Origin of the sequence: Stenotrophomonas geniculata ATCC 19374 = JCM 13324, assembly GCF_001431625.1 — a bacterium.
GTDB lineage: Bacteria > Pseudomonadota > Gammaproteobacteria > Xanthomonadales > Xanthomonadaceae > Stenotrophomonas > Stenotrophomonas geniculata.
In genome coordinates this window covers 56757-149171 of record NZ_LLXT01000086.1, presented here as the reverse complement: position 1 = coordinate 149171, position 92415 = coordinate 56757, and the positions used below count along the sequence as shown (strand labels likewise).

Below are 92415 nucleotides of genomic sequence, written 5' to 3'. Positions count from 1 at the left end.
ATGAACCAGCACCCGCTGCTGTGCACGATGGAAAAGGCCTGACCGCCCCCGACCTGTAGAGCTGAGCCGATGCTCGGCTGCTGTTCACCCAGGCATCCAGATCTCTGCCAGCAGCAGCCGAGCGCAGGCTCGGCTCTACAGGTGGATCACCCCTCCGCCAACGCCTCCAGCGCCATACGCGCCACGGCCTCGTCGACCTCGGCGGGGGCGCCGTCATCGCGGAACCAGACTGCCGACAGCCCCGCGCTGGCTGCGATCCAGCGCAGCAGGCGCGTGCGCTCCAGGCCCGCCAGTGCACTGACTTGTTCCAGCCGGGCGGCAAACCGCTCCGGCTGCGTCGCAACGTGGATGCCCGGACCGCACAGGTCCGGGTTGCTGAACAGTGTCGTGTAATCAAAGGCACGATCACCCAGCAACCGCTTCGGGTCGATCGCCAGCCAGCCGCGCGTGCCGAAATCGAGCACGTTGTCGTGGTGCAGGTCGCCATGCAGCGGCCGGATCTCGCGCTCTTCCTGCAGCAACCCCTCCGCCAGTGATCTGCACTGTTCCAGCAGTGGCGGCAGCGCAGCCCTTGGCTGCAGCAGGTCGGCGAACCATCTACGGAGGCAGACCAGTTCCGCTGGCGGCGCGCTCCGTGGCCGGTGCAGCCGCTGCAGGACCTGGCACAGGATCGTGGTGCAGGCGTCATCGTCGCCCTTGATCGAGCGTTGCCGCAGCGAGTCGCCGCCGGCACGCTCGATCAGGATCGCCGGTCCCTCGTGGGCCAGCAGGCGGGCGGCGCCATCGCCCTCCCACCAGCGCAGCAGGCGATGGCTGTTCTGCTCTTCGGTTTCGCTGCTGATCTTCAGCATGGCCGGCTCGCCGGCGATGGTCAGCACCGGCCAGAGCTGGGCATGGGGCGTTTCGATGGCTGCGCCATCACGCCGCAATCGCCAGCGGCTCAGGTAGGGTTCGCTCATGCTGGGCGGGCTGTCCTGGAGTGAATGAAGATCAAGCGATGTGTACTGCTAACGCCATCTGAACGCAGCAATCCGCTAGGGTGATGGAAATCGCGTAGTCAGGCCGCATATTGTCCCCATCTGCCGCCGGAGTAATCCATGTTCAGCAAAGACCTCGAACACACCATCGGCCAGTGCTACAAGCGCGCCCGTGAGGCCCGGCATGAGTTCATGACGGTCGAACACCTGCTGTTGGCACTGCTCGACAACCCGTCCGCCCAGGCCGTACTGAAGGCGTGTGGCGCCGACGCCGAACGCCTGCGCCAGGAGCTGGAGCAGGCCATCGAGGCCTCCGTGTCCCGCCTGGCCGAAGATGACGGCCGCGATACCCAGCCGACCCTGGGCTTCCAGCGCGTGCTGCAGCGGGCCGTGTACCACGTGCAGTCCTCGGGCAAGAAGGAGGTCACCGGCGCCAATGTGCTGGTCGCCATCTTCGGCGAAAAGGACTCCCACGCCGTCTATTACCTCAACCAGCAGGACGTCACCCGGCTGGACGTGGTCAATTACCTGTCCCATGGCATCGCCAAGCTGGGCGAAGAAGGCGAGCAGCCGTCCTCCTCCTCCGAGGGCGAAGGCCGCATTGAAGGCGGGGAGGGCGAGCCGAAGGGCGATGCCCTGACCGAGTTCGCCAGCAACCTCAACGAACAGGCCCGGGCCGGTCGCATCGACCCGCTGGTCGGTCGTGCCGACGAAATCGAGCGCACCATCCAGGTCCTGTGCCGCCGCCGCAAGAACAACCCGCTGTACGTGGGCGAGGCCGGCGTGGGCAAGACCGCGATCGCCGAGGGCCTGGCCCGCCGCATCGTCGAAGGTTCGGTGCCTGAGGTGCTGGCCGATGCGGTGATCTATTCGCTCGATCTGGGCGCACTGGTGGCTGGTACCAAGTACCGTGGTGACTTCGAGAAGCGCCTGAAGAGCGTGCTGACGGCACTGAAGAAGGTGCCCAACGCGGTGCTGTTCATTGACGAGATCCACACCATCATCGGTGCTGGCTCGGCGTCGGGCGGCACCATGGATGCGTCCAACCTGATCAAGCCGGCGCTGGCGTCGGGCGAGCTGCGCTGCATCGGCTCGACCACCTTCCAGGAATATCGTGGCATCTTCGAGAAGGACCGGGCGCTGGCCCGCCGTTTCCAGAAGATCGATATCGTCGAGCCGACGGTGGGCGAGACCTACGAGATCCTGCAGGGCCTGAAGTCCAAGTACGAGCTGCACCACGGCGTCACCTATTCCGACGAGGCGCTGCAGGCCGCGGTGGACCTGTCGGTGAAGCACATCGGCGACCGCCTGCTGCCGGACAAGGCCATCGACGTGATCGACGAGGCTGGCGCCCGCCAGCGCCTGCTGCCGGAAGGCCAGCGCAAGGAGCTGATCGACGTCGAGGAAGTGGAGGCGATCGTCGCCAAGATGGCGCGCATCCCGACCAAGCAGGTCAGCGCCACCGACAAGGATGTGCTGCAGCACCTGGAGCGCAACCTGAAGATGGTGATCTTTGGCCAGGACCCGGCCATCGAGACGCTGTCCTCGGCGATCAAGCTGGCCCGCTCGGGCCTGGGCAATCCGGAAAAGCCGATCGGCAATTTCCTGTTCGCCGGTCCGACCGGTGTCGGCAAGACCGAGGTGACCAAGCAGCTCGCGCTGCAGCTGGGCATCGAGCTGGTCCGCTTCGACATGTCCGAGTACATGGAGCCGCATTCGATCAGCCGCCTGATCGGTGCCCCTCCGGGCTACGTCGGCTTCGACCAGGGCGGCCTGTTGACCGAGAAGATCGTCAAGACGCCGCACTGCGTGCTGCTGCTGGACGAAATCGAGAAGGCGCACCCGGACATCTTCAACATCCTGTTGCAGGTGATGGACCGCGGCGTGCTGACCGATACCAATGGTCGTGAGGCGAACTTCAAGAACGTCGTGCTGGTGATGACCACCAATGCCGGCGCGGCGCAGGCCTCGCGGCGTTCGATCGGCTTCACCAAGCAGGACCATGCCACCGACGCGATGGAGACCATCCGCCGCAGCTTCACCCCGGAATTCCGCAACCGCCTCGACGCGGTGGTGCAGTTCCAGGCGTTGGGCTTCGAGCACATCCTGCGCGTGGTCGACAAGTTCCTGATCGAGCTGGAGATGCTGCTGCAGGACAAGCACGTCAGCCTGTCGGCCACCCCGACCGCGCGCGACTGGCTGGCTCACCACGGCTTCGACCCACTGATGGGTGCGCGCCCGATGGCCCGCGTGATCCAGGACAAGATCAAGCGCCCGCTGGCCGACGAGCTGCTGTTCGGCAAGCTAGTCAACGGTGGCAAGGTCAGCATCGATGTCCGCGACGACGAGCTGGTGGTCGAGACCCAGGCCGAGCCGGAGCGGCTGCTGCCGGTTACGGTGGAGTGAGCTGAAGGCTTGGCGTGAAAGAGTGGAAACAACAAGGGCGGCTTCGGCCGCCCTTGTCCTGTCCGGGGTCAGCGGCTGCGGCGGCGCGCTTCGCGCTTGAACCGCTCGGCATCGATCGGCTCGATGCGCGCGACCTCGCAGCTGCCACGACCGGTGTCCAGAGCGCTTCGGCCCTCGCTGCACAGCTCGCCAGCCTCCTTGCCGTCGGTCCTGAAGCCGAGGCGGGTGGCCAGCACGGCAGAAGGGCAGCTGTTGCGGAAATGCACGACATAGTGGTCTTCGCCGGAGCGAAGCAGGATGTTCTTGTCGGCGCCGGCACGAACGATCTGCTGTTCGCCGGTCAGTGGTACGCACTGCGCCGGTGGGATGTCGGCGGCATGGGCGGATGATGCCAGCAGGGTGACGGCAGACAAAGCCAGGGGGATGAGCAGGGAAGAGAGGTTCATGGCGGGGCAGGGGGCGGCGATCCGGACTGGATCGGATCCCAGGATGCCGCCGCCGCTGCAAATGCGAATCTGCCGCAAGCAGGGCTGACCGACGTCACGGTGAGATCGGTCACGATGACCTTTGGCGCATCAGGCGGCGATCGAACGGAATCCCTGCTGGCGCCCCTGGTTGCCGCCATCCTCGATGACGAATGCGACCGCTTCATGCGGAATGTGCAGTCGCTGCTTGAGTGTGCTGCCCATGTGTGGGACCTCGCGCTGCACGGCCAGATACAGTGGGTGGGATGCGTCCATGCTGGTACAGGCCAGGCAGGGCTGGCCGAACCAGGTGCCGTCCGGGCCCTTGCTGGCGTAGCAGCGGCTGGTGACGGACTGCGGGTCCAGGACGATCAGGTAGGTCATGCGCGCAGCGCCCTCTGTGAAGAACGCGTTGAGTCTAGAGTTCCGGCGCGATGCTGGATTTCAGACAAGGACGAAAATCGGACGATCTCGGTGCCGCGCATTTTCTTCCGCGCACGACAAAGGGCCAGCAGCGAGGCCGGCCCTGTCGGAGTGGCGCACTGCGCCGACCGCTTACTTCATGCGGTAGGTGATACGGCCCTTGGTCAGGTCGTACGGGGTCATTTCAACCTTGACCCGGTCACCGGTGAGGATGCGGATGTAGTTCTTGCGCATGCGGCCGGAGATGTGGGCGATGATTTCGTGCCCATTTTCCAGACGAACGCGGAAAGTGGTGTTCGGCAGCGTCTCGCTGACGGTGCCCTCGAACTCGATGGAATCGTCTTTCGACATGTAGTCCTGTGCGGTTCAGAAAACGGCCACGCTGGGCCTAAGGCGCGGTATTTTACGCGTGATGGGCCCGGCTTGCAAAGTTTGTGTTAACCCCCGGCCAAACGTCGTGCTGGCAAGCGTCCGACCGCCTGGGTCCAGGGGCCTTCACGGCCGTCACGGTGTACGGCCTGACGGACGTGCTCCAGAAAGTCCGCGCGCGGCAGGTGTTCGGCGCCCATCCGCAGCAGGTGCGGATTCTCCACCTGGGCATCGATCAGTTCCCAGCCCCAGTCACTCAGGGTGGATGCGAGGGCGGCCAGGGCGATCTTGGAGCCGCCGCTGGCGCCACTGAACATGCTTTCGCCGAAAAACATCGATCCGATCGCCACCCCATAGATGCCGCCGACCAGCGTCTGCCGGTCCCAGACCTCGAAGGAGTGGGCAAACCCCAGGTCGTGCAGCTGGCTGTAAGCCTCGACCATCGCCGGGCTGATCCACGTACCGTCCTGGCCCGGTCGCGGCGCCGCGGCGCAGGCACGCATCACACGACTGAAAGCGGTGTCGGCGGTGATCTCCCACGTGCTGCCGCGCAATTGGCGGCGGAAGCGGCTGGACAGGTGCACGCCCTCGGTACGGAATACCATGCGCGGGTCCGGCGACCACCACAGGATTGGCTCGCCCTCGCTGAACCAAGGAAAGATACCGCCGGCGTAGGCATTGAGCAGGCGCACCGGATGCAGGTCGCCGCCCACCGCGAGCAGGCCGTCGGGCTGGCGCAGTGCGGTTTCAGCCGGAGGGAAGGGAGCGTCCGGCGCATCGGCCAGGCGCCAGGGCAGCTGGCGGGTCATGCCGCCATTGTATTCGTCGTGGCGGTCGCTGATGTCTGGCACCATCAGCGTCCAACGGCAAGGAGCCCACGCATGAGTGACGCGATCACCGCCATCCTCGATGTGCACGATATCCCGCGCACGCGCAACGACAGCCAGGGCATGCTGCTGGCGCTGGCCACTGAACAGCCCGGCCAGCTCGGTGCGCTGATGCTGCTGGCCCTTGCCCGGCGTTCACCCAGCTCGGCCTTTCTCGACATGGCGCTGGATCTGCTGCCCGACGAAGCGATTGTGCCGGTCTGTGCCGAGGCCTGGCGCCGCTATCGGGATGACGAGCGCGGCGAACTGCTGGCCAGCGTGATCGAATTCACCAGCTACCAGGCGCCGCAGGTGCTGCAGGACGACTGGGAGGCCTTGCTGGCGCTGGCCATCGAAGACGAGCTGCAGCTGGCTTCGCAGGTATGGCAGGGCCTGCCCTCCGTCATTGCCGTGCAGTGGGCGCAGATTCTGGTTGAGGCCGACGACGATCGCGAGATGGCGCGGGCCAGGGCGCTGCTGCTGGCGGCGCAGCCCGAGAGCTATGCCGTTGCCCGCGGCTACCTCGCTGACTGGGGCGCGCTGGATGCTGAGGTCTGGGCGCACTGGGCCGGCGTCGCGGACGGACCGCAGCCGCGGCGCCTGCATGGGGAGCGGCCGCTGCACATCCGCTTCGGCCGCGAGCAGCATCGCGCGCAGCAGGCGGACGAACCGAGCTGGCGCAAGCGCATCTGGCGCCTGCACCCGACCTGGAATGGCGGGCAGGTACAGTACGCCGGGCAGATGGGAGGGCCGCTGGAATCGTTGTGTGGCAGCTGCCATGCACCGCTGCAGCGCCTGCTGCGAACCGACGCTGCCGCGCTGCAGCCGGGCGCGGCGGGTGAGATCACGCTGGGCCTGTGCCTGGACTGCTGCGGCTGGGAAGATCCGCTCGTGCGTTTCTATCGCCACGATGCCAGAGGCCTGCCCAGCTGCTACCCCAGCCGGCGTCTGGAGGTGCCGGCGACGCCGACCGACAGCGGTGACCTGATGCAGGCCGAGGTCGGCCTGGTCGCCATGGACACCATGCGGTGGGAGCAGCAGGACTGGGGCCAGTCAAACCACCGGCAGAACCTGTCGCGCGTGGGCGGCGCACCGAGCTGGGTGCAGAGTGCCTGGTATCCGGCGTGCATCGATTGCGGTGAGGAGATGCCCTTCGTGATGCAGCTGGATTCGACGCTGCCGACCACCGGTGGAGGCGCGCTGCTATGGGGCAGTGGCGGCATGCTCTACACGTTCTGGTGTGCGAAGTGCAGGGTGAGCGGGCATTTCTGGCAGTGCAACTGAGCACAGCGCCATCGCTATTGCTCTGATAGATGCAAACGTCGGTTGGCACGCCTCATTGCCCCGGTAGGTGCCAACCTTGGTTGGCACGCTTTTCCGCACCGCGCAAGTCGAGCAAGCTCGACGCTACGGCTCTGCGCGGAACGGCCCATGCCCCTGCAACTCCTGCTGGTACCGCCGCACACTCTGTCGCTCCTGCCGGCACCAGTCCTGCAGTGCTTCTGCGAAGTCCTTGTCCGCCACCCAGTGTCGGCTGCGCACCAGGGTCGGCAGGAAGCCACGTGCCAGCTTGTGCTCGCCCTGTGCGCCGGGCTCGAAACGGCTCAGGCCTTCGCGCAGGCAGTATTCGATGCCCTGGTAGTAGCAGGCTTCGAAGTGCAGGCCGGGCAGGGTGGCGCCGCCCCAGTAGCGGCCGTACAGCGTATCGCCACCGCGCAGGCACAGCGCCCCGGCAATCGGCTCGCCGTCGTGTTCGGCCAGGAACAGCACCAGCCCGCGGCCCAGTGAAATGGCCAGATGGCGCAGGAAGGCCTCGGTCAGTGCCGGGGCGTTGCCGTACTCGAGGAAGGTCTGCAGATAGAAGCGGTACATCGCCTGCAGGTCGGCGCGGCCGGCCTCGTCGCCATGTACCACGCGGAAGGTGATTCCCTGGCGGGCGACTTTGGCCCGTTCCTGGCGGATGTTCTTGCGATGCTTGTGGTCCATCGCAGCGAGGAACTGGTCGAACGTCGCCCAGTCACCCGGATTCTGCCATTGGAACTGCACGTCCTCGCGCAGCAGCCAGTCGTCATCGAACAGAGCCTCATCGCTGGCGGTGTGGAAGTTGATATGGGCCGAGGATACGTGCAGCGCGGGCAGCGCCTCGCGCAATGCCGACAGCAGCGCGATGCGCCCTGAATCGTGACGGGCCAGCAACCGCGGGCCGGTGACCGGCGAGTACGGCACCGCGCCCAGCCACTTCGGATAGTAGTCGCGGCCGTGGCGGGCATACGCGTTGGCCCAGGCATGGTCGAACACGAACTCGCCGTGCGAATTGGTCTTCAGGTAACCCGGAATGGCGCCGACCAGCGTGCCGCCCTCCCACAGCGTGAAGTGCCGGGGCTGCCAGCCCCAGTCCTCGCGCAGGCAACCGTGCTGTTCAAGTCCGGAAAGGAAGGCGTGGCTGACGAAGGGGTTGCGGCCGTCGTGCAGGGCATCCCAGTCGGTCGCGGCAATGGACTGCAGGGAGTCGAGGAAGCGGGGGGAAGACATGGGGGAAGGATAGGGCAGATGAAACAGAAAGGCCGACGCACTGGCGTCGGCCTATCATCCGGAGTCGGGCCTGGCTCGACCCTGCAGGAGCGGGTCAGCCTCTCAGCTGGCCTTGCCCTGGGCGTCCAGGTAGCGCTCGGCATCCAGTGCGGCCATGCAGCCGAAGCCGGCCGAGGTGATCGCCTGGCGGTAGTGCTGGTCGGCCACGTCGCCGGCGGCGAACACGCCTTCCACCGACGTCTGCGTGGCATTGCCACCCAGGCCCGAGCGGATCTCCAGGTAGCCGTTGTTCATCGCCAGCTGGCCGTCGAACAGGGTGGTGTTCGGGTGATGGCCGATGGCCACGAAAAAGCCGTGGGCATCGATGTCGCGGGTGCTGCCGTCCAGGGTGGACTTCACGCGCACACCGGTCACGCCGGCGTCGTTGCCCAGCACTTCCTCCACCTGGTGGTGCCAGACGGTCTCGATCTTGCCTTCGGCCACCTTCTTGAACAGCTTGTCCTGCATGATCTTTTCCGCCTTCAGGGTGTCGCGGCGGTGGACCAGGTAGACCTTGCGGGCGATGTTGGACAGGTACAGGGCCTCTTCCACGGCGGTGTTGCCGCCGCCGACCACGACCACGTCCTGGTCGCGGTAGAAGAAGCCGTCACAGGTGGCGCAGGCGGACACGCCGCGGCCCTTGAACTCGTCCTCGGTCGCGATGCCCAGGTACTTGGCGGTGGCGCCAGTGGCGATGATCAGTGCGTCGCAGGTGTACTCGTGGCTGTCGCCGATCAGCTTGAACGGGCGCTGCGACAGGTCGGCGGTGTGGATATGGTCGAAGATGACCTCGGTTTCGAAGCGCTCGGCGTGCGCCTGCATGCGCGCCATCAGGTCCGGGCCCATCAGGCCGTGGGCGTCACCCGGCCAGTTGTCCACCTCGGTGGTGGTCATCAGCTGGCCGCCCTGCTGCAGGCCGGTGATGACGACCGGCTTCAGGTTGGCGCGGGCGGCGTAGACGGCGGCGGTCCAACCGGCCGGGCCGGAACCGAGGATGACGAGGCGCTGGTGGCGGGAGGGCAGGCTGGTGCTCATGTAAACTCGCGAAAAGGTAGATGGGACAAGGCGCTGGCGATATTTGCGCAGCATCCGTGGCAGGTCATAGAGTGGCGGCTGGGGCAGGGCGATTCAAGCCGATGAACAGAACGCCGTCATCCGGCGATGGTTCCGGCGCTCTGAACGCCCTGTCAGATGTCGCATAACTGAAAACTGACGCCGTCTCATTTATTATCAATCACTAACAGCGCATTCCAAAGGTATGGTCTAAGGTGGCGAAACAGGTCCCCGAACGCTCCAAGTCCGACGACAGCAAGGCGTCACGTCGCACGGCCGCGGCGGCGACGACCGACAATCCACGCCGCCAGCGCCTCTGGCGCGATCTTGGCCTGATCGCCATCGCGCCGGCCCTGCTGTACCTGGCGGCCAGTCTGTTCACGTATTCAGCGACGGACCCGGGCTGGTCGCATACCGGCAGCGTGGTCGCGCCGGTGCACAACCTCGGCGGTCGCGCCGGGGCCTGGATCGCCGACGTGCTGCTGCAGCTGTTCGGCTACATCGCCTTCCTGCTGCCGGTGGTGCTGGGCGCGCTGGCGTGGATCGCCATGTTCGGCCTCAAGCGCGAGAGCAAGGGCGAGAACGACCTGGACCCGGCGCTGCGCCTGGTCGGCCTGGTCGGCTTCCTGATCGCCGGGACCGGCTTCCTGCACGTGCGCCTGTTCAGTGGCGATGTCTCCAGTGCCGGCGGCATCCTTGGCAAGCTGGTCGGCAATTCGCTCACGGTGGGCTTCGGCGCGCTGGGCGCGAACCTGTTCGTGCTGGTGCTGCTGCTGGCCTCGATCACCCTTGCCACCGGGCTGTCCTGGTTCACGGTGATGGAGAAGATCGGCCGCGGCGTGATGTCGCTGGCGCCGCTGCTGGCGCGCAAGAAGGAAGAAGTCACCGAGTGGCAGCAGACGCGGGTGATGCGCGAGGAGCGCCAGGAAGTGCGCAAGGCCGACGCCGAGGTGCGTGCCAAGCGCGAGCCGGTGAAGATCGAGCCGCGCCCGGAACCGGTGATCGAGAAGAGTGATCGGGCCAAGCGCGACACGCAGATCCCGATGTTCCGTGGCGTCAACGGCGACGGCTCGGACCTGCCGCCGTTGGCCCTGCTGGACGACCCCAAGCCGCAGCCGGTGGGCTACGACAAGGAAACCCTGGACGCGCTGTCGCGGCAGATCGAGTTCAAGCTGAAGGACTTCCGCATCGACGCTCAGGTGGTCGGCGCCAACCCTGGCCCGGTCATTACCCGCTTCGAGATCGAGCCCGCGCCGGGCATCAAGGTCAGCCAGATCAGTTCGCTCGACAAGGACATCGCGCGTGGCCTGTCGGTGAAGTCGGTGCGCGTGGTGGACGTGATTCCGGGCAAGTCGGTGATCGGCCTGGAAATTCCCAACGTCACCCGCGAGATGATCTACCTCTCCGAGCTGCTGCGTTCCAAGGAGTACGACAAGTCGGCCAGCGTGCTGACCTTGGCGCTGGGCAAGGACATCGCTGGCCGCTCGACTGTGGCAGACCTGGCGCGCATGCCGCACCTGCTGGTGGCCGGTACCACCGGTTCGGGCAAGTCGGTGGCGGTCAACGCGATGGTGCTGAGCCTGCTGTTCAAGGCCTCGCCGAAAGACCTGCGGATGCTGATGATCGACCCGAAGATGCTCGAACTGAGCGTCTACCAGGGCATTCCGCACCTGCTGGCGCCGGTGGTCACCGACATGAAGGAGGCCGCCAACGGCCTGCGCTGGTGCGTGGCCGAGATGGAGCGCCGCTACAAGCTGATGAGCGCGGTCGGCGTGCGCAACCTGGCCGGCTTCAACAAGAAGGTGAAGGAAGCCCAGGACGCCGGCCAGCCGCTGATGGACCCGCTGTTCAAGCCGAACCCCGAGCTGGGCGAGGCGCCGCGCCCGCTGGAGACGCTGCCGTTCATCGTCATCTTCATCGACGAATTCGCCGACATGATGATGATCGTCGGCAAGAAGGTGGAAGAGCTGATCGCGCGCCTGGCACAGAAGGCGCGTGCGGCCGGCATCCACCTGATCCTGGCCACGCAGCGCCCGTCGGTGGACGTGATCACCGGCCTGATCAAGGCCAACATTCCGACGCGCATCGCCTTCCAGGTCAGCTCCAAGATCGACTCGCGCACCATCCTCGACCAGTCCGGCGCGGAAACCCTGCTCGGCCACGGCGACATGCTGTACCTGCCGCCGGGCACCGCGCTGCCCGAGCGCGTGCATGGTGCGTTCGTGTCCGACGATGAAGTGCATCGCGTGGTCGAGCACCTCAAGGCGATGGGCCCGGCCGACTATGTCGACGGCGTGCTGGACGAAGTGCAGACGATGGGCGACGGCGTGGTCGTCGGCGCCACCGGACTGCCGGAGAACAGTTCGTCCGGCGACGAGTCCGACCCGTTGTATGACGAGGCCCTGCGGGTGGTGACCGAGACCCGCCGCGCCTCGATCTCCGGCGTGCAGCGCCGGCTGAAGATCGGCTACAACCGTGCAGCGCGACTGATCGAGGCCATGGAAGCGGCCGGCGTGGTCAGTTCGCCCGAGCACAACGGCGACCGCACGGTGCTGGCTCCGCCGCCGCCGAAGTAAGACCCGACGTATCCCCCACGACGTCCAAGGAACCGACGCATGCTTCACCCCGTACCAAGCGCGCTGGCACTGGCGCTGGCAGCCTTCCTGGCTGCCGGCCCGGCACTGGCAGACACCGCCACCTCCGCGCCCGCCACGGCGCCGCCTTCCACCAGCGGCGATACCGAAGCCAGCAATAATTTCAGCATTGTCCGTTACCGCGCCGACTACCAGGTGCGGCCGGATGCGGGCAATGTGCAGACCGAAACCTACGAAGTCCTGCTGAAGACCAAGGCGTCCGTCGAGCAGTTCAGCCAGGTGCGGCTGAGCTACAGCGAGAAGATGGAGACGCTGGAAGTACTCGGCGCCTACACCATCACCGCCGACGGCCAGCGCCGCGACGTGCCGGCCGACCGCATCTACACCCAGGAGAGCTACTCCAGCGCCTCGGCGGCGATGTATGCCGACCGCAAGGTGCGGGTGATCGTATTCCCGAACCTGGCCCCGGGCACGCGCCTGTACTACCAGGTGCGCCGCACCCAGGTCACGCCGTACTTCCCGGGCTACTTTGGCCTGTGGGAAACCTTCAACGTCTTCACCGAGTACGAGGACGCTGAGGTCACCCTGAGTGCGCCGGCCAACCTGCCGATGTTCGTCGACAGCCGCGGCGTGCAGGGCAGCGATCGCCCGACAGTGAAGAATGGCCAAGCGCACTGGCGCTGGCGCTACCAGCGTCGCGAAGCCATGCCGGCACAGAACTGGTCGGCGGCGGGCTGGGAGTTCGGTCCGAACATCATGGCCAGCACGTATCGTGACTGGTCGCAGATGGGGCGCGCCTACCAGCTCAAGGCTGGCCCGGCGGCGCAGGTCACGCCGGAACTGCAGGCGCTGGCAGACGAAATCACGACGGGCATCAGCGACCGTCGCGAGCAGGCTGATGCGCTGTACCGCTGGGTGGCGCAGAACATCCGCTATGTGGCGGTGTACCTGGGCAATGGTGGCCTGGAACCGAACAGCGCGCAGAGCATCCTCGACAACCACTACGGCGACTGCAAAGATCACGTGACGATCCTCGAGGCGCTGCTGGCGGCCAAGGGCATCGCCAGCTCGCCGGTGCTGATCGGTGCGGGCGGCGGCCCGACGCTGCCGAAGATTCCGGTGCTGGGCCGCTTCAACCACGCCATCACCTACATCCCCGAATTCGATCTGTACCTCGATTCGACCACCGCGTGGGCGCGCTTCGGGCAGTTGCCGGAAGGTGACCTGGGCGCCCCGGTGATGCGTACCCGTGACGCCACGCTGGCACGCACCCCGGCCAACACGCCGGAGCGCAACGCCACCTCGATGGAAGTGCGCTTCACCTTCGACGCCAACGGCAACCTGCGCGGTGAGACGATCCCGAAGCTGGGCGAGAACGCCGAGATCGGTATGCGCGCCCAGTTCTCCCAGCTCAACGCGCAGAACCGTGCGCGCGCTGAAGAGCAGATCATGGCCGCCTCCGGTTTCGACGGGCGAGGGCAGCTGCAGATCCAGGGTGTGCCGGTCGACCTGACCCGGCCGTTCGGCTACCGCATGGCGTTCCAGGCCGAGGATTACGCCGACTTCAGCGTGGCCGGCGGCATGGCCGTGCCGGATCCGCCGGGTGGCGAGTCGGTGCGTGGCTTGTACGCTACCGCCTCGGCGCCGGCCAACGAGACGCCGTTCTACTGCAATGCCAGCCTGCGCGAGGAGACCTACCGCCTGCAGTTCCCGGCCAACGCGCCGATCATCGCCATCCCGGCCAGCCAGCGATTCGCCAACGCCGCCGGCGAGTACCGCGTGGACTGGAGCCGCGAAGGGCAGGAGGTGATCGTGCACCACCGGTTGCAGCAGAATGCGGTGCGCGGCCCGGAGGCATTGTGCCAGCCGCGGGATTATCCGGCGTTCCGCGCGCTGTATCGCGAAGTGCGGCGCGGCTTCCGTGGCCAGGTGCTGTACGGCAAGCTGCCGGCATCCGGCGGCTGAATCGCCGATGGACGTTCAGGGCGGCATAATGTCGCCCTGATCGCCCATTCATCTTTCCCCGGGCACACTGGCAACCACCTTTCCTGGCGCCCGCGCCCACAGGATTTCCGCATGAACTTCCGCTTCCGCCGTTTTCTTGCCGCCACCACCCTGGCCGCAGCCTGCGCCGCCGCCGGCAGCGCCTGGGCCGGTGCCCGCGACGACCTGAAGACCTTCACCAGCGGCCTGAAGGGCCTGGATGGCCAGTTCAGCCAGCAGGTGTTCGACAGCCGTGGCAAGGTGAAGGAATCGACCAGCGGCCGCGTGGCCCTGTCGGCGCCGCGCCTGTTCCGCTGGGAGTACGTGCGCCCGCACGAACAGCTGATCGTGGCCGACGGCAAGAAGGTCTGGATGTACGAGCCGGACCTGGAACAGGCCACTGTGCGCGAGCAGGGCAAGGAAGAGCAGAACAGCCCGCTGACCGCGCTGATCAACCCCGCGTTGCTGGAGCAGCAGTACGACGTCAGCGAAGAGGCCGCGCAGCGTGACGGCCTGCAGTGGCTGTCACTGTCGCCGAAGCGCGAGACCGAAGCCAGCTTCCAGTACGCCGCGCTGGGTTTCAACGCCCAGGGCCTGGCCAGGATGGAAATCACCGACGCGGTCGGCCAGCGCACCGTGATCAGCTTCACTGGCTGGAAGCGCAACCCGGGCTTCGCCGCCGGCACCTTCAGCTTCACCCCGCCGAAGGGCACCGACGTCATCGGTAATTGATCTGCGGGCGGCAACGCTTTGGTGGGTGTCAACCTTGGTTGACACGCTCTTGATCTGCCGGCCAGCGGCCGGCACTACCGGAATCGTGGTCACCCGGCGCGGTACAATGGCCGCGTGGCAAGACATCGTTCAACTTCCTTCCCCGGCCCCGATCTGCTGAGCGTCGATCGGGATCACCTGCGCCCGCTGGCCGAGCGCATGCGCCCGCGCACCCTGGACGAAATGGTCGGGCAGAAGCGCCTGCTGGCGCCGGAGAGTGCGCTGCGCCGCGCGGTCGAATCCGGGCGCGTGCATTCGATGATCCTGTGGGGGCCGCCCGGCTGCGGCAAGACCACGCTGGCGTTGCTGCTGGCCGAGTACTCCGACGCTGAATTCCGTGCCATCTCCGCGGTGCTGTCCGGCCTGCCGGAGGTGCGCCAGGTGCTGGCCGAGGCCGCTCAGCGCTTCGCCGAAGGCCGTCGCACCGTGCTGTTCGTGGACGAGGTGCATCGCTTCAACAAGGCGCAGCAGGATGCGTTCCTGCCGCACATTGAACGCGGCACGATCCTGTTCGTCGGTGCCACCACCGAGAATCCGTCGTTCGAACTGAACTCCGCGCTGCTGTCGCGTTGCCGCGTGCATGTGCTGGAAGCGGTTTCGCCAACCGATATCGTCGAGGCGCTGGAACGTGCACTGGGTGACCGCGAGCGGGGCTTGGGCGAAGAGGGCATCGAGGTCGCGCCGGAACTGCTGCTGGAAATCGCTACCGCTGCCGATGGTGATGTGCGCCGTGCGCTGACGTTGCTGGAAATTGCCGCCGAGCTGGCGGGCGGGGAGGGTGGCCGCATCACGCTGCAGACCCTGACCCAGGTGCTGGCCGACCGCACCCGCCGTTTCGACAAGGGCGGGGAGCAGTTCTATGACCAGATCTCGGCGCTGCACAAGTCGGTACGCAGCTCCAATCCTGATGCCGCGCTGTACTGGCTGACCCGCATGCTCGATGGAGGCTGCGATCCGTCTTACCTGGCGCGTCGGCTGACCCGCATGGCCATCGAGGACATCGGCCTGGCCGATCCGCGCGCACAGAGCATGGCGCTGGAGGCCTGGGACATCTACGAACGCTTGGGCAGCCCGGAAGGCGAGCTCGCCTTCGCCCAGCTGGTGCTGTACTTGGCCAGCACCGCCAAGTCGAATGCGGGCTACGCCGCGTTCAACCAGGCCAAGGCCGACGTGCGCGAAAGCGGCACCGAAGAAGTGCCGCTGCACCTGCGCAATGCGCCGACCAAGCTGATGAAGGAGCTCGGCTACGGCGCCGAGTACCAGTACGACCACGACGCCGAAGGCGGCATCGCGCTGGACCAGACCGGTTTCCCGGATGCGATGGGCGAACGCGTGTACTACAACCCGGTACCGCGTGGCCTGGAGATCAAGCTGAAGGAAAAGTTGGATCGGCTGCGCGCCGAGCGCGAAGCGGCGCGGGCCGCGAAGGGCCGCTGACCCGGCTTCTGTAGAGTCGAGCCATGCTCGACTTCGCTCTTGCATGGGCTTACAGGTACCTCTTGGAACAGCAGCCGAGCATGGATCGGCTCTACAGGAGTAATGGCAGTCGAGCATGGTTCGTCGCCACATTGTCCTGCGCGCGTGCATTTGGCACACTGCGCGGCTACTTTTTCAAGGATCGATGCCGTGCAGGAAATGATTCTGCCGTTGAAGCGCTACGCCCAGTTCGAGGGACGTGCCAACCGCCGCGAATACTGGATGTACCAGTTGTTCCTGTTCCTGGTCGCAACGGCAGTGATGCTGCTGGCCGGTGTGCTGGCGATCCTCCTGCGCAACAGTGCTGATGCGCTGGCCGGCATCCTGATTGGCATGGTGGTGCTGCTGTGTGTGATGTGGCTGGTCACGATCGTGCCGCTGATCGCGGTGACCGTGCGCCGCCTGCATGACTGCAACCAGTCGGGCTGGCTGTTCCTGCTGGCGCTGGTGCCGGGCGGCGGGATCGTGATCATGATCTTCTCGCTGCTGCCGGGCACGCCGCAGGAGAATGTGTATGGTCCGGTGCCGTCCGGGCCCTGACACTGCGTGAGTCGCACACGGCCCGACGCTACGGAACAGGTGAACGAAGCCGGCATAGCGCCGGCTTCGTTGTTTTCGAGCTGCTGCCAGCGCTATGCCGCGCGCGCCGTTATGGGCAGCCCCAGCGGGCTCTCGTGGATGATGCCCCATTGCGGGTACTGGCTGTGGTGCAGCTTGACGTCGACAAAGCCTGCTTCCTCCAGCAGTCGCACCAGATGGGGATACGAAAAGATCCTCAGTTCCAGGGTCGAGCCGTCACCGCCATGGAAGCACAAGTTGGAGAATCGCTGTTCCCTGCCGTCCAGGGTGATGTTCACAAGGATCCGATCCGCACCCTTGCCTTCGATCCGGTAGTCGTTGAGCTCCGGGAAGTGCTCGATCGTGACGTCGTGAAAGCCGTACGGAACGGAAAGTACGAGAAGCCCGCCCGGCTTCAGCAATGCCCGCAGGTTTCCGAGCGTGCGCTCGCAGGGCCCATCCACGTGTTCCAGCACATCGGAGCTGACAACAAAGTCATATTTTCCCAGGTAGTGTGCGGCCGGCTGCCGGATGTCCAGCATGGGGCGCTTGTGGAAGTAGGTGTTGATGTAATCGAACTTGCGCCGCAGGGCATTGGCGTAGATATGGGCGTCGGTCATGCCGATTCCCTTGATCTGTCCGCGCCTGGGGATCCGCTCAAGCGGGCGGATCTCCTGCCCTTCGTCCGTTTCCGACTGCAGGGCTGCCATGAGGGCACGGAAGCGCAGGGTGGATCCGCAGCCAATACAACTGCGGGTTTCCCTCTCGGCGATGGCCTCGCGGGATGCTCGCAGGCGGAAGCCGCAGATGTTGCAGGCTGGCCTCTCGCTGGTCGGGATGCTGACGGGGAAGACATGCGGGCGAATCGTGTCGAGCCCTTTTCGGGCAAGGCTGCGGCAAATGGCGTACACGCTGTGACAGTCCCTGTTGTCTTGATACCGCCTAGCTTGCCGTATGCCTGTGGCGCGAATCCAGCCTGCCTTTTGCGCCGAGGCCCCTCAGTTGGCTGCAGGGGCGCCAAATGCGACTCCCGAAGGGGGCCAACAGATCCGGGCAGCTGCCAGATTGAGAATAAATGAGACGGGCGCAATTGAGCGTTGCCGCGATCTTCACCTGGGGGGGGGGCTGCCGCAACGCGCGCGCACTGCCGGCCGTGGGGCCGCTGCAGTCCTTCCTGCCTGTCCCAATCATGAAACTACAGCCGCTTGCGAGCAGCCGCATGAGCGAACTGCAATGGAGCGAGGTCAAACGCCTCCTGCCGCCCGCGTTGCGCGCACGCGTGGACAACCGGGGCGACGCCTATCGGCAATTCATCGAGGCCGTATTCTGGGTCGCGAGAGGGAATGCACCCTGGGCCAGCATCCCCGAAGAAGCGGGGCCGTGGTGGCCGATCCACGTCCGTTGTGTCCGCTGCGGGCAGCGTTGTCCGTATCCGCCGCGGGACTGATGCTATTACCGAGAGAGACATGCGCTGGCGGCCCCGATCTCCCGCGCATGATACACAGCGTGACGTTCGATCGATGTGATAATCATTCGCGTTTAAGGTAGACTGCGGTCCCTTGTGAACCGGCGGCCCTGGGCCGCTTCTGCCGCCGCTGATGAAGCATTTCGTCCCGCCTTCGCGCCGTGGTCTGCTGGCCCGCGGCCTGGCCGCCTTGATGATGGGTCTGCTCCTGGCCACCCCGTATGCCTATGCACAGCAGCGCAATCCGCTGCAGAAGATCGGCCACACCGTGCTCGACGAGCCGGCGGCCAGCTACCGCTTCGAGCATTTCGTGGTGGACAGCCCGGACCGGCAGCGCCGTTGGCGGGTGAACCTGGCAATCCCGGCCAAGGCCGGCAAGACACCCTCCCCGGTGTTGTACGCACTGGACGGCAACGCCGTGGCCATGGTCCTGGATCAGCCGTTGCTGGCCGAGCTGGCCGCGCGCAAGGCGCCGCCGGTGCTGGTGCTGATCGGCTACGACAACGACCTGCGCATCGATTCCAAGGCGCGCACCCGCGACTACACCGCGTGGATCGACCGTGCCGACGACGAGAGCGGTACAACCCAGGCGGTCGGTGGTGGTGCCGCGGCCTTCCTGGATGTGATCGAGCGCCGCATCAAGCCGGAAGTCGAGCGCCGCGCACGCATCGATACGCAGCAGCAAGCACTGTGGGGGCACTCGTTGGGCGGGCTGTTCGTGCTCAATGCGCTGTACACCCGTCCCGCCGCCTTCCAGTCCTATCTGGCCGCCAGCCCGTCGCTGTGGTGGAGCCAGGGCGCGGCGCTGGGTGATCCGGAACAGCAGTTCGTGCAGAACGTGCACGGCCAGCCGGCAAAGCTCTGGCTGATGCTGGGCGGCGCCGAGCGCGTCGGTGATCGCGGCAAGCGCGACATGAACAACCCGCGCGTGGTCGCGCACCTGCGTCGCATCGGCGGCGCCACCCCCGATGCGGCGATGCAATTGTCCGAGCGGCTGGGCAAGGTGCCGGGCCTGAGCGTGCAGTACCGCGAGTTCGACGGCCTCGGTCACGGCCCGATGCTGCCCGCGTCGTTCCACGCTGCGCTGCATGAGCTGTACGGCGTGACTGACCGCAGCGCCGGCGATGGCGTGCCCAATGGCGGTGACAACGCCGCCGAGTGAATCCCTTCGCACGCGATGCCGTGCGACCCCACTACCCAGGCGAGGCTGCCGATGTGCAGCGGCCCAGGCAACCGATGAATCCCGCGCCACGTGGCGCGGCCTACGTGTGCAAGGAGCCTTCCATGTCGTTCCGTCCGTCTTTCCGTCTCACCTCTCTCGCCGCCGGCCTTTTGCTCGCGGTGACCGCCACCGCGCAGCCGGTGTTCGATCAGCCGGCCAACGCCACCTTCAAGGGTGAGGTTGTCTCGCGCGGTGAGAACGTGGTTCCCGGCAGCACCGCCGACGTGGTCGGCCGCGGCTTCGTGCCGGGCCAGAAAGTCAGCCTGCTGCGTGGCGACAGCGTGCTCAACACGCAGCCGGTGGTGGTCGACGCCGATGGCAACTTCAAGACCCAGCTGAGCATTCCGACCGACGCGGTGCCGGGCACTCACCCGGTGGTGGTGCGCGCCAGCCAGCCGGCTGCAGCCACCGTGCTGAAGCTGCGCGTCTCGCCGCAGCTGCCGCTGTCCGGCCAGGCGCAGTTCGCCACCCAGTCCAACAAGCTGGTGCCGGGCCTGTACCAGTCCGCCTACAGCGCCGCCAGCAACGCGGTGTTCGTCACCTCGGCCGTGGGCCGCCCGCCGGTGACCCAGTCGCAGCTGCTGAAGCTGGACCCGAAGACCCTGAAGGTAACCAAGGCGATCACCCCGGCGCAGGTGCCGGGCAGCACCAATGGCGCGGTCTATGCGGTCTACGGTGTGGGCGTGGATGACACCAACGGCAATGTGTGGGTGACCAATACCCGCCAGAACTCGATCGCGGTCTACCGCCAGAAGGACCTGTCGCTGGTCCACCAGTTCCCGGTCGACACCGTGCCGCACGCGCGCGACGTAGTGGTCGACGGCACCCACGGCAAGGTGTTCGCGTCGGCCACGGGTGAGGACCATTTGTCGGTGTTCGATGCGAAGACGTTCAAGGAGCTGCCGCAGGTGACGCTGGAATCCGGCGTGGATGACGGCAAGTTCACCCCGATGAGCCTGGTGCTGGACGAGAAGGCCGGCAAGCTGTTCACCGTCAGCATCGGTACCCCGGAGGCGGCGGTGATCGATGTGGCCAGCGGCAAGGTCGACAAGGTCATCGACCTGGGCAATTCGATCAGTGCCTCCGGCGTGGCCTTCGATGCGGCGCGCAACCGTCTGTACGTGGCCTCGCAGGGCACCGACAACCTGCTGATCGTCGATGTGGCCGCCGGCACGGTGCTGCACGATGTGCCGGTCGGCGCCGGCGCGCTGAACGTGGCCTTCGATGATGCCTCCGGCCTGGCCTACGTCAGCAACCGTGGCGCTGGCACGGTCACCGTGGTGAACGGCGACGGCAAGGTGGTCGCCAACCTCGATGGCGGTACGCTGCCGAACCACGTCCGTGCCGATGGCAAGGGCAACGTGTTCGCGGTGAACAAGTCGCGTGGCGCTGAAGACCCGAAGGGTGACCGCATCACCCGTATCACCCCGAAGCAGTAAGGCACAGGGCAGGGCGGCGTGCGCGTCGCCCTGCCAGCAAGGAGAACGTCCATGAACATCGCGTCCCGTCTGCGCCTGTGTGCGCTCCCGCTGGCCGTTTCGCTGGCGCTGGCTGCCTGTGGCGGCTCGTCGGCTCCCTCCGATGGCAAGACGCCTGCCGAGCCGCCCGCGGCAACGGCGGCGGCTGCGGAAACCGCGCTGCCGGCAGGTTGGCAGCGCGTGGCCGGTGCCGAAATGCCGGCCGTGCACGACCAGAAGGCCGTGCTGCCGGCCAAGGTGCATTCCGATGACGGCGCCGATATCGAGGTGGCCGATACCAGCCGCGTCATTGCCGGTGGCGACGACGTCATCGCGGTGATCGAGGCACTGGGCCTGGGCACGCAGGTGTTCGCGGCACCGACCAACACCACCACCCAAGCCGGCCTGGCCGCCCCGCATCAGTTCCTGTTCAACCGCACTACCGGCGTGGAGGGCGTGCTGAGCCTGCAGGGCTCGCTGTTCCTCGGCAACAGCCTGCGCCGCCACACCGAGCTGGCCAGGAAGCTGCGCGAAGTGGGCGAGCCGGCCGTGGTCATCGATGACCTGCAGCCGGCCCCGGACAAGGTGCGCAAGGTCGCCGCCGCACTAGGGCTGGCCGAGGCAGGGCAGGCGCTTGCCACGCAGGTGCAGCGCCAGCTCGACGAGGCTGCAGCGATTGGCAAGGGCCTGGGCCATGCGCCACGAGTGATCCACGTGTCGGCCACCGGTGCCGGTGGCTCGCCAACTGTTGCCGGTGCGGACAGCGCATCGGCGCAGCTGATCGCACTGGCTGGCGGCGTCAACATCGGCACCGAGGCCGGGGTGAAGAACTACTCGCAGCTGAGCAATGAAGGCGTGGTTGCCGCGGCACCGGAGGTGATCCTGGTGACCGAGCATGACCTGCAGTTGTTCGGTGGTGCCGAAGGCCTGTGGAAGGCGTACCCGACGCTGAGGCAGACCCCGGCCGGGCAGGCCAATCGGGTCTGGGTGATGCCGGATGTGCAGCTGAAGTACACCAGTGTCGGTTCCGGTGCTGGCGCGCTGGCGCTGGCCAAGGCCCTGGCGGCGTTGCCGAAGGCATGAGTCCGGCGGATCGGCGCCGCCGTCGCGGGCGGACGATGTTGCTGGTGGCGTTGCTGGCACTGCTGGGGGCAGTGCTGGCGTCGTTCGCCGTGGGCCCGCTGCGGCTGCCGCCGCTGGAGGTGATGCAGGCGCTGGCGGTGAAGCTGGGCCTGCTGGATCCGCAGGCAGTCAGCAGCCGCGATCTGGCCGTGGTCTGGCAACTGCGCATTCCGCGTGCCCTGCTGGGCGCGATGGTCGGCGCGTCGTTGGCGATGGCCGGTGCCAGCCTGCAGGGCCTGTTCGGTAACCCGCTGGCCGACCCCGGCATCGTCGGTGTCAGCCAGGGTGCTGCACTGGGTGCGGTGGCCGCCATCGTGCTGGGCGCCGCCGGTGCGGCGGGCTGGCTGGTGCCTGTGGCCGCGTTCGTCGGCGGTGCGCTGGCGATCGGCCTGACGTATGCGTTGGCCCGGCCTGGCAAGGGCACGGGTAACGCCACGCTGCTGCTGGTCGGTATCGCGATGGCCGCGTTCTGCTCGGCGCTGATTGGTTTCCTCACTTACATCGCCAGCGAAAGCGAACTGCAGTCGCTGGTGTTCTGGCAGATGGGCTCGCTCGCGCGCGCCAACTGGGCCGACGTGGCTGCGGTGGTGCCGTTGTTTGCGATTGGCGTGTTCGCATTGCAGCGACTGGCCACGCCGCTGGACATGCTGGCGCTGGGGGAGCGCCAGGCACAGCACCTCGGGCTGGATGTCACCCGCACGCGTCGTCGCCTGGTGGCGTTCAGTGCGCTGCTGGTGGGCGCGGCGGTGGCCTTTGCCGGCTCGATCAGCTTCGTTGGCCTGGTGGTGCCGCACGTGGCGCGCCTGTTGGTCGGCCCCGGGCATCGCTGGCTGCTGCCGTTGTCCGGCCTGCTCGGTGCGCTGCTGATCGTGGTGGCCGACACCGCCGCACGCACGCTCGATCCGCCCGCGGAGATTCCGCTGGGCTTGTTCTCGGCCGCGCTGGGCGCACCGTTCTTCCTCTGGCTGGTGCTGCAGCAGCGCCGCAAGGCGGCCCCATGAGCGTGCTGCTGAAACTGCACGAGGTGTTGGTGCGCCGCCAGCAGCGCGAGATCCTGCATGGCATCTCGCTGGCGTTCGAGCCGGGTACGGTGACCGCCCTGGTTGGCCCGAATGGCGCGGGCAAATCCACGCTGTTGGCGGTGGCTGCCGGTGACCTGCGCGCCGATGCGGGCGAGGTGAGCCTGTTGGGCAATCCGCTGGCCAGCTACAAGGCCGGACCACTGGCGCGCGAGCGCGCGGTGATGCCACAGGAGCACGGCGTGCGCTTTGCCTTCAGCGTGGAAGAAGTGGTGGCGATGGGGCGTTTGCCGCATCCGCCGGACCCGGTCACGGACGATGCCCGGGTGGAAGCGGCCATCGATGCAGCCGAACTGCAGGCGCTGCGCCTGCGCGAGGTGCAGCAGCTGTCCGGTGGCGAATCGGCTCGCACCACGTTCGCGCGCGTGCTGGCGCAGGACACGCCGCTGTTGTTGCTTGATGAGCCGACGGCCGCGCTGGATCTGCGCCACCAGGAGCGCACGCTGCGCAGTGTGCGTGCCTGTGCCGAGGCCGGTGCGTGCGTGATCGTGGTGCTGCACGACCTCAATCTGGCCGCGGGCTATGCCGATCGCATCGTGCTGCTGGAACAGGGCAGGGTGGCGGCCGATGGCACGCCATTGCAGGTGCTGACCGAAGACAATCTTCAGCGCGTGTACCAGCAGGATGTGGTGGTGCTGGAGCATCCACGACGTGGGGTGCCGCTGGTGGTGGTGACCTGAGCGAAGGCCGTCAGGTTGCTCCGGGTATCATGGTTGCTTCATTTTCTTCAATGGACTGATGCCATGATCCGTACCGTTACGCGCGGCGTGCTGCTTGCCGCGATGGTTGCTTCGGTGTGCGCTGCCAATGCAGCGTCTACCTCCCAGGTTTCGCTGGCCAATGCGGCCGAGCACGCCTCGCTGATCGAGACCCGGCATTCCAGTGGCGACGGTGCCGCTGTGACGTCGATGAAGACGCAGTACTTCGCCAACGAGGAAATGTCCGTGAGCTGGGACGACCAGCAGGTGCTGGTACTGTGCAGGGAGACGGCTTACCTGAAGATTCCTGCCGCCAAGCTCAAGGCCGGAGCGTTGACCGCCGAGCAGCGGCAGATGATCGTCTATCAGGCGCTGATGTCCGGCCTGGGGGCTGTCGCGGGCGTTGTCGGGCCGGCAGGCGAAGTGGTAGCCGTGGCCGATGACGGTGGCGAGACCCGCAGCGTTGGCGAAAACAGCTGGGCCTATGGTGTTGAGCGATACGAGGTGATCACCCAGCGGTTGCCGGACGGTGCACTTCGGGTCCGGACCCGCAAGACAGAAACCGTGAATACCACGCCTCCGGCGGGCCCGGACGATATGTTCAGCACCGAGGACGACCAGGCGGCACGCTTGTCCGAACTGGCGCCGGTGGGCAGCTGGACCGAAGTAGTGGTGCGCGGTGGCGCGCGCCAGCCGCATGTGGATCCGGCGATGTCGCTGCAGGGCTGGATCTCGATGGGCGATGACCGGGCTGCGACGGTGGCCGAGGCGCGCAAGCTGCACGGCTGCAAGTAAGGGCCGCCAGGGGTCAGATCCCTTTGCCAGGGGCAAAGGGATCTGACCCCTATCGTTGCCGGCCTCATCGTTCCATTTATGTGCTCAATATTCACTTGCGCGCCAGATTGGCAGGTCTAGAATGCGCCCCATGAACCGGATGCCGCTCCTGAAGTTTTTCACCCTGACCCGCGCAAGCGCGGAACGGGCGTGTCTGCCTGGAGCCCCACGAGGCCGTTGAGACGGCCATCGCTGGACCTTCGACAGAGCGCCCTTCGGGGCGCTCTTTTCGTTTCCGCAGTTCCATTTCCCGTAACCCGCTGTACCGCAAGGAGAACGTGCCATGCACCAGATCGCCGAGACCGAACGCTAGCCGCGCACCCTGTCGCCAACCGGGGTGCGCGGCCCCCGAAGTTGGCTTTGCAGGAACCTTTCTCATGAACACCCAAGTCCTTTCCCGCCGTCGCAACCTCGGCATCATTGCCCACATCGATGCCGGCAAAACCACGCTGACCGAACGCCTGCTGTGGAAAAGCGGCGAGATCCACCGCGTCGGCGAAGTGCACGACGGCAATGCGACCACCGACTTTTCGGCGATCGAGCGCGAGCGTGGCATCACCATCGGCGCTGCCGCCGTGCAGGCGCAATGGGCACCGCGTGACCTGCCGCCGCATCGGCTGACCCTGATCGACACCCCCGGTCACATCGACTTCGCGATCGAAGTCGAACGTTCACTGCGCGTGCTCGACGGTGCCGTGGCCGTGTTCTCGGCCGTGGACGGCGTGCAGCCGCAGTCCGAGACGGTGTGGCGCCAGGCGCGCCGCCATCGCGTGCCGCTGGTCGCTTTCGTCAACAAGATGGACCGCGTTGGCGCTTCGTTCGAGCGCGTGCTGGAGCAACTGCAGGACAAGCTGCGGGCGCGGCCGTGGGCACTGGGCGTGCCGTTGGGCAGAGAAAGCGGCTTCAACGGCTGGGTCGATCTGGTCGATGAGCGCGTGCTGCAGTGGCAGGATGGCGCCGCAACCATGATGACCCCGTGGGACGACGCGGTGCGCGCCCAGTGGCAGGCACAGCGCGATGCGCTGGTCGAAGCCGTGGCTGATCACGACGAGCAACTGGCCGATGCCTGGCTGGAAGGCGGCGTGATCGATGCCGGGACGCTGCGTGCGGCGATCCGTCGGGCGACGCTGGCAGGTGCGGGCGTGCCTGTGCTGGCCGGTGCTGCGTTCAAGGACAAGGGCATCGAAACGCTGCTGGACGCCGTGGTCGATTACCTGCCGTCGCCGCTGGATCGCCCTGCGGTGAGCGCCGATAGCGAAGGTGGCGAGGTGATGCTGTCGCCGGATCCGGACGGTCCGCTGGCGGGCCTGCTGTTCAAGATCACCCACCAGCAGCACGGCGCGCTGAGCTTCGTGCGGCTGTACTCGGGCACCTTGAAGGTGGGCGACGCCGTGGCCAGTTCGCAGCATCCGCAAGGGCGGCGCGTCAGCCGCCTGGTTCGCGTGCAGGCCGACCAGACCCACGACATCGAACAGGCCGTGGCCGGTGACATCGTCGCGGTACTGGGCTGGAAGGATGCGGTCAGTGGCGAGACGCTGAGCGGCCGTGCGCAGCCGCTGCGCCTGGAGAACATCCAGGCACAGGCGCCGGTGCTGGCCTGGCGGCTGGAGCCGGCGCGTGCGGCCGACCTGATCCGGATGGCGCAGGGACTGGCCAGCCTGGCCCAGGAAGATCCGTCGTTCCGCGTCGAAACCGATCGCGATACGGCGGAAACCCTGGTCTGGGGCATGGGCGAGCTGCACCTGGAGGTGATGGTCGAGCGCCTGCGCAGCGAATGGAAGGTGGACGTGGGCGTGGGCTCGCCGCGCGTTGCCTACCAGGAGACGCCGATGCGTGCGATGACGGGCGTCGTCGGGCGGCTGGTCAAGCAGACCGGCGGCCAGGGCCAGTTCGCGCACGTGGTGCTGGACGTGGCGCCGCGTGAGGACGACCAGATCGTGTTCAACGATCGCATCGTCGGTGGCGTGGTGCCGCGCAGCTTCATCACGGCGGTGGAAAAGGGCGTGCGTGCCGCACTGTCGGAAGGGCCGCAGGGTCATCCGGTGGTCGGTATCGAGGTCAGTCTTGTTGATGGCCAGACCCATGCCAAGGACTCGTCGGAGATGGCGTTCCACCGTGCGGGTGCCGAGGCGATCAAGGCGGCGCTGGCCGAGGGTGGCACGCAGCTGCTGGAACCGGTGATGGCGGTGACGGTGCATTCGCCATCAGCGTCGGTGGGTGATGTGGTGGGCGACCTCAACCGTCGCCATGGTCGCATTGCCCGCATCGACGACCAGGACGGTCGCGCCGAGGTCAGTGGCTTTGCGCCGCTGGCGCAGCTGGTGGGTTACACCACGTCGCTGCGTTCGCTCAGCCAGGGGCGGGCGAGCAGCGAGGCGCACCTGCACGGCTATGAGCCGGTACGCGCTGCATGAGGAAGGTGAGGGGAGCCCGTTCGCGGGCTCCCTTTTTTTTGTGGTCGGGAACGCGCATCCACGCATGGCGCGGATCTACTGGGAGTTGGCGGGTTTCCGTATCCACACAAGGCGCGGCGATTCCGCAGTAGATCCACGCCATGCGTGGATGGAGCCCTCGGCATGCGATTTTTTGCATTGCATCGCAACAAAACTGCAGAAAAGGCTGGATTAAAGTGATGCCTCACGATAAATTGCGCACCCCCCGTTGCTCGCCGCCGCCCGCACCCCTCTCATGCGTGATGACAAAGACCCCGGAACCCTGGAGCTGACCCTGCCGCGAAAGCGCGGTCGTCCGCCCAAGTTCGGGTACGCCATGAGTGATGCGCAGCGGGCCGCGCGCTATCGCGCGCGCCGGGCAGGGCAGGCCAACCACGCCGATGTGCGCTCCTGCTCGGACATGGTGCTGCTGGACAAGATCCGCGCCGCAGTCAGCGCGCGCGACACCGAGCTGGCCGGTTTCCTGGTCCACGTGCTCTGGCAGCGCTACCCCCTGCAACTGAAATAGGCCGTCGGTGGGGTGGCCGTTGTCATCGAGCTTGTTGATAATGCGGGATTCAGGTTGTTCCCGCTGGCGCGCCCGGGATGGCAGGCGCGCATGATCGAACGGTTCCCAAGATGACGACCACCAGCGACACCACCACCGAAGCGGCGCCGAGCAGCGCCCCCCTGTTCTACACCCGTCCGGTGCCGCTGCAGGCCGATGTGCATGCCGATCTGCGCATCCTGCCGGGCAAGCTCGAGTTTGCCGCCGGCAACAACGCCATTCCGCTGGTGCTGGGCGAGTTCTCGCTGGCCCTGCACCACTTCCCGATCCTGTTCGCTGGCCCGACCGCCGTGCCGATGGCCGCCGTTGGTGTTTCCGACCAGAACCTGTTCATCAAGGACGGCCTGTGGGAAGACGAGGCCTATATTCCGGCCTATCTGCGTCGCCACCCCTTCATCTTCATCGACACCGGTGCGGACAACGACTTCCTGCTGGGCATCGACGAAGAGAGCTCGCGCGTGGTGAAGGGCGGTGACGAAGGCCAGCCGCTGTTCGTGGACGGCAAGGCCACCGACATGGTGCAGCAGGCGCTGGAGTTCTGCGGCCAGTACACCCGCGAGCATGAACAGACCCAGGCCTTCTCCAAGGCCCTGATCGACAACGGCCTGCTGGTCGAGCGCAATGCCACCGTGCGTACCCCGGATGGCCGCGAGTTCAATCTCAACGGCTTCCTGGTGGTGGACGTGGAGAAGTTCGTGGCGCTGCCGGAAGCGACCGTGGTCGAGTGGCACCGCAGCGGCTGGTTGGCGCTGATCCATCAGCACCTGATGTCGCTGGGTCGCTTCAACGACCTGACCCGTCGCCAGGTCGAGCGCCTGGCGGCCTGATCAGGCCGATGGTGCGGCTTCCGCCCTGCGGGAGCCGTGCCACTGCTGCAATCCCTGCAGCAGCCGCCGCGCCTGGACCCAGTCGGGCGCGGCCTCATGCCCCATCTCCCACAGAGCGGCCGCCATGCCGGCCTGATCCATTGCCCGGCACATCTGCAGCGTGCCCTGCAGGCGGTGCGCATGGTGGCGTAGTGTCGCAGCATCGACGTCGTGCACGGCCTGTTCGATCCTGGCCAGCTCATAGGCAATGTCCGCAGCGTAATCCGGCTCGACGCCAGGGGCATCATCGGGCGCAGTACGGTGCGCCGGGGGCGGAAGGCCCAGCGCCTGCAGCAAGCTCGCAACCTGCAATGGCTTGACCAGGATGGCGTCGAATCCGGCTCTTCGGCAGCGCGCCGCATGGCGGCGCCCCATGCGGGCGGACAAGGCAATCACTCGCAGGGGGGACTCTGCCTGCGCGCGCAGCTGCTGCGCCAGAGCGTAGCCATCCGAGTCGCGAAGCCCGATGTCCAGCATGACCGTGGCGCGCGGTCGTAGCGCGTGCTCGGCCAATGCGGTGTCGGCATCGGCAACTGCGCGTACATCCGCACCCAGCCGGCGCAGCTGCTCTGCGACGATGTGCCGGCTGAGTGCATGATCTTCGACCAGGAGCAGGTCGATGCCGGCCAGTGGTGTCTGCTGCAGCGGCTCGATGGGTGGCGGATCGCCGTGGTCGGCGCGGACCGGCAATCGCAGGGTGAAGCGGCTGCCGCGCCCATGCACGCTGTGTGCGGTCAGGTTGCCGCCCATGGCAACGGCCAGTTCGCGCGCGATCGTCAGGCCCAGCCCGGTGCCGCCACGTCTCTGGCCATCCTCGCTCTGCTGGAATGGCCGGAACAGAAGCGCCAGTTGAGCGGGCGCAATGCCGATGCCGCTGTCGATCACATCCAGCAACAACTCCCGGGGAGACAGGGCGGGCGATAGTTGCAGGCGCACTTCGATACCGCCGACATCCGTGAATTTCAATGCATTGCCCAGCAGGTTGTCGACAATCTGGCGCAGTCCATCGGCATCCAGCGCGACCACCGGCGCTGGATCGGGCGTGCGATCGAGCTGGAGTGAAAGGCCTCTCCGTAGTGCCTCCGGCCGGATGGCTTCCAGTGCACGGGCACAGAGCTGACCGACGTCACAGGGCACGGGATGCGGCCTGAAGCTGCCGCTGGCAAGGCGCGAGAACGCCAGTGAGCGATCGAGCAGCCTGCGCAGCGACTGGCCGGCAGCAAGCGCTGCCGCGAGCAGCTCGCGCTGCCCCTTGGGCAGGTGTGACTGGCTCAGCAGGTCGATCGAAGCCAGAATCGTCTGCGCGGAATTGCGCACCTCATGGCTGATCATCCCCGCCGCGCGCCCCAGGCGGCGTTCCGTGCGGCCGATTCGCCAACGTAGCGCCTGCCAGAGCACGGGCAGGCCGATGAGTGCCGTGGCCAGACACAGCAGCCATCGCAGGAGCGGGAGGCGCATCTGGTCAAGTGTGCTCTCGATGGATGCGGGCAGCATCTGCTGTGCCCACAACTCCAGCAGCCCTGCGTGCTCTTCGAGCGTGATGGCGCGCAGCGCCTGATCGATGCGCGCCAGCAGCTGCTGGTCCTCGCGGCGGACAAACAGGTGCAGATCGGTGGAAAAATCGCTGTCGAACGGGTGCAGTTGCAGGTTGCCCGCGAAGTGCTGCCGGATCATCGACTGCAGCGTTGCTTCCAGGCCGATGGCCGCATCGGCGATACCGCTCTCCACGGCGGCCAGCGCCGCATGGCGGTCGTGAAGGTGCAGCAGGTGGATCTGAGGATGGTGGGTCGCCAGCCAGTCGGCATAGGGGCCACCGTCAACGACGGCCAGCACCTGCGCCCTCACCCCGGTGACGTCACGGGGTGGACGCTCGCCTTTACGCGAGGCCATCACCGTCCTGCCGCCATGGAAAGCGCCCGATGCCATCAGGTCGGGACAAGGAAGCGGGCGATGCGAAGGATTGCCCATGACCAGCACCAGGTCAGCCTCGTGCCGGCAGACGGCAGCGACCGCCGCGCTCGTGCTGGTGTAGGTGAGATCGCGGAAGCGCAGGCCGGAATGCTGAGCGACAAGGTCGGCATAACCATGGGCGAGGGTAGGGGGCGTGCGTGAATCCTCCAGCGCTGCAGGTAGCGGGCGCAGTGATGGCGCGGTGGCGACCCGCACTTCGCGGCCGGCGGACCATTCCTGCAGTTGCGCATCCTCGGCGGAGGCTGCGGGCAGCAGGATCAGGGCCAGCAGCAAGGTGCACGAAGTGCGCAGACGGAGACGAACGCGGCGCCTCATCGCACCCCCAGCTGCCGCCGCAGTGCATAGATCTCCACGTCATTGCGCAACCCGAGCTTGCGCAGGGCGGCGACCTTCTGGGTGCTGACCGTCTTGACGCTGCGGTGGCGGTGCAGCGCGATCTCGGAGACGGTCAGGCCTGCCAGAAGCAGGTCCAGCACTTCGCGTTCGTTGCGACTGAGTTCCTCGCGGTTGGCCGGGAACAGGCAATCGGCGGGCAGGCGGCACAGTCCCTGCGATATGCGCACGATGGCTTCAGACAGCATCTCCAGGGGCTCGGACTTGCTGACCACGCCGCTGATGCCGGCCGTCAGCAGGTGGTCGATGCGGGTGGTTGGCGTCAGCGTGGCGAAGGCGAGCAGGGGAACATGAGGAAAGCACTCGCGCAGGAGAGAAACCAGTTCATCACTGCTGCGGTCGCCGGGCGCCAGGGTGAGATCGATGATGGCGACATCCACTGCCAGCCGGCGCAGGCTGCCAACGAGCTCATCGCTGCGGGTGTGGCTGGCGACGATATCGAAGCGGCTGTCGCGGGACAGGTGCAGGACGGTGCCGCGGCGGACGACTTCGTGATCGTCGAGGAGTGCCAGCCGCAGTCGGCGCGGTGCAGGGTATCCATTCATGCGCTGGGAGGTGATCGGCGCCCGAAGGGCGTGGCGATCATTCTGGCGCTGCTGTCGCGTCGAGCATCGAATTTGTTGGATTTTTGCGATTATTCCTAAGGGTCGATGTGCAAGATCCATCAATCCAGTGTTGCCGATTGATGCAGTGGATCGTCAGGCCACAGTCAGGCCCTTCAGGGCACGTCGCCCCCGCTGCGCAGGTCGCGGGCCATTTCGCTGGTCGCAGCCCATCCGAGATCGGCATACAGAGGCTTCCCTTGGGCGGTAGCGTGCAGCACCGCGTAGGCCACCCCTCGCCCGGCGAACGCGTGGTCGGCCAGCTTCATCAGTTGGCGGGCGATGCCGCGACGCCGGTAGCCGGGGTCCACGTAGACATTGAGTACGTAGCCGCGCGAGTCCTGCTCTGGATGGGCGGGGTGGGGCGGCCAGTCGATCAGCATCAGGCCGATGCCTGCGATGGGTTGTCCATTGTCGGAAAGGACATGGCCGAAGTAGTCGCCCGACATCAGGCGCGGCTCCAGCCATCTACGGAACGGGGCTGCCATCTGCTGCAGGACCTCTTCGCTCCGGCCGCTTTCACGGAACATCGCTTCACGGTGGGCACAGATGAGGTCGAGATCGCACGGAAGGATCTGCCGGACGACGAAGCCGTTCCAGGAGGCTGTGATGGTATTGTCCGGAGTGCTGTCCATCGATCGTGTATCCGTTCAGACCCTGCTGGCTTGCCCAGCATCGTATCTGAAGGGCGCATGGTGAAAGCACCACGTTGCAATGATTGATGATCGATTGTTGCTCCAGGACGATCCACCGGGGACGAGGGTGCGGTGTCATCGCACCGACTGCGGCACCCGCCTCAGCGTGCGGGTGTCGTAACCCATCGCCGCAATCCGCTCGACTGCCTGCTGGTAGTCTCTGTCCGACACCTGCGGGGTGCGGGCCATATACCAGACGTAATCACGCTTGCTTCGCGCCACGATGGTCTGGCGGTAGCCTTCGTCGAGCCAGGCGATCACGTACTCAGCCTGGATCGGCCAGATGAACTGCATGCCCCAGATCGCACCATTGCCTTCCTTCTCGACACGACCGATGGGATGCATCGACTTCTGCGGCGCATCGAAGCTGCCCTTGCGGTAGGTGAAGGTGGTCTGGATGCGCCCATCGGAGCGCAGGGCATAGCTCTCCACGGCGTCGAAGGCCTCGCGTTCAGGGCGCGATGGGATATGCGCGATCACGTACCAGTCACCCATGAAACGCGGCACATCCACCGATGACGGACGCGGCAGTGGGCGCGTGTCGCTGGAGCTGCAGCCGGAACCGAACAGGCCGATCGCGATCAGGGGAAGCAGTGGAAACTTTCGCATGTCACACCTCAGCGGGGCCGGAACAAGTAGTGGGCCACCAGCCACTGCTGGCCGTCGTCGTAGCCGAACAGCTCGGCACACGCCATCCAGAACATCCGCCAGCGTTGCCACCAGATGCGCGCAGCCGTCGGCCCATAGGTCGCCGCCAGTATCGGCATCACCCGGTCGCGTGCCGCATCCTGATTGGCAAGCCAGTGCTCGGCGGTGCGTTGGTAGTGGGTGCCGTCCAGCAACCAGCGCTGATCCAGCCGCAGGTCGCGCTGGAAATGCAGAAGGGTATCGGCGGCCGGCATCAGTCCGCCGGTGAAGAAATGGCGGCCCATCCAGTTGTCGCCACCCTCGGTTTCGAACGGGTACATCAGCGTGCGATGGGCAAAGATATGCACGAACAACGCACCGTCTGGCTTCAGCCACTGCGCGATGCGCGCCAGCAGGCGCTCGTAGTTGCGCACGTGTTCGAACATCTCGACTGACACGCAGCGGTCGAAGCGTGCCGTGGGCAGCTCAAGCTGGTTGACATCGCGGGTGATCACCTCGACGTTGCGCAGCCCCCTGGCTTCACACTGCGCCATGATGTGCTGGCGTTGGCTGTGCGAGTTCGAAACGGCGGTGATGCTGGCCTGCGGGTAGCGTTCTGCCATCCACAGGGTCAGTGAGCCCCAGCCGCATCCCAGTTCGAGAATCTGCTGGCCATCGGCCAGGCCTGCGCGCTGGCCGTACAGTTCCAGCATCGCGTCCTCCGCCTGGTCCAGCGTTTCGCGCCCGGTGGGGTAGTAGCAGCTGCTGTACTTCAGTCGCTTGCCCAGGCAGGCCTGGAAAAAGGCTGCTGGCACTTCATAGTGCTGTCGGTTGGCTGCATCGGTGTGTAATGCGAGTGGGCTGTCGGCCAGCTCGGCGATGCGCTGGCTGAAGCGCGCCGACTGGCCTTCGATGCCACCCTCGCTTTCCTCATGCAGGCGTCGCGCGCACAAGCGGCGGATGCCGGCACGCAGCGCCGCATCGGGGACCAGCCCGCGTTCGGCCCAGGCGATCAGCCCGGTTTCCGCGTCTTCGGCAGGATTCAGTGAGGGGATCGCGTTCATGCGGAATGCTCCTTGGAAGGGCGGGGGAACCAGGGAAAGAACATCGGCGTGCTGCGCTGATAGGCTTGGTAGTCGTCGCCGCGGCTGCGCAGGGCCTGCTTCTCGGTGAACGGGATGCCGCTGAGATAGCGCAGGAACACATACATCAGCACGGGGCCGAGCCAGGCCAGCCACCACAGCGGGGAGCCGACGGCCAGCAGCACGTAGGTGAACCAGTGCAGCCACTCGAAGAAGTAGTTGGGGTGGCGGGAATACCGCCAGAGTCCATCACGGCAGGTGCGGCCCTTGTTCGCCGGGTTGGCGCGGAACCGGGCCAGCTGCTGGTCGGCCAGCGATTCTCCGCCCACGCTCAGCAGCCAGACGAGCGCAGCCGCCATCACCCAGGGTGCCGTGCCTGCGGTTTGATTGGCGGCGACCGCGACGAAGGGCAGGGCAAACAGCACCACCAGCAGTGCCTGTGCCATGAAGAACCCGAAGATCTTTCCCTGGTGTCCTTGCCAGTGCTCACGAAGGTAGCGATAGCGCCCGTCCTCTTCTTCGTGCCGGACCCGGTGCCAGAGATGAAGGGCCAGGCGACCGCCCCACAGGCCACCGAGCACAGCCAGCGCCACCCGTGGCGTCACCGCACCCTCGCCCAGCAACGCCAGTAGCAGCGCGGCGGCGCCCACGCCCTTGGCCCAAAGTACGTCCACAACGCCGATGTTGTGGTGGCGGCGCTGCCAGGCCCAGCCCCAGCTCATCACCAGTACCGCGTAGAGCAGCACCCAGAGCAGGTTGATCATGATGACGCTCCGACCAGAGGTGGTTGTGGCGTGGTACGCGGGCCGCCACGGGCGGCGCGGCACAAGAGGGAAAGCGCAATGGCCCAGCCTGCGCCCAGCACCAGGACGCCATGCCACATCGGGCTGTTGAACTGCACTGCATCGAATCCACGCGCGGCCGACAGGTAGGCCAGTGGCGCCAGCAGCAGGCCGAACAGAGGCGGCAGGGCAGGGTGTCGCTGAAGGAAGCGCATCGAGGTGGTCAGGGTCATGGCGAATGCCGCCCACAAGGCCATGATCCAGAGCGGTGGCGCCCACCCCGGCGGGGCAGCGGCGTAGCGCACGGTGCCGCTGGCGGCCGCAGTGGCATCGACCAGCCAGGCGCAGGCCAGCGCAAGCACCAGCAGCCGCAGGTCCAGTCGCGGATGCGCCGACGCCAGCAGCTGGCTGCCGATGTAGAGCGATGCGGCCAGCAACGCAGGCCACTGCCAGCCGCGGCCCGCGCCGGCTACCGCGCACAGCCAGACCAGCTGGTTGCCAAGCAGATTGGGCCAGAACCGGCGCATTTCAGTTGCCTTCACCAGGTGCGCCCGCGGGCCGATGGCCCGGGCGCGCCAACAACAGATGCGAGACGCCGATCGAACGCTCCAGGAAGCCGCCTTCGCAGTAGGCCAGGTAGAAATCCCACAGGCGGCAGAAGCGGGCATCGAACCCCTGCGCCTGCACGGCAGGCAGCTGCGCAAGGAAGCGTTGGCGCCAGGCGCGCAGGGTCAGCGCGTAGGAATGGCCGAAGTCCTGCTGGGCGATCAGCTGCAGGTCGCTGGAACGCGTCTTGGCGGCCATGATCGCGTTGATCGATGGGATGAAGCTGCCCGGGAACACATAGCGCTTGATGTAGTCGACGCTGCGCCGGGCCTGCTCGTAGCGATGATCCTCGATGGTGATGGCCTGCAGCAGGGCAACACCATCAGGCTTCAGCAGTCGCTGCAGCGTGCCCATGTAGGTGTCCAGGTATTCCGCGCCGATGGCTTCGATCATCTCGATCGATACCAGCTTGTCGAACTGGCCCTGCAGGTCGCGGTAGTCCTGCATCAGCAGCGTGACATGGTCCTGCAGGCCCGCTGCCTGCACGCGCTGGGCAGCCAGCGCGTGCTGCTCGGCGGAGATGGTGGTGGTGGTGACGTGGCAGCCGTAGTGCTGCGCGGCGTGCAGCGCAAAACCACCCCAGCCGGTGCCGATCTCCACCACGCGATCGCCCGGCTTGAGCTGGAGCTGCTGGCAGATGCGGTCCAGCTTGCGGCGCGAGGCGGACTCCAGCGATTCGGATTCGCCGGTGAACAGCGCCGACGAATACATCAGGTCAGGCGACAGGAACAGGGCGAAGAAATCGTTGCCCAGGTCGTAGTGGGCGGCGATGTTGCGCCGGCTGCCCTCACGGCTGTTGCGGTGCAGCCGGTTCCATCCGCGCAGCAGCCAGCCAGCCACACGGGCCGGGCCCTGCTCCATGCCGTCCAGCAGTTCGCGGTTGCGTACCAGCAGTTGTATCAGGGCAACCAGATCATCGCAGTGCCACTCGCCCTGGATATAGCTCTCACCTGCGCCCACACTGCCTTGGGCAGCAACCTTGCGATAGAACGCGGGGTCATTGATGGTGACAGTGACATGCAGTTCGCCACGGGCGTCGCCCAGCCAGACTTCGCCGAGTGCATCGCGCACGCATAGGCGGCCGTCGCGCAGGGGGGCAAGCTGCGCCAGCAGGCGGCGGCGCAGGAAGGCGTCCAGCGCACCGGGGCGCGGCAGGGCCACCGAAGGTGTCATCGAGTTCATCGCGGTTTCCCGGCAAGGGTGGGGTGGTCGTGTACGGGGTTGCGCTTCAGCCATAACCGCAGTGCGTGCCAGTGGATGGCGGCCACCACCTGGGTGGTCATCAGGGGATAGCAGGCCAGAACCCGGGCCAGTCCGCGGCCATCCAGGGCACGTCGCTGCATGGCCTGGGTGGCATCGAACTGGCGCACGCCGTCGCGCCAGACCTGCATGTGCACGCGCAGGTCCTGGTCCGGGCGGTTGAACCGCCAGTCGTAGCGGCAGTCCATCGGCATGAACGGCGAGACATGGAAGCACTTGTCGAACTGCCAACGCAGTGAACTGCCTTCGTGCGTGGCGGTAGTGACCGGCAGCACATAGGTGTGTCGTTCCTTCCAGGGCGTGTTGGTGATCTCGGCGACGATGCAGTCCAGCGTGCGGCCGTCGGCCTGGTAGCAGTAGTAGAAGCTGACCGGGTTGAAGACATGCCCGGCGAAGCGGAGATGGGTGAGCAGGCGCACCGGGCCGGTCGGCCGGTAGCCGAGCGTGCCTGCAGCGTGGTCGCGCACCGCATCGGCCAGTGGCCGGGCGGGGTCGCCGAAGTAGTCGCTTCGGCGGAATTCGGCCAGATTGCGGCGATTGACCGACCACAGCCAGCGACCGACAAACACGGTCTCCAGTTCATCCAGGTCGAGCAGCAGTTGTGCAACCGGGTAACGGAACGCATGCGGATGCGGATGATGCCGGCGATGCATCACCTGCCCGATGTAGAGTGCGCTGGCACTCATGCCGCCACCTCATCCGAGGCGGATGCCAGCCGATGTGGAGCGCAGGCTTGCAGGGCCTCGACCACGCGGCGGGCACTGCGGATGCCATCCTCATGGAAGCCCCAGCCCCAATAGGCGCCCGCAAACCATGTATGGCGGCGGCCCTGCAGTTCCGCCCAGCGCTGCTGTGCGCGCACTGCAGCGTGGTCGTGTACCGGGTGCGCGTACTGCAGGGTCCGCAGCACCTTGGCCGGATCGATCGCCTCTCTGCGGTTGAGGGTCACTACCAGGGGGATGTCGCCCGGCAGGCCCTGCAGCAGGTTCATGCAGTAGCTGACCGTGCAGGGCGCCGCGCGATCCTGTGGCACGTGCGCGTTCCAGGCCGCCCACGCTTTGCGGTTGCGCGGCAGCAATGATGCATCGGTATGCAGCACCGCCTCGTTGGACTGATAGCGGATGGCGCCGAGGACCTCACGCTCGATGGCATCTGCGTCGGCAAGCAACGCCAGTGCCTGGTCGCTGTGGCAGGCCAGGATCACTTCGTCGAAGGCCTCCACGCCGGCGCTGCTGTGCACGCGTGCACCCCAGGGCATGCGCTCGACCCTGCTGACCGGGCATTGCAGCCGCTCATGCACACGCCAGCGGCGACGCAGCGCATCCACGTAGCGCGTCGATCCCCCGTTGACCACCCGCCAGCTTGGCCGCCCGGTCATCTGCAGCATCTGGTGATTGGCCATGAACTGGGCCAGGTAGCGCGCCGGGAACGCCTGCACGGTAGCCGTCGGCGAGGACCACAGCGCCGAGGCCATCGGCAGCAGGTGCTCGTCGATGAACGCCTCGCCATAGCGCTGGCTGCGCAGGTATTCGCCGAGCGTGGGACCGTCTTCTTCGGCCAGCAGCAACGGCGCGTCGCGATAGAACCGGCGCAGGTCGGCCAGCATGCCCCAGAAGCGCGGCGATACCAGATTGCGGCGCTGGCAGAACAGCCCATCCAGCGAGGTGGCGTTGTACTCCACACCGCTGCGCTCACTGTGCATGGAGAAACTCATCGTGGTCGGTTGCGAGGCCACGCCCAACTCGTCGAACAGCGCCGTCAGCAAGGGATAGTGCTGGGGGTTGAAGACGATGAAACCGGTATCCACCGCCATGCCTCTGCCCGCCACCTGCACGTCGTGGGTATGGGTGTGCCCGCCGAGGTAATCGTTGGCCTCGAACAGCGTGACGTCGTGCTGGCCATCCAGCCACCAGGCACTGGCCAGCCCCGCGATACCCGAGCCGATGACCGCGATGCGCATCTCAGTACCTCGCCTTGGCCAGAACCCACTCGGGGATGGGCTTGAGCCCTTTGACCAGGCCCAGCGCCGCCATCGCGCGCAGCCCGTACCAGGTCAGGTCCACTTCCCACCAGCGGAAGCCCTGGCGCACAGTGCCGGGAAAGAAATGATGGTTGTTGTGCCAGCCCTCACCGAAGGTGAGCAGCGCCAGCCACAGGTTGTTGCGGCTGTCGTCGCGGGTCTCGAAGCGGCGGCGGCCAAAGCGGTGCGCCAGCGAATTGATGGTGACGGTGGCATGGAACAGCACGATGGTGGAAATGAAGAAGCCCCACACCAGCAGCTGCGGGCCATTGGTCTGCAGGTCGGGCGCCCAGCGTTCCAGTCCAGCACCCAGCGCGTACAGCGCTGCGGCCGGCAGTACCGGCACTGCCGTATCGAAGCGGTCGAGCCAGCGCAGTTCGGGGAAGCGCGCCAGGTCAGGTACCCGCGACAGATCGGTGGCGAAGGCCTCGCGGGTGAGGAACCAGCCCATGTGGCTGCGCCAGAAGCCGCCTTCGCGCGGTGAATGCGGGTCCAGCCGCTGGTCGGCATGCCGATGGTGGTGGCGATGATGGGCAGCCCACCACAGCGGCCCGCGCTGCACGCTGGAGGCGCCGATGACTGCGAACACGAACTGCACCGGACGCGATGCCTGGAAGGTGCGGTGCGAGAAGTAGCGGTGATAGAACGCCGTGATGGCGAACATGCGCACTGCGTAAAGCGCCGTGGCCATGACGACCGCCGTCCATGACACGCCTACCCAGATCACCGCGATGCAGGCCAGGTGCATCAGTGCAAAGGGTACCGCGCGCATCCAGTCGATGCGTCCTGGCTGTTCGCCGGTGCTCTCTGTGGCATTGCTGGTATCGACCCACCGCTGCAACGTACGCAGCAGGCGCCAGCGTCGACGGGGGAGGGGCGCTACAGAGGCCATGGCGGATCTCGGCGGGTGTCGTGTCCTGCTTTACGCAGCAGGGCGCGCAATGGATGCGCCACTTCGAACTAAATTTCGCTTCACCTGGGCGTCACGGTGCAACGCTCGACCAGGGGCTGCGCCCACGCCTGTTGCCAGTCACCTGCCGGTCGCTCGGCAGCTGGCGAGCTGAAGCGCACCGTCACCTGCGGGTAGCTGCCGCGGGCATCGCGCAGGTTGCTGGTGCCGCGGAATTCCAGCAGGCGGCGGTCGGCGCTGGCATAGACCAGCGACAGGCGCGGCACGATGCCGCCGTACCAGGTGTCCAGACTGACCTCGATCGCCTGGGCGTCGATGCCTTGCCAGCGAATGGAGCCCGACCGCCGCACCTGCACCGGGAAGTAGCGCTGCCGCCCTGGCACCAGGAACGGCAGGCTGACGCGTTCGCCGCGCAGCAGCGCCGGCCAGTGCAGGCGGACCGCGGCATCAAACCCCGCATCGATCACCGCATCCGGCGGCAGTTCAAGCTGGCGCCGACGCAGCTCACTGGCGGCATCCTCCTTCCATGCAATCGACACTGAGTCGCCAGTGGCGTCTACCTCGGCGGTCTGGCCGCTGCGGCGGTCCTCCAGCGAATAGCCCCGTGCCTGCGGCCGGGCGCTGGCGGGCAGATGCTTGCGGGCGAAGGGTTGACCGCCCGGGCACTGGTACAGCACCCAGCGCTCGGCGCCCTCCGTTGCCTCGCGCCGCCAGTGCACTTCACGGTAGAGGATGCCGCCCTGCGCGGAGGTGGCCACGCCCTCGCTTCGCAGCCAGGGTGCCGCCAGCGCGGCGTGAGGCAGGCACAGCAGCAGCCAGGCAGTGCGCATGGGTCGTGATCCGGAAGGGAGGGCTCAGGGCGTACGGCAGCGGCGGCCGGTTGGATGCACAGCGCCGGCTGCATCCAGTTGCTGCCCCTGCGCGTACAGAGGACAGACCTTCACCCGCCCGCCGCGAACCCAGATGTACCCTGACGCCGCCAGCACACTCCTCAACTTCGATAGCGCACGCACCGTGTCCAGTTCCCAGCAGCCGAGCAGCGAGCCGACGAACTGGGCCGGTGACATGGACGGCGTGGCGCGGCTGCGCGACCGCGACTGTTTCATGCGGATCTACGACTACTTCATGCCGCGATTGTGCGTGTACCTGCGCGGCCTGGGTGCACCGGATGCGGTTGCCGAGGAACTGGCGCAGGAATGCCTGCTGCGCCTGTGGCTGCGAGCGGCCGACTACGATGCGGCCCAGGGCGCGCTGAGTACGTGGCTGTACCGGATTGCGCGGAACCTGCATATCGATCGCATCCGTCGCGAGCGAAGCTGGATGCAGGTGCAGTCAGCGGTGGAGGATGCTGCCACACTTGACGTGATCGAGCGCAGCAGCGCCGAGCAGTTCGCAGACCAGGCACGGCTGCGCCAGCGCATCAACGAGTTGCCCGCGGTGCAGGCGCGGCTGGTGCGGATGTCCTATTTCGAGGCCAAGAGCCACAGCGAGATCTCAGAGGCGCTGGGCATGCCGCTGGGGACGGTCAAATCACACCTGCGCCGCGCGTTTCTGCAACTGCAGGCCAAAGTGGGAGGTGCGTCGTGAACCCGCATCACCACTTGCATGAATCCACCCTGATGAGCTATGCCGCCGGCGCGCTGCCGGCGCCATTGAGCATCGTGGCCGGTGCTCATCTGGAGCAGTGCCCGCATTGCCGTCACCGCCTGCGCGACGCAGAGGCGATCGGCTCGGTGCTGCTGGAGCAGACCCAGCCACCCGCAGCCGACACGCGACGCGAACAGCTGCGTGAGGCGATGCTGATGCAACTGGCCGCGGAAGCGCCGATGGCCATGGCTGGGGTCGCACGCCCCGTGCCGAAGGAGCGACCCGAGGCCGATCCGGACCATCTTCCTGCTTCGCTTCACCCGTATTTCGGTGCGTCGCTCAGTGGCCTGCGCTGGCGCTGGATGGCGCCGGGTGTGCACTGCATCCGTGCAGAGCAGATGCCTTCGCTGATCATGCTGAAGATCGCCCCTGGCAAGTGCCTGCCGATGCACAGCCACGGCCGCAGCGAGCTGACCCAGATCCTGCGGGGCTCGTACAACGATGCGCTGGGGCTGTTCGCGCCCGGCGACGTGGCGGATCTGGATGAAGACGTGGAGCATCAGCCGGTGACTGCGCCCGGGGTTCCCTGCATCTGCGTGTCCGCGTTGGATGCGCCGTTGGTGTTCAGTGGCTGGCTGGCGCGGAAGATCCAGCGTTTCGTGAAACTCTAGCGGGGGCGACGATGGCCGGGACGGGCGCATTACGGATTCTGTTGACCGGTGCCGCAGGCCTGGTCGGGCAGGGTGTGGCGTTGGCTTGCCAACGCTCACCACATGTGTCCCGCCTGACAGCGCTGGTCCGCCACCCGGGAAGTCTGAGCGGTGCTGGCAGCGAACTGATCGTTCCGGACTTCCTGCGTATCCAGGGGCGGTTGGAAGAACTGGCCGGGTTCGATGCCTGCTTCTATTGCGCCGGCGCACCACCGGTCGGCACCACTGAGGCCGAATACCGGCGCGTGACCTTGGACACGACATTGGCGGTGGCCCGTGCCTGGGCGGCTGCGAATCCCGAAGGGTTTTTTTTGTATGTATCCGGTGCCGGTGCGGACCCTCGGAGTCGGCTGATGCCGTTGAGGATCAAGGGCGAGACCGAGGTCGCACTGCAGGCCCTGCCGGTGCGTACCGTGATGCTGCGCCCGGGCGGCGTGCGGCCGGTATCGGGAACCGGCACGCGCCACGCGGTGCTCAAGCCCTTGTACTGGGGTGGCGCGCCGTTGATGAAACTGGCTGGCGCACTCGTCCCTTCACTGGTCACCAGCAATCTGGCGGTGGGCCAGGCGATGATCGCACTGGCCGGAAGAGAGCATCCGCCTGCGACGGTGGAGTGCGCGGACATCAACCGGATCGCGGCAGGCATGCGTGATCCGGCCGCGTGAGCTCAGTGCGCGGCAGCGTCCAGCGCGGTGCGTACCGCCTGCGCAAGGTCACTGCGGGTAAACGGTTTCGGCAGCAGCGCTGGGAAACGCCCCTGACTGCCCACCGCTTCGTGGTCGCGTGGATAGCCCGATGTGAAAAGCACGGCAACTTCTGGCCAGCGCTCGCGGACCTCGCGGACCAGCTCCCAGCCCGACATGCCGGGCATCACCACGTCGGAGAACAGCAGGTCGACCCTGGTGTCCGGCCGCTCCAGCAACCTCAGTGCGGATGGTCCGTCATGCGCTTCCAGTACGCGGTAGCCCAGCAGGCGCAGTGAATCGACCGTGTGCGCGCGCACATCGTCGTTGTCCTCGGCCACCAGGACGGTTTCCTCGCGCGGCGCGTAACCGGCCAGGCCAACCTGCGGCGCACGTGCTTCGCAGGGCAGGGCCAGCGGTGAGCGCGGGAACATCATGGTGATACTGGTGCCGCCGCCTTCCACCGAATCGATCAGCACGTGGCCGCCGGACTGCTTGACGAAGCCATGCACCATCGACAGACCAAGCCCGGTGCCGCGGCCGACCTGCTTGGTAGTGAAGAACGGTTCGAACACGCGCGCCAGGGTAGCCGCGTCCATGCCGTGGCCGTTGTCGCGCACCCGCAGCATCACGTACTCGCCCGGCGTTGCATCCGGGAACAGGGCGGCGTAATCGTGGTCGAGGTGGCTGTTGTCGACCTCGATCACCAGCCGGCCGCCATGTGGCATCGCATCGCGGGCATTGACCGCCAGGTTCAGTACGGAGGCCTCCAGCTGGCTCACGTCGATCTCCACGCACCAGATGTCCTGGGCGCTGCGGATCTCCAGCTGCACCAGCTCGCCCAGCGCACGCTGCAGCATGTCGTGCATGTCCAGCAGGCGCTCGTTGAGGTTGGCGGCCTGGCTGTGCAGCGGCTGGCGTCGGGCAAAGGCCAGCAGGCGCTGGGTCAGGCTGGCGGCACGGCCCACGCCCTTCAGCGCATTGTCCAGCGCACGGCTGACCATCGCACCGGGTTCGCCTGCACGCTCGTTGAGCAGCATGGCGTGCTCAACATTGCCGGAAATGACCGTGAGGATGTTGTTGAAATCATGCGCGATGCCGCCGGTGAGCTGGCCGACCGCCTCGATCTTCTGTGACTGGCGCAGCGCATGTTCAGCCTGCAGCCGCGCGGTGGTTTCCACCGCCTCGGAAACCACGGCTGTGACCACGCCTTCGGTATCCAGCAGCGGACGGAACGAGAAATCGAAGCTGCGCCGGCCGGTCGGGAGCTCCAGCTCCAGTGCATGCAACGAACTCCGGCCCTGTACGGCTGCGGCGACGGCCCGGTCGATCAGCGCGCCGATGCCATCGGTTGTGCCGAACCAGATCGATTCGCCAAAGCGCTGGCCAATGACGTCCCCCTTGTCTGCCAGCACCGCGGCCAGTGACGCGTCATTGGCATCAACCACGCGTCCGGACAGATCCAGCAGCACCTGATGCTGGAAGCTGGATTCGAAGATCGCCTGCAGGCGCCGCTTGCTGGCCCTCAGTTCGGTGGTGCGCGCCTGCACCTGTCGTTCGAGTACCTGGTTGTCCTCGCGCAGCGCCAGTTCGGCCTTCTTCAACAGTGAAACATCGCTGCCCATGCAGATGTAGCCGACCACGCTGCCATCGGCGGCTTGCTCAGGCACGCAGTCCATCTGCACGAACCGTGATTCGCCGCTGCGGTGGATCAGTTCGACCTGGAAGCTGGTGCGTTCGCCCCGCAATACCCGCTCCAGGCTGGGCAGGGCGTGCTCGAAGGCAGAAGTCCCGCTGACATCCCGTGCCGCGCGACCCAACAGTTCTGCAAGGCTGAATCCGTGCCAGTCCAGGAACGCCTTGTTGGCAAACCGGTAGCGATGGTCCTTGTCCAACTGGGCGATCAGCGCCGGGACGGCATCGGTTACCTGCTGCAGCTGGGCCTGGCTTTCGTTCAGCGCGGCCTGCGCATTGGCCAGCTGAGTACGCTCGTGCGCCTCCTGGCGGGCGCGGCGGATCGCATCGGGCAAGCGTTGCAGGCGTTGCTTCACCACGTAGTCGCGCGCACCGCGCGTGAGTGCCTGTACCGCCAGTTCCTCGGTCAGCGTGCCGGAAACAAAGATGAAAGGCGTCTGCGGCACGCGTTCGCGTGCCAGGGCAAGTGCTGCGTCACCATCGAAGCCTGGCAGGACATGATCGGCGAGGATCACGTCAAACGCACGGTTGTCGATGGCCTCGATGAACGCATTCCGGGTCCACAGGCGCTCGGCCTCGAAGTCGAGGCCGGCGCGCTGCAACTGTGCGCTGATCAGCTCCGCATCAAGCGCGCTGTCCTCCAGCATGAGGATGCGCAGGCGCTCGCTGCGGCGCGATCCATCACGCATTGTGCTGCCCCGAGCCGTTGGGCCGATGCGGCGGCGGCTGGTTGGTGATGCCCCAGAACATGCCCAGCCCCTGGATGGCGTCGAAGAACTCCTTGAAGTCGACCGGCTTGACCACGAATGCGTTGACGCCCAGTTCGTAACTGCGCACCAGATCCTGCTCCTCGCGCGAAGAGGTCAGCATCACCACCGGGGTGCTGCTCAGGTACGGGTCGCCACGGACCTGCTCCAGTACCTCCAAGCCATTGACCTTGGGCAGCTTCAGGTCCAGCAGCACCACCACCGGGCCGCCGTGCATGGCACCGGCAAACTTGCCTTCGCAGCGCAGGTAGTCCAGCGCTTCGGCGCCGTCGCGTACATGGATGACATCGTTCAGCAACTGGCAGCGCGACAATGCGGCCAGAGTCAGCTCTGCATCCTTGGGGCTGTCCTCAACCAGGAGGATCGGCCGCAGGTCCCTCATGGGTGATCTCCTGTGGAACGGGGTAGGGTGAAGTGAATGGTGGCGCCCTTGCCGGGCTCGCCCTCGGCCCAGGTACGGCCGCCATGGCGGCTGATGATGCGGCGTACATTGGCCAGGCCGATGCCCGTGCCTTCGAACTCTTCGACGTGATGCAGGCGTTGGAACACGCCGAACAGCTTGTCCACGTAGCGCATGTCGAAGCCGCAGCCGTTGTCGCGCACGAAGAAGTGGTCTTCGTCGTCGCTGCGTTCGTGACCGACCTCGATAACAGCCTGGTCGCGCTCGCGGGTGAACTTGATCGCGTTGGCCAGCAGGTTCTGCCAGACCAGGCGCAGCATCGTCGGATCGGCTTCGACCTCCGGCAGCGGTGCGAGCGTCCACTGTACGTCGCGGCCGGCGTAGTCCAGGGCCAGGCTCCGGCGCACATCCTCCGCCAGCGCGGTCATGTCCATCCGCACACGCCCCAGGGTGGAGCGCCCCATCTGCGAGAAGCTGAGCAGGTCATCCACCAGTGTTCCGGCGGACTTGGCCGATTCCACGATCGTGTCCAGGAAGCGGCGCTCGGTATCGTTCAGGCGCTCGCCCGCCGAGCTGCCCAGCAGTTCGGAATAGCCGACAATGTGACGGAACGGAGCGCGCAGGTCGTGGCTGACCGAGTAGGAGAAGGCTTCCAGTTCCTTGTTGCTGCGGAGCAGCTGCTCGTTCAGTTCGGCCATTTCCTCGGCCTTGCGCAACACGATATCGACGATGGCCGTGCGCATCTCGTGTGCCGCGTCGCAGTCAGCATCGCTCCACGGCAGGCTGCGCTGCTGCACGGTCTCCTTCCAGGCCTCGAACGAGTTGCGCGGAGACAGCGCCACGCCCGGTGCTGCTTCCTTGCGGGGATCGCCACCCCAGCGCACGGTGCGCACCACTTCCGGCCGGAACCACATCAGGTAACTGTCATGCAACTGCGAAATGGACACCGCCAGCACGCCGCTGGCTACGTCGGCCAGGTGCGCGGCAGGTGACCAGTCGGCTGCCAGGTGATCGGTGCAGTAGGTTTCCTGGCCGGCCTGCTGCGTGGCCAGCCAATTCGCCAGGGCCAGCACGTCGCTGGCAGAAGGGCACTGGCCGACACGCAGGCAATCGCCCTTGTGCACGATCACCGCGCCGGCCGCGCCAGTCAGCGACAGCAGGCTGGCCTCGTCGTCGCGCAGTGCGGCCATGAAGTCCTCATCACCGGCCATGCGTGCCAGCAGCTTGACCAGCACAGAACGACGGGCCACGCGCTCTTCGATCGCACGCGCACGCTCCTTCAACGCAATCTGCAGCGACAGGATCTGGCCCATGAACTCGCAGGCAGTACGCACGTGGTACGGCAGGCGGCGTGGCTGCACGGTGTGACAGGACACCAGGCCCCACAGCCGGCCTTCATGCACCAACGATACCGACATCGACGCACCGGTTCCCATGTTGCGCATGTAGTGCAGGTGTACCGGCGAGACGCTGCGCAGCACGGCCAGGCTCAGGTCGGTGGGCGGCGCGTCGCGATGGTCCTCGGCCCGCATCAGCGGGGCAGGGGTGTAGTTGTTGTCCGCAATCAGGCGGACCCGGTTGCGCCGATACAGTTCGCGGGCCTGCGCGGGAATGTCCGACTCAGGGAAGCGCAGGTCCAGGTAGGACGGCAACAGGCCGTTGCCATCCTCAGCCACCACGATGCCGTTCCAGCCGGCGTCGAACTGATAGACCAGGGTGCGGTCAAAGCCGGTGAGCCGCCGCATGTGCGCGGCCGCAAGCCTGCACAGGTCTTCCACGGTCGCCGCCGATTCAATGCCGGTCATCAGCTCGCGGATGGCCGGATACAGTTCTTCCAGCGAGCCCGGTTGGCCGGGAACCGGTGCTTCCAGTTCGACCAGCAGATCGTTGGCGGAACGGTGCACCAGCAACTGATGCCGGCCGTGGCCATCCAGATGCACGGCGCCGACATGGGCACTGCTGCCGATCACGGCCTGCTGGAACAGGCCCTGGAACGGCGCCAGCACGCCGCCAAACACCTCGCTGACATGCTGCGTCAACGGTTCGCCGAACTGCTGCAGCAGGCCGGGATGGCTGATGGCGCGCTCGCGCACCTGCAGGGACTGCGGTTCAACGACCAGGAGCACACCATAGGGCTGGATCGCGCCGGGGGTGTGGATCGGTTCGCGCGCGCAACTGGACAAGGCAGTGTCGTGCGCGGACTCAGCAGAAGGCATCAAGGGCGGGACTCATCATTCGTGGATGGCTGGAAAGGCCCAGTGGTACATCCGGTACCCCTCAATGGTGAAGCAAAATCATGCATTCGCCTACCAGTGTATGCGTGTGAAGCGTGCTTCTGTCCAAGCTGAATTCTTCATGTGGGGACGAGGTCGAGCACTTGCAGTTTTCGCGAAGAATACATCTCCGCTGCACATCAGCTCGACAGGTCATTGCCTAGAGTGGATCCACTTCCCTGAGCGACCGCCCCGTGAACCTGCAGCCCGCGCCCCTGTCCCCGTACCGCATGCTGGCTGACAGCTGCCAGTTTGAACTGCTGGATGTGGATGCGCTGCAGGACCCGGCCAGTGGCCGGCTGCTGCACCTGTATTCGCTGGTTGCCCGTTGCCTGTCCTGCGAGACGATCTTCAAGGCGGAAGAAGGGCGGGGCCTGGTCAGCCATACTGCGGCACGGGTGGTGCGGTGCCCCACCGGCTGCGGCCAGCAGGCATTCAAGCCGGCCCTGCTGCGGACCTGGCGCCCGCAGGCCATTGCCCAGGCGTGAGCGGCAGGCGACCTTGTCACAGCAGTCCGGGATTGGCTCGCCATACCGCAAAGTTGAGCGCCGAGGCGAACGAAATCCAGGCCAGGTAAGGAAGCAGCAGCACCCCCGCAATCGGGCGGGTGCGCGCGAACGTGACGATCGTCGCGCACACCAGCACAATCAATAGAAGAATGTCGGCGAAGGCAAGCGCGCCCAGCCTCCAGCCGAAGAAGAGCCAGCTCCACAGTGCGTTGACGGCCAGCTGCACCAGATAGAGCACCAGCGCGGGTCGTGCCCCACGCCAGCCACGTTCGCGCCAGGCCAGCCACGCGGCAATCGCCATCATGGCGTAAAGCAGCGTCCACACCGGGCCAAAGACGCTGGCCGGTGGTGCCCACCCGGGGAGGGCAAGGGTGGCGTAGAAGGTGGCCGCCGATGTGGATGCCCACGCACCCAGGGCGGCCGCCGCGAAGGTGATCGTCACCCATCCCAGAAGACCGGAAATCTGTGAACTCCGCTTCATACCGTACAGCTCCCTGATGCGCATGCTCCCGTATACGCACAGAGGCCGCGAATGGATGCAGGCTGCGGGCCTTCTCAGTCTGAAGAGCCGGCGGCGCTCGTGCCCTGGCTTGCCGGCAGCAGGGAAGGCTGTTGATCAAACCACTCACGTGCCTTGGACAGATGCCATTGGCGCCGGTCACCGTCCAGCTCGATGCCCGCACCCAGCAGTCCCCAGCGCAGGTAGAGATCGCCGCGTTTGCGCTGTTCCAGAAGATCCAGCCGCGCGCGTACCGACAGGCGATCATTCTCGGCCTGCAGTCCATCGATGACCAGATGGCCAGGGCGCCAGCGCAGCGTCGCCTGTGCCTGCACCTGGCCGGAATCGAGGAGGGACAGCGTCCAGCGTGGGTAGTCGGTGCGCTCTGCGAACAGCGCGAGCAACGGACGGGCATCGCTGAGATCCAGATCCGTGGTGGCATCCACTTGGAATGGCGACTGCGCATCGATACGGCCACGTTTGAAGGCCGCGCGGCCTTTCCAGGCGGTTGCGCGCTCCGTACCCGCCACCTGCACGTTGCGTAGCTCGACCGTGGTGCCGGACAGGTCGAAATGACGCTGGTTGAAGTCGCCCCGGCGCAGGGTTGCGTTCACGTCGACGTCGCCGCCCATGTCCAGGCCGGCGACCTTGGCGCTGGTGTTGCGCCCCTGCAGGCGGGCCGTGCCATGGCCAACGCGGCCATCGGTATCGAGGGTGGCATCACCGCTGAGTGAGCCGGTGCCGCGCAGCAGGCGCACCTGTTTTGAACCGAGATAACGGTTGTAGGCCGACAGATCTGGAATGGTGGCTTCGCTGAAGCTCAGGTGCGCGCGCACGCCCTTGCGCAGCTCCTGCAGGCGACCGGCGCCGGTCAGATCCAGCGCCAGATCACGACCATCGAACAGCCGAACGTCCTTGGCATCGGTGGCACGCGCGGTGAAGCGGGGCAGGCGGACGGCAAGCAGGGCCAGATTTGGAGCGCCTGACTTCAGTTCCCCGTGCGCGCTGGCGGCACCGGCAAGCCGGACGCCGGCAACCTCGGCAACTGCTTCGGCAGAGGGAATGTCCACCGTGCTGCCTTCGCTCAGCTCGCCGTTGCGCAGCCGCAGGTCGGCCTTCAGTGTGCCGCCGCCGTCCAGTTGCAGCCACGGCTTGCGGACGAACAGGGCAGGGATCCAGTTGAGTGAGGTGAACGTCCATTCGCCGCGCACCGTGCCGGAACTGCGCTCCAACAACTGAGCGAGGTCCTGGAAGGGGATATCACGGCCTGTGATGTGCAGGTCCGCGTCCACTTCGCTGCCTGAGCCGGGCTTTGGCGGCAGGCGGGCCTGCAGGCGCAGGTCGTTGGCCACGTTGAGCTGCAGGGCCAGCACGCCGCGATCGGGGGCGCCGTCACCCAGATAGAGCGGCACCTGCCACAGCGCGTGGTCGCCGGGCTGCAGTTGGCCGTCGATCAGGTGCAGCGCCAGCTGCAGGCGGCCGGGCACGGGCGCGCTGGAGATCTTCGGCTTTGTGACATCCGTATCCATGCGCAGTCCCTGGCTGCGTGCATCAACGTCCAGTTGGGCATGCAGGATCTTCAGTTTGGCGAGCCCCGGCGCCTGGTCCCGGTAATGACGCGGATAGCTGAAGCGTGCGGCAAGGTTCATGTCATCCAGCACCTGCACGCCATCGAAACTGGTGTCCGCACCCTTGAACGTGACGGTTGAATCGAGCAGTTCCGAGGGGCCACCGCGCAGCTGCTTGATGAAGCCGACCGTGCCCTGGCCCTTGCCGATGATCAGCAGCTTGCCGAAACGGGCGCTGCGGATGCTGTCGCTGTGGATGGCATCGAAACGCAGCGTCCAGCCCTGGTCGCTGCGCGGGGGCGGCGGAATGGCCTCGTCAACGCGGCTGATCTCGGCCGATACGCCCGTTGCCTGCAGGCGCGGAACCCGTACTTCGCGCTGGAACAGCGGCAGGACTGCCAGCCTGGCGCTTGCCCGGTCGGCATGCAGCACGTAGACGGTGTGGTTGACGTGGCCGCGCATGTGCACGTTCCAGGCGATCACGTGGCCGGGCAGCAGGGTGATGGCCGGGCCCGTGGTCATCACGAACTTGTGCGGCTTGCGGTTGGTGACCTGGTCGAACAGTGGCGTGTTGAGGAAGATGTTGCCGGCCAGGAGGTAGGCAACATACAAGCCCAGCAGGATGTAGATGGCAATGCGCCGTCGCCGGGGCAGGTGATGTACGGGCGCAGGAGGAGGGGACATGAACCACTCGAACAACGAGGACCCCCGCACTATTGCGAAGTGACCGGCGGCAGCATGTGAAGCCGGCGCGCCGCTCAGATTCGTTGTGGCCTGCCACGCTAAATCAATTGCAACCCATCGGGATGCCGCCGGGTTTCATACAATCCTTCCGGCATCTGCCCAACATCCAAGGAAGACCCTGTGAGACAACGCGTCATCGTATGCCCGCTGATCCAGAACCAGGGCGCCTATCTGTTGTGCCGCATGCCGTTGGATCGTGGTGCATTTCCGGGCCAATGGGCACTGTCCGGCGGTGGGCTGGAGCCCGACGAACGCATCGAGGAAGGCCTGCGCCGGGAGATCCGCGAAGAGCTGGGGCACGCGCTGCAGATCGGTGCCGTTCAACCATGGACCTTCCGCGACGACATCCGCACCAAGCTCTATCCGGACGGTTCCAGCGAGCAGATTCACATGATCTACCTGATCTTCGACTGCGAAGCACTGAACCGTGACGTTACGATCAACGAAGAGTTTGATGCCCATGCCTGGGTGGAACCGAAGGATCTGGGTGCGTACGACCTCAATGCGGCAACCCGGATCACGCTTCTGGCGAAGGGGCTGCTTTCGAGCTAGTGCAGAAAGGGGCGCCAGGTTGAGATGGAGGGCCTGCGGCAGCGGACTGCCATAGGTCATTAACGTGACGCGTCACGCCGGACGGAAATCACGTTCCTGTCATGGCACGTGACCGGCCGATGCAATTGGAGGCGGGAGAACGATGAAGGTCCTGCTTTGGGCGCCTACAGCTTTGTTTGCCTTGCTGTCATTGAGAGCGTTGGCTTTCGTTGCCTATCAAGGACTGAATGGACCCGCCTTTGAAGAGGAAGAGATCATTGTCGCGGGGGGTGGCTTGGTCTGCGGCTGGATCGCCTGGGTCATGCACAAGACTGTGATCGGACGATGGAGGAAGCCGTAGCAGCCAGGCCGCGAGGGGCACGCTGGGGAGGCCGGCTTCTTGGCTTGGCATAGCAAGGCCGGTGATTGAGGCGAGCGGTACGCGAGCGTCCTCGGAGAGGCTTTGAACATAATATACATTATGCGAAATCATGGATCGGCCGAATCCGAGCCTTCGTCTCTTCCGCTTGGCAATGGCTGGGCCTCTGGCTCGGCTCTTGCCTGCGACCTGGGACCCCGGCCAAGGATGAGATCGCGGCATGATTGAGTTCGACCCGCACCACCGTATTGACTTGACCGGCCCTTGGGCCGGTTTTTCTTTCCTGGGCGACCGTCTGATTACGCCCGAAGGCCGCGAGTTGCTGCCCGAGGATCTCGCCTGGCTGTCGCTCACTGCCTGCCAAGCGCAGGAATGGCGCCGGATGATGGAGGCTGCACGCTCGGTACCGTCGATCGAAAGCTCCAGAAATGTGCGCAATCGCGACGCCGGCATTCGCCATCATCCTGCCACTGTCGTCAATCTGCGGGACGTTGTGAGCCAGCGCAAACAGCGTTCGGCGGTGGCGATGGCTGGCCCTGACGCCGATCCAGTGACGTCAGTCCTGCCAGTACAGGGGCCGAGGCCTCGCCAGCGCGTGTGAGGCGTTTCCGTAGGGGCGCTGCCCCTACACCCCGGTCACTGCTCGCGGCAGCGCTGCCAGCCACCTGCGGGCGAAGAAACCTGTTCCCATCCGTTGGGGAGCTTTCGGAAGGCCTGGCCGCCGATACAGGCGAGTCCAGAGCGCTTAGAAGCTTCGGACCCGAGCGAAGGAAGCCCGACGACACTATCGGAAGGACCAGGGCGACCGGCCCGGCGCGCTTCATCTGAAAGCACGCGGGCTTCGAGATGCTCGCAGTACGCCTTTACGCCCGGATGTGGGTGGTTCGGCCAGGCCAATTCGTGACAATTAAGCGGCGTGGTGGTCTTTGACATCGAGTTGTAAGCAGGCTTTGGGGCCGCTGGGAGCGGCTTCGGCCTTGGACCGGTAGCCGACTGCAGCTGCGCTGCGGCGGGCAAAGCAAATGCGAGTAGCGCGAAAAGGAAGCCAGCGCGGATATCCATACCCTACCCCTGTCAGGTTTGATTTCTCCGACAAGGCTAGCGTCGCTTGAACGTCCGGTCCATCCACCGGGCAAACCAGTAATGCAGGTCGAAGAATTTACTCATGCGCCGACTATAGCCACAAGCACGACCAAAAGCGCCAGGTGGCCCACGTAATACGCGTAGAAGGCCCTGCCTGATCGCGGAATGCGTGCCGGCAGTTCGCCCAAGGCCATGACAGGCAGGGCTAGCAACGCCCAGCCGTTGCCGTTGTACAGGCAGAGCAGGCCCATGCATGCCCACACCCATATTGGCAGCACCAGGTAGAGCCGCTGCTGGCGCCAGTCCCAGGAGCCAAGCAGCCAGTGCATGCGCTTTCCATGATTCTTGAACCACGCCCAGGCCGCCAGAACGAGCCACACGCCGGGCCAAGCGTAGTCCAGGACAACCGGAGCAACGAGACAAAGGAGCGCAGCAAGCGCCCACTGACGCCGTTCCAGAGCCCAAATGCAACCAGCCGCGGCGGCGAACGTCAGCAGCACATTGAGCGGCAACGGCTGGCCGAATGCCAGCACAGCCGCGGGAGTGGCAACCAGGCCCCAAAGCGCCAGGCGACGCGCTGACTTCCCCGCATCGGCGCCAGGTTGCGCCAGGTTGTAAGCCATGACCAGGGCGAACACAGGGAACGCAACACGACCCAGCTGGGACACACCCGGCACGTGACCAAGACCGAACACGGTCACGATGTGATCGCCGGTCATCAGCACCAGGGCGAGCCATTTGAGCAATTCACGCCCGCCACTGGTCATAGCCGATTCTCTCCAGATGGCGTGGTGAGGTAAGTGCCTGACTGATGCTGAGGCGACTCGGGGAAAGTGCCCATAGCACGAGGCTGACGTTCAACAGCGACGCCCTGCCCCCGCTGCTCGATCTGATCGAGCGCGCGGTTGATCTGCGTCTGACCATCCACAAGCCTGTTCTCACGCCGAGGCAGATAGGGCTCGTACTGGCCGCGTCGCGCGACGTAACGGCACGTCGGTTCGTCCAGGTCATAACGGCTACCCTGCTCCGTCACGCAATTGCAGCTGGGTTCGTCATGACCACCGAGACCATTCTCGCCACCGAGCGACGACATGCAGAAAACGCGCGGCGGCTCGCTGGGGACGCTAAGCGCATCGTCATATACCGGTGCGCTCCAGGGCTGAGATGGGACACGCGGTAGGAACTTGTCGACGTAATCCTTTAGCGGTTGTGCCGACTTTGCCGCCACCGCTCCGCCCGCCGTCGCTGACGCTCCGTCGCGCGGAGCGCTGACGCCACTGGCACCACCTGGTGCGGGAAGGTCGCCGCCGCTCATGCGCTTATCCATTCGCCCGAACGCGACGTACAGCATCACCACCGCAGCCACAATCAAGATCGGAAGCGCGATGTAGTACCAGGGAATCTTGCGCTCGGTGGTGTCAAGTTCGGTGGACTTGTACATGCCCATCGGACGCTTGGGTAGCGTCTTGCGCTTGATCGTCAGGGGGGTGGCCTTCTCAGCCCGTGCCTCGAACTTGTCGAACTCGCGCAGGTGCACAAACTTCGTTCCGAAGCGACGACGCACATGTACGTGACGCTCAATCAGATCATGTACGAACTGATCGCACTGCTTGTCGGGGGATTGGCTTACAAAGATGAAGTCCAGGCCCTTATGCCGATGCTTCGCGAGTTGCTCCACGTGATGCGGTACCTTCGCACCTGCTGGCCGCTTCGGGAGCATGCCATGCTCATACGCCTCATCGACCAGGGCGACAGCGCCATCAGGAAGGAAGTTCGGCCAGTCGCGGAACTGCTCCGGCGTCATCTCTAGAACGCCAGTTTTGGCATAGTCGAACTCGCGAATGTTGCACGCGTATACGATGCGCCCCTGGTCTTTGAACTCAAGCAAGCGCTCGATGGCGTGGAGCGTCTTACCGTGCCCAGGCTGGCCGGTATACCAATAGATCATGAGCCAGCTCCCAGCTGATCAGCGACAGTCTTCGGCACGATGAAGACCTTCCACGCCATGCGGACCGTCAAAGCGGAGAGGATCATTGAGAACGAAATGCCAACGCCCAGGTAGTTGAGCATCTGCATCGCAGGCCCATCCAAGCCGCCGACAAATTGCATAACGAACTCTTTAAGTTTGGGTAGCAGTGCATTGAACGTGACCGTAGTCAGTCCGAACGTTGCAAGCCCCTTGCCAATCAGGCCAGCCGCAGCGTCTTTCAGCTTGCCGACCAGCGACGTTGTTGCGTCAACTATCCAGTCAGAAACCATGCCCATCAGAAGGCCGCTCCCATAAGAATGCGAATTGCGGTGTATGCGCCGAAGATCAAGATCAAGGCGCGCAAGATCGCCGCGATGCGGCAGAAGTACGGAAAATCAGCGGAATTAACAGTCTTGCCCATGATCGTGATTGCTGGAGGCTCAGGACACGTGCCGCCACCACCGAACATGTTGCTCGTATCGAGATTGCTCGTTGAAAGCCCGATACCCCACTTCTTGGCGCTGGCAACGTCGGCCGCGCCGTCACCAATCGGCGTCACGTCTCCCCTGCCCTCCAGCACATCGGCCACACCATTCCCGTTGGCGTCTCCGTTCGTGCCGCCTTGTCCAGGCGTGTCCTGCTTCGAGGCGAGCTTCTCCACAGCGCACGCAGAGCGCCACTGCATCAGCAGTTGCGTGTACTCCATCGCATTGCACTTCTCGCCCGTGCAGGTAGGCATGCCGGATTGGGAGCAATGGCCGCCGCTGATGTTGTTGTTGCGCCGGGTGTTGCAGTCGATTCGCCACTGAATCCGCGCCTGACCACACATGATGGGCGACCCACTGCATGACGGGGGTGAGTCGCATGTGTCACCGCCGGAGAAGCTCTCAGGGTCGTCAGTATCCGGCTGGCCGTCGTTGTCCTTATCCCTCTTGCACGTCCCATCGGCGCCGCGCACCTCACCTTGGGCGCACTGACCATCACCAGGAATGCAGCTACCGAGCGGACTGCGGATCATGCCCGCAGGACACTCTTCGTCCTTCTTCTTGCATGAGCCAGCGACAAGCGCCATGCCATCCGGACAAGGCTTCTCATCCGTACATGCGTTGCCAACCTTAACCTTGCCTTCGGGACACTCAGGCTCCACGGGCTGGCAAACCTTCAGCGCGCCATTCCAAATCATATTGCCGCCCTGCTTAGTGCAATCCGGCTTTTCGTTACAGCTTTGGCCGGTGCTCCAATAAGACGTCGTGTCATCGCCGTTGTCTGCGTACTTGACCTCACAACCACGACTACATGAAACGGAGCCAGAGGGCGGGAAAAAGGGCGTGGTCTTTGTGCCTCGAGCTTGGCAGGATTGATCGAACGCGACAGTGGAGCTATGACGACCCTGGAATCCGCCATTTGGAAAGAGGCAGTTGCCAAACGCGTTCACGCTACCGGGGCCCACGATCAACCCTATGGTGCCTGAATCAATCGTGGCACCAGCAACGGCTCCGCTACAGGACTGCCGAATGTTGCTGATAGCTTGCTCAGTCGCCTCGCCCTGATCGATCGCGTAAGCGACCGCTGGCAGAAGTGCGAGCAAGAGTAGCAGGATGCGCCTCATCACACGCCCTCGAACGCGATCCAGCATGCCCCGCAAAACGCAATGATTACGAAGTACCCCATGACACTTCTCCCTAACAAAAAGGGGGCGAGCGTTTCCGCGCACCCCCGTGAGTGAACTTGCGCCCCGATCAACCCTTGGCGGCGCGCTTGGTGAAGGCCCACACCACCAGGATGCCCAGCAGCAAGGCGATGGCGCCGATCACGATTGCCATGTCTGCGTTGCCCTTGGAGACCTCGGCAGCGATGGCAGCGCCGGGCGAGCTGCTGCCCGATGCAAGAGCTGCACCCGATGCGACCAGGGCACCGGCACCGGCGCCGATCTTGCCGAAGGTGGAGGCGCCAAAACGGCGCAGAGTGTTCATGTGCTTCATTACGGTTTCCTCGTCATCAGTAGACCCCTATACGCGCAGCGCGGAATACGAGGCGCGCCTTCAACCCAATCGCCCAGGACAAAACAATCGCTCCTGCAACGAGGGTTCCATCGGCCAAATCCAGGGGAGGCAGAATTGGCTGGTGGTATGGCATCCAGACCGGCACCGAACACGTGCCGTCCTGCTGCACGTTCTCAGCAGCGCAACCGACCACGTAGAGGGGTGCCGGGCCGGACATGATCAGGCCGCCTTGTTAGCCGGCTGCGGCTTGGCGCCTGCCGGGTCAACCAGGGTCATGCGGCGAGCGAGTTCGACACCGAAACGGCCCGGTACCAGGTCCGTGGTCAGGTCCCATTCCTTCACCGCGCCAACCGGATAGCCCTTGTCCAGGCCATCGACTTCGACTTCGATCTGGATGCGCATGGCCTCGGTTTCGAGCGTTGCACGCTGGCTGTAGATCGGTTTCTGCATGCCCTTGCTGGTGGTCACGGTGCGGGTTTCGACGGCGGTATTGATCGTGATCTTCGGAGCGTTCATGGGTTCGATTCCTTGGTCTGTTTGGTTGGCGTTGTCGTTTCGTCGTTGGCAAATTTCGGGCGGTACTGTGGGGTCAAGCTAAGTCCCCCCCTACCCCCCCGCAGGGAGACGTGGTGGACCGCTTGTTGCCCCGTTGCGCGATGCTTGCATCAGTCCGCCCGGTGACCAGGTGTCGCCCTGGCCTGTCGGATCGCGTGTTGCTGTCGCCTGCGATCAAGGCGTCTTGCTCTGGGCGGCGCGTGTAGTCGATGGGCGGCGGGTTCCATGCCCCGAAGTTCCGCGAGAAATCGACCACACCGCCTTTCGTGACGTACTTGCTTACGTAGCCGGTAATATCTGCCTGGCTGCGCGGCGCTTCGATGCGATTACGACCGAACTCCCGGTACCACCATTCGTGCCACTCGTAGCGGCTGGCGAGGCGGTTGAGGTCATCGGTAGGTGCAGCTGCAACGGCGTGGAAGTGCAAGCGGCCGTCGCGATGGAACTCCTGCCCGCGCGCCCACTGAATGCCGCCGTGCCAGCGTGATGCCCACTTGGGACCGTAGATGCTGCGGTTGAGGCAGCTGACGAAGTAGCGGAACGCTTTATCAGCCGCTTCCTCGTGCATGCCCCCTGTTCGACTGGTCTTGCTGAGCTTGAAGGTGAGCGTCCAGAACTGTTGCCAGGGAACGCGCTGGAGTAGCTCGGCGTATCCCTGCGCTTGGTAATCAACGTGCCGCAGCTGGTGCAGCAATTCAGAGTCGCATCCGATGCTCGGAGGGTCTGTAGGCTGCCCCCGCACAGGTAGCACGGACTGTTGGGGAAGTGACTGCTCATCGGACATTGCCCTTCCGCCGCTTGAACCAGTGACGAAGTGCCAGCCACGCCTGCTCAATCACGATGGAGAGCAATGCCACTCCCAGCCAAACGGCGATGAGCGCGGCGCACCCCGCAAGACCCATATCGAACTCCACCAGTTCGGCAAATGAGGGAAACCTGCTCATGCGGCGCGCTCCTGCTCTTCAGCGAGTTCGGCAGCGGCGAGCAGGTTGCCGCGTTTGGTGGCTTCGATTTCCATGCGGCGAAGGTCGACGACCGCCTGGGCAACAAACTGGCTTTCGCGTGCAGTGCGACCAGCGGAGAGCGCACGCCGATCAACACACCACGTCACGAATTTGGCTAACCCCAACGACACGGCTGCGATACACCCCAGCAGCACGGCGAGAACAAGTGCGTCCATGTGCCCTACCCCTCCCCAAGCCCCAAGAGAACCCGCCAGCGGCCTTGGGGTGCCGGTGGCGGGGAGTGTCAAGGATTCCTCGACACCGGGGCGAACTGTAAAGTACCCCTGTACACCCCTGTCAAGTAGGTATCGACAATGAGCGCCAGCTACGACCTGTTCTGCCGGTGGAAGCACGTGCAGAAGATCCAGAGCGACAACGCTGGTGCGCTGGCATTGGGCGTGTCCCGCGCGACCGTTTCCCTCTGGAAACAAGGGAAAAACGCAGAAATCCACTACATCGAGCGGATGGCGGTGGACATTGGCGACAGCCCCGAAATGTGGTCGGCTGTCGTGATGGCCGAGCGGAGCAATTCCGAGGACGAAAAGGCCGCATGGCGCCGAATTGCGCAGAAACTCGCCACGGTGGCTATGGCGCTATGCCTCTTCGTGGGTGCCGCCCTACCCCGCGACGTGCAGGCTATGCCGCAGGCTGGCAATGCCTTGCACGATATACATTATGCGAAATGAGGTATCGGGCTTGATCTGGTTCGTCGGCTCGGTCTGGCAATGGCTGCGGCTCTGGCTTGGCTATTGCCTTCCTGTTGGCTCCCCCGACAAGGATGAGATTGCAGCATGAGCAAGATGGATCCCTATGATCGCATGGCTGAGGCGGCTCCCCGGGTTGCAGCTACACGAAAGGCTGACTGCCACAACGGAAACGCCCCAGATCCCACAGCTGTCCGCCCGTATTTCCCCACAAGGACGCCCGCGATTTCCAGATCTCCCCCAAAGATGCCCTTGATTCCTGGATCCGCACCTAAGACGCCCTCGATTTCTGGCTCCACATCCAGCTCGCCCTTGAGTTCCCAACTGCGCACCTGATCGGTCAGAGCTTGTCGCCTGCACTTCCCAGTTCCGCCAGTCGCGACATTGGTCGCAAGAACAATTAGACGAGATCTCGGGCCTGAACGTGCGAACAGTTCAGCGGGTTGAGCAGGACTACAACACCGCGACTTCCCTGGGTGACGCGCCACGCCCCGCTCCACCTGCTCAAGCGCGTCGCTCGCCCCCTGACCAAGCTTTGACCTTAACTGGGCGTCGGTGACTCCCTCCCGTTCTGGTCGGCATCTGGGCCTTGTAGCGGCTCAAGCGCTGAGCTATAACGCCTTAGCCAGTCGCTATAAAGCGCCGGTGTTGTGCCCGCATAGCCAATAGGCTCCGGGTGCCCGAGGTCCACCCAATGGGGGCACGGGAATCCTTCGATTCCGGAGCCATCCATGACCGCCAAACGCCGCAGATCCCTTCGCACTTCTGCCTTCTACGCCCAATCGGGCCGTTGCTTCTATTGCGGCCTGCCGATGTGGCTCACTGCACCCTCAGAGCTCGGGCTGAAGGCCAGTAAGGCCCGAGCCTTTCAATGCACCGCCGAGCACCTGGTGGCCCAACAGGACGGGGGCAGAGACGTGTCCGGGAACGTGGTGGCCGCGCATAGCCGGTGCAACCAGGGCAGGCACCAGCGGAAGGGACCAGCCCCTTCCGCTGAAGCGTTCCGGGCGCTGGTTCAGACGCGGCTGGCAATGGGGAGATGGTGGTCCCGACTGCCATCAGGGATTGCACGTGCTTCCGTATGGCCAATTGAATTGAATCTTTGCAAGGAATCGGCAGCTGCTTGCCTGATTCGCTAGTCCACACTAGTGGCGCCCGGTTGCGGTGCTAGAACGGCGAGTCTGCTGCGAAATGGTCGCGCATTGGGCCTAACAAGGTCTGCGACCCTGTCAACACGTCCGAGAATTCCACCTGTCGCCACCTTCTCGTTCCAATATCGTTCCATCCACTCGGCTTTATCCAGGATCTTACCCGGAGCGCCTAGCAGCCTCTTGGCGATGAAATGCCGGATGAGAGCGGCCTGGCTATCGAGAATCACGACGCCCGCCCTTGGATTAGAGTCATAAGCGCTGTACGAGATCAGATAGTGGACATAGTGGCGGTCTGGCTCTTCGTCATCCCACGTCAACAGGTTGCTTAACCCCGCAGCGCGAGCATCCGATCGCACCTCTTCGCTCACGAGCACCATGGGATTGCGTGCTTCCTTACATTCCATGCGATAGGCGTCCAGCATCGCCGGTCCGAAGATCATCTGAGAATCATGATGAATGCTTCCAACTGTGAGCCCTCCACGTATCAATATATCAACCACTAGCAGGTTCTCGGCCAACATTCTGATGCAGCTCAGGATGTCGGCAAGGCCAGCAGGAGAGCGGCTGCTTGATATGACGATGCAGTCGCTGAAGTAAGTGAACAAAAGTCCTGTTGCTGGGTTGCAGCACGCTGTGTTCTTTAGTCTGTCGATGGCCTCTGCTATTTCATCAAGCTTGCTCATGTCGGCTGCCGACTCTTGGACAAGTGCGGAGAACCCGAGCATGTCGATGAAGGCGACGTACTTATCTTGGTAGAGCATGAAGAACTCCTTAGATGGTCGTGCCCATGGTGCCGAGGGCGGTTCCATTTGACCAGCGGGTGCGGGGCACGTCATAGGCCATGGAGCAATGTCAGCGACCTGGCTCGCGCACTAGTCTCGCAGAGGCTTGTTACGGCGCATCTTCGCATCGGATAGAAGCGAGCGAACGAGAGAGTTGAAGTCCATCCTGGCCCTAAAAGTTTCGTTCACCCTTGGTTAAACGAATGTCCGCTTTCGGTCAGAAGCGGACCAAAGTAGCCGGTGCTCTTCGCAGCCCGTACGCGACTTGGAGTCATATCATCAATCTGTATCAGGGCTCAGACCTAAGTGCCTGATGGTCCAATTCAGCGACACTATCCAGCTTCGGCGTCATCGCACACTTCGGGATACAGCCAGCGCGATCCGCTTATGGAACCAAACCGCACTGTGCCTTACTCTTAAGGAACATTGCCAACGGCAACCTTCGGCAATTGAATTTAGAGAATCCGGGCGGTTCATCCCGCGCGGCCCGTTAATGTCTACAGCTGTGGAGTTGTGAATGGCAGAAGATCAAGGTGGTGAAGAGGTAATTAGGGAGATAGGGAAGGCGCTAGCCCTTGCGTCTGAGCTTGATCCACAAATTGTTAGATCGCTTCGCTCCGCGATTGTTCAGGCGATGTCTGATTACGAGGACGACACGAATGCACAAGCTGCAGCCGCACTTGCGGCGGTTCTCGATTTTAGACCTGTGACGACCCAAGACGCCCTCTCGCAAACCTTGGGTGAGATCGGGAAGCTGGTCCAAGGTCTCACCGGACTGGAGGACGTTCATTACACTGTTGAGACACCAGAAGGTCGCCGAGTTCGCTCAATCCGGTCACATCTACCAACTGTATCACCCCAGCGTTTGACGGATCACGAGCAGGCAGATCTTGAGGCCTATATCGCTCGATATCTGCCACCGGACGACCCTCGCGAGGAACACGCGCCACGAGGACCGCGACTGTGACGATCAGTAAGTTAGCAATCCTCAACGCTGTGAAAGCAGCCATTTCGCGTGCTAAGGCGAGCGGGTCTCCCTACGCGCAAGGAAAGGCTTACGAACTTCGGGTGCTGCTTAGGCTTCTGCGAATCATCGATAGTGCGGGCTACAAGCTCACGTGTACCCCCAAGATGGCAGGCGTCCTGACGTTTGGAGGATCTCCATGCAAAGCAAACCATCCGGATCACGATTACATCAGTGGATCTACGTCTACTGAGAAGCTCGAGATTAGGATTTCAGTGCAGGTCACCACACTAAGCCATAGCTGGAAAGGCACGACGGTGGTCAAAGCGGCTGACCGTCACGAGATTGACGTCGGTGTATATCGTCCGATTAAGACCCGTCGCTATCCCGCATTTACGGAGTTACTTCTTGGGGTCTCGTGCAAGACTGGCGGCTGGAACAAGGCGTACGTCCGCGAGGCGCTAGGTATGCGTAGGGAGCTAGGATTCCTCACATCACCTAGGACGAGCTTGACGAGCTCAGCTCCGTGGTTCATCGCAACAGTTCCCTGCGATCCTCCGGTTCCCTTTGCCTTGTACGCGACCAACGCTGGGTCCGCCGTGTATGCGTCGTTGGCAGCTTTGGGGCTCTACGTCGAGCACTACAAGGGGTAGCGGAAACAGGCTTTGGAGTACGGATCAACTCAGGTGTGTCGAGAACGATGCCCGCTTTGGGTCGAAGGCGGATGCCATCACCGGGCCGGTCGCCGCCCAATGTCCGCTTCCGGCCAGAAGCGGACATCCACCCTGCCCTCGATAAACATCCCAAATCCACGGACGACCTTGGTCTGCTTTGGCCTTCTGCCTTAGGGCCAGACCTGAACTTCGATTTCAGCCCCTAGCGTATTTGACTCCCGCGACCTAGATCTCTCCTAGATCCTTGAGCAGGGCTTGCCCCTTCTGCAGAAACCCAACTAGCAGTCGACCTCCTGCTACTTTCCGGCCCAATTGCCCATTGAGGTAGCTGACCTGGAGACGCGCATGGGCCAGCAGATCCACCTGGGCCATGCTAGGGGTCGCGGCCTGGAGCGGTTCGCCCGGCGACGCCATCTGCCCCCCGATCGGCTGGACAACGCAAGGGCGCCGGCTGTCACTCTTCGCATACGCCGTGGCCATCATCCGGCCGTTCTTCAACGACCATCCACCAAGCACCAACTCGGTCCCGAGTTGCTCGATCGGCAATCCCGCTTCGCTAACCGCTTTCTCAAAGTTCGGCCAGAGTTGGTCCACCACCAGCCCTAGCTCGGCAGATAGCTGTTCTATTGTGAAATCTGCGCGGAAGCTGGCCTGCAGTGCAAGCTCGTAGATGCGGAGGAAGGGGGAACCGCAGAATTCGGAAAAAATCGTACGCTAAGCTAACGGTGTTCTCGTGACAGCTCTTTGACTAGGCTTTCTAAGGGGTCGTCTCAGAAAACGGAAAATAAAGCACGCTAAGGCATAGCCGAACCTGCCAAGCTTGCTCCACCCTGTAGTGACGCGATCAGCGGGCAGGAAACGTTCCCCCTTCGCGCATGGCAGGCGCGCACCAACTCAGACAGCACGGCCTCCATGCGCGCCAGGTCAGCCATTTTCTCGCGCACGTCCTTGAGCTTGTGCTCGGCCAGACTGCTGGCTTCCTCGCAATGGGTGCCATCCTCCAGCCGCAGCAGCTCGGCGATCTCATCCAGGCTGAAGCCCAGCCGCTGGGCTGATTTCACGAAGCGCACCCGCGTTACATTCGCCTCGCCATAGCGGCGGATGCTGCCATAGGGCTTGTCAGGCTCCAGCAACAAGCCCTTGCGCTGATAGAAACGGATGGTCTCCACATTGACCCCGGCCGCCTTGGCGAAAACGCCAATGGTCAGGTTCTCCAAATTGTTTTCCATATCGCTTGACTCCGTACATGAGTACGGAAGTAAGGTTACGCTATCCAATTTCAATTCGAAAGGACAAGCGCATGTCTGAACCAAAAACCGGGCGCGGCGCGCTCTTCACTGGAGGGCTTGCCGCCATCCTCGCCTCGGCTTGCTGCCTCGGGCCGTTGGTTCTGATCGCCTTGGGGTTCAGCGGCGCTTGGATCGGCAACTTGGCGGTGTTGGAACCCTATCGCCCCATCTTTATCGGCGTGGCGCTGGTGGCGTTGTTCTTCGCCTGGCGGCGCATCTACCGGCAGGCAGCGGCCTGCAAACCGGGTGAGGTCTGCGCGATTCCCCAAGTGCGAGCTACTTACAAGCTCATTTTCTGGATCGTGGCCGCGCTGGTTCTGGTCGCGCTCGGATTTCCCTACGTCATGCCATTTTTCTACTGATCGGAGTTCACCATGAAGAAACTGTTTGCCTCCCTCGCCCTCGCCGCCGTTGTTGCCCCCGTCTGGGCCGCCACCCAGACCGTCACGCTGTCCGTACCGGGCATGACCTGCTCCGCCTGCCCGATCACTGTCAAGAAGGCGATTTCCAAGGTCGAAGGCGTCAGCAAAGTTGACGTGACTTTCGAGACACGCCAAGCGGTCGTCACCTTCGACGATGCCAAGACCAGCGTGCAGAAGCTGACCAAGGCAACCGCAGACGCGGGCTATCCGTCCAGCGTCAAGCAGTGAGTCACTGAAAACGGCACCGCAGCACAACGGACGTCATTGTCTGGCGCCACAAACGATAAAGGATCTGTTGCATGACCCATCTAAAAATCACCGGCATGACTTGCGACTCGTGCGCGGCGCACGTCAAGGAAGCGCTGGAAAAAGTGCCAGGCGTGCAGTCGGCGCTGGTGTCCTATCCGAAGGGCACAGCGCAACTCGCCATCGTGCCGGGCACATCGCCGGACGCGCTGACTGCCGCCGTGGCCGGACTGGGCTACAAGGCAACGCTAGCCGATGCGCCACTGGCGGACAACCGCGTCGGACTGCTCGACAAGGTGCGGGGATGGATGGCCGCCGCCGAAAAGCACAGTGGCAACGAGCCCCCGGTGCAGGTAGCGGTCATTGGCAGCGGTGGAGCCGCGATGGCGGCGGCGCTGAAGGCCGTCGAGCAAGGCGCGCAGGTCACGCTGATCGAGCGCGGCACCATCGGCGGCACCTGCGTCAATGTCGGCTGTGTGCCGTCCAAGATCATGATCCGCGCCGCCCACATCGCCCATCTGCGCCGGGAAAGCCCGTTCGATGGCGGTATTGCGGCAACTGTGCCTACGATTGACCGCAGTAAGCTGCTGGCCCAGCAGCAGGCCCGCGTCGACGAACTGCGGCACGCCAAGTACGAAGGCATCCTGGGCGGTAATCCGGCCATCACCGTTGTGCACGGTGAGGCGCGCTTCAAGGACGACCAGAGCCTTACCGTCCGTTTGAACGAGGGTGGCGAGCGCGTCGTGATGTTCGACCGCTGCCTGGTCGCCACGGGTGCCAGCCCGGCGGTCCCGCCGATTCCGGGCTTGAAAGAGTCACCCTACTGGACTTCCACCGAGGCCCTGGCGAGCGACACCATTCCCGAACGCCTTGCCGTAATCGGCTCGTCGGTGGTGGCGCTGGAGCTGGCGCAAGCCTTTGCCCGGCTGGGCAGCAAGGTCACGGTCCTGGCGCGCAATACCTTGTTCTTCCGTGAAGACCCGGCCATCGGCGAGGCGGTGACAGCCGCTTTCCGTGCCGAGGGCATCGAGGTGCTGGAGCACACGCAAGCCAGCCAGGTCGCCCATATGGACGGTGAATTCGTGCTGACCACCACGCACGGTGAATTGCGCGCCGACAAACTGCTGGTTGCCACCGGTCGGACACCGAACACGCGCAGCCTCGCGCTGGACGCAGCGGGGGTCACTGTCAATGCGCAAGGTGCCATCGTCATCGACCAAGGCATGCGCACGAGCAACCCGAACATCTACGCGGCCGGCGACTGCACCGACCAGCCGCAGTTCGTCTATGTGGCGGCAGCGGCCGGCACCCGTGCCGCGATCAACATGACCGGCGGCGATGCGGCGCTCGACCTGACCGCAATGCCGGCCGTGGTGTTCACCGATCCGCAAGTGGCGACCGTGGGCTACAGCGAGGCGGAAGCCCACCACGACGGGATCGAGACCGACAGCCGCACCTTGACCTTGGACAACGTGCCGCGTGCGCTCGCCAACTTCGACACACGCGGCTTCATCAAGTTGGTTATCGAGGAAGGCAGCCATCGGCTGATCGGCGTACAGGCGGTCGCGCCGGAAGCGGGTGAACTGATCCAGACGGCGGCTCTGGCCATTCGCAACCGCATGACGGTGCAGGAACTGGCCGACCAGTTGTTCCCCTACCTGACGATGGTCGAGGGGTTGAAGCTCGCGGCGCAGACCTTCAACAAGGATGTGAAGCAGCTTTCCTGCTGCGCCGGGTGAGAAAAAGGAGGTGTTCAATGAACGCCTACACGGTGTCCCGGCTGGCTCTTGATGCCGGGGTGAGCGTGCATATCGTGCGCGACTACCTGCTGCGCGGATTGCTGCGCCCGGTGGCGTGCACACCAGGCGGCTACGGCTTGTTCGATGACGCCGCCTTGCAACGGCTGTGCTTCGTGCGGGCGGCCTTCGAGGCGGGCATCGGCCTCGACGCGCTGGCGCGGCTGTGCCGGGCGCTGGATGCGGCGGACGGCGACGAAGCGGCCGCGCAGCTTGCCCTGCTGCGTCAGTTCGTCGAGCGTCGGCGCGAAGCGTTGGCCGATCTGGAAGTGCAGTTGGCCACCCTGCCGACCGAGCCGGCACAGCACGCGGAGAGTCTGCCATGAACAACCCCGAGCGCTTGCCGTCCGAGACGCACAAACCGATCACCGGCTACCTGTGGGGCGGACTGGCTGTGCTGACTTGCCCCTGCCACCTGCCCATCCTCGCTGTCGTGCTGGCCGGCACAACCGCCGGTGCTTTCCTCGGCGAGCATTGGGTCATCGCGGCGCTCGGTTTGACCGGCCTGTTCCTTCTGTCCCTGTCGCGGGCGTTGCGGGCATTCAGGGAAAGAGAATGAGCGCTTTCCGGCCGGATGGATGGACGACGCCGGAACTGGCCCAAGCGGTCGAGCGCGGGCAGCTTGAACTGCACTACCAGCCCGTCGTCGATCTGCGCAGTGGTGGGATTGTCGGCGCGGAAGCCCTGTTGCGCTGGCGTCATCCGACGCTTGGACTATTGCCACCGGGCCAGTTCCTGCCCGTGGTCGAATCGTCCGGCCTGATGCCTGAAATCGGCGCTTGGGTGCTGGGCGAAGCCTGCCGCCAGATGCGTGACTGGCGAATGCTGGCATGGCGACCGTTCCGGCTGGCCGTCAATGTTTCGGCGAGCCAAGTGGGACCGGACTTCGACGGGTGGGTAAAGGGCGTGCTGGCTGATGCCGAGTTGCCCGCCGAGTATCTCGAAATCGAGCTGACCGAATCGGTCGCGTTTGGTGATCCGGCGATCTTCCCCGCCCTGGACGCCTTGCGGCAGATCGGTGTGCGCTTCGCCGCCGATGACTTCGGGACGGGGTATTCCTGTCTGCAACATCTGAAGTGCTGCCCAATCAGCACGCTCAAGATCGACCAATCGTTTGTCGCCGGGCTCGCCAACGACCGCCGCGACCAAACCATCGTGCACACCGTGATTCAGCTTGCGCACGGGCTGGGCATGGATGTGGTGGCTGAAGGCGTGGAAACATCGGCGAGTCTTGATCTATTGCGACAAGCGGACTGCGACACAGGACAAGGCTTCCTGTTCGCGAAGCCAATGCCGGCGGCGGCATTCGCCGTCTTCGTCAGTCAATGGAGGGGTGCCACCATGAATGCAAGTGACTCGACCACCACCAGTTGCTGCGTGTGCTGCAAGGAAATCCCGCTCGATGCCGCCTTCACCCCGGAAGGCGCGGAATACGTCGAGCACTTCTGCGGGTTGGAGTGTTATCAACGCTTCGAAGCGCGTGCCAAGACAGGGAACGAAACCGATGCCGATCCGAACGCCTGCGACTCGCTACCGTCAGATTGAGGCATACCCTAACTGGATGTCAGGCAGGGCCGCGCCGCTTAGTCAGAATAGAGTCATCTTTCGCATTTTTTGACACATGCCTGCGAAGGTCATAGATTTCAGCCTGACAGAAACGGGGTTTGAGGCACAACGGAACAGAAGGAGCACTTAAGCCGCCTTCAACCAAGGAGACATCGTGCAGGGGCACCGCATCGGCTACGTCCGGGTCAGCAGCTTCGACCAGAACCCGGAACGCCAGCTGGAACAGACACAGGTGAGCAAGGTGTTCACCGACAAGGCATCGGGCAAGGACACCCAGCGCCCCCAGCTCGAAGCGCTGCTGAGCTTCGTCCGCGAAGGCGATACAGTGGTGGTGCACAGCATGGACCGGCTGGCCCGCAACCTCGATGACCTGCGTCGCTTGGTACAGAAGCTGACTCAACGCGGCGTGCGCATCGAGTTCCTGAAGGAGGGCCTGGTGTTCACTGGCGAGGACTCGCCGATGGCCAACCTGATGCTGTCGGTGATGGGGGCCTTCGCTGAGTTCGAGCGCGCCCTGATCCGCGAGCGGCAGCGTGAGGGCATCACCTTGGCCAAGCAGCGTGGCGCGTACCGGGGCCGCAAGAAAGCCCTGTCCGATGAGCAGGCTGCTACCCTGCGGCAGCGAGCGACGGCCGGCGAGCCCAAGGCGCAGCTTGCCCGCGAGTTCAACATCAGCCGGGAAACCCTCTACCAGTACCTCCGCACGGACGACTGACACATGCCGCGTCGCTTGATCCTCTCGGCCACGGAGCGGGGCACCCTGCTCGCGTTGCCAGAAAGCCAGGATGACCTGATCCGCTACTACACCTTCAACGACTCCGACCTGTCGCTGATCCGTCAGCGGCGCGGCGACGCCAACCGCCTCGGCTTCGCCGTGCAACTCTGCCTGCTGCGCTACCCCGGCTATGCGTTGGGCACTGACAGCGAGCTGCCCGAACCGGTCATCCTGTGGGTGGCCAAGCAAGTCCAGACCGATCCGGCGAGTTGGACGAAGTACGGCGAGCGCGATGTGACCCGTCGCGAGCACGCCCAGGAACTGCGCACCTACCTTCAACTGGCCCCGTTCGGCCTGTCCGACTTCCGCGCCCTGGTGCGCGAGCTGACCGAACTGGCCCAGCAGACCGACAAGGGCTTGCTGCTGGCCGGCCAGGCGCTGGAGAGCCTGCGGCAGAAGCGACGCATCCTGCCGGCGTTGAGCGTGATCGACCGGGCTTGCTCGGAGGCCATTGCACGGGCCAATCGGCGGGTCTACCGCGCCCTGGTTGAACCGCTCACGGACTCGCATCGGGCCAAGCTGGACGAGCTGTTGAAGCTCAAGGCCGGCAGCAGCATCACCTGGTTGACCTGGCTGCGCCAGGCACCGCTGAAACCCAACTCTCGGCACATGCTTGAGCACATCGAGCGGCTGAAGACATTTCAGCTGGTGGACTTGCCCGAAGTCCTGGGCCGGCACATCCACCAGAACCGCCTGCTCAAGCTGGCCCGCGAGGGTGGGCAGATGACGCCCAAAGACCTCGGCAAGTTCGAGCCGCAGCGGCGCTATGCGACCCTGGCCGCCGTGGTGCTGGAGAGCACTGCAACCGTGATTGATGAGCTGGTGGATCTGCACGACCGCATCCTAGTCAAGCTGTTCAGCGGCGCGAAGCACAAGCATCAGCAGCAGTTCCAGAAGCAGGGCAAGGCGATCAACGACAAGGTGCGCCTGTACTCCAAGATCGGCCAGGCGCTGCTGGAGGCCAAGGAAGCCGGCAGCGACCCCTATGCCGCCATCGAGGCGGTGATCCCCTGGGACGAGTTCACCGAGAGCGTCAGCGAAGCCGAGCTGCTGGCCCGGCCGGAGGGCTTCGACCACCTGCACCTGGTCGGCGAGAACTTCGCCACCCTGCGCCGCTACACGCCGGCTCTGCTGGAGGTATTGGAGCTGCGCGCCGCCCCGGCCGCGCAGGGCGTGCTGGCAGCCGTGCAGACGCTGCGCGAGATGAACGCCGACAACCTGCGCAAGGTGCCGGCCGATGCTCCCACCGCCTTCATCAAGCCGCGCTGGAAGCCACTGGTGATCACCCCGGAAGGCCTCGACCGGCGCTTCTACGAAATCTGCGCCCTGTCCGAGCTGAAGAACGCCCTGCGCTCCGGCGACATCTGGGTCAAGGGCTCGCGGCAGTTCCGCGACTTCGACGACTACCTGCTGCCGGCCGAGAAGTTCGCCGCGCTCAAGCGGGAACAGGCCCTGCCGCTGGCGATCAACCCGAACAGCGACCAGTATCTGGAAGAGCGCTTGCAGCTGCTGGACGAGCAGTTGGCCACTGTCGCCCGCCTGGCCAAGGACAACGAGCTGCCCGATGCCATCCTCACCGAGTCCGGGTTGAAGATCACCCCGCTGGATGCGGCGGTGCCGGATCGGGCGCAGGCGCTGATCGACCAGACCAGTCAGTTACTGCCGCGCATCAAGATCACCGAACTGCTGATGGACGTGGACGACTGGACGGGCTTCAGCCGCCACTTCACCCACCTGAAGGACGGGGCCGAGGCCAAAGACCGGACGTTGCTGCTGTCCGCGATCCTCGGTGATGCGATCAACCTCGGGCTGACCAAGATGGCCGAGTCGAGCCCCGGTCTGACCTACGCCAAGCTGTCCTGGCTGCAAGCCTGGCACATCCGCGACGAGACCTATTCGGCGGCCCTGGCCGAGCTGGTCAACCACCAGTACCAGCATGCCTTCGCCGCCCACTGGGGCGACGGCACCACCTCATCCTCCGATGGCCAGCGTTTCCGGGCTGGCGGCCGGGGCGAGAGCACCAGACACGTCAACCCGAAGTACGGCAGTGAGCCGGGACGGCTGTTCTACACCCATATCTCCGACCAGTACGCGCCGTTCAGCACCCGCGTGGTGAATGTCGGCGTGCGCGATTCCACCTATGTGCTCGACGGCCTGCTGTACCACGAGTCCGACCTGCGGATCGAGGAGCACTACACCGACACGGCCGGCTTCACCGATCACGTCTTCGCCCTGATGCACCTGCTGGGCTTCCGTTTCGCGCCGCGCATCCGCGACCTCGGCGAAACCAAGCTGTACGTGCCGCAGGGCGTGCAGACCTACCCGACGCTGCGGCCGCTGATCGGCGGCACCCTGAACATCAAGCACGTCCGCGCCCATTGGGACGACATCCTGCGCCTGGCCAGCTCGATCAAACAGGGCACCGTCACTGCCTCGCTGATGCTGCGCAAGCTCGGCAGCTATCCGCGCCAGAACGGCCTGGCCGTGGCCCTGCGCGAGCTGGGCCGGATCGAACGCACGCTGTTCATCCTAGACTGGCTGCAAAGTGTTGAGCTGCGCCGCCGCGTGCATGCCGGCCTGAACAAAGGTGAGGCGCGCAACTCGCTGGCCAGGGCGGTGTTCTTCAACCGCCTTGGGGAAATCAGGGATCGGAGCTTCGAGCAGCAGCGCTACCGGGCCAGCGGCCTCAACCTGGTGACGGCGGCTATCGTGCTGTGGAACACGGTGTACCTGGAGCGCGCCACCCAGGGGTTGGTCGAGGCCGGCAAGCCGGTGGACGGCGAGCTGCTGCAATTCCTGTCGCCGCTGGGCTGGGAGCACATCAACCTCACCGGCGATTACGTCTGGCGGCAGAGCCGCAGACTGGAAGACGGGAAGTTTCGGCCCCTACGGATGCCCGGAAAACCTTAGCGTACGATTTTTTCCGAATTCTGCGAGCCCCCCAGGAAGAATTGCGTAGACCCGCGCGCAGCAAGCACTACGTTGTGCTGAGGGATCAGCAGCAGCTTTGCCCCCGCGGAATACGCCCCTGTGAGAGCATCCTCTGCCAGGGTATCCGCTGCGACGACGAGGTGGTCACGAGTGAGGAGAACGTTGAGGATGCTCATTGCGGGATCGTCTAGACGTTTGCAGACTATCGCCTTCCCCTCCCCTCCTGTCCAGACTGCTATGGCCTCCGCGATCACACAAATTCTTGGTCGCCCCAATGCTTGCGAGAACGCACTTGAGATACGCCGCGGCTACCTCAAGGCGATGGAAGATGCGCTGCGGGTTTCGCTTCTGATCCACCAAGATCCAAGGCTTCTGTTCGACACGTGGGCCAGACTGCTCCCCTTGATCGCTCAAAGCCACGAGAGTGACGGCAGCCAGCCATTTGCGACCGGGATCGTCCGCTCGCGCGATCATGGATCCCGGCGGTTGGCTGGCTGAGCGTATGGTTGCAATATAGGAAGCAATCGCGCGCGGACCAGAACGCTGTTCATCGCAGACATTCTTAGGGTGCCATTGCAGAGATTTCAGCTTTTGAGGAATAAAATTTCAGTGCAAGACGGTCCATTGCAGAAAAATTTGACTTGCGACTGACGCAACGCAGAAATTGCTGATGCACGGATGATGCAATGCAGAGATTACCGGCTAACAGATGCTGCAGCCCAGCCGGCCAACTGAGGGCTTTGCCCGATGGACGAGCCGTTACTCTTGCCTGCAGATCACGATTCTAGGATGACTTGTGCCTCAATCGGCTGACCAGGATCGGGCGTCTGTGCTGGAGGGCTCCTTAGAGCTCTTGGGTGAAATTCGAGCCGCTTGGATGGAGATAGAGCATGGACGTGACCGAAGATCGACGGCGGTGGCGGCACTTTGCCAGATGTCCCTTGATCACGCCGTGGCAGTACAGTCCCTGATCGCTACTCTGCCCCAGTCAGCAATCTCGCTGGTCCGGCCCCAGTATGAGGCCCTCGTGCGTGCAACCTGGGCATGTTATGCAGCTACCGACACCGACATCGAGAAGCTTCTTGCGCCCCTGACTCTGGAGAGTCAGCAAGCGGCAAAGAGGCTCCCTGGCGTTCAGGACATGCTCGTAAAGCTTGAGTCCTCTGGGCCCCGAGGAGCATCACAGTTGTTGGGCAGAGCCAGACAATGCCTTTATGTCGGCTTGAACTCCTATCTCCATGCCGGGATTCACCCCTTGGCAAGGCAGTTAAATGGCTACCCGGGCGCGCTTCTGGCGGGGGTGGCCATGAACAGCAATGCGCTTGCCATGCTAACCCTTCTGAATCTGGCGCACCTGTGGCCAGGCGAACCAGTTCTGGCATGGATGAATGCACTGCATCATCAATTTGGGGGTGTTTTGCCAGAGTTGGAGCCATTGACCCCCCATCAGCCCTCGCCATAGAGCTGTCCCGGATCGCCTGCGCGTCTAGGGTGGGGTCTGTGGTGAGTGACTAGGCAGTTGGGCCTCGCCCCCCTCTGGGGGCACGGGGAGAACATCACGGGCGCATAAGCAGTTGCCCCGGATTTCTCGTTGGGGCAAGTCCTGGCAGTTGATCTGTGTCGGGGGCCTGTCGGGCGACTGTCATGTTTCCAAGTTCGGCACCCTCCTAATCTGGGCTCCCTACCCCTCCGGAGTTATCTTCTATGACCACCAAGACCCCGCCTCGCCTGCTTACCGCTGCTGAGGTTGGCGCCTGCATTCGCCAGTTCCGCCAGTTGCGTCATTGGTCGCAAGAACAATTGGCCGAGATCTCGGGCCTGAACGTGCGAACAGTTCAGCGGGTTGAGCAGGGTGACTCGGCCAGTTTCGACACCCGTCGCGCACTGGCGCGCGCCTTCGATTTCAATGACATCGATGCACTCAACAAGCCTTTCTCGCTGCCGACAGACGAGGAACTGCAGGCGGCGCAAGCGCAGTTTGAGCGCGACTACATCACCCTGGCGGTGTCCCCGCTTGCTGCTGGGCGCGAGCTGGCCAGCCTGATCGTTTCGTGCGACATGGATCTGTCCGAACCGGCTTTCGAGCTGTCGCGCGAGGCGGCGAGCGAGTTTGCTGCACTGGTCGACTACTACCGTGAGTATCGCGACTGCCAAGACCTGTATTCAGAAGTCGACAAGCTAGACATCTACGACGGGCTGCAGCAGCGCATTGAGGTCCTGCGGGAACTGGGAGTATCACTGTCGCACGGTCAGCGTAAGGTCGTCATTCGGATGGGCTCAGGTATGCCGATGGATGCCACGGTCCTGTACGTCGTGGCGTTTCGCCTCGGCCACGAGTGCAGTCAGATCGTAACTCCTAAGGCAGCACGCATCGGCTGAGTCAGCATTCATTAGATCGATAGTGGTGGCGATACATCTGACAGATGTCTATTGATCGCGCCGTCGCAGTACAGTCCCTGGAGGTTGCCCTGCCTTAGTCAGCGATAGCGCTGGTCCGGCCCCAGCACAAGACCCTGATTCGTGCGACAGCAAGGTTCTTAGCTTTCGAGGCAGCGAATTTTTGATGTGCCCTGAACCCTCGCGAAGATCCACTATGGAGACGCCGTCGATTTCTGGATCCAGACCTAAGAAGCCCTCGAGTTCTGGATCCACAGGCAACTCGTCCTTGAGTTCCTGACTGCGCACCTGAGTGGTCAAGCTCCGCCCGGGTGAAGGCTCTGCGCCCAGTACTCTAGGAACTCCTCTTGAGCAATCGTTTCGATTGCGCCTGGCCTGGCATGCCGCACCATGTGGATGGCATCCGATGCCCGCTTGGCCTCGCCAGACTGCAGCAAAAGCATGGCAGCGACCGTTCCCGCGCGTCCCAACCCCCCCTTGCAGTGGACCACGATCCTTTGACCGCTCAGCATGTCAGCGACGAGCTCAGCACTTAGCTGTAGCCAATCTTTGAGGAGTCTGTCGTCTGGTGCGGCTCCATCAGTGATTGGCAGTCCATGCCAAGAGATGCCCTTCCCCGCCACTATCGCCGGTAAGCTCTCGATTCGAAGGTCCTTGAGCTCCCAAGGCTCAAGCAAGGTGACTAGGTGAGTGGCACCCCAGTCCTGAATAGCCGAGACGTCCACATCTAGGTCTCTCGCCCATGCTCCAGTCATGGCGACTTCCTGGTACTTGCCTGGCGCAAATGTCACCCCTATGCCGCCTCCATGGGCTCCAACAGGCAACTCTGCAATCAGTAACGGGTGGCTAGCGCTGGTGCGCATCATTTCGGCTCTCCCAACATGCGGTAACGTTCTGCGTCGTGCGCCGGGGCGCTCCCCGCTCATTCGCTGCACGGCTAGGATATCGGATGTTCAGATATCGTTGAACTGGAGAGAACACCTAAGGGTCAATATCGGAAAGTCAGATAGACAGTCTGTGGGCAGGTTGATATCCTGACAACTGGTATCGCGATTTGAGGGCTGTGTGGCCTATGTCGTTAGCCAACCGACCCTCATCGCGCCCTGGCCAGAACTGGACAATTTCGTTCGTTCAATAGGTCCCTTTCTTGCGTGCGCGTGGTGCGCGCTAGAGCGCTCAAGAACGGCTAGTTCGCCGGTAGCTGCTGAGGGGTTGGCCTCGCAGGCACTTGACACGCTTGCGACGCTGCGCGTCCTCCATCGCGAACCAGTCGAATGTTCTCGGCTTGCCGCAAGATCTCTGTATGAGCCCCTGGCTTGGTCCTACAAATCTCCGTGGTCTCGCAGTGACTTGAACCTTGAGTCGGCATTGACCCGGTCGCTCACCCAGTGGGCGGCTGAGTGCACGCCCAGTGCGAGGCGGAATCTCGGAATTTCACTGGCATCCACCGAAGCTCGAGCGTACTTGGCAAACCTTCTGCGGAAGCATCGGTTGGACCCGAAGCTAGGCGACGGGCTTCAGTCGATTGGATCGCCTGAATGGAATGCGCTCAGCTTGGGGCGTAAGCGCTACGTGCTGTGGGCGAGCATGCGAAATTCTGCCTCGGAGTTCATACAAAGCGGTTTGGATGAGCATGCCGCGAGGCGAGCACTTGATCGCGAGATAAAACGCAGATGCATCTGGTTAGCTGGACGCGAGCAAGCTGGAACCCTCGCCCGGAAGGATTTTTGCTTCTTGCCTGGTCAGGGTTGGCGTCAGCCGTTGATCCTGGACGTTGCAATGGAGACTTTCCTGCCGCTGGGCATGGCGTACTGGCTGGAACCTAGCGGCAGTTGGCAGCTTTAGCTTCTAGTCTGAGTAGACCGACCAGCTGCCACGGGTCCATGAGATGGTTTGAGGGGGCTCAGGACTCTATCGCGGTAAACGCCCCCCCAGGTCTATATCGACGGTTCTCCAACGAAGCGCTGGACCTTGGTTGACCGGCGAGCCTGTGGCCCATTGGACGCTGGCCAAGAGATGGCCCTCTAGTACTCGTTCAGTCGCTTACGGATTGCCTCGATGGCATCGTCCAGTCCCGCGTCGTCCTCGGGGTAAGGAGAACAAAACAGTTGAACCGGGACCCAGCAATGTTCCTGTCCCGGTTGTACATAGGGGGCGTAATCATCTAGTAGCCATGCAGAGCCGATGGGCTGGGAAACGTTGGCAAGATCCTTCGTCGGCCCAGTCCAGTCTATGTATGGCAAGCGGGCAAACCAACCCGGGGCCGCTCCTTCGCAAGCCAATAGGTCGGCAATCTCGCGAAATCTAGGCTCCGGAACTGTGGTGAAGATGACTAGACCCTCAAAGAGCGACTTTGCCGACTCCAGAAATTCGTAGAGGCCCGGGCGCGGGATCTGGCTTACAGCGTTGGAAATCAGCGTTCCTTCTAAGTCCAAGGCGAGGATGGACGGGCGCATTGTGTAATGGTCCTCTTTGGCGGGGGTGAACGTCGGTACCGCTACCAAGCCCCGCCGGAGGGTGATCCGCCGGCGGGGCTTGGTAGCATCAGACATCTTCGAACTCGCTCGCTTGCTTGAGTTGGTTCTCAAGGAAATCAATGCGCTTCTGAAGATCGGCACTTAGATAGGCTTTGTCCGTAAAGTCCATTGCTGTCTCAGGGATCATCTCCAGCTCGACGCGTGTGGATGTAGCTGATGTACAGCGCCGCATTCCAGCTCGCTTCGCTCAATGGCAGTGTTGAGCGGTTGATGATGCGGGCGGTGATGACTGGCTTGGGCCCAAAGAAGCTGTTTTCCATCCGGAACTCTGGATCAACCGCACTGACCCTCTTTAGCTCGGCGATAGTAGGAAGTTGATCGTTGGCCTCCTGTCATAGCGCTTCTATCTCCTTGGGATTGCTATCCCTGATGTGCTTAACCTGCCCTCTCACCACCTGCCTTACGGAAGCGTTTGGGTAGGTCTGGTTCAGTTTTTCAAGAAGGTCGGCAGGGATTCGTGAGAAAAACAGCCGAATCGTCTCTAACACCATGATTCAACGAGGAAACACCCCTCGACGTCAGGCAGTTCGTGGATTACAGACCTAGGCTTGATTGAACCAGAAGCCGCGTGACACAGGCATTCCTGGAGTACTGCTCAGGCACGCGTGCCCTTCTTGAATATTGGATTCAAGAGTTTCCACGCTCCTGACCCAACGGAAACCTTCAAGAAGGCTCTGACCGTCGCCTGATCCATTGCAGTAGTTCCTCGTGCGGGATCGTACGTCCAGCGTCGACGTCGGCCATACCCTCGCGGGTCCGCCGTTCCTTCTCTTCCTCGGTCAATCCCGGAAGGAGTGCTAGTAGCTTATCTTCAGGGCTCATAGGCCGATGAGCTGTGCTCAAGTTGGCTTGATTCTCGTGAAAAAATATGGGCAGGATCTGGGGATCATCCAAGCCCGCCGGCAAAGGCAGCGATACGTCGTGGACCGCCAAGTCGATGATGACGTCCAAATCTGAGCATAAGGGCTGTATGGCGGTGGTCACCAGACGAGCCGCCCGCTCGGCGAAAGCCAGGTCCACCACCAGCCAGATCAACAGACCGGGAGGCTGTTCGACGCCCCCTGACGAGTGAGTTTCCAGGAGATAGGCCGACGAGACGAAGTCGGCGTGCTCAAGGCTGCCGCTGATGGCCGGAGCGAGCCAAGCCGGCGCGGCCTGGGCAGGTCTCACCGCGAACTCCGCCGGCGCCAGACGTTCCACCCTGGCCAGAAAGCCCGTATCCAACAATGTCGCAACCTCTTCCGGGTACAGGACAACGCCGCCGTAGTTGGGATTGAGCATCAACGTCGCGCCGCGAGTACCGGTTAGCAGCTCACGGCCTGAAACTCCCAGAATTCTGACAGCAGACGAGCTGGCCGCCTGCGCCTTGTCGAGCGAGGTAAAGAAAGGGATCGCATCGAAACCGTCAGGATGGCGGAACTGGACCAGCCGCAGTGTCTGCGCGTCGTCCGAGATGGGCGCATGCACGTACACGATCGCATCCATCAGTCGCTTGAAGAATGCGCGTTCCTCGGCCGCACTGTCGCGGGCCCGTTCAAAGGAAGCCTCCAGCGCTGTCTCCGCAGACGTAGTCCCTCTTCCACGCGGCCTGCTCGGTTGCTTCATGGTCAGATGCGATGAGGGCCGAGCGGGTACCCGGAGAACCAATCCGCCTCGATCTCGCTGCTCAGGTAGGGTCGTACGAAGGCCGACTGGGTCAGCGCTCGCAGCCGCTCTTCGTGCTCAGCAATCGCCTCGATGTCGCTGACGGTTGGATAGTGCCGCAGCAGTCGATATGCCTCTTGCCGCACCTCTTTAGGCACGGCTTGGCTGGCCGCTAGCTGCCTGAGGAACGCGCCCGCCTGCAGCACATTGCGGGTGCGCTCAGATGGCATCGTCATGACATCAAGAATGACTAGCACTAAGGAATGCTTAGCTTATCGCGTTTGTGGCCGGCCAGGGCACGGTGCAACTACAGACCTTGCGATTCCTGTATTAATGTAATATAATCAATAACTTAATTCGCATAAGTGAGCGTTATGTCCATGGAGTGAGGGCCAATAGGAACGAGCAGGTAGCCTGAGCCTTCCCATGATGGGAAGGTCAACAACGCGGGACGGATTACCACTCAACTTGCCTGTCGTTTGACCTTCCCACCGTGGGAAGGCTCATCGTCACGCCGTCGGCAAACCGCCGATGCTTTTGGAGGGTTGTCCATGAATCTCGTTGTTGAAGGTATGACCTGTGGTCACTGTGTCCGAACGGTCACCCAAGCCATTCAGGCCCTTGACCCCCACGCCCAGGTGGACGTCGATCTGGGCAGTGGCGTGGTCAAGATCGAGGGCCTGCTTGCCGTAGAACAGGCGGTTGAGGCTATCCAGCGGCAAGGCTATGTGATCGCTGCGGTGCTCCCTTCTGAGGCTGGTACGCCGGCCGCCCCGGCCGTCGCATCCTCCTGCTGCGGCGGATGCCACCGCTGAGTCCGCGCGAGGGCTTGATCCTGATCAATGACAGTCGGCCCCAAGAGGGCTAGACTGGCCATCATGAGAGCTCGCACGTCCCCTGCCCTGATCTGCCCAGCGTCCGCAGGCGCTGCTTCGGGCGTGCGGGAGCTGTCATGGTGAGGCTGCTGAGGCGGTGGCGGCGACCCCGTTCTCGTGCCCGACTGGCATGGCTGGGACTGTGGGCGCTGCTGCTGCAGCAACTCGCGCTGGTGGCTTACGCCTGTCCGCTGGAATCGGTGGAAGCTGGACAAGCGACCCTGATGGTCGGTTGCGAAGAGATGTCCACGCCGGATCCCGATGCTCCGGCGTTGTGCGACCAGCATTGCCAGCGCGATCACATCGCCACGGCCGATGCGAAGGCCCCTCAAGTGCCTTACCAGCCCGCGCTGGCCGCCTTCGCGCTGGTGCAGGCTCTGTTGCCACCGGTACACGCGCAGTTGTATCGGGATGTTCCGGTGTGCGTGTCCGATCCGCCTCCCCTGCAGCGCTTCTGTAGCCTGCTGATTTAAGCCCCCTCCTGGATTGACCCGTGCTCGTGCTGCATGCGTTGCAGCGCGCTCGTTGTCGTTTCCCGGAGGTCTTATGGAGATGTCTTTCTTCTTGCGTGCAAGGCGCAAGATGGCGTGTGGGTTCGTGTTTGCCCTGGCGCTCAGTGGTCCTGTGCTGGCGGCATCGCCCGCTATCCCGATCAGCTACACAGAAGCCCTACAACGGGCGCTTGCTAACGCCCCAACCCTGCACGTGCGCCGATCGCAGATCGATGCCAGTACCGAAGAAGCCGCGCGTGCTGGCGCGCTTCCCGACCCACGTTTGATCGTGGGGCTGGCGAACTGGCCCGTCAGCGGACCCGATGCCTTCAGCTTGCGGGCCGATGAGATGACCACCCAGCAAATCGGTCTGATGCAGGAGTTTCCTGCGCGTGCGAAACGACGTGCCGAGCACGCGTTGGCGCAAGCGACGCTGGCGCAAGCGCGCTCACTGTCGATGGCCGAACAGCAGATGGTGGCCCAAGCGGCCGCGCTGGCCTGGATCGAGCTGTGGAGTACGCAGCAAGCCGTAGATGCGTTGGAAGGTCTGCGCGAGCCGGCCCGTATAGCCGAGCGTGCGGCGCGTGCTCGCTTGGCAGGCGGCACGGCCGGGGCCAGTGATGTGCTTGCCGCCCAGGCCGCCCTACTGCAGTTGGACAATCGCCTGGAGCAGGTACATGCGGAGCACGCCGCCGCGCAGGCCGGCCTGGCGCGGTGGTTGGGTATTGCACCAGAGGCGATCTTGGCCAGTGGTGCGGCACCGGATTTTTCGCAGTTGCCATTGGAGCCCACCCAACTGCTGGCCAAACTGGACCAACACACGCCACTACTGGGCTGGGAGGCACGCGAGAGCTTAGCCCAGGCCCAGGTGGATGCGGCCGTGGCCGAAACCCGCCCGGATTGGAGTGTGGAGCTCACCTACGGACGTCGCGAGCGCGCACCCGACGGCATGGCGCGCAGCGACATGCTCATGGTGGAAGTGGGTGTGGGCCTGCCGCTGTTCCAGAAGAACCGCCAAGCACGAGGCATCGCGGCACGGCGGGCCGAGCTGGAGGCGGTGTCCGCAGAGCGCGATGAGGCCCGGCGCATCCAAGCCGAGTCGGTGCAACGCGCGATAGCGCGATGGCGCGGGTTAACCGGCCAGTTGGAGCGCCAGAACACGCAGAGCCTGCCTTTGGCGCGCGATCGTGCACGCACGGCGTTGGCCGCCTACGGCGCCGGTGCCGACCTGCAGCCGTGGCTGGAAGCGCGGCGCGATGAGATCGAATTGCACCTGGAGAACGCCCGTCTGCTGGGCGAACAGGGCCGTGCCTGGGCGGCACTGGCCTATCTGCTACCCCATGAGGAGAACACGCCATGAGCCCGACCAAGACGCGTCTCACACAGCTCGCCGTGGCCCTCGGGTTGCTGGCGCTCGGCTTTGCCGGCGGCTACGCCTGGATGACTCGAACCTCTGATACCACCCCGCCCCCCGGCACGAGCGTCGCAGATCAAGCACGCAAGGTGCTGTACTGGTACGACCCCATGGCGCCGGAGCAGCGATTCGACAAGCCGGGCAAATCTCCGTTCATGGATATGGAGTTGCTGCCCAAATACGCAGATGAGGCCATAGGGGGCGGAACGCAGATCGATCCGCGCCTGCAGCAGAACGTGGGCATACGCACTCAGGAAGTGACGGTAGAGTTACTAGGGACTGCCGTACGCGTGCCGGGCACACTGACGTGGGATCTGACCCAGGAAAGCGTGATCAGTGCGCGCATGGAAGGCTTGATCACCCACGTGCAGGTAAAGGCGCCGTTTACCGAGGTTCGTCGTGGTCAAACGCTGGCCACCGTGCAGGCCCCGGCATGGAACGCGGCCATCGCCGAAGCACATGCCCTGAGCCAAGCTCAGTCCGCGGGCGCGCGTGAGCTGCAGGGTGCGGCGCAACAACGGTTGCGTTCGTTGGGTGTTCCTTCTGGCGCCTCGGCCAGAAGTGGCGTCGTGCTTAGCGCAGACCACAGTGGTGTCGTGACCGAGATCCTGGCACGCGAGGGACAGACGGTGATGCCCGGTACGCCACTGTTCAAGATCAATGGGCTGGACACGTTGTGGCTGGAGGCCTCGGTACCCCAGGCAGCGCTGGGCACCTTGCGGCCGGGGACCTCAGTGCAGGCCACGGTCAGTGCCTGGCCGGCAGAGCGCTTTGCCGGACAGATCCAGGCGTTGCTTCCCCAGGTCGACATGGCTAGTCGCACGCAGCGGGCGCGAATTGTGCTGCGCAACCCGCAGCGTCGGCTGGTGCCGGGCATGTTCGCCGAGGTTCTGGTGCAGCCCGACGCCGAGCAGGCCCTGCCAGTCGTTCCCACGGAGGCGCTGATCGCCACCGGGCGGGACAGCCGGGTCATCGTGCAGGATCCGGACGGGAGCTTCCGGCCAGTGCGGGTGAGTGTGGGACGTAGCGTGCAAGGGCGCACGCAGATCGTGGCAGGCTTGGCCGGTGGTGAACGCGTGGTCGTCTCGGGTCAGTTCTTGCTCGACTCCGAAGCCAGTCTCTCCGGTGCGTTGGAGCGCCTGGGTGCTGCACAACCGACACGCCCTGCCAGCGCATCAGGTGTGCACGAGCGCCATGACGCCGGGCACGAACCACGCACTGTCGTGCCGTCACCGTCCAGACAGCCGGCGCCTGTCGCGCCAGACACCTCCACCTCTACGCCGCCGCGCTGCCCGGTGCAGTACTGGTATGACCCGATGGTGCCGGAGAAGCATTTCGACAAGCCGGGCAAGTCACCGTTCATGGATATGCAGTTGGTACCCAAGTTCGGCCCCGCCGCAGCCGCTGATTGCCAGGCAAGCGAGGTCATGTCCGAAGCGATGGAGGGCACACCATGATCGCGCGCCTGATCCATGCTTGCATCGCCAATCGCGTGCTGGTGCTGGTTGCCGCCGCGCTGCTGGCGGTGGTCGGTATCTGGTCGGTAAAGAACACGCCGCTGGATGCGCTGCCGGACCTGTCCGATACCCAGGTCATCATCCGCACGCAATGGGCGGGGCAAACCCCGCGCATCATCGAAGACCAGGTCACCTACCCGTTGGCCACCACGATGTTGTCCGTGCCGGGCGTGAAGGCGGTACGCGGCTTCTCCTTCTTCGGTGATTCATTCGTCTACATCCTGTTTGACGATGCCACTGATCTTTACTGGGCGCGCTCTCGAGTGCTCGAGTACTTGAGCCAGGTACGCGATCGACTTCCGCCGAATGTGAATCCGGCGCTGGGTCCTGATGCGACAGGACTGGGCTGGATCTACCAGTACGCCTTGGTGGATCGGACAGGTCAACGTGATGTGGGGCAGCTGCGTGCGTTGCAGGACTGGTTTCTTCGTTATGAGCTAAAAACCGTGCCGGACGTGGCTGAAGTAGCCAGTGTGGGCGGTGCGGTGCGCGCCTGGCAGATCCAGCCCGATCCGCAGGCGTTGGCGGCCCGTGGACTGACGGTGGCCGAGCTCATCGAGGCGGTGGATGCGGCCAACGGCGCTACCGGGGGCTCGGTGATCGAACAAGGCGAAGCCGAACTGATGGTGCGCAGCGAAGGCTACCTGCGCACACAGGAGGCGTTCGAACAGGTGCCGGTAACCGGCAACGACGGCATCCCCGTCCTGCTCGGCGAGGTGGCCACGATCAGTCGCGGGCCGGTCTTCCGTCGTGGTATCGCAGAGTTGGATGGTCAAGGTGAGGTGGCCGGCGGCGTGATCGTCCTGCGGACCGGCAAGGATGCCTTGGGGGCCATTCGGAACGTCAAAGCGCGACTGCAGGCGTTGCAATCCAGCTTGCCCGAGGGCGTGGAAGTGGTGCCGGTGTACGACCGCTCCGAGCTGATCCAGGATGCGGTACGCAACCTCACCCACAAGCTTGGCGAAGAGTTTCTGGTCGTAGCGCTGGTATGCCTGCTGTTCCTGTGGCACCTACGCTCGGCGTTGGTGGCCGTCATCACCCTGCCTTTGGGTATCCTGGCGGCCTTCATCGTGATGCACGCCCAGGGGATCTCCGCCAACTTGCTGTCATTAGGCGGCATCGCCATCGCCATTGGTGCGATGGTCGATGCAGCGGTGGTGATGATCGAAAATGCACACAAGCATCTGGAGCACTGGCGGGAGGCGCACGGCCGGGAACCTCAGGGTGAGGAGCGCTGGCAGCTGATGGCCCGCTCGGCGGCCGAGGTCGGACCGGCCCTGTTCGCCAGCTTGCTGGTCATCACCCTGTCTTTCGTGCCGGTTTTTGCCCTGCAGGCGCAGGAAGGGCGATTGTTCTCGCCTCTGGCCTACACCAAGACCTACGCGATGGCCGCCGCAGCAGGGTTGTCGGTGACCTTGATCCCCGTCTTGATGGGCTACCTGATCCGCGGCCGCATCCGCCCGGAACAGCAGAACCCCATCAATCGCATCCTGATCGCTGGCTATCGGCCCATCCTGCTGTGGGTCCTCAAACATCCCGGTGTCACCTTGCTGCTCAGCGGCCTGCTGCTAGTGCTCACCTTGATCCCCTTTAGCCGGTTGGGCAGTGAGTTCATGCCGCCCTTGGAAGAAGGCAGCCTGTTGTACATGCCCACGGCCCTGCCCGGCCTGTCCGCCGACAAGGCCCGTCAGTTGCTCCAGCTCTCGGGCCGGATGATCAAGACCGTACCGGAGGTTGAGCACGTGTTCGGCAAGGCGGGCCGTGCCGAAAGTGCGACCGATCCGGCACCGATCGAAATGTTTGAGACCACCGTGACCTTCAAGCCGCGGGATCAATGGCGCCCGGGCATGACCCCCCAGAAGCTACGCCAGGAGTTGGACGCAGCGGTCAAGATTCCCGGTCTGACCAACCTATGGGTCCCGCCCATTCGCAATCGCATCGATATGTTGGCCACCGGCATCAAGAGCCCGATTGGGATCAAGGTCTCCGGACCCGATGTGGAGCAGATCGAGCGCCTGAGCCAGCAGATCGAGCAGGTGGCCAAGACTGTGCCCGGCGTGAGTTCGGCACTGGCCGAACGCGTCACGGGTGGGCGCTATGTCGATGTACAGGTGCGCCCGGAAATCGCTGCACGTTACGGATTCACTCAAGGCCAACTCCAGCAACTGATTGCCACGGTCGTTGGCGGTGATCCAATCGGGGAAACGATCGAGGGGCGCGAACGCTATCCCATCGTCTTGCGCTACCCCCGTGGCCAGCGTGACTCGTTGCAGGCCTTGCAGGATCTGCCGCTGATCGCGCCAGGCGGTGTGCAACTGACCTTGAGCCAGGTGGCGGAGCTGTCAATCAGCCCAGGCCCGCCGATGCTCAAGAGCGATAACGGCCGGTTGGTGGGCTACATCTACGTGGATGTGGCCGATCGCGACTTGGGATCGGTGGTCCAGGACCTGCAAGCCGCGGTGCAGACCCAGGTGAGTTTGCCTGCCGGCTATGGTCTGGCGTGGTCGGGGCAGTACGAGTATCTGCAACGGGCTTTGGCACGCCTGCAATGGGTGGTGCCCGCGGCGTTGGCGATCATCTTCCTGGTCATCTGGATGGTGTTTCGCCGGCTTAGCGATGTATCCATCATCCTGCTCAGCTTGCCCTTGGCGTTGGTGGGCGGTTTCTGGTTGATCTGGGGGCTGGGCCATGCGATTTCGGTGGCCAGCATGATCGGATTCATCGCCCTGGGCGGCGTTGCGGCTGAGTTCGGCGTCATCATGCTGCTGTACCTGCGTCATGCCTGGGAGCAGCGCTTGGCCAGCGGTGCGCCGGAAGATGTGTCTACCCTGCAAGAGGCTATCTACGAAGGCGCCGTGCAACGGGTGCGCCCGAAGGCGATGACGGTAGCCGTCATCCTGGCCGGGTTGTTTCCGCTTTTCGTCGGTGCCGGTGCCGGCTCGGAGGTCATGCAACGTATCGCCGCGCCGATGCTGGGTGGCATGCTCACCGCACCGGTGCTCTCTATGGTGGTGATTCCCGCAGCGTTCTATCTAGTGCGGCGACGTGGATTGCGCGCGGCGCGGGGCGACCAATGAGAGACAGACTGAGCACTTGAGGTAAGTCCCCACAAAAAGACGCCAGTCATGGAAGAAGTCATGACTGGCGTCAAAGGGGAGAGTACCGCCTACATGCTTACTTATCAGTGCCCGGCGTGCGGGGAAATCTCAAAGCTCAGCGACGCCCGATCCGACACAAAATCCAAACCCTTTTGTGTAGAGGGCACAATGTGATTGGTGTGGATGTACCAGGTCTTGGCGGTGGTCACCTGGAAACTGGCTTGGCCTTGGGCATCGGTGCGCAGGAGCGTAGCGCTACCGTGCCCACCCTTGACCGGTGCGTCAGCACGATGACCGACGTACACGCGTAGGTTGGGCACTGGCGTGCCCTGCTGCAGCACCTGGAACGACAGCTGTTCGCCGACCTTCACGCTTCCAGGATTGCGGGCCAAGCGGATCTCCAGCGGATAGCCCAGCGAGGCAGCGAAATCGTCGGTCAGTTTTGTGCCCACCTGTCCAATGGTACGAGCATGCTTGGTATAGCTATAGGTGACCCCTTTGGGAAACTTGCTCGCATCATAGGTGGCCAGGGTATCGGGCAAGTCTTCCAACTCCAGGTACTTGCCGAACTCGCTGGCCGTACGCGTGCTGGTGGAGGCCATCGTCGAGACCCCCAGCAGATAGGTGCCCTCGCCCGCCGGATGCACGGTGAGCTGGCTCTGCTTGCCGACCTCTTTCCAACTGGCCAAGTCCGGTGCAGCCTTAGCGCCGCCCTGACTCAGCGAAACGTCCTGTAGACGCGCTCGGGTGACTGCACCTGCACTTTCATCGAAGGTGCCATTGTTCACCAACGCTGTGTTCGCCTCGCCCGCTGCGGTGCCAGGCTTGGAGAAAGCGACAAACAGGTCGTGCGCACCGGCACTGCCGGCCACAGCGAACAGCAGTAGTGTGGCGGATAGTTGCGTGTTTCTCATGATGTGTAGCTCCTCGTGATCGTGGCTTACCAGTGGTAACCAAAGCGGACATTCCAGCGACGACCCAGCAAGTCGTACGTCATGGTGTCGGTGTCGGTGTTGGGGTTGTTCTTCACGAACGGCGCCTTCTTATCGAGCACTTTTTCAACGCCGGCGGAGATATCCCACTTCTTCTTGATGCCGTAGCTCAGTTGCAGGCTGTGGTACACCACGCTGGACACATGCGAGCCGATCGTGTCGGGCACGGCGATGATGTCGTCCGCGCTGCCGATGTACTGCGCCGAATAGACGCCGGTCCAACGGTTCTTGCCCATACGCAGTGAGCCCAAGCCACGCCACTGGGTGTAGCTACCCAAGCCGCTGGTGATCTTGCCGGCGTACTCAATGGTGGTGGCCCCGGGCGTGAGCGCCCCCAACCCACGCGGGGTGAGTCTGGAGGTCCTGGAAGCCCTGCTGGATCTGGTCATGGCCTCGGGCAAGGTACGTGTGGTCGACGTGGCGGAACTGTGTCCGCCCCTGGATCCGGATCAAGCCACCGCACGTGTGGCCGCGCGTTTGATCCACCGAATGGTCAGTGCGCAGGCTCAGTGAAGTGATATCGGCTGGCAAAAGGCAGTGAGCTAATGGGAACGCTCAGCCAGCAACTGCTTCATTTGCGCGATCTCCTGTGTCTGCGAGGTAATAATGTCCTGGCAGAGCTTCACCAACTCAGGATCCTTCAGACGATTCTCCTCACACATCAGGATGGCGCCAGCGTGGTGGGGAATCATCGAACGGATGAACTGTTTGTCAGTGACCGCTGCTTGAGTGCGAATGCCCCACCAGCAGAACAGCATGAACGCCACCGTCAGACCAGCCAGAATCAGATTGCGTCGGCGATCGGGGTACATGCTGGACATTAGCCACAGCTCGATCAGCAGCATGGGAGCGGCCATCAGGCCCGCCATGTAGAACTGGTTCACGTTGTTATAGACGTTAGCCCACTGATCGACCATTGCGTACATCAATGCGTACATGGCCACGAAAGACAGGCCCATCATCAACAACAGGCGGCCGTAATGGCCTTGATGCCCTTGTTGTGCCTGGTGGGCAGGTTGGTGTGAGGCGTGCGGTTTTGCGTGCTGGGACTGCGGGTCTTGCGCGTTTTCGTGCGTACCGTGCGAAGAGGACATAACAATCTCCGTGGGAATGGCAGAACGGCGGAAGAACCCGCGAACTGTTGGAACAGCTCCCGGGCTGAGAACACTTACATACCCTTGCCGGCAGCGAATTCCTGCGGGCTCAGCTTGCCATCTTTGTTGCTATCGAGCATGCCAAAGTGCGGCGCCAGCTTGTGCTTGGCCAGTTCTTCCTTGGACAGCGAGCCGTCCTTGTTGGCATCGAGCTTGGTGAAATCGGCATCGGCCGCCGCCGGCTTGTGCTGACCGTGGTCGGTGGTGGGCGTGGTGGTCTGGCCGCCGGCGAAGGCCGCGCCCGCCATCAGGAACAAGGCCATCATCGAGAGGGAGGCATAACGCTTCATTGCAGTACTCCTTGTGGGATATGAGCCATCAGTGACAGGAATGGCCGCGCGCAGGCTCATCGGCGCGGTCAGGGTGGGGGGTGGCAACAACGGTGGAGCCGGACAAACGCAGGGCATTGGTGACCACCGAAACCGAGCTCAGGCTCATGGCCAGGGCCGCCATCATCGGACTGAGCAAAAGGCCGAAGCTGGGATACAGCAAGCCGGCGGCGATAGGCACGCCGATGGCGTTGTAGACGAAGGCGAAGCCCAGGTTCTGCTTCATATTGGCCACCGTCAAAGACGAGATGGCACGGGCTTGCACGATGCGCCTCAAATCACCCTTGACCAGGGTGAGCTGGGCGCTGGACATGGCCACATCCGTGCCCGTCCCCATCGCGATGCCCACATCGGCTGCCGCCAGGGCCGGCGCATCGTTGATGCCATCGCCAGCCATGGCCACGCGACGACCCTGGGCTTTGAGTTGCTGGACCAGGTCGGCCTTGTCCTGCGGCTTGACGCCACCACGCACATCCTCGATGCCCAGCGTGCGCCCCACGGCCTCGGCCGTCGCCTGTGCGTCACCGGAGGCCATCACCACGTGCAGGCCATCGGCACGTAGCAGGTTCAAGGCAGGCAAGGTCGTGGCTTTGATGGGATCAGCCACCGCAATGGCGCCGGCCAACCGACCATTGACCGCCAGGAACATCACGCTAGCGCCTTCTTTCCGAAGACGCTCGGCGCTGCTTTGCAAAGGTGCTACATCGGCGCCAACCGACGCCATCAGGCTTTGGTTGCCGAGCACGACATCCTGATCGGACACGCGCCCGCGGACGCCTTGGCCGGTGAGCGAATCAAAATCTTGGGCGGCCACCAGGTTCAAGCCACGTCGCTGGGCTTCAGCCACGATGGCCTCGGCCAAGGGGTGCTCACTGCCCTGCTCCAAGCTGCCGGCCAAACAAAGGATCTGATCGGCGTCGAAGCCGGCGTTGGAGAGCGTGTCGCGAAAGGCTGGACGCCCCTCGGTCAACGTACCGGTCTTGTCCACGATCAACGTGTCGATCAGACGTAGCTGCTCGATCGCCTGAGCATCGCGGAACAGGACCCCGACCTGCGCAGCGCGGCCAGTGGCGACCATGATCGACATGGGGGTAGCCAAACCCAAGGCACACGGGCAAGCAATGATCAGAACCGATACGGCATTGAGGACGGCAAAGGTCCAGGACGGTTCGGGTCCAAACAGACCCCATCCGAAGAACGTGAGCACCGCCGTGGCCAGCACGGCCAGGACAAACCAGTACGCCACCTTGTCCGCCATACGCTGCATCGGCGCGCGGGAGCGCTGGGCTTGGGCTACCAACTGCACAATCTGCGCCAGTACCGTCCCGGATCCGACTTTGTCCGCCCGGATGACTAAGGCGCCCGTCCCGTTGAGCGTGGCGCCTATAACGTGATCACCGACAGCCTTCTCCACCGGAATGGGTTCACCGGTCAGCATCGACTCATCGACACTGGCGCGGCCTTCGATGACTTCCCCATCGACCGGCACCTTCTCGCCCGGTCGTACGCGAAGCAGATCACCCACGTGCACGTGATCCAGCGCAACGTCCTCTTCGCCCCCATCGGGTTTGACGCGGCGAGCCGTCTTGGGCGCCAATCCCAGCAGGGACTTGATGGCCGCCGAGGTTTTGGAACGCGCCCGCAGTTCCAGCAGCTGTCCGAGCAGGGTGAGCGAGACGATGACCGCTGCCGCCTCGAAGTAGACCCCTACCCGTCCATGCTCGCGGAAAGAGTCCGGAAACAGGTCCGGTGCCACGGTGGCCACCACGCTGTAGCCAAACGCGGCGGCCACGCCGATGCCGATCAGCGTCCACATGTTGGGGCTGCGATTGCCGATGGACTGTAGGCAGCGCTCAAAGAAAGGCCACCCCGCCCAGAGCACCACCGGGGCGCTCAGCACGAGCTCAATCCAGGTGCGCGCCTGCGTGGACAAGCCGGGCAGACGGTGTCCCAGCATGGCCAAGACCAGGACGATCAACGTCAAAGGCAACGTCCACCAGAACCTTCGGGTGAAATCGCGTAACTCTGGATTGTCGTCCTCCTCCAGCGAGGGCATCTCCGGCTCCAGCGCCATGCCGCAGATCGGACAGGTGCCGGGACCTGGCTGACGAATCTGCGGATGCATCGGGCAGGTGTAGACCGTGGCGTGGGTACCGCTGGGTTGGGCCACCGCTGCTGGGGCGGTCACTTCAACTTGCTGGGGAGCATCGTCCGTATAGCGGACGGGATTGGTGATGACCCGTCCATCCGCAGCCTCGACAGGGGCTGCGCCTGCAGAATGGTGATGGTCATGGGACGACGGTGAGTTCATGCCGATGCTCGCTTTAGTGGGGATGGACTGCCAAGGCAGTGTGCCATTGCGGGTTACACAGCTATTCGGGGCTGAGCGTCCCGAGCACTGAAACAACAATCAGGATCAAGATGGCCAGCGCGGCCTCAGCCGTAACACTCTGCCGCAAAGCCCGCACCTCCTGCGCGGGATCTCCGCTGGTCAGCGCTCGTTCCAAGCGCGGCACCAGCGTCCATCGGTGCAGCGCTCCCAAACCCAGCATTCCAGCGAACAGGGCCAGTTTGAAAAGCAGCAACTTCCCGTAGGTGCTCTGGAACAGGGCCGAAAACGACCACGCGGTGAGATCCCCGTAGTGCGCGATGCCGGACACGATGAGCGCACCAACGAAGATCGTTCCCAGTGTCGAAAAACCATGCAGAAAGTCATGCGTTGATCGCAGACGCCCGCTGCCGTTCGTCTCTTTGCCGCGCAGCAGCATGGCAAGGAACATCAGGACCGCTGCGATCCAGCCGCCTGCCGCGAGAAGATGGACGATGCCTGCAGCAAGCCGGACCGCGCCTGCCAAGCCCTCGCCAGCGGCGGCGTGGCCGTTCCATGCCAGCGAAGCGAGTGCGCCGCCCGCCAGCATCGCCCCCAGCGGGAAGGCGGTCTCCACCTTCCCGCGGCGACGATGCCATCCGAGCACGAACATCAGGGCGACCAGCAGCGCGCCTCTCGCCATGGCTGCCCGGCCCGCGGACGTCTCGAGCAGATACCAGCCAAGCGATGCGCGATCAACCTCGGCAAGCGGCATTCCCATGATGCCCGCGGTCTTGAAGACGACATCGAGCCCGGTGAGCACGAGACCGGCTACGGCACCCGCCAATAGAACGCCCATGAGTGACCACCCGGCCAAGGCGTCGGCGAGTGCCGATCGACGCGACCCGTACCAACCGAAGAGTGGAACCCCGAAAAGAACCATGATGACAAGGTATTCCAAGAATCTCAGTGCATAAGCCGACAGGTCGAACATTCGCGACTCCTCAGCGCACCGTGAAGCTGAAGCTGCCCGGCATGGGGTGGTTGTCACCACCGACGGCGCGGTATTCCACGGTATAGACGCCCGGAGCCAGCGGTCCAGGCAACTTGGCACGCAGGGTCTTGCCGTTGTTGACGATCTCGGTCGTGAAATTCTCGATCGGCATGGTGGAACTGCCGTGCTTCATGAGCAACTTGAGACGCGACGCCCGCGGAATCAATGTCTCGTTGAACACGAGATCGATCTGGCCTGGCGAGGCCACCACCGCATTTGCCGCCGGTGTGGACTGCTGCAGCGCGGCGTGGGCGTGCGCGACCTGCAGCGAAAACTGCCCGGCCGCGATTGCGAGGACGAGCGCGAAGGAGCGAATGACGTTGGACGACTTCATATGGATAAATCCTCATTGGAATGTGATGCAAAGCCCGTTCGGGAGGGGCCGCGCTGTGTTCGATGCGACAAGCGTTAGATGTCGGACTGTCACTGAAACCACGATTTGTCGGATTTTCTTGATACTTCCGCTTTCGCGAGACGAGGATCCCACCGGCTCAGGCGGGATCCTCGACGCATTACGCTGCCATGGCGCTGCAGCTTTCCGCGCAGCGGCGACAAACTTCGGCGCAGCGCGTCATCTCAGGGTCGTTCATGGCGTCGCATGCATCGGCGCACTGGCGGCAGATCTCCGCGCAGGCACCGCAAACCACGTCGTGAACGCTGGCACCGCGCAGCATCGCGTCGGCACTGGTTGCGCAGGTATCGGCACACGTCGCCAACAGCGCGATGTGCTCCGGGGCCGCGTGAACACCTCCTTTGGTCAGGCAGTAGTTGATGGTCTCCAGGCAGATCGCATGGCATTGCGTGCAGTTGTCGATGCACTCGTTCATGGCCTGGGGCCGGTGTGCTGCGGAATGGTGAGTCATGTAGTTCTCCTTCTTCCTCGCGGGCGAGAATCGGCGCGCCCGCAACACCGTCCCCTGTTGCTGCGACGGATCAGTGCTGTGCGAACGGTTCAGTGGTTCCGTCGCGATGTATCAGCTCGACCGTGAACGGCTGCTGGCGTCCCTCCGGGACCTCCATGCCCGGAGAACCAAGCGGCATCCCTGGGAGGACCAGGCCGCGTGCGTTCGGCTTTTCTTCGAGGAGACGCTTGATGTCCGCGGCCGGAACGTGGCCTTCGATGACGTATCCGCCGATCTCGGCC

At 64.2% G+C, this 92415-nt stretch carries 94 protein-coding genes and 1 pseudogene (1 of these 95 cut by a window edge); 44 read left to right on the top strand and 51 right to left on the bottom strand.

Annotation, left to right across the window (positions count from 1 at the left end):
• Positions 1 to 146: 146 nt before the first annotated feature.
• Entirely contained in the window at positions 147 to 959 is an 813-nt protein-coding gene (locus ARC63_RS06655) for an APH(6) family putative aminoglycoside O-phosphotransferase (RefSeq protein ID WP_057502846.1), read from the bottom strand.
• Positions 960 to 1097: 138 nt separating this feature from the next.
• On the opposite strand from ARC63_RS06655, the gene clpA reads away from it, so the two are divergent.
• The gene (gene clpA, locus ARC63_RS06650; RefSeq protein ID WP_010485852.1) at positions 1098 to 3383 is read left to right on the top strand and encodes an ATP-dependent Clp protease ATP-binding subunit ClpA; all 2286 of its coding nucleotides are present in this window, start codon (positions 1098 to 1100) and stop codon (positions 3381 to 3383) included.
• Positions 3384 to 3451: 68 nt separating this feature from the next.
• On the opposite strand, the gene ARC63_RS06645 is transcribed toward clpA, so the two are convergent.
• The 4 genes from ARC63_RS06645 to aat form a co-directional block, all read right to left on the bottom strand.
• Positions 3452 to 3829, bottom strand: a complete 378-nt coding sequence (locus ARC63_RS06645) for a hypothetical protein (RefSeq protein ID WP_057502845.1) — start codon at positions 3827 to 3829, stop codon at positions 3452 to 3454.
• A 129-nt stretch (positions 3830 to 3958) separates the two neighbouring features.
• On the bottom strand, positions 3959 to 4231 hold the full coding sequence (locus tag ARC63_RS06640; protein WP_057502844.1) for a hypothetical protein: 273 nt from the start codon (positions 4229 to 4231) through the stop codon (positions 3959 to 3961).
• A gap of 171 nt (positions 4232 to 4402) precedes the next feature.
• Positions 4403 to 4621, bottom strand: a complete 219-nt coding sequence (infA, locus tag ARC63_RS06635; RefSeq protein WP_005409596.1) for a translation initiation factor IF-1 — start codon at positions 4619 to 4621, stop codon at positions 4403 to 4405.
• 86 nt (positions 4622 to 4707) lie between these two features.
• The gene (aat, locus tag ARC63_RS06630) at positions 4708 to 5448 is read right to left on the bottom strand and encodes a leucyl/phenylalanyl-tRNA--protein transferase (protein ID WP_057502850.1); all 741 of its coding nucleotides are present in this window, start codon (positions 5446 to 5448) and stop codon (positions 4708 to 4710) included.
• A 72-nt stretch (positions 5449 to 5520) separates the two neighbouring features.
• Here aat and ARC63_RS06625 point away from each other — a divergent pair, with 72 nt between their 5' ends.
• Positions 5521 to 6789, top strand: a complete 1269-nt coding sequence (locus ARC63_RS06625; RefSeq protein ID WP_057502843.1) for a hypothetical protein — start codon at positions 5521 to 5523, stop codon at positions 6787 to 6789.
• 123 nt (positions 6790 to 6912) lie between these two features.
• Here ARC63_RS06625 and ARC63_RS06620 read toward each other — a convergent pair whose 3' ends face one another.
• Both ARC63_RS06620 and trxB read right to left on the bottom strand, forming a co-directional pair.
• The gene (locus tag ARC63_RS06620; protein WP_057502842.1) at positions 6913 to 8037 is read right to left on the bottom strand and encodes a GNAT family N-acetyltransferase; all 1125 of its coding nucleotides are present in this window, start codon (positions 8035 to 8037) and stop codon (positions 6913 to 6915) included.
• 102 nt (positions 8038 to 8139) lie between these two features.
• Positions 8140 to 9111 (bottom strand): thioredoxin-disulfide reductase, encoded by a 972-nt coding sequence (gene trxB / locus ARC63_RS06615; protein ID WP_057502841.1) that lies wholly within the window; start codon positions 9109 to 9111, stop codon positions 8140 to 8142.
• A gap of 233 nt (positions 9112 to 9344) precedes the next feature.
• Here trxB and ARC63_RS06610 point away from each other — a divergent pair, with 233 nt between their 5' ends.
• From ARC63_RS06610 to ARC63_RS06590, 5 genes are all read left to right on the top strand, one after another.
• The gene (locus ARC63_RS06610; RefSeq protein WP_010485837.1) at positions 9345 to 11705 is read left to right on the top strand and encodes a DNA translocase FtsK; all 2361 of its coding nucleotides are present in this window, start codon (positions 9345 to 9347) and stop codon (positions 11703 to 11705) included.
• A gap of 39 nt (positions 11706 to 11744) precedes the next feature.
• Positions 11745 to 13688, top strand: coding sequence for a DUF3857 domain-containing protein (locus tag ARC63_RS06605; protein WP_057502840.1), 1944 nt, complete (start codon positions 11745 to 11747; stop codon positions 13686 to 13688).
• Between the two features lie 111 nt (positions 13689 to 13799).
• Complete coding sequence (gene lolA, locus ARC63_RS06600; RefSeq protein WP_057502839.1) at positions 13800 to 14438, top strand: outer membrane lipoprotein periplasmic chaperone LolA; 639 nt, start codon at positions 13800 to 13802, stop codon at positions 14436 to 14438.
• Positions 14439 to 14552: 114 nt separating this feature from the next.
• Positions 14553 to 15914, top strand: coding sequence for a replication-associated recombination protein A (locus ARC63_RS06595; RefSeq protein WP_057502838.1), 1362 nt, complete (start codon positions 14553 to 14555; stop codon positions 15912 to 15914).
• A gap of 189 nt (positions 15915 to 16103) precedes the next feature.
• Positions 16104 to 16493, top strand: coding sequence for a DUF805 domain-containing protein (locus ARC63_RS06590; RefSeq protein ID WP_010485830.1), 390 nt, complete (start codon positions 16104 to 16106; stop codon positions 16491 to 16493).
• 92 nt (positions 16494 to 16585) lie between these two features.
• On the opposite strand, the gene ARC63_RS06585 is transcribed toward ARC63_RS06590, so the two are convergent.
• The gene (locus tag ARC63_RS06585) at positions 16586 to 17422 is read right to left on the bottom strand and encodes a class I SAM-dependent methyltransferase (protein WP_139042390.1); all 837 of its coding nucleotides are present in this window, start codon (positions 17420 to 17422) and stop codon (positions 16586 to 16588) included.
• 308 nt (positions 17423 to 17730) lie between these two features.
• Between ARC63_RS06585 and ARC63_RS23420 the strand changes: the two genes are divergently transcribed.
• The 10 genes from ARC63_RS23420 (at position 17731) to ARC63_RS06530 (ending at position 28215) form a co-directional block, all read left to right on the top strand.
• A complete protein-coding gene (locus ARC63_RS23420) occupies positions 17731 to 17958 on the top strand; it encodes a transposase (protein ID WP_158003725.1) in 228 nt (75 codons plus the stop codon).
• Positions 17959 to 18109: 151 nt separating this feature from the next.
• A complete protein-coding gene (locus ARC63_RS06570) occupies positions 18110 to 19138 on the top strand; it encodes an alpha/beta hydrolase (protein ID WP_057502835.1) in 1029 nt (342 codons plus the stop codon).
• A 122-nt stretch (positions 19139 to 19260) separates the two neighbouring features.
• Positions 19261 to 20637: a YncE family protein gene (locus tag ARC63_RS06565; protein WP_057502834.1), complete on the top strand. Its 1377-nt coding sequence runs from the start codon at positions 19261 to 19263 to the stop codon at positions 20635 to 20637.
• Positions 20638 to 20688: 51 nt separating this feature from the next.
• Positions 20689 to 21738: a heme/hemin ABC transporter substrate-binding protein gene (locus ARC63_RS06560; RefSeq protein ID WP_057502833.1), complete on the top strand. Its 1050-nt coding sequence runs from the start codon at positions 20689 to 20691 to the stop codon at positions 21736 to 21738.
• Positions 21735 to 22778: a FecCD family ABC transporter permease gene (locus ARC63_RS06555; RefSeq protein ID WP_019337457.1), complete on the top strand. Its 1044-nt coding sequence runs from the start codon at positions 21735 to 21737 to the stop codon at positions 22776 to 22778. The genes ARC63_RS06560 and ARC63_RS06555 overlap by 4 nt, the downstream gene beginning before the upstream one ends.
• Positions 22775 to 23536: a heme ABC transporter ATP-binding protein gene (locus ARC63_RS06550; protein WP_057502832.1), complete on the top strand. Its 762-nt coding sequence runs from the start codon at positions 22775 to 22777 to the stop codon at positions 23534 to 23536. The genes ARC63_RS06555 and ARC63_RS06550 overlap by 4 nt, the downstream gene beginning before the upstream one ends.
• Before the next feature lie 63 nt (positions 23537 to 23599).
• Positions 23600 to 24349 (top strand): hypothetical protein, encoded by a 750-nt coding sequence (locus ARC63_RS06545; RefSeq protein WP_057502831.1) that lies wholly within the window; start codon positions 23600 to 23602, stop codon positions 24347 to 24349.
• A 416-nt stretch (positions 24350 to 24765) separates the two neighbouring features.
• Positions 24766 to 26802, top strand: a complete 2037-nt coding sequence (fusA, locus tag ARC63_RS06540) for an elongation factor G (protein ID WP_057502830.1) — start codon at positions 24766 to 24768, stop codon at positions 26800 to 26802.
• Positions 26803 to 27076: 274 nt separating this feature from the next.
• A complete protein-coding gene (locus ARC63_RS06535) occupies positions 27077 to 27349 on the top strand; it encodes a hypothetical protein (protein WP_005409616.1) in 273 nt (90 codons plus the stop codon).
• Positions 27350 to 27459: 110 nt separating this feature from the next.
• Positions 27460 to 28215 carry a SapC family protein gene (locus ARC63_RS06530; protein WP_010485810.1) on the top strand — a complete coding sequence of 252 codons (756 nt, stop codon included), beginning with the start codon at positions 27460 to 27462 and terminating at the stop codon, positions 28213 to 28215.
• On the opposite strand, the gene ARC63_RS06525 is transcribed toward ARC63_RS06530, so the two are convergent.
• The 12 genes from ARC63_RS06525 to ARC63_RS06470 form a co-directional block, all read right to left on the bottom strand.
• Complete coding sequence (locus tag ARC63_RS06525; protein WP_082587822.1) at positions 28216 to 30540, bottom strand: ATP-binding protein; 2325 nt, start codon at positions 30538 to 30540, stop codon at positions 28216 to 28218.
• The gene (locus ARC63_RS06520; RefSeq protein WP_231298595.1) at positions 30537 to 31283 is read right to left on the bottom strand and encodes a LuxR C-terminal-related transcriptional regulator; all 747 of its coding nucleotides are present in this window, start codon (positions 31281 to 31283) and stop codon (positions 30537 to 30539) included. The genes ARC63_RS06525 and ARC63_RS06520 overlap by 4 nt, the downstream gene beginning before the upstream one ends.
• A 53-nt stretch (positions 31284 to 31336) precedes the next feature.
• Positions 31337 to 31855: a GNAT family N-acetyltransferase gene (locus ARC63_RS06515; protein ID WP_057502829.1), complete on the bottom strand. Its 519-nt coding sequence runs from the start codon at positions 31853 to 31855 to the stop codon at positions 31337 to 31339.
• Positions 31856 to 31990: 135 nt separating this feature from the next.
• The gene (locus ARC63_RS06510) at positions 31991 to 32524 is read right to left on the bottom strand and encodes a lipocalin family protein (RefSeq protein WP_019337464.1); all 534 of its coding nucleotides are present in this window, start codon (positions 32522 to 32524) and stop codon (positions 31991 to 31993) included.
• Between the two features lie 8 nt (positions 32525 to 32532).
• Positions 32533 to 33606: an SAM-dependent methyltransferase gene (locus ARC63_RS06505; RefSeq protein WP_057502828.1), complete on the bottom strand. Its 1074-nt coding sequence runs from the start codon at positions 33604 to 33606 to the stop codon at positions 32533 to 32535.
• Positions 33603 to 34388: a DUF1295 domain-containing protein gene (locus ARC63_RS06500; protein WP_010485798.1), complete on the bottom strand. Its 786-nt coding sequence runs from the start codon at positions 34386 to 34388 to the stop codon at positions 33603 to 33605. Before ARC63_RS06500 ends, ARC63_RS06505 begins: the two co-directional genes overlap by 4 nt.
• Positions 34385 to 34933 carry a DUF2878 domain-containing protein gene (locus tag ARC63_RS06495; RefSeq protein ID WP_057502827.1) on the bottom strand — a complete coding sequence of 183 codons (549 nt, stop codon included), beginning with the start codon at positions 34931 to 34933 and terminating at the stop codon, positions 34385 to 34387. Before ARC63_RS06495 ends, ARC63_RS06500 begins: the two co-directional genes overlap by 4 nt.
• A gap of 1 nt (position 34934) precedes the next feature.
• Positions 34935 to 36194 (bottom strand): SAM-dependent methyltransferase, encoded by a 1260-nt coding sequence (locus tag ARC63_RS06490; protein ID WP_049409825.1) that lies wholly within the window; start codon positions 36192 to 36194, stop codon positions 34935 to 34937.
• Entirely contained in the window at positions 36191 to 36958 is a 768-nt protein-coding gene (locus ARC63_RS06485; protein ID WP_057502826.1) for a DUF1365 domain-containing protein, read from the bottom strand. Before ARC63_RS06485 ends, ARC63_RS06490 begins: the two co-directional genes overlap by 4 nt.
• Positions 36955 to 38232, bottom strand: coding sequence for an NAD(P)/FAD-dependent oxidoreductase (locus ARC63_RS06480; RefSeq protein ID WP_057502825.1), 1278 nt, complete (start codon positions 38230 to 38232; stop codon positions 36955 to 36957). Before ARC63_RS06480 ends, ARC63_RS06485 begins: the two co-directional genes overlap by 4 nt.
• 1 nt (position 38233) lies before the next feature.
• Positions 38234 to 39184, bottom strand: coding sequence for an acyl-CoA desaturase (locus tag ARC63_RS06475; protein ID WP_057502824.1), 951 nt, complete (start codon positions 39182 to 39184; stop codon positions 38234 to 38236).
• Between the two features lie 80 nt (positions 39185 to 39264).
• Complete coding sequence (locus tag ARC63_RS06470) at positions 39265 to 40032, bottom strand: hypothetical protein (protein ID WP_019337471.1); 768 nt, start codon at positions 40030 to 40032, stop codon at positions 39265 to 39267.
• Between the two features lie 133 nt (positions 40033 to 40165).
• On the opposite strand from ARC63_RS06470, the gene ARC63_RS06465 reads away from it, so the two are divergent.
• Genes ARC63_RS06465 through ARC63_RS06455 form a run of 3 tightly spaced genes read left to right on the top strand, consistent with a single transcriptional unit; the run spans position 40166 to position 42164 of the window.
• Positions 40166 to 40789, top strand: coding sequence for a sigma-70 family RNA polymerase sigma factor (locus tag ARC63_RS06465; protein WP_019337472.1), 624 nt, complete (start codon positions 40166 to 40168; stop codon positions 40787 to 40789).
• Entirely contained in the window at positions 40786 to 41460 is a 675-nt protein-coding gene (locus ARC63_RS06460) for a ChrR family anti-sigma-E factor (protein ID WP_019337473.1), read from the top strand. Before ARC63_RS06465 ends, ARC63_RS06460 begins: the two co-directional genes overlap by 4 nt.
• A gap of 11 nt (positions 41461 to 41471) precedes the next feature.
• Entirely contained in the window at positions 41472 to 42164 is a 693-nt protein-coding gene (locus ARC63_RS06455; RefSeq protein WP_049455036.1) for a Rossmann-fold NAD(P)-binding domain-containing protein, read from the top strand.
• Between the two features lie 2 nt (positions 42165 to 42166).
• Here ARC63_RS06455 and ARC63_RS06450 read toward each other — a convergent pair whose 3' ends face one another.
• From ARC63_RS06450 to ARC63_RS06440, 3 genes are read right to left on the bottom strand one after another with little or no spacing between them, the layout of a single operon-like run.
• Positions 42167 to 44566: a hybrid sensor histidine kinase/response regulator gene (locus ARC63_RS06450; RefSeq protein ID WP_057502823.1), complete on the bottom strand. Its 2400-nt coding sequence runs from the start codon at positions 44564 to 44566 to the stop codon at positions 42167 to 42169.
• On the bottom strand, positions 44559 to 45026 hold the full coding sequence (locus ARC63_RS06445) for a response regulator (protein WP_057502822.1): 468 nt from the start codon (positions 45024 to 45026) through the stop codon (positions 44559 to 44561). The genes ARC63_RS06450 and ARC63_RS06445 overlap by 8 nt, the downstream gene beginning before the upstream one ends.
• Complete coding sequence (locus ARC63_RS06440; protein WP_057502821.1) at positions 45023 to 47260, bottom strand: ATP-binding protein; 2238 nt, start codon at positions 47258 to 47260, stop codon at positions 45023 to 45025. The genes ARC63_RS06445 and ARC63_RS06440 overlap by 4 nt, the downstream gene beginning before the upstream one ends.
• 251 nt (positions 47261 to 47511) lie before the next feature.
• Between ARC63_RS06440 and ARC63_RS06435 the strand changes: the two genes are divergently transcribed.
• Positions 47512 to 47805, top strand: coding sequence for a hypothetical protein (locus ARC63_RS06435; protein WP_010485774.1), 294 nt, complete (start codon positions 47512 to 47514; stop codon positions 47803 to 47805).
• A gap of 16 nt (positions 47806 to 47821) precedes the next feature.
• Here the strand turns inward: ARC63_RS06435 and ARC63_RS06430 are convergent, their stop codons facing one another.
• Positions 47822 to 48307, bottom strand: a complete 486-nt coding sequence (locus ARC63_RS06430; RefSeq protein WP_057502820.1) for a TspO/MBR family protein — start codon at positions 48305 to 48307, stop codon at positions 47822 to 47824.
• A 74-nt stretch (positions 48308 to 48381) separates the two neighbouring features.
• The gene (locus ARC63_RS06425) at positions 48382 to 50577 is read right to left on the bottom strand and encodes an AsmA family protein (RefSeq protein ID WP_057502848.1); all 2196 of its coding nucleotides are present in this window, start codon (positions 50575 to 50577) and stop codon (positions 48382 to 48384) included.
• Between the two features lie 180 nt (positions 50578 to 50757).
• On the opposite strand from ARC63_RS06425, the gene nudI reads away from it, so the two are divergent.
• From nudI to ARC63_RS06410, 3 genes are all read left to right on the top strand, one after another.
• A complete protein-coding gene (nudI, locus tag ARC63_RS06420; protein WP_057502819.1) occupies positions 50758 to 51189 on the top strand; it encodes a nucleoside triphosphatase NudI in 432 nt (143 codons plus the stop codon).
• 142 nt (positions 51190 to 51331) lie between these two features.
• Positions 51332 to 51529 (top strand): hypothetical protein, encoded by a 198-nt coding sequence (locus tag ARC63_RS06415; RefSeq protein ID WP_057502818.1) that lies wholly within the window; start codon positions 51332 to 51334, stop codon positions 51527 to 51529.
• A gap of 238 nt (positions 51530 to 51767) precedes the next feature.
• Positions 51768 to 52148 (top strand): DUF3653 domain-containing protein, encoded by a 381-nt coding sequence (locus tag ARC63_RS06410; protein WP_057502817.1) that lies wholly within the window; start codon positions 51768 to 51770, stop codon positions 52146 to 52148.
• Positions 52149 to 52710: 562 nt separating this feature from the next.
• Here the strand turns inward: ARC63_RS06410 and ARC63_RS06405 are convergent.
• From ARC63_RS06405 to ARC63_RS22705, 9 genes are all read right to left on the bottom strand, one after another.
• Positions 52711 to 53397, bottom strand: a complete 687-nt coding sequence (locus ARC63_RS06405) for a TraX family protein (RefSeq protein ID WP_049447987.1) — start codon at positions 53395 to 53397, stop codon at positions 52711 to 52713.
• Complete coding sequence (locus tag ARC63_RS06400) at positions 53394 to 54578, bottom strand: zonular occludens toxin domain-containing protein (protein WP_057502816.1); 1185 nt, start codon at positions 54576 to 54578, stop codon at positions 53394 to 53396. Before ARC63_RS06400 ends, ARC63_RS06405 begins: the two co-directional genes overlap by 4 nt.
• On the bottom strand, positions 54575 to 54895 hold the full coding sequence (locus ARC63_RS06395; RefSeq protein ID WP_049447985.1) for a DUF2523 family protein: 321 nt from the start codon (positions 54893 to 54895) through the stop codon (positions 54575 to 54577). The genes ARC63_RS06400 and ARC63_RS06395 overlap by 4 nt, the downstream gene beginning before the upstream one ends.
• Positions 54895 to 56208 (bottom strand): virulence factor TspB C-terminal domain-related protein, encoded by a 1314-nt coding sequence (locus ARC63_RS23150; protein WP_139042389.1) that lies wholly within the window; start codon positions 56206 to 56208, stop codon positions 54895 to 54897. Before ARC63_RS23150 ends, ARC63_RS06395 begins: the two co-directional genes overlap by 1 nt.
• A 130-nt stretch (positions 56209 to 56338) precedes the next feature.
• Positions 56339 to 56581 (bottom strand): hypothetical protein, encoded by a 243-nt coding sequence (locus tag ARC63_RS06385; RefSeq protein ID WP_057502814.1) that lies wholly within the window; start codon positions 56579 to 56581, stop codon positions 56339 to 56341.
• A 240-nt stretch (positions 56582 to 56821) separates the two neighbouring features.
• Positions 56822 to 57118, bottom strand: coding sequence for a hypothetical protein (locus tag ARC63_RS06375; protein WP_049447980.1), 297 nt, complete (start codon positions 57116 to 57118; stop codon positions 56822 to 56824).
• 73 nt (positions 57119 to 57191) lie between these two features.
• Complete coding sequence (locus tag ARC63_RS06370) at positions 57192 to 57941, bottom strand: replication endonuclease (protein WP_231298594.1); 750 nt, start codon at positions 57939 to 57941, stop codon at positions 57192 to 57194.
• A complete protein-coding gene (locus ARC63_RS23415) occupies positions 57931 to 58101 on the bottom strand; it encodes a hypothetical protein (protein WP_158003724.1) in 171 nt (56 codons plus the stop codon). The genes ARC63_RS06370 and ARC63_RS23415 overlap by 11 nt, the downstream gene beginning before the upstream one ends.
• The gene (locus tag ARC63_RS22705; protein WP_082587821.1) at positions 58098 to 58337 is read right to left on the bottom strand and encodes a hypothetical protein; all 240 of its coding nucleotides are present in this window, start codon (positions 58335 to 58337) and stop codon (positions 58098 to 58100) included. The genes ARC63_RS23415 and ARC63_RS22705 overlap by 4 nt, the downstream gene beginning before the upstream one ends.
• A gap of 138 nt (positions 58338 to 58475) precedes the next feature.
• On the opposite strand from ARC63_RS22705, the gene ARC63_RS06360 reads away from it, so the two are divergent.
• From ARC63_RS06360 to ARC63_RS23920, 3 genes and pseudogenes are all read left to right on the top strand, one after another.
• Positions 58476 to 58847 (top strand): DUF3693 domain-containing protein, encoded by a 372-nt coding sequence (locus ARC63_RS06360; RefSeq protein ID WP_057502812.1) that lies wholly within the window; start codon positions 58476 to 58478, stop codon positions 58845 to 58847.
• A 394-nt stretch (positions 58848 to 59241) separates the two neighbouring features.
• Positions 59242 to 59424 (top strand): annotated as a pseudogene (locus ARC63_RS23840) (hypothetical protein); the annotation flags it as partial.
• A 172-nt stretch (positions 59425 to 59596) separates the two neighbouring features.
• A complete protein-coding gene (locus tag ARC63_RS23920) occupies positions 59597 to 60004 on the top strand; it encodes an HNH endonuclease (protein ID WP_349675278.1) in 408 nt (135 codons plus the stop codon).
• Here the strand turns inward: ARC63_RS23920 and ARC63_RS06355 are convergent.
• Both ARC63_RS06355 and merR read right to left on the bottom strand, forming a co-directional pair.
• Entirely contained in the window at positions 60001 to 60777 is a 777-nt protein-coding gene (locus tag ARC63_RS06355; RefSeq protein WP_032966761.1) for a hypothetical protein, read from the bottom strand. The two genes, ARC63_RS23920 and ARC63_RS06355, sit on opposite strands and share 4 nt — an antisense overlap.
• 2453 nt (positions 60778 to 63230) lie before the next feature.
• Entirely contained in the window at positions 63231 to 63665 is a 435-nt protein-coding gene (gene merR, locus ARC63_RS06345; RefSeq protein ID WP_005413387.1) for a mercury resistance transcriptional regulator MerR, read from the bottom strand.
• A gap of 71 nt (positions 63666 to 63736) precedes the next feature.
• Between merR and merT the strand changes: the two genes are divergently transcribed.
• From merT to ARC63_RS06305, 8 genes are all read left to right on the top strand, one after another.
• On the top strand, positions 63737 to 64087 hold the full coding sequence (gene merT, locus ARC63_RS06340; protein WP_003131974.1) for a mercuric ion transporter MerT: 351 nt from the start codon (positions 63737 to 63739) through the stop codon (positions 64085 to 64087).
• A gap of 12 nt (positions 64088 to 64099) precedes the next feature.
• Positions 64100 to 64375 (top strand): mercury resistance system periplasmic binding protein MerP, encoded by a 276-nt coding sequence (gene merP / locus ARC63_RS06335; protein ID WP_003131987.1) that lies wholly within the window; start codon positions 64100 to 64102, stop codon positions 64373 to 64375.
• Between the two features lie 71 nt (positions 64376 to 64446).
• Positions 64447 to 66132: a mercury(II) reductase gene (gene merA / locus ARC63_RS06330; RefSeq protein ID WP_003156770.1), complete on the top strand. Its 1686-nt coding sequence runs from the start codon at positions 64447 to 64449 to the stop codon at positions 66130 to 66132.
• A 17-nt stretch (positions 66133 to 66149) separates the two neighbouring features.
• On the top strand, positions 66150 to 66515 hold the full coding sequence (merD, locus tag ARC63_RS06325) for a mercury resistance co-regulator MerD (RefSeq protein ID WP_000995360.1): 366 nt from the start codon (positions 66150 to 66152) through the stop codon (positions 66513 to 66515).
• Positions 66512 to 66748 carry a broad-spectrum mercury transporter MerE gene (gene merE / locus ARC63_RS06320; RefSeq protein WP_003132004.1) on the top strand — a complete coding sequence of 79 codons (237 nt, stop codon included), beginning with the start codon at positions 66512 to 66514 and terminating at the stop codon, positions 66746 to 66748. The genes merD and merE overlap by 4 nt, the downstream gene beginning before the upstream one ends.
• Positions 66745 to 67734 carry a DUF3330 domain-containing protein gene (locus ARC63_RS23615; protein WP_003132006.1) on the top strand — a complete coding sequence of 330 codons (990 nt, stop codon included), beginning with the start codon at positions 66745 to 66747 and terminating at the stop codon, positions 67732 to 67734. Before merE ends, ARC63_RS23615 begins: the two co-directional genes overlap by 4 nt.
• A 175-nt stretch (positions 67735 to 67909) precedes the next feature.
• Positions 67910 to 68470 carry a recombinase family protein gene (locus tag ARC63_RS06310; protein WP_010921730.1) on the top strand — a complete coding sequence of 187 codons (561 nt, stop codon included), beginning with the start codon at positions 67910 to 67912 and terminating at the stop codon, positions 68468 to 68470.
• 3 nt (positions 68471 to 68473) lie between these two features.
• The gene (locus ARC63_RS06305; RefSeq protein ID WP_005413400.1) at positions 68474 to 71440 is read left to right on the top strand and encodes a Tn3-like element TnAs1 family transposase; all 2967 of its coding nucleotides are present in this window, start codon (positions 68474 to 68476) and stop codon (positions 71438 to 71440) included.
• Here the strand turns inward: ARC63_RS06305 and ARC63_RS06300 are convergent.
• On the bottom strand, positions 71437 to 71637 hold the full coding sequence (locus ARC63_RS06300) for a hypothetical protein (RefSeq protein ID WP_032966765.1): 201 nt from the start codon (positions 71635 to 71637) through the stop codon (positions 71437 to 71439). The genes ARC63_RS06305 and ARC63_RS06300 overlap by 4 nt on opposite strands.
• 61 nt (positions 71638 to 71698) lie before the next feature.
• Here ARC63_RS06300 and ARC63_RS22695 point away from each other — a divergent pair, with 61 nt between their 5' ends.
• The 3 genes from ARC63_RS22695 to ARC63_RS06290 all read left to right on the top strand — a co-directional run bounded on the left by ARC63_RS22695 (position 71699) and on the right by ARC63_RS06290 (position 73840).
• Positions 71699 to 71959 (top strand): hypothetical protein, encoded by a 261-nt coding sequence (locus ARC63_RS22695; RefSeq protein ID WP_049401600.1) that lies wholly within the window; start codon positions 71699 to 71701, stop codon positions 71957 to 71959.
• A gap of 379 nt (positions 71960 to 72338) precedes the next feature.
• Positions 72339 to 72923 carry a DUF6988 family protein gene (locus ARC63_RS23915; protein WP_401750236.1) on the top strand — a complete coding sequence of 195 codons (585 nt, stop codon included), beginning with the start codon at positions 72339 to 72341 and terminating at the stop codon, positions 72921 to 72923.
• A 242-nt stretch (positions 72924 to 73165) separates the two neighbouring features.
• The gene (locus ARC63_RS06290; RefSeq protein WP_005413401.1) at positions 73166 to 73840 is read left to right on the top strand and encodes a helix-turn-helix domain-containing protein; all 675 of its coding nucleotides are present in this window, start codon (positions 73166 to 73168) and stop codon (positions 73838 to 73840) included.
• 314 nt (positions 73841 to 74154) lie between these two features.
• On the opposite strand, the gene ARC63_RS06285 is transcribed toward ARC63_RS06290, so the two are convergent.
• From ARC63_RS06285 to ARC63_RS06270, 5 genes are all read right to left on the bottom strand, one after another.
• Positions 74155 to 74613 (bottom strand): cyclin-dependent kinase inhibitor 3 family protein, encoded by a 459-nt coding sequence (locus ARC63_RS06285; protein WP_021201830.1) that lies wholly within the window; start codon positions 74611 to 74613, stop codon positions 74155 to 74157.
• A gap of 1269 nt (positions 74614 to 75882) precedes the next feature.
• A complete protein-coding gene (locus ARC63_RS06280) occupies positions 75883 to 76410 on the bottom strand; it encodes an NIF family HAD-type phosphatase (RefSeq protein WP_021201831.1) in 528 nt (175 codons plus the stop codon).
• 101 nt (positions 76411 to 76511) lie between these two features.
• Positions 76512 to 76655, bottom strand: coding sequence for a hypothetical protein (locus tag ARC63_RS23410; protein ID WP_153855340.1), 144 nt, complete (start codon positions 76653 to 76655; stop codon positions 76512 to 76514).
• A 403-nt stretch (positions 76656 to 77058) separates the two neighbouring features.
• On the bottom strand, positions 77059 to 78000 hold the full coding sequence (locus tag ARC63_RS06275; RefSeq protein ID WP_049401588.1) for an SseB family protein: 942 nt from the start codon (positions 77998 to 78000) through the stop codon (positions 77059 to 77061).
• A gap of 2 nt (positions 78001 to 78002) precedes the next feature.
• Positions 78003 to 78296 (bottom strand): BPSL0761 family protein, encoded by a 294-nt coding sequence (locus ARC63_RS06270; protein WP_223224794.1) that lies wholly within the window; start codon positions 78294 to 78296, stop codon positions 78003 to 78005.
• A gap of 294 nt (positions 78297 to 78590) precedes the next feature.
• Between ARC63_RS06270 and ARC63_RS06265 the strand changes: the two genes are divergently transcribed.
• The 5 genes from ARC63_RS06265 to ARC63_RS06245 all read left to right on the top strand — a co-directional run bounded on the left by ARC63_RS06265 (position 78591) and on the right by ARC63_RS06245 (position 85413).
• Positions 78591 to 78854, top strand: coding sequence for a heavy-metal-associated domain-containing protein (locus ARC63_RS06265; protein WP_021201833.1), 264 nt, complete (start codon positions 78591 to 78593; stop codon positions 78852 to 78854).
• Positions 78855 to 78991: 137 nt separating this feature from the next.
• Positions 78992 to 79387 (top strand): hypothetical protein, encoded by a 396-nt coding sequence (locus tag ARC63_RS06260; protein WP_005413404.1) that lies wholly within the window; start codon positions 78992 to 78994, stop codon positions 79385 to 79387.
• 79 nt (positions 79388 to 79466) lie between these two features.
• Entirely contained in the window at positions 79467 to 80765 is a 1299-nt protein-coding gene (locus ARC63_RS06255) for a TolC family protein (protein ID WP_275942804.1), read from the top strand.
• Positions 80762 to 82276, top strand: a complete 1515-nt coding sequence (locus ARC63_RS23775) for an efflux RND transporter periplasmic adaptor subunit (RefSeq protein WP_005413406.1) — start codon at positions 80762 to 80764, stop codon at positions 82274 to 82276. The genes ARC63_RS06255 and ARC63_RS23775 overlap by 4 nt, the downstream gene beginning before the upstream one ends.
• Positions 82273 to 85413, top strand: a complete 3141-nt coding sequence (locus tag ARC63_RS06245) for an efflux RND transporter permease subunit (RefSeq protein ID WP_005413407.1) — start codon at positions 82273 to 82275, stop codon at positions 85411 to 85413. Before ARC63_RS23775 ends, ARC63_RS06245 begins: the two co-directional genes overlap by 4 nt.
• 104 nt (positions 85414 to 85517) lie before the next feature.
• Here the strand turns inward: ARC63_RS06245 and ARC63_RS06240 are convergent, their stop codons facing one another.
• Complete coding sequence (locus ARC63_RS06240; RefSeq protein WP_005413408.1) at positions 85518 to 86348, bottom strand: DUF4198 domain-containing protein; 831 nt, start codon at positions 86346 to 86348, stop codon at positions 85518 to 85520.
• A gap of 26 nt (positions 86349 to 86374) precedes the next feature.
• Positions 86375 to 86704: a TonB-dependent receptor gene (locus tag ARC63_RS06235; RefSeq protein WP_223025135.1), complete on the bottom strand. Its 330-nt coding sequence runs from the start codon at positions 86702 to 86704 to the stop codon at positions 86375 to 86377.
• Between the two features lie 46 nt (positions 86705 to 86750).
• Between ARC63_RS06235 and ARC63_RS06230 the strand changes: the two genes are divergently transcribed.
• Complete coding sequence (locus ARC63_RS06230) at positions 86751 to 86939, top strand: arginase family protein (protein WP_187756563.1); 189 nt, start codon at positions 86751 to 86753, stop codon at positions 86937 to 86939.
• A gap of 29 nt (positions 86940 to 86968) precedes the next feature.
• On the opposite strand, the gene ARC63_RS06225 is transcribed toward ARC63_RS06230, so the two are convergent.
• The 7 genes from ARC63_RS06225 to ARC63_RS06195 form a co-directional block, all read right to left on the bottom strand.
• A complete protein-coding gene (locus ARC63_RS06225) occupies positions 86969 to 87520 on the bottom strand; it encodes a DUF305 domain-containing protein (protein WP_031269107.1) in 552 nt (183 codons plus the stop codon).
• A 74-nt stretch (positions 87521 to 87594) separates the two neighbouring features.
• Positions 87595 to 87870 carry a hypothetical protein gene (locus tag ARC63_RS06220; RefSeq protein WP_005413412.1) on the bottom strand — a complete coding sequence of 92 codons (276 nt, stop codon included), beginning with the start codon at positions 87868 to 87870 and terminating at the stop codon, positions 87595 to 87597.
• A 28-nt stretch (positions 87871 to 87898) separates the two neighbouring features.
• On the bottom strand, positions 87899 to 90034 hold the full coding sequence (locus ARC63_RS06215) for a copper-transporting P-type ATPase (protein WP_024957401.1): 2136 nt from the start codon (positions 90032 to 90034) through the stop codon (positions 87899 to 87901).
• 247 nt (positions 90035 to 90281) lie between these two features.
• The gene (copD, locus tag ARC63_RS06210; RefSeq protein ID WP_017354978.1) at positions 90282 to 91211 is read right to left on the bottom strand and encodes a copper homeostasis membrane protein CopD; all 930 of its coding nucleotides are present in this window, start codon (positions 91209 to 91211) and stop codon (positions 90282 to 90284) included.
• Positions 91212 to 91221: 10 nt separating this feature from the next.
• Positions 91222 to 91605, bottom strand: coding sequence for a copper homeostasis periplasmic binding protein CopC (gene copC, locus ARC63_RS06205; protein WP_005413416.1), 384 nt, complete (start codon positions 91603 to 91605; stop codon positions 91222 to 91224).
• A 178-nt stretch (positions 91606 to 91783) separates the two neighbouring features.
• Complete coding sequence (locus ARC63_RS06200) at positions 91784 to 92134, bottom strand: four-helix bundle copper-binding protein (protein ID WP_012480213.1); 351 nt, start codon at positions 92132 to 92134, stop codon at positions 91784 to 91786.
• A gap of 70 nt (positions 92135 to 92204) precedes the next feature.
• Positions 92205 to 92415: the final stretch of a DUF411 domain-containing protein gene (locus ARC63_RS06195; protein ID WP_012480214.1), read on the bottom strand. Its footprint extends 314 nt past the window's final position; the window shows 211 of its 525 coding nt (coding positions 315-525); its start codon lies off the right edge, out of view; its stop codon occupies positions 92205 to 92207.

Coding starts and splice junctions, on each gene's coding strand:
- ARC63_RS06655 (WP_057502846.1), bottom strand. CDS start 959: ATGAGCGAACCCTACCTGAGCCGCTGGCGATTGCGGCGTGATGGCGCA.
- clpA (WP_010485852.1), top strand. CDS start 1,098: ATGTTCAGCAAAGACCTCGAACACACCATCGGCCAGTGCTACAAGCGC.
- ARC63_RS06645 (WP_057502845.1), bottom strand. CDS start 3,829: ATGAACCTCTCTTCCCTGCTCATCCCCCTGGCTTTGTCTGCCGTCACC.
- ARC63_RS06640 (WP_057502844.1), bottom strand. CDS start 4,231: ATGACCTACCTGATCGTCCTGGACCCGCAGTCCGTCACCAGCCGCTGC.
- infA (WP_005409596.1), bottom strand. CDS start 4,621: ATGTCGAAAGACGATTCCATCGAGTTCGAGGGCACCGTCAGCGAGACG.
- aat (WP_057502850.1), bottom strand. CDS start 5,448: ATGACCCGCCAGCTGCCCTGGCGCCTGGCCGATGCGCCGGACGCTCCC.
- ARC63_RS06625 (WP_057502843.1), top strand. CDS start 5,521: ATGAGTGACGCGATCACCGCCATCCTCGATGTGCACGATATCCCGCGC.
- ARC63_RS06620 (WP_057502842.1), bottom strand. CDS start 8,037: ATGTCTTCCCCCCGCTTCCTCGACTCCCTGCAGTCCATTGCCGCGACC.
- trxB (WP_057502841.1), bottom strand. CDS start 9,111: ATGAGCACCAGCCTGCCCTCCCGCCACCAGCGCCTCGTCATCCTCGGT.
- ARC63_RS06605 (WP_057502840.1), top strand. CDS start 11,745: ATGCTTCACCCCGTACCAAGCGCGCTGGCACTGGCGCTGGCAGCCTTC.
- lolA (WP_057502839.1), top strand. CDS start 13,800: ATGAACTTCCGCTTCCGCCGTTTTCTTGCCGCCACCACCCTGGCCGCA.
- ARC63_RS23420 (WP_158003725.1), top strand. CDS start 17,731: ATGAGCGAACTGCAATGGAGCGAGGTCAAACGCCTCCTGCCGCCCGCG.
- ARC63_RS06570 (WP_057502835.1), top strand. CDS start 18,110: ATGAAGCATTTCGTCCCGCCTTCGCGCCGTGGTCTGCTGGCCCGCGGC.
- ARC63_RS06565 (WP_057502834.1), top strand. CDS start 19,261: ATGTCGTTCCGTCCGTCTTTCCGTCTCACCTCTCTCGCCGCCGGCCTT.
- ARC63_RS06560 (WP_057502833.1), top strand. CDS start 20,689: ATGAACATCGCGTCCCGTCTGCGCCTGTGTGCGCTCCCGCTGGCCGTT.
- ARC63_RS06555 (WP_019337457.1), top strand. CDS start 21,735: ATGAGTCCGGCGGATCGGCGCCGCCGTCGCGGGCGGACGATGTTGCTG.
- ARC63_RS06550 (WP_057502832.1), top strand. CDS start 22,775: ATGAGCGTGCTGCTGAAACTGCACGAGGTGTTGGTGCGCCGCCAGCAG.
- ARC63_RS06545 (WP_057502831.1), top strand. CDS start 23,600: ATGATCCGTACCGTTACGCGCGGCGTGCTGCTTGCCGCGATGGTTGCT.
- fusA (WP_057502830.1), top strand. CDS start 24,766: ATGAACACCCAAGTCCTTTCCCGCCGTCGCAACCTCGGCATCATTGCC.
- ARC63_RS06535 (WP_005409616.1), top strand. CDS start 27,077: ATGCGTGATGACAAAGACCCCGGAACCCTGGAGCTGACCCTGCCGCGA.
- ARC63_RS06530 (WP_010485810.1), top strand. CDS start 27,460: ATGACGACCACCAGCGACACCACCACCGAAGCGGCGCCGAGCAGCGCC.
- ARC63_RS06525 (WP_082587822.1), bottom strand. CDS start 30,540: ATGAGGCGCCGCGTTCGTCTCCGTCTGCGCACTTCGTGCACCTTGCTG.
- ARC63_RS06520 (WP_231298595.1), bottom strand. CDS start 31,283: ATGGATCTTGCACATCGACCCTTAGGAATAATCGCAAAAATCCAACAA.
- ARC63_RS06515 (WP_057502829.1), bottom strand. CDS start 31,855: ATGGACAGCACTCCGGACAATACCATCACAGCCTCCTGGAACGGCTTC.
- ARC63_RS06510 (WP_019337464.1), bottom strand. CDS start 32,524: ATGCGAAAGTTTCCACTGCTTCCCCTGATCGCGATCGGCCTGTTCGGT.
- ARC63_RS06505 (WP_057502828.1), bottom strand. CDS start 33,606: ATGAACGCGATCCCCTCACTGAATCCTGCCGAAGACGCGGAAACCGGG.
- ARC63_RS06500 (WP_010485798.1), bottom strand. CDS start 34,388: ATGATCAACCTGCTCTGGGTGCTGCTCTACGCGGTACTGGTGATGAGC.
- ARC63_RS06495 (WP_057502827.1), bottom strand. CDS start 34,933: ATGCGCCGGTTCTGGCCCAATCTGCTTGGCAACCAGCTGGTCTGGCTG.
- ARC63_RS06490 (WP_049409825.1), bottom strand. CDS start 36,194: ATGAACTCGATGACACCTTCGGTGGCCCTGCCGCGCCCCGGTGCGCTG.
- ARC63_RS06485 (WP_057502826.1), bottom strand. CDS start 36,958: ATGAGTGCCAGCGCACTCTACATCGGGCAGGTGATGCATCGCCGGCAT.
- ARC63_RS06480 (WP_057502825.1), bottom strand. CDS start 38,232: ATGCGCATCGCGGTCATCGGCTCGGGTATCGCGGGGCTGGCCAGTGCC.
- ARC63_RS06475 (WP_057502824.1), bottom strand. CDS start 39,184: ATGGCCTCTGTAGCGCCCCTCCCCCGTCGACGCTGGCGCCTGCTGCGT.
- ARC63_RS06470 (WP_019337471.1), bottom strand. CDS start 40,032: ATGCGCACTGCCTGGCTGCTGCTGTGCCTGCCTCACGCCGCGCTGGCG.
- ARC63_RS06465 (WP_019337472.1), top strand. CDS start 40,166: ATGTACCCTGACGCCGCCAGCACACTCCTCAACTTCGATAGCGCACGC.
- ARC63_RS06455 (WP_049455036.1), top strand. CDS start 41,472: ATGGCCGGGACGGGCGCATTACGGATTCTGTTGACCGGTGCCGCAGGC.
- ARC63_RS06450 (WP_057502823.1), bottom strand. CDS start 44,566: ATGCGTGATGGATCGCGCCGCAGCGAGCGCCTGCGCATCCTCATGCTG.
- ARC63_RS06445 (WP_057502822.1), bottom strand. CDS start 45,026: ATGAGGGACCTGCGGCCGATCCTCCTGGTTGAGGACAGCCCCAAGGAT.
- ARC63_RS06440 (WP_057502821.1), bottom strand. CDS start 47,260: ATGCCTTCTGCTGAGTCCGCGCACGACACTGCCTTGTCCAGTTGCGCG.
- ARC63_RS06430 (WP_057502820.1), bottom strand. CDS start 48,307: ATGAAGCGGAGTTCACAGATTTCCGGTCTTCTGGGATGGGTGACGATC.
- ARC63_RS06425 (WP_057502848.1), bottom strand. CDS start 50,577: ATGTCCCCTCCTCCTGCGCCCGTACATCACCTGCCCCGGCGACGGCGC.
- ARC63_RS06415 (WP_057502818.1), top strand. CDS start 51,332: ATGAAGGTCCTGCTTTGGGCGCCTACAGCTTTGTTTGCCTTGCTGTCA.
- ARC63_RS06410 (WP_057502817.1), top strand. CDS start 51,768: ATGATTGAGTTCGACCCGCACCACCGTATTGACTTGACCGGCCCTTGG.
- ARC63_RS06405 (WP_049447987.1), bottom strand. CDS start 53,397: ATGACCAGTGGCGGGCGTGAATTGCTCAAATGGCTCGCCCTGGTGCTG.
- ARC63_RS06400 (WP_057502816.1), bottom strand. CDS start 54,578: ATGATCTATTGGTATACCGGCCAGCCTGGGCACGGTAAGACGCTCCAC.
- ARC63_RS06395 (WP_049447985.1), bottom strand. CDS start 54,895: ATGGGCATGGTTTCTGACTGGATAGTTGACGCAACAACGTCGCTGGTC.
- ARC63_RS23150 (WP_139042389.1), bottom strand. CDS start 56,208: ATGAGGCGCATCCTGCTACTCTTGCTCGCACTTCTGCCAGCGGTCGCT.
- ARC63_RS06385 (WP_057502814.1), bottom strand. CDS start 56,581: ATGAAGCACATGAACACTCTGCGCCGTTTTGGCGCCTCCACCTTCGGC.
- ARC63_RS06375 (WP_049447980.1), bottom strand. CDS start 57,118: ATGAACGCTCCGAAGATCACGATCAATACCGCCGTCGAAACCCGCACC.
- ARC63_RS06370 (WP_231298594.1), bottom strand. CDS start 57,941: ATGTCCGATGAGCAGTCACTTCCCCAACAGTCCGTGCTACCTGTGCGG.
- ARC63_RS23415 (WP_158003724.1), bottom strand. CDS start 58,101: ATGAGCAGGTTTCCCTCATTTGCCGAACTGGTGGAGTTCGATATGGGT.
- ARC63_RS22705 (WP_082587821.1), bottom strand. CDS start 58,337: ATGGACGCACTTGTTCTCGCCGTGCTGCTGGGGTGTATCGCAGCCGTG.
- ARC63_RS06360 (WP_057502812.1), top strand. CDS start 58,476: ATGAGCGCCAGCTACGACCTGTTCTGCCGGTGGAAGCACGTGCAGAAG.
- ARC63_RS23920 (WP_349675278.1), top strand. CDS start 59,597: ATGACCGCCAAACGCCGCAGATCCCTTCGCACTTCTGCCTTCTACGCC.
- ARC63_RS06355 (WP_032966761.1), bottom strand. CDS start 60,777: ATGCTCTACCAAGATAAGTACGTCGCCTTCATCGACATGCTCGGGTTC.
- merR (WP_005413387.1), bottom strand. CDS start 63,665: ATGGAAAACAATTTGGAGAACCTGACCATTGGCGTTTTCGCCAAGGCG.
- merT (WP_003131974.1), top strand. CDS start 63,737: ATGTCTGAACCAAAAACCGGGCGCGGCGCGCTCTTCACTGGAGGGCTT.
- merP (WP_003131987.1), top strand. CDS start 64,100: ATGAAGAAACTGTTTGCCTCCCTCGCCCTCGCCGCCGTTGTTGCCCCC.
- merA (WP_003156770.1), top strand. CDS start 64,447: ATGACCCATCTAAAAATCACCGGCATGACTTGCGACTCGTGCGCGGCG.
- merD (WP_000995360.1), top strand. CDS start 66,150: ATGAACGCCTACACGGTGTCCCGGCTGGCTCTTGATGCCGGGGTGAGC.
- merE (WP_003132004.1), top strand. CDS start 66,512: ATGAACAACCCCGAGCGCTTGCCGTCCGAGACGCACAAACCGATCACC.
- ARC63_RS23615 (WP_003132006.1), top strand. CDS start 66,745: ATGAGCGCTTTCCGGCCGGATGGATGGACGACGCCGGAACTGGCCCAA.
- ARC63_RS06305 (WP_005413400.1), top strand. CDS start 68,474: ATGCCGCGTCGCTTGATCCTCTCGGCCACGGAGCGGGGCACCCTGCTC.
- ARC63_RS06300 (WP_032966765.1), bottom strand. CDS start 71,637: ATGAGCATCCTCAACGTTCTCCTCACTCGTGACCACCTCGTCGTCGCA.
- ARC63_RS22695 (WP_049401600.1), top strand. CDS start 71,699: ATGGCCTCCGCGATCACACAAATTCTTGGTCGCCCCAATGCTTGCGAG.
- ARC63_RS23915 (WP_401750236.1), top strand. CDS start 72,339: ATGGAGATAGAGCATGGACGTGACCGAAGATCGACGGCGGTGGCGGCA.
- ARC63_RS06290 (WP_005413401.1), top strand. CDS start 73,166: ATGACCACCAAGACCCCGCCTCGCCTGCTTACCGCTGCTGAGGTTGGC.
- ARC63_RS06285 (WP_021201830.1), bottom strand. CDS start 74,613: ATGACTGGAGCATGGGCGAGAGACCTAGATGTGGACGTCTCGGCTATT.
- ARC63_RS06280 (WP_021201831.1), bottom strand. CDS start 76,410: ATGTCTGATGCTACCAAGCCCCGCCGGCGGATCACCCTCCGGCGGGGC.
- ARC63_RS23410 (WP_153855340.1), bottom strand. CDS start 76,655: ATGGAAAACAGCTTCTTTGGGCCCAAGCCAGTCATCACCGCCCGCATC.
- ARC63_RS06275 (WP_049401588.1), bottom strand. CDS start 78,000: ATGAAGCAACCGAGCAGGCCGCGTGGAAGAGGGACTACGTCTGCGGAG.
- ARC63_RS06265 (WP_021201833.1), top strand. CDS start 78,591: ATGAATCTCGTTGTTGAAGGTATGACCTGTGGTCACTGTGTCCGAACG.
- ARC63_RS06260 (WP_005413404.1), top strand. CDS start 78,992: ATGGTGAGGCTGCTGAGGCGGTGGCGGCGACCCCGTTCTCGTGCCCGA.
- ARC63_RS06255 (WP_275942804.1), top strand. CDS start 79,467: ATGTCTTTCTTCTTGCGTGCAAGGCGCAAGATGGCGTGTGGGTTCGTG.
- ARC63_RS23775 (WP_005413406.1), top strand. CDS start 80,762: ATGAGCCCGACCAAGACGCGTCTCACACAGCTCGCCGTGGCCCTCGGG.
- ARC63_RS06245 (WP_005413407.1), top strand. CDS start 82,273: ATGATCGCGCGCCTGATCCATGCTTGCATCGCCAATCGCGTGCTGGTG.
- ARC63_RS06240 (WP_005413408.1), bottom strand. CDS start 86,348: ATGAGAAACACGCAACTATCCGCCACACTACTGCTGTTCGCTGTGGCC.
- ARC63_RS06225 (WP_031269107.1), bottom strand. CDS start 87,520: ATGTCCTCTTCGCACGGTACGCACGAAAACGCGCAAGACCCGCAGTCC.
- ARC63_RS06220 (WP_005413412.1), bottom strand. CDS start 87,870: ATGAAGCGTTATGCCTCCCTCTCGATGATGGCCTTGTTCCTGATGGCG.
- ARC63_RS06215 (WP_024957401.1), bottom strand. CDS start 90,034: ATGCATCCGCAGATTCGTCAGCCAGGTCCCGGCACCTGTCCGATCTGC.
- copD (WP_017354978.1), bottom strand. CDS start 91,211: ATGTTCGACCTGTCGGCTTATGCACTGAGATTCTTGGAATACCTTGTC.
- copC (WP_005413416.1), bottom strand. CDS start 91,605: ATGAAGTCGTCCAACGTCATTCGCTCCTTCGCGCTCGTCCTCGCAATC.
- ARC63_RS06200 (WP_012480213.1), bottom strand. CDS start 92,134: ATGACTCACCATTCCGCAGCACACCGGCCCCAGGCCATGAACGAGTGC.